We start from the raw sequence: 115343 nt of genomic DNA on the forward strand, positions 1-115343 counted from the left end.
ACAGACCAATTGGTAGACGGTGCCATAAAATTTGCAAAACAGCTTAACGGCAGAATTTACCTGATCCACGTAGCGCCATCAGATATCGGCTTTGCCATTGGTGATATGGGATTTCAATATTTTCCTGAAGTGGAAGCCAATGAAATCAGAGAAGAGCTGGTGCAGCTTAATAAAATTGAGCAAAGAATCATCAGTCATGATATCGATTGTGAGCACCTTTTAAAACAGGGACTTGCCAAAGATATTATTCTGGAACATGCAAAGGCAAAAAATGCAGATTATATTGTGATGGGATCACATGGCAGAAGCGGAATCTATGATGTATTTGTGGGAAGCTTAACAAAAGGGATTACAAAAAGTTCAAGTATTCCTGTGCTGGTACTTCCTATTCACGACTAAGCAAAAGAAATTTTAATCGTTAGTAATAAAAAAACCGATCAAATCATAATGTTTGATCGGTTTTTTACTATATAACCAATTAATTAACCTTCTTTTTTGTAGATATTCGGATCGTAGTAAGGGTGCTTACCTTCCGTTGGAGAATAATAGTCTTTATCTTTATCGCCACCTAGTGTAACCACCAGTACATAGCACCAATAAGTGAATAGTACACAGCAAACTATAAATAGAATCCAGTTTAAAACATTACCGAAAGCATCAAAGAAACCGAAAGACCATTTGAAAACTTTGCTTAAGAATAGAAAGAAAGACGTCATTATTTTCCTTTTTTAAATTAACTTTGTACAAATTTATAAAAAATGTTTAAATTACTTTCAAAAGAAAGCAATATTTTTTCAATTCCTGTTTATATTGGTTTTCTTCTTTTAGTAGTCATAATATTTAACATACTGAATTTCAATACTTACGAAGCCATAGTTGCCGGAATAACTTTTCTGGGAATTGCTTTGGGATATTTTTGTTTTCACAGTGTTGCCCTTAATTATCAGACCCATCTGCCCTTATTTTTATACACATTTTTTATTTTCGGGCTGTATCCAGGAAATCTGGATATAGGAATTGCGGTTTCTCTGCTTACCAATTCCTTTCTTATCCTGCTACTGACGAGTGCAGATGAAGATATCAGGAAGAAGTCTTATGTATTGGTGGGATCTATTGTAGCTCTGAACTTTATTTTTCTCCCTACAACATGGCCGATGGCTGTTTTTGTTATCATCCACGTGATTGCAACTTCTGCCAAAATCACCCTGAACCTTTTCAGGTTTCTATTGGGAATTGTTTTGATTACATTCAGCTATTTTTCTGTCATGTATTTTGTTCAGTTCACATCATGGAATATTGATTATTTTCCGTTTGGAAGAATGAAACCGGTAACAGATTACACAGAACTTCTGCCATTGATACCTGTGGTTCTGATGCTTATTTATGCGGTATATGACCATTTTAAAAATTATAACAAGAAAAGTCCGATAAGCAGGTATAAATACACTTTCCTATTGGTTTTTTCTGTGGCACAGCTTGTTTCCATCATTTTATACATGAATAAAAGCTATGAATATCTGCTTCTTCTGGCATTTCCCTCAAGTATTATTCTGAGCAGAATGATGAGATTTTTGCCTAAATACTGGATGCGTGAAGCCAGTGTATGGGTTATTATTATTAGTTTACTGACCTTTAAAGCAGGTACAGTTTTTGATTTATTTTAGAAAATTATGATTCAGATAGACGATAAATTGATTTCAGAGGAAATTTTTTCCGAAGAATTTGTTTGCAACCTTACAAAATGTAAAGGTGCATGTTGTGTGGAAGGAGATGTGGGAGCTCCGTTGGATAAAAACGAGCTTGAGATATTGGACAGTATTTTTGACAAAATAAAACCTTACCTTACTCAGGAAGGAATTAAAGCCCTTGAAGAACAGGGAACCTGGACTACTGATCCGCACGACGGAATGTATGTTACTCCAATGGTGGAGAACCGCGAATGTGCTTATGTAACGTTCGATGAAAAAGGAATTACGAAATGTGGTATTGAAAAAGCGTACGAAGATGGTGCCGTGGACTGGCAGAAACCTATATCCTGCCACCTTTACCCAATCCGTGTTACGGAATATTCGGCATTTACCGCATTGAATTATCACGAGTGGAATGTATGCAGTGATGCCTGTACCCTTGGAAAAGAGCTTCAGGTGCCTGTTTATAAGTTTTTAAAAACTCCACTGACGAGAAAGTATGGTGAAGAATTTTATACCGTTCTGAGCGAAGCTGCTGAAGAATGGAAAAAAGAATATGGTTCTTAACCGATATGTATTTGAATGAAATAATAAAAACCGCAGAGAGACCTGCGGTTTTCTTATTTATTAAAGCTTAAAAAAATAGGTTACTTGGAGGTTTCTGCTTTTTTAACTTCCCCTTTTCTAGCCTTTTCCCAACCATCTTCCGGCATTAACGTTGCTATATTTTTTTCTTTCGTAAGGTATTTTCTGGCAACATCCTGAAGATCTTTTACTGTAAGTGCTTTTACTTTATCCTGATAATTTAAGATATCATATTTGTCACTTCCGTCTAATTGATTCTGGGCGATACCCTGCAGCCAGAATCCATTGTCTTTGAGGCTTGTTTTATATTCGTTGTATTCTCCTTCTTTGTATTTATCAAGATCCTTTTGCTCTGGTCCTTTATATATCAATTTTTGTAATTCTGCCATGGCACTTTTGGTAAGCTTTTCTACATTTTCAGGACCACAGGGGAAATTAACACTAAAATCATACGCACTGTATGGTATTTTACTGAAGCTTCCACTTGCACCTCCTCCATAAATACCACTTTCATCTTCTCTTAGTTTTTCAAGAACTTTAATGGTAGCTACTTCTCCAAGAGCCGAAAGTGCCATCGCTTCTTTCTCATTGTAAGGAGCTTCTCCACTGTAAGAAATTGTTACAAGGCTCTTCGGTTCTTTTCCTTTTTTATAAACCTTAGTATATTCTCCTTTCACCGGTCTGTAGCCTGTATCTTTAAATGTAGATGATTTTCCAGTTGCAGGAAGTGAAGCAATATACTGCAGGACTTCATTTTTAAGCTGTACTTCATCTATATTTCCTACAAAATAGAAATGGAAATTACCTGCATTAGCAAATTTTTGTTTGTAGATATCGTAAGCTTTCTTATAATCTGTATTTGCCCAATCTTTTTCCGTAGGTTCGAGGCCGGTGAACCGTGGGTTTTTCTGATTGATAAATTTGGAATATTCATTAGAAAAATAATATCCCGGATCCGAATCTACATTCGCCAGCATTGCAGATTTTTTTGTTTTGTAGGCGTTGAATGATTCGGAGTTATAGTTTAAATCTGTAAAACAAGCATAGATTAACTCCATCGCGGTCTTCAGATCCTTTTTCGAGCTTGTTCCGGAAACACCTTCTGTAAGGCCACCCACATAAGCGCTTGCACTCACCTGTTTTCCTGCGAGATAGTGTGCAAGATCTGTTTTGGAAAGCCCAGCTAGTCCAGCTTCAAGCAAAGCATCAAATGCGTATTTTGTTTTATTGTAATCAGTATCGGGAATGACAGACACTCCACCCAGGCCTATTGCTGCAAAAACAATTTCATCATCTTTAAAGTCTGTTTTCTTGAAAGTGACCTTAGCACCGTTGCTCAAAGTCCATGTGGTAGTTCCTAATTTAGCATCTGCTTCTGTTTTAGTAATTTTTCCTTCAGATTTAAAAGGCTTTATTAAACTTTCCGTTTTCGTTTTTTCTTCATAAGGCTTAAGATCAGCCATTTTTACGGCATCAAATGTTTTCAGAACCATCCCTTCTGTTGGCATTGTAATATTATCCTTTTTTGGACCAGTGATAACTATAACCCTGCTATCATCTTTTACCAGCTTTTTGATAATTCTATTGGTCTGTTCCAGTGCTATGGTCGGAAGGATTTCTTTAATATGTTCATATCCCCAGGTAATTCCAGGTATTGGTTCCTGTCTCAGGAAATTGTTCACATAACCATCGATAAGCTCACCACTTTGGTTTTTATCTTTGTTGTTGTAAGCCCATTCATAAGAAGAAAGCATCTGATCTTTTGCTCTGTCCAGCTCAGATTGGGTAAATCCAAATCTTTTGGCTCTTTCCACTTCTTCCAAAAGAACTTTTAGCCCATTCAGCTGATCACCGTCTTTTGTAGCAGCTGATCCCTGGAATGCTTCTTTATTTCTTGCAAAAGTTCCTCCGTGATAAACAGAACCATAAGTAAAAGGTGGATTTACAGAGTTAACCAGCTCTGCCAATCTGCTGTTGAGCATCATATTCACAAGGCTTTCTGCAACACTGTGATCATACTGCTGAACTGTTATATCCGGTTGGTACACTTCGGAATCTTTGATGATGAATTGCACTCCTGAACCTGTTGCATCAGGATCTGTTTCAATAGCTACCAGTGCTTCTTGATGGTTCGGAAGATCAAAAGATTTTCTTTCTCTTGGTTTTGAAGGATTTTTATATTGACTGAAGTTATTCTTAATCTTTTTCTCTATTTCATTTACATTGATATCTCCTACCACAATGATTGCCATCAGATCCGGTCTGTACCAGTCCTGGTGGAATTTTCGGATAACATCTGGTTTGAAGTTTTCCAAAACTTCTTTTTTACCAATTGGCAGTCTGTCTGCATACTGAGATTTATATAAAAGTTTTGGAAGGTATTTATCCATCATCCTTTTATCAGCTCCAAGACCCAGTCTCAGCTCTTCCAACACCACTCCTCTTTCTTTATTGATCTGCTCATCAGAAAGTGTTGTATTAAATGCCCAGTCTTCCATTACTTTCAGTCCGGCATCCAGATTTCCCGGTTTATCCAATGGGACTGGAAGCATATAAACTGTTTCGTCAAAACCGGTATAAGCATTAAGGTGCTGTCCGAATTTTACTCCGATAGATTGTAAAAAGTCGACTAATTTATTATCCGGAAAATTTTTGGTTCCGTTGAAGTTCATGTGCTCCATAAAGTGAGCCAGTCCTCTTTGATTTTCGTCTTCAAGAATAGATCCTGCATTGATTGCCAGACGGAATTCTACTTTTTTCTCAGGTAAAACATTTTTTTTGATGTAATACTTCATCCCGTTGGAAAGAGTACCGATTCTTAAGGACGGATCCACAGGGATGTTTTGTCCACAGACATTTAGAGACATCAGGAAGATGGCTGAAAACGAAGATAATATTTTTTTCATCTACATTATTTTTGACCCTCAAAAATATCGATTCTCTATGCAATCAGCCTTTTACCACAGGGTTAAATTGAAGTTAAAAAAATTAAATATTACAAAATGAAAATAAATTGTTTCTTTTATATTGCTTAAAATAATTTTTAATTAAAAACATTCATAAATTAATTAAAATAGACTAATTAAAAATAATATCATTTTCTTCATCTACTCATAAATCATGGTTAATCTACTATTATATTGTCCTTTTTCAAACAAAAAAACCGTTGTAATGTACAACGGTTCTCTTATTTTAATTAAAAATATTAATTAGCAGCGCCTGCTTTTACAGTTACAGTTTCTGCTTTTTTAGGTTCTTCTTTTTTGGCTTTTTCCCAACCATCTTCCGGCATTAGCGTTGCTACAATTCTTCCTTTTGTAAGATATTTTTTAGCTACATTCTGAAGATCTTTTACCGTAAGTGCTTTTACTTTATCCTGATAATTTAAGATATCATACTTGTCACTTCCGTCTAGCTGGTTCTTAGCAATGGCATTCATCCAGAACATATTATCTTTCAGTTCTGTTTTGTTGTCATTATATTCACCTTCTTTGTATTTATCAAGGTCTTTTTGTTCAGGGCCATTATCTATAAGCTTCTGAAGCTCTGCAATAGCACTTTTAGTCAGCTTCTCTGCATTTTCAGGACCACAAGGGAAATTAATACCGAAACTATACGTTCCGTACGGTATTTTATTCATTCCTCCTCGGGCGCCACCTCCATAGATACCACTTTCATCTTCTCTTAGCTTTTCGATAACTTTAATAGTAGCCACTTCTCCAAGCGCTGATAATGCTAAAGCTTCTTTTTCATTGTAAGGAGCCTCTCCGCTGTAAGAGATAGACACCATACTCTTAGGGTCTTTTCCTTTTTTATACACTTTGTTGTAATCACCGGTCATCGTTCTGTACCCTGTATCTTTATACATTGTTGTTTTTCCTGACGATGGCAGACTTGCAATATATTGCAGAACTTCATCTTTAAATTTGGCTTCGTCTATGTTTCCTACAAAATAGAACTGGAAGTTTCCGGCATTGGCAAATTTATCTTTATAAATATCGTAAGCTTTTTTATAGTCTGTATTGGCCCAGTCTTTCTCCATTGGGAATACCCCGATAAATCTAGGGTTCTTCTGGTTCATGAATTTTGCATGCTCATTAGAGAAATAAGCCTGAGGATTAGACAACAGGTTATTCAACATTGCGGATTGCTTTTCTTTATAAGCATTAAAGGAAGCAGGATTATAATTTAAGCTTGTAAAATAAGCATACATAAGCTCCATAGCAGTTCCTAAATCCTTTTGTGTGGTTCTTCCGGAAACGCCTTCAAAAAGAGAAGTTACCATAGGATTTACGTTCACCTGTTTACCGGCAAGATAATTGGTAAGGTCTGCTTTAGAGAATCCTCCTACCCCAGCTTCTGTTAATGCTGCGAAGGCAAACTGGGTTTTATTGTAATCAGCATCTGGGATAAGAGAACTTCCTCCTAAGCTTCTTGCTGTAAATACGATTTCATCGTCTTTAAAATCTGTTTTTTTGAAAGTAACTTTCGCTCCGTTGCTTAAAGTCCACGTTGTTGTTCCCAACTTGGCATCTGTTTCCGTTTTAGCAATTTTTCCTTCAGATTTGAAAGGCTTCACCAGGTTCTTGATGGTTGCTTTCTCTTCATAAGGCTTAAGATCTGCCATTTTCACAGCATCAAATGTATTCAGTACCATTGCTTCTGTAGGCATGGTTACATTATCTTTTTTAGGTCCTGTAACAATAATTACCCTGCTGTCATCTTTCACCATTTTCTTGATGATTTCATTGGTTTGTGCAAGCGTAACGGATGGTAAGAAAGCTTTCGTATCTTCATATTCCCAAGCAATTCCAGGAATTGGTTCCTGCTCCAGGAAGTTTCTTACATACTCGTCTATCAGAATCTCACTTTCTGTTTTGTCTTTGTTGTTATAAGATCTTTCAATATTGGAAAGCACCTGAGATTTTGCTCTGTCCAGCTCAGATTGTGTAAATCCAAATCTTTTTGCTCTTTCAACCTCTTCCAATAAAACTTTCAACGCATTCAGCTGATTTCCCTCTTTCACCATAGCAAATCCCTGGAACGCTTCTTTGCTTCTTGCATAAGTTCCTCCGTGGTATACTGATCCGAAAGTGAAAGGTGGGTTTGTAGAGTTAATCAGCTCTCTCAATCTGTTATTTAACATTGTCGTTGAAAGATTTTCTACAAGACTTTGGTTGTACTGTTCTACCGTTACATCAGGTTTATAGGCATCAGCATCTTTCATGATAAACTGTACCATAGAATTGGTAGCATCAGGATCTGTTTCAATAGCTACCAGAGTTTCTTTATGATTCGGAAGATCAAAAGATTTTCTTTCTCTTGGTTTTGAAGGGTTTTTATATTTGCTGAAGTTATCCTTGATCTTCTTTTCAATTTCGTCCACATTGATGTCTCCTACAACAATGATTGCCATCAGATCCGGTCTGTACCAGTCCTGGTGGAATTTTCGGATAACATCTGGTTTGAAGTTTTCCAAAACTTCTTTTTTACCAATTGGCAGTCTGTCTGCATACTGAGATTTATATAAAAGTTTTGGAAGGTATTTATCCATCATCCTTTTATCAGCTCCAAGACCCAGTCTCAGCTCTTCCAACACCACTCCTCTTTCTTTATTGATCTGCTCATCGGAAAGTGTTGCATTAAATGCCCAGTCTTCCATTACTTTCAGTCCGGCATCCAGATTTCCTGGTTTATCTAATGGCACAGGAAGCATGTAAACCGTTTCGTCAAAACTTGTATAGGCATTAAGGTGCTGCCCGAATTTCACTCCGATCGACTGTAGAAAGTCTACTAATTTATTATCCGGAAAATTTTTGGTTCCATTGAAGTTCATGTGCTCCATAAAGTGAGCCAACCCTCTTTGATTCTCATCTTCAAGGATAGATCCGGCATTGATTGCCAGACGGAAGTCTACTTTTTTCTCAGGTAATGTGTTTTTTTTGATATAGTACTTCATTCCGTTGGAAAGAGTACCAATTCGTACAGATGGATCCACTGGAATATTCTGTCCAAAGGCATTCGCAGACATCAGGAAAATGACTGCAAATGAAGATAATACTTTTTTCATGGTTATTTGATTTTATTTACGGCTTAAAACTAATATTTATTCAGAAGGTGAAGAAATCATTAAATCAATTTTATAGTTAAATTTGAGTTAAAATTATTTATATATTAAAAAAACCGGGGAATTCCCGGTTTTTGTGTCTTAAAAAGTATCTTATTATTTAAAATCAGCATCCGAAACTCCGGAGTTAATAACCACTTTTGTGGTTTTAATTGTCATTTTCTGACCTCCACCTTCAGCTTCTACTTCAGCAGGGAACTGTATTCCGTCTACCGCCATATAGCTTTTAATGGTTGCTTTACCTTCTCCGGCATCTGTTTTATATAAAAGTCCTGTTCCGGCATCGAAATAGAATTTACCTTTGTCTGAAGACAATACATTATAATCTTTTCCGTCAAGTTTTTCTGTAGATACAGCCTGGAAATTAGAAGCATCAAATGCTAAAGCATCCATTGGCTTTCCTTTTTTAAGTTCAGCAATTTTGTCAGCAGGAATATCTGTTTTGGTTCCCATCTGATCAAAATATCCTTTTTCACCATCAAAAAGCTGTACCATTTCTTTCCCCATGAAAGATTGTACAGATTTGAATTTATTTCCTAATTTCTTAGTTGTCATTTGGATTTCCATTCCCTGTACAGCCACTGTGTTATCAGTAATGGTAGATTTTACAGCGTCCAGTTTATCTTTTCCACCTAACGCTTTGAAATAATTATCAATAACCTCTTTAGGTGTAAGTTTTGATTGTACGGCTTCTGTTTTAGCAGATGCAGCCCCTTTTTTCTGAGCTGCTGCAGGCACTGAGAAAAGTACAGCGCAGAAAAACGGAATGATGATCTTTTTCATATTTATAATAAAGTTTAAAGAGTAAATATAGGAATATTGGCGGACATACAAATAAATAATGAGCAATTAGTAATGATTGATAATTGATTAATGATTAATGATTTTCAGGTGGGATATATAATAAAAAAAACCGCCAAAAAATTGACGGTTTTCAAATATTTATATCTGGATATAATTATTTCTTAAGCTCTTCTAAAAATTCGTCGTGAGAAATTTTAGTTTCTTTTTTGCTAGCTTTTTCAAGAATTACATCTTTCAATTTAGCCATTGCTACTTCAGAAGAAATTTGTCTTACCTGCTCTTGGTCTTTCAACATTTCAACAGCATATTTTTGGATTTCTTCATCCCCTAAGTGGTGGATTCCGTAGATTGCCAATTGGTTTTTCACTAGCTGCTCAGCCTGAGCTAATACATCAGCATAGTCAAGGTTGATTTCGTTCTCAGTCATCAATTTACCTTCGATGATCTGATATTTCAATTGGTTTTTCTCAGCTTCAAGAATTTCTTTAGCCTGTTCTTCAGACTGGATATTCTGGTTAGAGAATAATAACCACTTCACAAGGAAAGATTCAGGTAGTTTTACTTCTTCTTTCTCTGTTACTTGCTCTAATACTTTATTCACGAAGTGAACATCAGCATTCTGTTGGAAATACTCGTCTAATTCAGTTTTCACTTTATCTTTAAGCTCATCTTCAGACTTAATGTTTCCTTCTCCGTATACTTTGTCGAATAGATCCTGGTTAAGTTCAGCTAAGTTTAATGAATAGAAATCTTTTACTTTAACTTCTACTTCATTGTGGTGTAGGTGCTCAACTTCTTCCTTGCTGAATCCTAATTCTTTAGCTAATTCTTCGTCACCTGCAAGAGTTTCCTTCGTTACTTTTACAGAACCTTCCATTTTCAAACCTTTTACCAATTTGAAAGCTTCTTTGTTTTCAGCAGTAATAGTAAGGTTTTTTGGATGGTGGTGGTGCTCTCCTTCAGCATCTTCTTCCACAACCTGAGAAACTTCTAAAGCAATGTAAGAATCTTTAGTGATTTTATCTTGAGGAACCTGCTCAGCGAAACGCTTCTGCATGTTTTCAATGCTCTTACTGATTTCTTTATCAGAAGCTTCTACTTTGTAATGAGGAGCTTCATATTTAGCTAAATCTATAGTGAATTCAGGCTCATATCCTACTTCGAAAGCAACTTCTATTTGATCAGCGTTGTAATTTAATTCGTTTACTGGCTGAGGAACAGGCTGACCAACTAATCTTAATTTGTTTTCATTAACATAGTTGTTTAAAGCATCAGAAACTTGTCTGTTGATTTCTTCAAATGCAATACCTGCTTCATATTGTTTTTTAACCATACTCAAAGGCACTTTCCCTTTTCTGAATCCAGGAACTTGCGCATTTTTAGCATAATTAATCAACTGCTTCTCTACTTTTTCTTTGTAGTCAGATTTTTCCAATGTTACTGTAAGCAATGCACTTACGTCATCATGGTTTTGTGCGGTAACCTTCATTATTGATTAAAATTTTAGGTTGCAAAAATAGGAATTTTTTATGAAAAAAGCCCATTTAAAATCAACTAATAAAGCCAAATATTGTTAAATAAAAAACCACCGGAGAATTCCGGTGGCCCAAACAAGATTAAAGGTATATTAATTAACAATATTATAGTTAGCCTGTGCATCAGTTTCTCCTCCTGTATGAGTTCCGTAAATCACTCCGTTTCCGCTTACGGCAGAAGCTTCAGAAACCGTTACCGGCTCATGGAATAATGTAAGAACCAACTGGCTAGGTGCAGAAGCATTTTTTACCGCAGTATTGACTACCCATTTTGTTTTCAACCCAACACGATTTCCATCATCTCTGGTTGATTTTTCGTCATCTGTACGGGTTAAGGTAATATCTGAGTTAGGAAAATTATATACAAGGAAATGTTCATCCTTTGCGTCTTTAATTTCCTGAGTAGCATCTTCATCTCCGTTTTTGAAAATAACTTCTACATTATAAGTATGTCCGTTGATCAGTTTAACATTAGGATTAGTAGTACTGTTCACCTGATAATCATAAACAATAGGATTATTAGGGTCAGCCTGATCTGTTACTCTTAAAAGGACATCTGACAATTCTTCCTGAGGAAGGTCATCTGCTTCATCATCGCTTCTGTTACACGATGTTAAGCTTAAAGAAACAGCTAAGAATAAAAGTCCTAAGATAAGTGTTGTATTTTTAAAAATATTTTTCATGTTTTTGATTTTAAATAATTAAAATTGATATTTAAGAGTTAAAATGAAGTTTCTTCCCATTTCGTTGGAAAAGAAACGAAGTCTGTTCAGATAATCTCTGTAAGACGTATTGAATACATTTCGAACTGAGAAATCAATTCCGAAATTTTTAGACAGATTTACCCCTGTCTGAAGGTTCCAAAGGGAATATCCGTTTGGAGGTGTAGAAATATCCACTTCTTCATTGTAAGGATTTCCGTCTGAATCAAATAATCTGATCGGAACGTTATAAACAGGAAATCTCGTCTGTTTCAGATATGTATTGTTACTTACGGTGAAATAGAAGTTCTTCCATTCTTTTTTATTGAATTCCAATGAATTGTTAAAGTTCGGAGGCATCATAAGAATAAGCGGTACATCATGCGTGGTATCCTGCCCGTACACATAAGATCCGCTTCCTTTATAGGTCAGATGATCCGTGATCTTCAGCTGGGCATCAACGTCCAATCCATACATTTTTGCATTGATCTGTTGATAGTTGTATACCACAAAAGCTCCGCCCCACTGAGTATTCTGATATCCTGTAGGAATCTGGTTGATAAAATTCTGAGTATAAAAGAAATATGGGTTAACAGAAATATTCAGTCCTTTTAAGACATTTGCTTTTATATCTGCCACCAAGTTAAACTGATTTCCGGTTTCACTTTTCATTCTCATATCTCCTCTTTCAATAATAGCTGCAGAATGGTGAAGTCCGTCTGCAAAAAGTTCTGCGATATTCGGAGATCTTGAAACCCTGGCGTAATTGAATTTCAGGTTAAAATATTCGGATGGATGATAAACAATTCCCCCGTTTACTGAAATATTATTATAACTTAAAGACGGCTTGGTAAGAATTCTGTTTTGGTTGATTCTTACTACAAAATCTGAATAATCTGCTGCATACTTTTTATTCCAGTCACTTAAATCATACCATTTTGTTACTTCGTAGTGATCATAATCGTATCTGCCTCCCAGTTCAAGATCCAGCTCCGGTGCAATTTTATATTTCAATACGGAATAAATTCCTGCATAGTATCTGTCATAGTTCGGAACAAGACGTCTCGCCTCGGTCTGAGTATTGGAATAATTGTTTTGGTATCCAGCATTAATCCCTGTTTCAAGATTCCAATTTCCTCTTTCTATCAGGTGGTTCACATTCAGATCATTGGTGATCAGTTCAAGATCCAATGCCGGTTTTTTGCTCAAAGCTTCTGTACGTCTGATATCATATTCTTTTCTATGATTGTATTGAAAGCTGTAAGTGGCGGTTATTTTTCCAAAATTTTCGAACCTTTTATACGCTGAAACCTTAGCAATATGATGCTCGATTTCCTGTTTAGGATTGTCAATATCATAGCTAAAATCTCTTTGATAGATTGGCGCTTGTGATGTAAGAGCATTACGCAGATCTTCAGAATTCCCAACGTGAGAACTTCTAAGAATCCCGACTGTGCTTTTAGTCAGATAATAATCAAAAGAAAAACCTTTTTCAAATGTCATTTTCTGTACACCAAAATTAAATCCTGAGCTCTCAAGACCAGTATTCATCAAGCCATAATCCGGAGCTTCAAGATCTCCCAGTTTTTTATAGCTTCCATTGGTTTTTATACCCCAGCCATTTTCCCAGGTTTTTGCAAGTTTTACATTAAGATCAGCCCCTCTTCCGTTTGAAATTCCGGAAAGAGAAACACTTCCCATAATGGTATCTTTTTTAGGTAAAACCTGAGGCTGTAAAACAACAACTCCTCCTACAGCTCCTGCTCCATATTTCAAGGCTGATGCCCCTTTTATCACGTCGATATGTTCAAAATTGTTGACATCCACATTGGGGGCATGCTCTACTCCCCATTCCTGTTCGGCAAGCTTTACCCCATCATTCATAATGGAAACCCTGCTTCCATAAAGCCCATGGATAATAGGTTTAGCAATATTATTTCCTGTTTTAAGAACGTTAACACCGGAAATATTAGTTAATAAATTCCCTAAGTTTTCGGTAACATTTCTTGAAAGCGTTGATTTATCAAGTGTTTTAACCACCATGCTTCCATTGTTTTTATGACTACCATGAATAGTCACGGTTTCAATATCTTTAATGTGGTGTTCCAGTGTAATCACCAGCTGAACATCCTTATCAACTCCTATATTTTCAGTATAATCATTGCAATCAGGATGTTGTGCAACGAGTGTATACTTTCCTGCAGGAATTTTATCAAAAGAAAATTGACCTTTCTTATTGGTTTTGGCTGTAAAGTTCCCGATTTTAATCACTGCATTTTCCAGCAATGTTTTATCATGGAAATCCTGAACGGTTCCCTCTACAGTATAATTTTTTTGTGCACTTGTAAATACTGATCCGCAAAAGACCAGCAGCAGGCAATATATCAATTTCATTGTAAATAGATTGATTGCGTACCCTTTTCAACAGGGTACATTTTTCGTTAAAATTTGTGGGAAGGGTTAGTTTTGATGGTACAATGTATCTTGATAAGAAGTTAAGAAACCGGAAAATAGTAATTGAACATTATTAAATATTAAATATCAATTACAGATTATCAGGTATTTTTCCCAACATCTTGAAACCTTAAACTTTAAACATTGAATTTAAAGCAGTAAACATTGAACTTTAAACCCTATAGAATCTATGAATTATGCAAGTGCGGGCGGTCCCCGAAGCTGGAAGGTGAATTTGGTCTGTGACCAGATTTTCTCCTGGATGGCGATGATTTGTTTTACTTCATGGCTGTAATGCTCAAAAGTAAAATTGAATTCTTCAGGAGCTAATGTATGTCCGGTAACCAAAAAGTGGCAGGCCAGACAGTCGCCAGCTTTCTCTTTAGTAACGGCTTTCGTCATCGTATTCTCTGCTTTTTTAAGATGAAAAGCCTTAAAATAGTCTACAGAATCATGATGGTGAAAGCTTTGAGAAAGCAGCGCGAGAAAATACACTCCAAACAACAGCTTGGAGATAAAACTCTTTAGGTTTCTGCTTTCTTTAAAAATCATGGTTCAAAATTATGAAAATAATTTAATTGTTTCCTTAAACTTTTATTAAATTACTTAATGATTGTTGACAATAGGTAGAAACAAGTACAATTTTGTTACAAAAAAAATGCTTCATCTTACTAATTTGATGAAGCATTTATATTTTAGTTTAATCCAGTTGGGTTCCAAGATATTCCCACTCCTGTAAAGCGGTATCCAGCTCTTCCTTAGCTTTGTTGTATTCTTCTAAGGTTTCATCTGAAGGGTTTTCTTTAGCAAAAGAAGCTTCCATTTGCTCTACTTTTGTTTCAAGCTCGGAAATTTTCTCCTCTACTTTTTTAATTTTATTCTGAATATTTTTTTGCTCTTTACTTACAATATTGGAAGACTGGCTGCTGCTTACGACAGGTTTTTCTTCCACTTTCTTAGGCTCTACCTTTACTTCGCTGTGAAGTTTTGCCTTTTCTGCAGAAATCTCTCTGATGGTTTCCTTTTGTCTGTACTCCAGGTATTCGTTGATATCACCTAGGAATTCTTTCATTTTCCCGTCACGGAATTCGTAGATTTTATCACAAAGTCCCTGAAGGAATTCCCTGTCGTGCGAGATGACAATCAAAGTTCCTTCAAAATTCTGCAGTGCCAGCTTGATAATTTCCTTAGACTGGATATCAAGGTGGTTGGTAGGTTCGTCCATGATCAGTGTGTTGAAAGGACGAAGTAACAGTTTACAAAGTGCCAGACGGTTTCTCTCTCCTCCGGAAAGTACTTTTGTTTTTTTAGTAACGGCATCTCCCTGGAAAAGGAAAGATCCTAATAAGTCTCTTACTCTTGGTCTTGTTTCTTCTGTAGCTGCATCTTCAGCTTCTTCCAGCACTGTTTTATTAGGTGTTAAAACCTCTTCCTGATTTTGAGCGAAATATCCGATGTTAACGTTGTGTCCCAGATTCCATGTTCCTGAATAGTCTTTGATATCTCCCGCCAGGATTTTAGCCAGCGTAGTTTTTCCTTGTCCGTTCTGTCCCAAAAGGGCAATTCTGTCTCCTCTCTGAACGATAAAGTCTACATCATCAAAAATCTGCTTCTGCCCATAAGCTTTTCCAAGATTGATGGCTTCGAAGATCACTTTCCCCGGAACCATAGACTGTACGAAACGGATATTGAATTTCGAAACGTCCTCGTTATCCACTTCGATACGTTCGATTTTATCTAATTTCTTAATAAGGGACTGCGCGAAAGATGCTTTGGTAGCACTTGCACGGAACTTATTAATGTTATCCTCCATTTGTTTGATCTCCGCATCCTGGTTCTTTTTAGCCTGAATCAGTTTCTCACGGCGATCTTCTCTCATGACAAGATATTTCGAGTAATTCGCTTTATAATCATCAACTTTTTTATTGTTGATATCAAAAGTACGGTTGCACACCGCTGTCATAAACTGTTTATCGTGGCTTACCAGAACAATAGCTCCCGGATAATCTTTCAGGAAGTTCTCCAGCCAGATGATAGATTCCATATCCAGGTGGTTGGTAGGCTCATCGAGAAGCATAATGTCGTTCTTCTGAAGAAGTAATTTTGCCAATTCGATTCTCATTCTCCATCCTCCGGAAAATTCATCGGTAATTTTCTGGAAGTCATCTGCTTTAAATCCTAAACCGAATAACACTTTTTCCATGTCACCTTCAAGATTGTAGGCATCATGATTCATCAAAAGGTCGTTCAGCTCGGTCATTTTATTAATCAGATCCGTGTAGGAATCACTTTCGTAATCTGTTCTTACTGTCATCTGGTGATTCACCTCTTCCAGTTCGTTTTTCCAGGCATTGATCTGTTCAAAAGCCTGCATGGTTTCTGCCCAGACCGTTCTTCCTTTTACGAAATCAAGATCCTGTTTAAGGAAACCAATGGTAACACTTCCTTCAGTGACAACTTCTCCCTCGTAGAAATTAATTTCTCCGGAAAGCATTTTCAACAAAGTGGATTTTCCTGCTCCATTTTTACCAACGAGACCTACTTTATCATCCTTTTTAATGGTGAAATTGACATTTTGAAATAAATAATTTCCTGAATGGTGTAATCCTAAACTTTGAACCGAAAGCATCTTAATTAATAATTAGTAATGAATAATGAATTTTCGGGTGCAAAAATACGGAAAAAGAAATGAATAGCCGAGAAATAAAAAAAGTGGTCAGGATTCAGCAGTTTTTCCTTTATATGTAATACATTAAACCGAAAAAAAGGAGACACCCTCAGATGTCCCCTAACCTAAATTTAAAACTGAGAAGTTTTTTCATTAATTCTTCCATTCATTTAATATCGTAGCTGCCGGTGCTTTTATAATAGAACGAACCCAGATATCATTATTGGGAACGTTTGTTCCATATAGGAAATCTGCAACAAAGCTGTCCTCCGGAAGATGAAGTTCTACGGAAAGCCTTTTTGTACGGCTTGTTTCATCAACGGAGGTACGACTTGATACATTTAATCCATTATTAATCAACTCAATATTAATTTCACGCTGAGTTCTGTACCGGAAACTATCACTATACAATCCGAAGTTTGAAGAAATATGGGTATAATCCACAAATCTTTCGAAATCATATATCGGTTTTTTGTTTGTAGAAAGATCCTTTACATATTCTTTCATTTTGATATAAAACCGATTGAGAAAAGCATGCTTATTATAATCTGTTCCAAAATACGCTTCATTCTCAGTACTAAATACTGATAATATGGTATTGGTTTCGTCCATCATGAGTTTTCCATATACTTTTGACAGGTCATTATATACTTTATCCCGGCAAACATAGGCCTGTGAAAGGCCATCCACCGTTTCCACTTTATATTCCGAGAGTAAAGCATCCCATATTTTATTTCCATCAGCATTGGTTTTTGCATTTCTGATATCTGAAACGTAGTCATGCAGATCATCAACATTAATGAAATCTGTAGAAATATAAACAGATTGTGGACCTTCCAGATATCCTCCTCCAATATCAGCATGATCTCCAGGAACAAATATTTCTTTCCAAACTGAAGACTGATTTTCCAATTTCTGATCCTGCATTGTTTTCGAATTCTCAAACAAACCTGTCAATGGAAAGAAAAACCTGCCCTCATTAACTGCACAGAAATGCAGAGCATTCTCTACCTGTGCAGAGATCTTCATGTTATAATTATTAAAAGGCTTAGACTCAATCGTATCAAAAAGCCCCAAAAATTTTATTCTGCAATTTCCTACCGCATAAAAAGTCAGAAGCTGATTACAGAAAGTTCTTGCTAGCATCCCTCCTCTCCCGAATCCATAGATATAGAAATGGTATTCCTTTGTCTCATCATGGATTATTTTCCGCACAAAATCTCCGGCTTTCTGAAGTTTATCATCTGACGAATATCCGCTTCCATAGGGTGGATTTGCACAGGTTGCCATGGCAAAATTATTATCTTCACTACCTGTTGCGGTACCAATTCCTTCAATATATATTTTTTCATCTCCAACGAATAAACTGTATAATTTATAGATATTGCTGAAAGTACCATAATAGCTTTCATTATTATTCAGCGGTTTATCCGGTGAAAGAATATTTGCTCCATTATTTCCTGTACCGTCAAAGAAAATCCCGACGGAAATCACTCTGTTACCATTCATGTTTCTACTTTAATTTTTACTAAAGATCCTGTTTGTGTTTTTTTTCAACTACCATCTCTGAAAGAGACATTCCAAAATAACAGAAGAAAAATAAGGTTCGCTAGAGTGAAAAGTACCAAATAAAAAAATCCGTATTTCTACGGAATCAATTTAGATTTTTTCAAGGGAGTAAATATTGTTGACAATGGCATAGATTACTATACCCACAGTATTCTTGGCTCCGATTTTCTCCAGGATACGTTGTCTGTGACTTTCTACAGTTCTGGGGCTGATAAAGAGTTTTTCTCCGATTTCATTGTTGGTCAATTCCTGACAGATCAGTTTTACCACATCTTTTTCTCTTTCGGATAATTCATCTTCTGTTTCAAAAAGAGATTTTTTTTTGGCAGAGCTGTTCATATAAGTAAACAGCATCTGATGATCTTCGGCCGTAAAAAAGACACCATTTTTATCTACCATTGTGATGGCTTCAATAAAGGTTTTTTTATTCGAGTTTTTGGGAAGAAATGCTGATACTCCCAGCTTAACCATATATCCGAGAATAGAGGTTTTATAATGGGATGACAGGATAATAATTTTAAGATCCGGATATTTTTCTTTCAGGATTTCTACCAGTTCAAAACCATTCATAGGTTTCATCTGAACATCTACGAGAGCAATATCAGGAAATTCATCTTTTGAAAGTTTTCCGAGGTCTTCTATAAAATCGGGGCCATTATCTGCGGTAAGGCAAACCGATATATTTTTTTCATTGGACAGCAACATTTTTACCCCTTCAAGGATGAGCTGTTCATCATCAATCAGTGCTAGTTTGATTTGGGAACTCATGATATTTTGGAATTTTTATAATTAAACGACTTCCTTTATTTGAAAATGTTTTTTTCCATTTGTGTGTGGCGTTCATTGATTTGATACGGGATTCAATATTTTTGATTCCCATCCCTTTTTTCACTTCTTCATATTCAAATCCCTGTCCGTTATCAGAAATTACAACGGCCATATTTTCAGGATAATCTTTAATGTAAATCCAAATATCCGTTGCATCGGAATGCTTGATCACATTGGTGGTAAACTCCTGAATAATCCTGTACAGCTGTACTTCCACGAAAAGATCTTTCTTTTCATATCCAGACATTACCTGCAGGGAAATATTGATTTTATGGGAAAGGTTGGCTATTAATTCTTCAACATATAAAACCAGACCCACAGATTCCAAGTTTACAGGATATAATGAATGGGAAATACTTCTGGCAGCATCAATCAGGGAAGACATCTGACCGTAGATATTTTTTTTGATGAGCTCATCACCCTGAGTATCGAGGTTATTCAACCACAAAGAAAGAATATTGAGGCGGTTTCCGATATCATCATGAATCATCACAGCAATTCTTTTCCTTTCTTCTTCCTGGGCCTTGATGTTTTCCAGAACTAATTTTTTCTGATGAAGAACTTCCGCTTCATGCTGTACATTTTTTTCCTTAATAATTCTGGTAATAAAAGCTCTGTAAGCTAGCAGAATAAAGGATACGATAACTGTTATGGTAACAATTATCAGGATCAGCAGATTGATATTTAGTGTTACTTCTTTAATCTGAAAAAAGTATATAAAAATGAACAGTACAAAATACTCGAAAGAATATTATTGGCACTGAGAATAGTATAATAATCGTTTTCGGACAGATTGGCGATCTGGTGCTGAATGATAAAAATAAACACTGAGACAGAGTAATAGAAAAATATACTGGCATCTACCAAAAGAAAGCGATTCTGTGTAGAGGTATTCTTAATCTCCCGAATCAGAGTAAATCCGGAAAGACAGATGATGATAATATTGGAAACCACTTTCGCTATATCAGCATTGGCAGGATAATCAAATCCGTATTTCGAGATCATAAAACCTGTTGCCAATACACCTACAATCCACAAAACATATCTTGGCCAGTCCAGCTTTCTGATAAATAAACCTGTAAGCAGGAAAAACTCTCCCGCAATGTATAAGGGATAAAGGAATGAGGTATCATTCAGTCTGAAGATATAAGGCAGCGCCAGATTCAGCAATTCAATAAAAAAAAGAAAAGCAATACAATGAAAATATTGCTTTTCTTTATGATTTAATATGCGGTATTTTGCTGCTCCCAGTAGTATAACGGACAGGAGCAGTGCATAATTCAGGAATAAAATTGCCTTATAAAGTTCAGCCATTCCTCAATATATCGTTTTAAAATTCACTTCCTACATCTACATCCGGGATACGGCAAATAGGAGGACATGGTTTTGCCCAGTCGTAAGTATTGGAAATTGATTCTGCTCCCAGTTCTGCATTTCTAAGGTTTTCACGGAAAGAGATAAAGATAAGCGTTACCAACATTTTTCCGTAAATATCATTGTATCTGATCCCAAAAGAACAGGTAATACCTGCCAATCCTTCATCTGAAAGACAAAGGTCTGCTGTAGGAACATAGAATTTTCTGAAAATTCCACTTCCCTGATTTTCTCTGGTCTCTTTATAAAACCAATCCATACCTTGATTTCTCCAACGTTCAATAGCATCTACAGCTTTGTCCTGTTCAAGAATGGGTGTATTGGAAACAGGCAATCCCATATTGGCATTTTTTTCCATGCTTTCAAGATCTTTGGATAGAACGGCGTTTCTAATAAGTGTATACTCCTGAATTTCCTGCAATCTCAGATCTTTTTCAAGTTCGGTAAGGAAACTATATGGATATTCTTTTACATCTATTTTTACCCCATCATTGTTCATAGGATAAAAGATAAGAATCAATCGGTCTCTGTAAATTCCTACTGCAGCACAGAAGTCTTTATAATCCTTAAACCCCTTCATCCATTCAAGGTGTTCTCTGGAAATATTAAAAACATAGTTGGTAGGGATAAGCTTTTGAATTTTGGAAAAGTCAGAAAGACATGCTTTCCACTGGTTTGACGCTGCTCTACATTCTTCTACAGGCAGCATATAGTCTACAATGTTTAATGTTGACATAAGCATAGTTTTTAGTCGTATAAAAATATACAAACTAAATATGCTATGCAAGAGGATTTTAATTAATAATTTTTCACAGTAATATGATAACAGCTCTGCTGCTTCTCTTTGATGTAATATATTCTACCAGCCTTCTCGTAATGCTTTAAAACTTTCTCCAGAGCTATTTCCATTTTCGGATTGTATTTTAAAACGTTGTTGAATCTTATGTAAGAAATATCAAAAGAGTTGCCATAGTTGTGAGAACTAATTCCTAGTGAGGCGTTAGAATTCACTCTTCTCAGCCTGCACTGGTCTTCAAGGGTTCTGGTAATGGATGAAACCGTAAATGTACCGCCTTTTGTATCCTTACTGAACTTTGACCCTATTTTTTCCAGAGTAGTTTTTGCCTTGGATACCATATAAGCCCTGCTGTAATCAAGTCTCTGAACCTGATACCCTTTGCCGGATTTTTTTATTTTGTGGAATTTTCCGTTGTTGATATATTTCTGTACGGTTTTGGAATCTTTCAATAACTGCACTCCAAAACCCTTGGAAGCATCAAGATGAGATTTATAAAGCGGTGTAGGTTCTACCTTTAATACAGTGGCAAGATCATAGCAGGGAAAAGCTTTTTTGGCTGCCTGCGAATAATGTAAACTATAAATAAAAGGTACAAAGACCACACAAAAAAACTTTCTCATTCACCTTCCTTTTAAATTACAAATGAAAGATAAAACATTTATGTTAGATCTTTCAAGACTGATGATAATACTCTCTCAATAAATCCCAAACAAACATTACACCAAATTACAGATTTTGCAATTTTTGTTCCCTCTTTTTTGAAATATTTTTTCAGTTTTAACTTTTTACTTTAAGATTTAAATTTTACATTTGAGATACATAAACAATAAACAACATGATAAAAAAACTTTTCGCTGAATTTTTCGGCACATTTTGGCTTGTTTTCGGAGGGTGTGGAAGCGCTGTTTTCGCAGCGGGTGTTCCAGACATCGGCATCGGACTTTTAGGCGTTGCTTTAGCCTTCGGTCTTACTGTTCTTACCATGGCTTACGCTGTAGGGCATATCTCAGGAGGGCATTTTAATCCGGCAGTTTCTTTCGGGCTTTTAGCAGGAGGAAGATTTCCTGCTAAAGACCTTATTCCTTACATTGTAGCCCAGTGTTTGGGAGCGATTGTAGCAGCAGGATGTCTGTACACAATCCTTAACGGTGCCGGAGCGGTAGAATTCTCAAAACCCGGAGATTTTGCCACGAACTTTTACGGTGAAGCCGTTTACAATGGAAAAGCTTTCAGTATGGGAGCAGCATTTCTTGCTGAGTTTCTATTAACCGCATTTTTCCTAATTGTAATCATGGGAGCTACAGATAAGTGGGCTAACGGTAAGTTTGCCGGTCTTGCCATCGGTCTTGCGCTTACGTTGATCCACCTGATCTCTATCCCGATTACCAATACCTCTGTAAACCCTGCGAGGTCCCTTTCTCAGGCAGTCTTTATGGGAGGAATTGCCATGTCACAGCTTTGGCTGTTCTGGGTAGCCCCTATTTTGGGAGGAGTTGTAGGCGGATTGATCTACAAGTTCTTACTTCAGAGAGATACTGCTGAAATTGCAGATTAATTTTAAAATAATATTTAATGATAAAATCCTGTCAGGCGGCAGGATTTTTTTATTTCTGATTTGAATAAATTGTTTTGAAATTCTTGTAAACGCAAGTTTTTTATAAGAGAAACTTTTTATTTAAAAGGGGCAAAGTTGTTACAACTATGTTGCTTATGAGGCTAATTGTAATGTTGGATTAGTAAGAATCAATGTCATTGATTTCACCTTTGCTTCCATAAAACTTAAAAATAGAGATTAAACTTTTCGTTAAACCCAACATTTTTTTATTTCAGCTTTTTGATTTCAAAAGGATTTTTAAAGATGAGCTCTTCATGTTTCCCTTTAATTTCCATTTTGCGCTGAAGAAGATTAAGCGCCATTTTCCTGATGAAAAGATCTTTGTCATTCAGTTTCCAGTAAGAATCTTCATGAAGCTTTTTAGGCTGGCGGATCAGATAGAATTCAGTTTCCCAGGTATCTGCATTATGATAGAATTCGATGATTCCACAATGTTCAGGGATAAGAGCTGCGTCTACCATTCCCATCGGGAGCAAAAAACTAAAGGAATTGCATATATAATCTCCACAGGAAATTTTATCATGTTTCAGAAATTTTTCCCCGGTATCTTTGTTGATATATGATTTTTTAAAATCATTTTTAAAATCACTCTTTGAAAGCTTGATCTCAATTTCATGACTTCCACCTTCCGAATCTATGATTAATATGTCCGCTTCCCAATCTGCCTGAAAATAATTCGTCAGTACAATTTCTTTTTCAAAATCGCAATGGGAATGGATGTAGGCATGTATTAGTTCTTCTATTTTGATCATTTTTTATGATGGTAAAAATTTTTAATAAAACGCAATGCCCGCAAAGTTTTTAATAGCCAAGTGTTTAAAGGCTCGCAAGGGCGTTTCACTCAGCAAAAGTCGCAAATTATTTTATGATACAAAAATTGACAAGCGAAGCGAATTGACCATTCACAATTGTTCTCTTATGTCCAAAATCATCAACTCACCAGCAGGCTGCATCCTCTGATATCTGAATGATCTATTCTTCCTAAGACCTGAAATTTATCACCCATTATTTTCCCTAAATCCTGTGTTGCAATAAATGAGCAGGAATGCGTATTGGCAAGATCAATGATATTAATAGCTCCTGTACGGCCTTCTTTTTCGTAAGCCAAAGGATCTTCTGCATTCCGAACCATGATTCTCATCCAGTTCGGACATTCGTATTCATTATTTCCAAGGGAATAAGCCTGTGAAAGTAACTCTGTCATGGAATATTCTGAATATATTCTGTCCGTTTTAAGTCCTTCCTGCAAGATTTTCAACAATTCATCTTTGGTCATTTCTTCTTTTCGCCCTTTCATACCGCCGGTTTCAATTACGATTAAATTTTCAGGGAAGTTCAGGGATTCATCGCTTTGCTCGGAATGACAGTAATCAAGAAAGTCTAATAGGGCAAAAGAAACCCCAAAAAGAATAACTTTTTTGCCCTGCAATGTATTTAATAATTCAAAAAGCTCAGCATGATTATAAAGAAAATATCCGTTTTCCGGTTTTGCAGACTTCTTCATAAGATAGTCTACCATATAGATCAGTGATGAGTTTTGTCTCTCAAGATAGCTTGGAAGTAGCCCAAGAAAAATAAAGTCTTCCGGTTTTCCGATAAATTGTTCAAAACTTTTATAAATGCTTTCTTCATAAAGCTCCGGATCTGCAATAAAATGTTTGGAAAGGTTCATCTGGGTGGTTCCCGAACTTTGAAAGTAAAGATCCGTATCCACATTTTTATCCAGAATCTGATGGTTTTTAAACATTTCAATAGGAAGAAACGGAATTTTCACCAGGCTATCTACCTCATCGGGGTTCACCTTCAGAAAATCAACGAATTTCCGGTATATTTCAACATTTTCATATTGATAACGAAATGTTTTCAATGATGCACTTAGAAAATCCTGTTCAGTCTTTATGTTGAATATATTTTTCAATTCCATAATTTTTAAATTCCTTAATCCCTTACTACAAGGCAATTACAGAGATAAAATATTGTTATTTAATAATTTTTTACTATATAAAACCTATTTTGGTAGACTTATTGCAATGTATTACTTGGAATATGGATTAAAAACAAGAGTGGGTTTTTCCACCCGTTCGAAAGTTACCTCTTTTTAGGGGTAATTTTTTTTGCTTTATTTTTCAAAAGTCTTGAGTTCAAAATCCTTTTCAAAAACTCCGTAAGTGAAATAGGATATCCAGTCTCCAAGGTTGATATATTTTGCGTTTTGTTGCAGATCCAGTACCATTGGCAGGTGTCTGTGACCATAGATGAAATAATCAATCTTCTGAGTTTTCAGCTTTTCTTTGGAATAAATAATCAGAAACTCTTTATCTTCTCCCAAAAAAGCTTTGTCTTCTTCTCCGGAGATCATTTTATTTTTTTGTGAAAGGTATAATGCAATTTTCATCGCGATATCAGGGTGAAGCCATTTGAAAAACCATTGAGCCGCCGGATTGGTGAATAGTTTCTTCATTCTTTTATATCCTTTGTCACCAGGTCCCAAACCATCTCCATGAGCCAGCAGAAACTGCTTTCCTCCCATTTCAAAATATTGTTTCTGATAGAATACGGTACATCCGATTTCTTCTTCCAGATAATCTTTCATCCAGAGATCATGATTTCCTACAAAGAAATAAATATGAATTCCTCTGTCTTTCAATTCTGCAATTTTTCCAAGCACACGAACGTATCCTTTAGGAATAACATGCTTCCATTCATGCCAGAAATCAAAAAGATCTCCCATTAAAAACAAAACCTGAGCATCCTCTTTGATCTCATCCATCCAGCGTATAAACCTCTCCTCGCGCACCTTGCTTTCCTTGGGTGTAGGAGCACCAAAATGCTGATCCGAAGCGAAGTATACTTTTTTCCCAGGTTCTAAATTAATTGTTGTTTTTAACACTTTCTGAGTTTTGTGAAAAATTATTGATTATCTTCTGCAAACCATTCTCCATAAGAGTTTTCTGTCTCATGAAGTTTAAGATAAGCTAAAGAAATTCCTTCGGGAAGTCTTGATTTGATTTTAGCAGCAATAGCATACAACATGTTTTCACAAGTCGGCTGGAAGCTGCAATAGATTACTTTATGGCCTTTCTGCTCAAGGTCATCTCCCAGTTCTTTGTGTGGAGACAGTGCATTGACAAGAACCGCATGGTCCCATACATCTACGATCTCAGATTTTACGATACTTTTGATATCTCCGAAATCTACCACCATTCCATTTTTAGGATTTTCAATATCATTAATCGGTTTTCCTTTCACTGTTACAAACAGTTTATAGGAATGTCCATGCATATTTTTACACTTCCCATCGTAGTTGTAAAGCACGTGAGCCGTCTCGAATGTAAAAATTTTTGTAATACGTATCATAATACAAAGATAGGATAAAACAGCTTAATACAGAAAAGACTGTTTCTATTACAGCGATTTTAAGATATTCTTTTTAATCAATTTTGAAAGTCAGATTATGATCCTTGGTTCCATCTACATTAGCAGCATTGTAAGGTACAGAAAGCCAGTTTTTTTTATTCATAACAAATTTAAACTGGTAAGTTTTCCCACTTTCGAAATGAGATTTTGGGAGTGTTAATTCAAAAGCATTGTTTCTTTTCAGATTCATATAATACACCTGATCATCAGGATTCCAGTTGTTAAAAGAACCTGTCACAGAAATACTTTTGATGTACTCTACACTTTTCCCTTCTGGAAATTGATAAGAAAAAATGATATTATCCTTTTCAGTCCGGTAGCCATAATTTTCTTTTTTAAGATTGGGATGAACAATAGGTTCAGACTTTGTATATTCTTCTGCCACCATATATGGGTTCAGCATTCGTTTATCCATCATGCCGGCAATCTGATTGATCATAGGATAAAAAACAGGAAATTCTTTATATCCGTTGTACATCACTATGATAGCTATATTCTGATCCGGAAAAATTCTGTAAGCACTCACATTTCCTCCTGAGAAATCATAGGATTTTATAGCATTAAAGATGTCCGTATCCCAACCATGAGTAAAGGTGATCTCTTTATTTTTGTATTCAAACGGTTTCCACATCAACGCTTGTGTGGCAGGTTTCAGAAAATCATTTTTACTCAAATGAATGCTCCATTGTAAAAATGCAGGCAATGCAATCGCTAAGCCATTCGCTGAATGCGCTCTTCTCCCTTCTACAAATGCGGATTTTTCGTATTGATGTGTCTTTTTGTTGTAGTTATATTTTACAATTCTATTAGGGATTTTTTCAACGGAATTCGATGAAAACACTACCTTATTTTTGGAGTCTGAAAACTGATTCTTCAGGATATAATCTTCAAATTTCTCTCCTGTTATTTTTTCAATGATCATCGTAATCAGCATGTAGTTAGTCTGATTATATCTGTAATCACTTCCGGTTTCAAATTCCATTTTTTCTTTTGATAAGCGGTTAATAACTTCAGCGTTGGTAGCATCTGTTGCAATATCATTGAAATTAATCCAATCCGGAAGTCCTGAAGAGTGGGAAAGAAGATTTTTTACCTTAACATTTTGCCATTCTGCCGGTATATTGTCAACATATTTTGAAATTTTATCTTCCACAGAAAGTTTTCCTTGCTCCACAAGCTGAAAAAGCCCAACATTTGACATCAGTTTTGTACTTGAATACACCCTGAACATGGAATTCTGATCTACTTTTTTATCGCTTTCCAAATTTTCTGTTCCATAATATTTCTGGAAAGTCACTTTATTATTCGTTACAATTCCTACGGCCATTCCCGGTATCTCATTGATTTGAATAACTTTCTTTATATAGCTGTCTATCGCTTTCGATTGTTCTGCAGTCTGACCATAAGCTGTAACGAAAAAGCCTGAAAATAATATTGTTAAAATAGATGATTTCATGGAGATGTTTGTTTGATGTTTCCTTATTAAAAACAACTGCGGGCCTTTTTGTATTACATTTAGGAAAAAAATTATTTGTTATTTTCTGGTTTTAATTGATCGGTTTGAAAGCCTAATTCACTCAAATAATTAAGTCCGTTTTTTATTGTTATTAAATTAGTTCCTGACCATCCATCCTTTAATCCAAGAACAATAAGCTCTTTAATATATTTAGGCTCATTAAGATTAACTACCTCTTCAGTGTTTTTTATTTTATTAAATAACTTTACCCCTGACTTTAAAGGTTGTCCCATCACATAATCATTGACAGTCATAAATTTGATGATTAAAGGGGTTTGTTTTTGTCCGTTTAAAAAAACTTTTACAGTCAAAGTATTAGTTTTAGATTCGAAATAATATTGATCTGCAACTAAATACAAGTATTCTACAGCATTGACAGTTATTTTTCTTAACTTATTTTTCATTACCCTTTTTATCAAGCTATTCTAGCTATTATTTTATCTTTTTTTCAAATCTATTAATGACTTTATACTCTTTGTCTTTGATAACAATTTCATAATTCCCTTTATCCAGGATTAAAAAACGACTGTCATTGGACGTTTTGAGCTCAATAATATCAGCAGGGATTCCCTGTTTTTCAAACTCTCCTTTTCTGTATGCTAAAACCAAGGCCGGATATATCGAAACTTTAGAGGCTGGAATTTTATAAAACTTTCTGTTTTTGTTCAACATCCAATTGGGTCTGCCTTCAACATATTTTGTAACGGGATGAATGATTTTAATATCAGTATACAACTCTTTGTCTTCCCCATTATATATTCCATGATTCTGATCTTTTAAAACAACAGGGACAGTATTTTTCACAAGTCTTAAAAGAGGGTCATTAAATTTCAGGCTACTTTTTTCTGAAAACTGAGTCTGATCAATCGTAAAAGGATTGATCTCCGTAAGGTCTGAAAGTCGTCCTGCCATTGTTTTCTCCCAGGATTTATGAATACCTTCATAAGCATGCTGATAACCGCAGTAGATGAGATATTTGCCATCTTTATTTTTCTGCATAAAATCGAAGATATTTTTTGCTTCTCCAATTTCTCTTTCTTTGTTATTTCCTTCTGCTTCGTAGGGGAAAAGTTTAAATCCAATTTTCAAAGCATTGTAGATAAAATTTCCAAATTCCGGTTCTTTGGAATAATATCCGCTACTGAGAGCAGCAAATTTTGTAATATTTAAAGAATCACTCGCCAATGTTTCGAGGCCCAAATATCTGTAGCCTTTGTCATACAACCCTTGGAGTAAGGAAGAGGCAAATGCTCTGTGACTGGCATTATGATGAGCTTCATTAATGATGATAATCTGTTCACTGGCAGCTCTGTCTAAGATATAATCTTTTGCATTGACGGGGATTAATTTTGTGAATCTCAGACTATCTGCAGTACTCAACTTTTTTACACGTCCAAAAGTCTCATCCCAACTTTCCAATGCCGGTTTGTATTGTCCGCTTATTGAGTAGTATGTTGCTGCCATCTGGCTTCTCCAGGATTGACTTTGGGTAGAGTCTGCTACCTTTTTTTTGATATCATCTGTAAACCAGTAAGGATTTTCCTGACCATAGCTTATTATGCTTAACAAGAGTAAAGCCAGTGAATAAGAGAATTTCATGTGTATTTAGTTTTTGATTTAGGGTTATATAGCTAAAAAAACTTCTCCAGCCAGTCGTTTTCCAGACGTTTTATTTTTTTGGTTTCAGGATCGAACAGAATCCAAAGCGTGCTTGAGTCTACCACAAGTTCTTCATTGCAATAGAACTCAACTTTTCTTGGCTGTTTGGCTCCTTCGGGAGTCAGAGGATAAGTTCTTACCGTAATGATATCATCCAGATAAACCTGTTTTTTATATCGGATATGATGATCCAGAAGCATCCAGGCATCGTTTACATATTCTGTTTGCTGTTTCAGAAGATCCCAGTGTTCCGCTGCTACTTCCTCCACCCAGTGCACATATTGTACGTTATTCACATGATTATTCTGATCAATATGATCTTCTGTTACCTTTATTTGTTTTTCGTACATTAAATTCATTCTGCTTAAAGTTTACTCAAATGTATCATTTTAAAATAAAATTTCTTCATTCAACCCAACACTTTTATACATAAAAAAACGGGATCATAATTTCTGATCCCGGTATAATATTCAGTATATTGAATTTCTTATTTAGATTTTCCAGCAGGTTTTGCAGGCGTTGCTGTAGCTCCTAATTTGGTTTTTACCAGAGCTGTGATATCTTCACTTCCATCTGTGTAAACTAAATTATTAGATTCATGGAATGATGTATCGAAGATAAAATTCAATCCTCTTTCTTTAGCAACAGCAGAAATAACGCTCTTTACCTTTTGTTGTAAAGGAGTGTACAATTCACTTTGCTTAGCTGAAATATCTTTAGCAGCCTGTGCTCTTGAATCTTCTATTTTTTTACCTAAAGTCTGCAACTCTGTTTGTGCTGCCATCAGTTCTTTAGTCACAGCTTCTTTGTTGGCTTCACTAAGAGTCTTTTCTTTAGCCTGTGCTGCTTTCAATTTAGTCTGATAATCACCGATCATTTTTTCAATTTCAGCCTGCTTAGACTTAGTCAGATTATCAATAGTAGTTCCTATAGTGGTTACTTCAGATAAACTTGCAAAAATATCCTCTGTGTTTACACTTCCAACCTTCTGTTGAGCATTTGCAGCATTTGCAGTAAGCGTTAATCCTAATGTAATAAAAAGTACTTTAATTAAATTCATTTTTAATAATATTTTTTCAGCCCCAAATATAATTCAAATTTCAATTACTTATCATGTCGCATTTATTTCTTTACTATTTTGAAATATACATATTGTAAAAACAGTTTCAAAGCCCTTTAAACAAAAGAAAAACCTTCCCACAAACGAGAAGGTTTAACATCAAAAAAATATGGAAAAACGACTAATGGAATTGTGCCGTTTCTGTAGAATCTTTCATCGCTACAGTAGCTGAAGAGCCGTTGGTCACAATATTCTGTACTTCATCAAAATATCCTGTTCCTACAAAAGACTGATGTTTCACTGCTCTGAATCCTTTGTGCTGTAATGCAAACTCACGCTCCTGAAGTTCTGAGTATCCTGCCATTCCTCTTTCTTTATAAGCTAGTGCCAATTCAAACATAGCGGTGTTCAAGGCATGGAATCCTGCAAGGGTAATAAACTGAAATTTGTATCCCATTTTAGCCAACTCTTCACGGAAAGTAGACATTTCTTCCACACTCAGTTTTGCTGCCCAATTGAATGAAGGTGAACAGTTATAAGCCAGCATTTTTCCCGGGAATTTCGCATGAATTCCTTCTGCAAACCTTTTGGCTTGTTCCAGGTCGGGATTTGAAGTTTCCATCCAGATAAGATCTGCATAGGGAGCATAAGACAGTCCTCTGTCGATGCCTTGTTCTACTCCATTTCTTACCACGTAAAATCCTTCGGAAGTTCTTTCTCCTGTAACGAATTTCTTATCTCTGTCATCAATATCGGAGGTCAGTAAATCTGCTGCATCCGCATCTGTTCTTGCTATAATAAGACTCGGAACTCCAAGTACATCAGCAGCCAGACGTGCCGCAATCAGTTTATTGACTGCTTCCTGTGTAGGCACCAATACTTTTCCTCCTAAGTGTCCACATTTTTTGGCCGAAGAAAGCTGATCTTCAAAATGTACACCAGCTGCTCCTGCTTCAATCATCTGTTTCATCAGCTCAAAAGCATTCAGATTGCCTCCAAAACCAGCTTCGGCGTCGGCAATGATAGGCACAAGATATTCTTTATTTCCTGATCCGCTTACCGACTGCACCTGATCTGCTCTCAATAAAGCATTATTAATTTTCTTTACCACTGAAGGTACTGAATTGGCTGGATACAATGACTGATCAGGATACATTTCCCCAGATAGATTGGCGTCTGCAGCCACCTGCCATCCTGAAAGGTATATTGCTTCCAGACCTGCATCTACTTCCTGCACTGCCTGATTACCCGTTAATGCACCAAGCCCTGCCACATAATCCTGAGTATTCAATTTATCCCAGAATTTTTTGGACATTTCTGTCGCAATAGTGTAGTCAATAGTATAAGAACCGCGAAGTTTAAGAACTTCTTCTGCCGTATAAGGTCTTTTTACACCGTGCCAACGTGGATTTGTCAGCCAATCTTGCTCTATAGCCTGAATTTGTTCTTGTCTTGTTTTCATAATATTTGGATTTTGTTTGATTAGATTTAAGGGTTCGAGATACGGGATTCGGGGTACAAGGTTTCGAGATATGATTCTCAAACTTTCGGACACTCCTATTCTCTCACTCTCAAACTATATAAAAGGATATGCTTTAAGGGTTAGAAATTCTTCAAACTTTTCACAGAAAATCAATTCATTGAAAAGTTCTTTGGCAAGGTTGAATTTTCCGTTTTGGAAACGGATTTCTCCTACATACTTTTCAATATTGTCCATTTCCTCTTTTTCCCACTGTAATACCATACTTCGGGTTAATGTTCTATCGTCACTCAGGACCGCTTCGTTTTTCAGCCATTGCCAGATTTGTGTTCTTGAAATCTCAGCAGTAGCTGCATCTTCCATGAGATTATAAATGGCGGCTGCGCCAGTTCCCATCAGCCAGCTTTCCAGATAAAGAATTCCTACATTGATATTTTTTCGGATTCCTTTTTCGGTAATATCACCTTTAGGAATTTCCAGCAACTGGCTTTCTGTTATATGGTATTCGAATTTTTTATCGATCTGATTTTTGGAAGGCATATACTGGTCAAAAACTTCTTTTGCTACAGGTACCAAGGCCGGATGTGCAACCCAAGTTCCGTCATGACCATTTTTCACTTCTCTTTCTTTATCATTTTTTACTTTTTCAAAAGCAATACGATTAGCTTCATCATCGTCTTTTACAGGGATCTGGGCTGCCATTCCACCGATTGCATGGACATTTCGTTTATGACAGATTTCGATCACTCTTTTTGAATAGGCACTCATAAAAGGAGAGGTCATAGTCACCTGATCTCTGTCCGGAACTATAAATTCGCTAAGGTTTCTGAATTTTTTAATGTAGGAGAAAATATAATCCCATCTTCCGCAATTCAATCCTGCGCTATGTTCTTTTAATTCAAATAAAATTTCATCAATCTGAAATGAAGCAGTAATGGTTTCTATTAAAACAGTAGCTTTAATAGTTCCCTTCGGAATTCCGAGATAGTTTTGGGCGAAAATAAAAACTTCATTCCACCATCGGGCTTCTTTATAGTGTTCTAATTTTGGAAGGTAAAAATAAGGGCCACTTCCGTTTTCCAAAAGTTGTTTTGCGTTTCTGAAAAAATAAATTCCAAAATCAGTCAGCGATCCGGATGCTTTTTCTCCGTTGATTTCAATATTTTTCTCCGGAAGATGAAGCCCTCTTGGACGAACCTGTAAAACAGCCGTTTTTTCATTAAGGGTGTAAGCTTTTCCTTTTTCGTTAACAAAATCTATCTTTCGGTTAATAGCATCAGAAAGATTAATCTGTCCCTGGATACAGTTCTCCCAAACCGGTGAACTGCTGTCTTCAAAATCAGCCATAAACGTAGAAGCACCGGAATTCAAGGCATTGATAATCATTTTGCGGTCAACAGGACCGGTAATTTCTACTCTTCTATCCAACATATCTTCAGGAAGCGGAGCACATACCCAATTTCCGTTCCGAATGTCTGCTGTTTCTTTTAAAAACTCAGGAAGATTTCCTTTATCAAAATTTTGCTGAGTAATTTTTCTTTCTTCTAAAAGTTCAAGTCTTTTATCATTAAAGTGCTGATGAAGCGAAATCAGAAAATCTGCCAAATCAGGAGTAAATACTTCCTCAAACTGCTTCTGTGACTTTATTTCTAATTGAGTCTTTGTTTCCATAACTTATTGATTTTGTGATTTGATGTTACAAACATAAATAAAAATTTTCACAAACAGCGAACGTTCGCTAAATTTATTTAAAAAATTATTATGCGAATAATCGCATCTAATTATTTATATTTGAGTAATGAATTCAGAAAGCGACTTTATCAAAACAGTTTTCGGGCTAAAACTGAAACAGCAGAGACAAAAGAAAAACTGGTCTCTGCAGGACCTTGCTGTAAAGACAGGATTATCAAAATCTTACCTCAACGAAATTGAGAATGGAAAGAAGTATCCCAAACACGATAAAATTATTCAGCTTTCTGAAGCACTCAGCTGCACTTTCGATGATCTTGTTTCTACCAAGCTAGATAAAAGTCTGGCCCCATTCAACGAAATTCTTCAGTCTGATTTCTTCAAAGAAGTCCCACTAGAGCTGTTTGGAATCAATAAGAACAACCTAATCAGTATTATTAGTGATGCTCCTAAAAAAGTAACGGCTTTTATCAATGCACTGATCGAAATTTCTCAGAATTACAATCTTGGTAAGGAAAGATTTTATTTTGCCGTCTTAAGGTCATTTCAGGAATTATATGATAACTATTTTCCGGAAATTGAAGAAAAGGTTGATCTGTTTACCCGGGAAAATCAGTTACAACCCGGAAAAGATCTAAAGTCTGACATTCTGGAGGCAATTCTTGCAGAAAAATTCAGTTACACCATTCAGTCTGAAGATTTTGAAAAATATGGAACTCTGGATAATCTCCGCTCTCTTTTCATTCCTGAGAAAAAACTTTTACTTCTGAATCAAAAACTGGAAAAGGATCAGAAAACATTCATTCTGGCTAAAGAAATCGGCTTCAATGTACTGGAATTAAAAAACCGTCCCAATACATATTCTTGGCTTGATTTCGGAAGCTTTGAAGAAATTCTGAATAACTTTTACGCGTCTTATTTCGCAGGTGCATTGCTCATTTCAAAAGAACCTGTCATTGAAAAAACCGCAGAATTTTTCCAGCAAAATACATGGGAACCTAAAAATTTTGAGAGTCTTATCAGCAGTTTCACCCACTCGCCTGAAACATTTTATTACCGGCTGACCAACATCCTCTCGGCTGAAATGGGAATTAAAGATCTGTTCTATCTATGTCTGGTAAAAAAGAAAAATTCGGATAAGATTCAGATTTTAAAGGAGCTTCATCTTAATCACCAGCAGGCTCCTCATGCCAATGCAATGAACGAGCATTACTGTAGAAGATGGATTGCGGTAAAAAACCTTGGTGATTTAAAAGAAAATGAAACCCTTACGGATGCTCAGGTTTCTCACTATAAGGATCAGGGAATAAGCTATCTTGTGATTTCTACTTCACAAAAAAATCCCTTCTCAGATGGAAGCAACAGAAGTTATTGCCTGGGGATTCTCTTGAATTCTCAAACAATAAAGAAAATAGGGTTTATCAAATCTCCTTCTTTAAAAACCATCAATGTAGGAGTCACCTGCGAATCCTGCAGTATTGCAGATTGTAAAGTAAGACAGGCACCCCCTGTGAGACTGGAAAAGGAACATTTTAATATGAGTATGAAGAGCTCTGTGGAGAAGATCAGGAAGAGATTTGAGAATTAGTAAGTGAATAGTGAATCGTCAATACGCTTCGCTTGTGAATTTTATGTGGAGTGTGAGTTGTAAGTTGTAAATTGCAAGTTGTGAGTTGTGAGTTGTGAGTTGTGAGTAATGGACTTGGGTAAAATCCACAATAACTTATTTTCATCTTAAACGCAGAGATCACAAAGTTTTCTATTATAATTTTAGAATATTTTGCTCGCCAAGACGTTACACTCAGCAACAAAAAGGCTTTTCTCTTGCTAAATGAAATGCCCTTGAGAACAATACAAAATAACAAACTTTGTGAACATTAGCGTTAATAATAATTCAACATTGGCTTTGCAAAGCAAAATTTGACAATTATTTTCTATCTTAGTAAAAACACACTATGATATTAGATGTATTGTTTCCCAACCGCTGCATCCACTGCAACACAATCATTGATCCAGAACTATTGGTTTGTGGCCTTTGTTTCAGCCAGATTCATTTTACCCATTACAATTATTTTGAAAATAATCCAGTCAAGGAAAAATGCAGTTTATTTTTTCCGGTTGAAAATGCGTTTTCTTTAATTCAGTTTGAAGAGGAAAGTTTAAGCCGGCAGATTATCCATGAACTGAAATACAGAAGCAGGGAAAGAATAGGAAAGATTCTAGCAGAGTGGATGATAGATCGTTTGGATTTTAGAGATGACCATCCTGATCTTTTAGTAACTGTACCACTCCATCCAAAGAAATTAAGAGAACAGGGATATAATCAGCTTCATTTATTCACAGAAACATTATCAGAATTTTATGATATTCCGTTTGATCATGAATTAGTCAAAAGAAATCATTATTCCAAAGCTCAGGCTTTAAAAGACAAAAAACACAGGCTGAAGACCACTAATACATTTTCAGTTACCCAACCTGTTTCTGGAAAGCATATCCTCCTGATTGATGATGTTTTTACCACAGGAAATACTGTTTCATCAGTTGCGTGGGAGATTTTAAATGCTGGTGACAATAAAGTAAGTGTATTGGTGATGGCTGTGGATATTTGAGGCGGAAGACGAGGTGTGGAGATCATCTTCAAAAATATTATCAGGTAAAAACCCACTCAAACTCTCCCATTCTCAAGCACTCTTACTCTATATACCACCCATTTTCACCATTCAATTCTTTTTCCTAATTTTCCGGAAACTATACAACTATGCCAAATCTGCTTTTACTGCACGGAGCCTTAGGTCACAGCGACATTTTTAAACCTTATCTAAATACACTGTCCCAATATTTCACGGTACACACCCCTTTATTTTCAGGACACGGAGATCAGGAACTCCCTGCTGGTGGCATCAATATTGAAAAATATACTCAGGAATTATCTGAATATTGTAAGGTGAACAATTTGACTGAAGTATCAATTTTCGGACATAGTATGGGTGGTTATGTAGCGCTTTGTTATGCCATGGAAAACCCTGAAAATGTAAATTCTATTATAACATTGGGAACAAAGTTCGATTGGACTGAGGAACAGGCTTTAAAAGAAAGTAAAATGCTTAATCCTGATATTATTCTTGAAAAAATTCCGCAGTATGCTCAGCTTTTAGAATCACAACACGGAACAAAATGGAAACAACTTCTTCCGGCTATTGCTGATCTAATGGTTGATTTAGGTAAAAATCCTCCTTTGGAAAATAATTTTGCCACGATTACTACTCCAACTCAAATTATGGTGGGAGATAAAGATAATATGGTCACTATTGAAGAGAGTATGAGAGTGTACAGAAGCCTTCCAAACGCAAAACTGGCCGTACTTCCGGACACAAAGCATCCTATGGATAAAGTACGACCTGATTTATTATTGAATTTAATAAAAGATTTCTGGAATCTTTATTAAATTATCTCTGAAGTTTTTCTCCGTAGCTCAAGTCTCCGGCATCTCCTAATCCTGGAGTGATATATCCTTTTGAAGTCAAATGTTCATCAATGGCTCCTACCCAGATGTGCGCTTCAGGATAAGCGTTCTGAACTGTTTCAACTCCTTGTTTTGAAGCAATGGCTGCTACGATGTGAAGCTGGGTTGGATTTCCGTTGGTAAGCAAATCCTTGATCGCTTCAATTAAAGAAGCTCCTGTTGCCAACATAGGATCTGCTACGATCAAAGGTCTGCCTTCGATACTAGGACAGGTAAGATAATCCTGTTTGATTGAGAAATAATCGTTAGCATCGTGTTTTCTGTATGCTGCTACAAAACCACAGTCTGCTCTGTCTAAATAGTTAAGAATTCCTTCGAATAATGGAACTCCTGCTCTTAAAATGGTTGTAATAACCGGCTGTACGGCAATTTCTCTGCTTTTTATTGTATCTAAAGGAGTTTGAATTTCAACTTCTCTATACTCCAGTCCTTTACTGATTTCAAAAGCGGCAATCTCCCCGATTCTTTCCATATTCCTTCTGAATCTCATTCGGTCGTGCTGGATCGTAACGTTTCTAAGTTCGTTAATCCATTCGTTGACCAGAGAAAAGTGTTGCGATAAAATAGTAAGCATGAAAATTTTTATTTTTAATTTCAGATATTAATTGCTGCAAAATTACAACTAAAAAACGAATTGAAAGATTGCACTTAAGGAGAAGTCCGTTCTGATGGTATAAAAAACTCCGGCAAGCTTCGCTTGCCGGAGTTTTCGTGAACATAAGTTCTTATTATTTTTGTCTGAAATACACTTCAATCGGAACTCCGGTAAATCCGAATTCTTTTCTCAGCTGATTTTCAGTAAATCTTTTATACGGTTCTTTCACATACTGTGGAAGGTTGCAGAAAAACACAAACTGTGGTGACGGTGTAGGAAGCTGAACACAGTATTTGATTTTGATATATTTTCCTTTCAATGCCGGCGGCGGTGTATTTTCGAAGATCGGAAGCATTACTTCATTCAGTTTTGAAGTTTTAATTTTCTTCTTACGGTCTTCATAAACCTGCATAGCTACTTCTACAGCTTTTAAAATTCTTTGTTTCGTTAACGCTGAAACAAATAAGATTGGAATATCCTGGAACTGACCGATTTTATCTTTGATTGATTTTTCAAAATCACGCATCGTATTGGTCTGCTTGTCTTCGATCAAATCCCACTTATTCACAAGGATTACAATTCCTTTTCTGTTTTTCTGAGCTAAACCGAAGATATTCATATCCTGAGATTCCCAACCCTGTGTAGCATCCACCATGATGATCACAACGTCAGAATATTCAATAGAACGGATCGATCTCATTACAGAGTAGAATTCAAGATCTTCGTTTACCTTAGACTTTCTTCTCATCCCCGCAGTATCTACCAAAACAAATTCGTGTCCGAATTTGTTATATAAAGTCTGGATACTGTCTCTCGTAGTTCCTGCGATATCGGTTACAATATTTCTTTCAACATCCAATAAAGCATTGGTCATCGTGGACTTTCCTACGTTTGGACGCCCAGCAATCGTAATTTTAGGCAATCCTTCAAATGGATCTTTATATTCTGTAGTAGGGAAATCTTTAACGATATCATCTAACAAATCCCCTGTTCCTGAACCTGTGGCAGAGGAAAGTGTGTAATATTTATCAATTCCTAACTGATAGAATTCTGTTGCAGGAAGTTCTTCCTTGGAAGAATCTACTTTATTGATAACAATATAAATAGGTTTGTTGGATCTTCTGAGAAGTCTGTAAATTTCGTGGTCTGTATCAGTAAGCCCTTCTTCTACGTTCATCATAAAGATAATAGAAGTGGCTTCATCTACCGCTAATTGTACCTGTTTACGGATTTCCTCTTCGAAGATATCATCTGTACCTACATCATAACCTCCGGTATCAATTACGGTAAAGTCTACTCCGTTCCAGTCTGATTTTCCATAGTGACGGTCTCTGGTAACACCAGCTGTAGAATCTACAATAGCTTCTCTTCTTTCTAATAAACGGTTAAAAAGCGTGGATTTTCCTACGTTGGGACGTCCAACGATTGCGACAATATTTGACATAAAAAATGTTTAATAATCCTTTTACTTTGCTCAAGGATATGTTATTAATGGGTTACTCCAACTTTTGGAGCCCAATTTTTTGCAAAGATAGGGTTTTATTATTTAACAGATGGAAGCTGGGAAAAAGAGGCGAGATGTATTATCTATCTGATAAATTAACGTTAACCTTACTCTTCCCAATGAACAGATAATATCCACAATTCTCCTATTTACCAGGAGAAGCAGATTTTTTTTGAAATTTTTATTGAAAAATAATTATTTGGATATCAATAAGTAAAGCGTTTTGCATCCTTATTATGTTAATTAATCTTTAATTTAGATTTTCATATTTAAAATAATTTCTATAATTTCGCGGCATAGAAACAGACCCATGGTGTAGCGGTAACACTACTGATTTTGGTTCAGTCATCTGGGGTTCGAATCCCTGTGGGTCTACAAACCATCCTTTTTTAAGGATGGTTTTTGTTTTTTGTTCCCTTTCGAAAAATAAAAAGGTAGATAGTGAATTAATCATAAAAAGGATCAAGCACAAAAGTTGTGGGCTAAGCAAAAAGTTTGGTTAATTCTAAAAAGAAAAATGTCCTATCCTTTACCCCTCTATGCTGCATTCTGAAGTTTTTGATTTTAGCATTAAAAGATTCAGCAAAAGCATCAGTGCTTCTTTGGTTAAAAAAGGCTAAGATTTCTCTATAATGATTCATTATTGTTTTTCTATAAGATAGATTCTCCATTGGTTTTATCAATCTATCCCCTTCTTTTGATATGAAGTAGAACCCGTTTTCCCCTCACTCCATCAACTTCTTCTTATTCTTCTATTATCAAAAAAGTACTCTACTAAAAATTCTGAAGCAAGAGTTTTACTAGCTCATCAGGAATATACATATTCCTAATTTAAAAACTTAACACTACATCCACAACTTTTGAGATTGATCTAAAAAATACCGTCTTATTTCGGTTAAAAATACTTGTTACTGCAACTACAGAATAGCGAGGTCAAAAAACTTTTATAACGACCGGAAAACAATGAAATTTGCACTCTAAAGAATGTAAATGATCATTGAAGTCAAAAAAATATACCAAGAAAACAGCGTAGAAAAAATATAAAAGAATGGAGTTGATTTAAAATAAAATTACAAAAAAAACATTGCAAAAACATATGTTTTTTAAGCTGTAACCATATTAATAATTCACTAATTGACAGTACGATAAAAGAGGCAAAAAATCAACAACTGTTCAAAAAACACAATTCTATTTAACTACATTAAGTCTGTCAAGAACAGACTCTCCCTCAAATTATCAATCTTATAAAAACTAATTATCAATAATAATGAAAGTACCATTAAAAACAATATTTAGCTGGTTTGAAAAGGGTGATATTCCCACAGAACATCAGTTTCAGCAGACCTTTTCTTCATTCCGTCATTTAGATGAAAATATCAGGATGGACGAGGTAACGGGTTTAAATGAAACTTTTCAAAAAACGGTATCCAGCACAACTTTTACAAATCATCTGCAAGATGAAGGAGCACACGATTTAGTGCTCGCAAGACTTAATGCATCCAATCTTACTGCCAGAAATGTAGAAGAATGGAAAGAAAAATTAAAGATCAAACCAGCAGCCACTATAGACAATGGTGAAGAAACAGGAAATGTCTATACAAAGGAGCAAATCGAGGAAATTGTAAATATACTTCAGGCAAAAGATAATGAAATGCTTGAGCTGACTGCAAAAATCAGCGAAATACTAACCTCGAATGATAATAACTTTGATAAGCTTCAGAAAATCGTAGACTATATCAAAGAAAACAGGGAGCAGATAGAATTGCTTAAAGGTTCAGGAGCAAATTCTTCCTTTGGAGGAATTTTAAGGCCTACTGATAATATTATTATTAAGCCGGGATCAGCAAAATGGTTTTGGGCAGGGAGTGGAGTTTACGAAAATGCTTCAGGAGTTACGATTGAAAATTTCGGAATAATTTCCTTTGACGGTTTTGTTTGGTCTGTTCTGGAGGTTAATATGCCTGGAGGTGGAACAGATGGTTTTATTGATTTAACACAAGAAGATTAAAATGAGAAATACAGGAAGAATTTATTTTACAAATTATGAAAGATCAGATAAAGAAGTTGCAGATAATTTCATTTATCCCGTCATGTTTTTCATTAAAAATGAAAATGGAAAAATCATTAAACAGATTGCATATTCAGCTTTAGGAGAAAAGTCAGAAAGTGAATACGGAACTGGTGGTGGAACCGGAGGAGGAAATGGAATTGTTTTCCGCGCAAAATCTGAAATACCTGCATCGTTCGTAAGATCATTTGGAAGTGAAGTTAGAATAGTTTTTTCGTGGTCATCCATCGACAGCGTTGATGGTAGTGAGACTGGCGGAGGAACTGCGAGTATTTTAAAAGGAAACACGATCCTATTTAATAAAAATATTAATCAGGGAGCCAATGATATAGATATAACGCCATATATTTTGGCAGGAGACAATACAATAACGCTTAGTATCACAGATAGTTATGGAAATAATAGAAAATTAAAATATGATATTCAAACAATAGCACTTGCTTTAAGTACCACATACGACAAGACCACTATTAATTCGGGACCAATCATTTTTCGATATATTCCAACCGGGAATGTAGAGAAGACGATTCATTTCAAATTAAATGGATCAGATCTTCCGTCTGTAGTTACTTCAATAAATAACAAAGAGCTTCTTTATGAAATTCCTGCACAGTCGCACGGAGTTCATATTTTAGAGGTGTATATGACCGCTGATTTGTCAGGAGAGATCATTGAAAGCAATCACTTATTTACAGATATCATCAGCGTTGTTGCCGGTAATTTAACGCCTTTGGTTTCCTCAGCAAATAATGTTGTTGCTAATCAATATGCTCCAGCTTCGATTGAATATCTGGTGTATTCACCATCGTCAAATTATAGCGATGTTGAGATTTTAGTGGATGGAGTGAAGGTTTCTGAATTACTTGTAAATAGAAGTTTGCAGAAGTTCACCTATTCATTTGCGGACTCAGGTGCACACACTGTAACTTTTAAATGTGGAAATGTCACGAAAAATACTTCAGTAGTTGTAACTGCCTTCGATATTCAAGTTGAAGCCGAAACGTTAGGCTTGGAATTATTTTTAAGCAGTAGAAACAGAAGCAATTCAGAGATTAACAAAAACGAGTGGAAATACAAAAACCTGTCATGTACTCTTACTGATTTTGATTTCAGCACCAATGGGTGGATTCAAGATTCAAAGGGTTCTGTGGCGCTTAAAGTGAGCGGAAATGCAAGGGTTGAGATTCCTTTCAAGATTTTTGAAAATGATTTTAAAACAGGTGGTAAAACATTAGAATTTGAATTTTCAACTTCAGATATAAAAAACAGTGACAGTACTATTTTTTCTTGTAAAAATGGAAATGTTGGATTTGTTGCTACCTCAAATTCGTTTTCGTTCAGTTCTGAGCAGGACGGCACGTCCATATTTTTTAAAGAAGATGAAAGGATTCGCGTAAGTGTAGTCGTTACAAAGGTTGCAGATCAAAGATTGGTATTTGTGTATATCAATGGAATTATATCTTCACTATATCAGTATAATTCACTAGACAGCTTTTTACAACAAGCTCCTCAAAACATTACCATCGGAAGCAGTGATTGTAATATTAATCTATATAATATTCGGGTCTATAATAATAACCTAAACGCCGATCAGATGTTGTCGAATTACATCGCTGACATGGATAACCTGGTTGAAAAAGTCAACATTTACGAGAGAAATAAATTGTACGATGCATTCGGAAATTTGTCCTACGATAAATGTTTACAATCAATTCCATGCTTAACCATTGTTGGAGATTTGCCAACTTATAAAGGCGATAAAAAAACAATTGTTGGAGAGTATGAAAATGCTCAGGATCCTACAAAATCGTTTTCTTATGTAAATGCGAGCATTGATGTTCAGGGTACATCATCACAATATTATCCCCGAAAAAACTTTAAAATCAAATTTAATGGAGGTTTTAAAAATGGTGAAATAAATTCTTCAAAATACAAGCTTCGTGACAATTCATTGGCGGAAAAGACATTTACTTTTAAAGCTGACTTCATGGAATCTTCAGGTTCTCACAACATTGGTTTGGCGAGGCTTGCACAAGATTCTTTAAATCAATTGGGTTATTTGGTTCCACCACAATTAATTGATCCTAATATCCGTACTACGATGGACGGGTTTCCAATGCTTATATTTCACAGAGCAACACCAGATTCGGAGCGTATTTTCTTAGGGAAATATAATTTTAACAATGACAAGTCAAATGAAGCAACAACGGGTTTTACAGGTGGTCAGGAATGTTGGGAATTTTTAAACAATACGTCAGATAATACATTATTTATTGCTACAGATTTTCAAAGTGTAGACGAAAATGGTAAGCATTTATGGAAAAATGATTTTGAGGGAAGATATCCGGAAAATAATGAAGATACTTCGAATCTTGAAGCTTTGCATACATGGATTGTGAGTTGCAAAAATAATCCTGTAAAATTCAAAACCGAGGCTCCAGATCATTTTAATATTCAGTTTTTACTGTTTTATTATGTCTTCACTGAGTTTTTTGCAATGGTCGATCAGCGCGCTAAAAATCAAATGTTTGCCATGTATCCAGATGCGCAGGGAAACAAACGTTGGTATCTTATTTTTTATGATAATGATACGGTTTTAGGGCTTAATAACGAAGGCCACAATGTATATGATTACTGGGTAGAGGCTCACGACCAAGTAGGAAGTGGTTTTGTCTGGAATGGCGCGCTTTCAGAGCTTTGGAAACTGGTTGAAGTGGCTTTTGATACTGAAATTACGGCTTTGTATCAGAAAATGAGAACTTCAGGAATTCTGACTTATGATAAGTGCAACACTTATTTTAACACATTAGAATCTGACAAATGGGCGGAAAGTATTTTTAATGAAGATGCGAAATATAAATATATAGACCCTTTGGTTGTTGCCGGGAATGGAAGTTATTTATACCCCGCACAAGGTTCAAGAAAATCGCACAGGAATTATTGGCTATTAAACAGATTCAGATATATGGACGGAAAGTATGATACCTCTACTTTCTCTTCTGATTATATCACAATGAGACTTTATACACCTTCGGGCACGCCTGTAGTTACTCCCAACGCTAATTTTTTACTAACTGCTCAAAAAGACGGGTATACTAAAATTAAGTTTGGTTCTTATATCAACCGTGCAAGACTTAGAAAAAATGTTGCATCCTTAGTTCAAGCTCCGGCTATTACTTTTAACGACACGGAAACTATTATCTATGGTGCATCTGCAATTAAAGATCTTGGAGATTTGTCAGGAAAGTATCTTGGTACTTTAGATGTTTCCAAAGCGACGAATTTGTCAAAATTACGAATAGGAAGTCAAATTTCCGGTTATTCAAATCAAAATTTGAGAAACTTGTTTATTGGTAATAATACAATTTTAGAAGAATTAGATATTTCAAATTGCCCAAATTTAAAACAATCAATAGATTTAACTGGTTGTACAAGTATTAAAAATATTTCCGCTGCAGGAACAGGAATAACCTCTGTATTGTTACCTAAAGGCGGGTTGCTCTTTTCTTTAATTTTGCCAAATACAGCCAATACTTTGATTTTGGATAATCAAAAATTTATTAAAAATTCTAATTTAACTTTTACTGCAAGTTCTATAACAACTCTTGTAATTAAGGATTGTCCTTTGATTAATGTTTATGATATTGCCACTTCGTTGAAAAATTTGGCTAGATTGAGAATTAACAATTTAAACGGAAGTAGTACTTCTAGTGAAAATTTTTTTCCACTTATAAATGCTAAAGGAATTGATGATTCGGGTAATACAACCCCACATTCTATCGTTGAAGGAAAATGGACTTTTACAAACATTTATGCAGAGGATAAAACTTTTATGGAAGCTAACTGGCCAGATTTTAAATTTACTTATAAAAACATTACTAATTTTATCCAAATTAGTGATTCAAGAAAAAAAGATATTTTATTAAAACTTTATGATACTGATGGTGATAAAGAATTAAGTTTTTCAGAAGCAAGATCTGTTACTGAAATACCTGCCAATACTTTTAATCCTTATGTTAATTCCGGAACACATCTTTTAGGGAATTTTGATGAATTTAGATTTTTTACAAATGTAGAGACGATTGGGGATAATGCTTTTAGTAATCAAACAATGCTAAGCATTTTCTTTCCTCCTAACGTTAAAAAAATAGGAAATAGTGCTTTTGAATTAGCCAACGCATCTGCCTTAAATGCCAATTTTGAAAAGATTGAAGAATTAGGTATTGCTCCGTTTGGTGGAATATACTTAAATATTAATCTATTTAAAAATGTTAAGATCTACCAACAATCTTCATTTATTTATATGTATCCTGTAGATGGTATCTATAATCTTCCTTATATCACTCGAATATTTGAAAATATGTTTAACATGTATATTTCCCTTACAAATCTTCCAGGTTATGTTACTAATCTTGCTGATTTTCAAGCATGCACAAGTCTTGAAAGGATAGATTTCCTTGGTTTAAGATTAAGATTAAGAACTGGTGAAAGGGAAATGAATATTATCTTTCCTGCTTCTATTAATTATATAGAAAATGGTTGTATGATTTTGAATCCACAAGATGGTCAAGATAGTGTTCAAAAAATAGTAATTAAAATTTTAGCAACAACGCCTCCTATTTTAATATCAACTAATTTATTAAATAACAACGTCTACCTTAGTAAAATTGAAATTCATGTACCCGCAGCAAGCGTTTCTGCTTATAAAACGGCAACCAACTGGAGCTATTTTGCCGCAAAAATTTATCCGATAACATAATAATAACATATGATACAGACAGACAATATAATTAAAGCAGATCCTGGGAAATGCTTTAAAAGAAAAATAGATGGAGTTGTTTTTGGCGATGAAATCTATTTAGGAACAACTTATTATCTTGATGGAATAAGACTTCAAGAACCCATTCAGGAAACTCCCGATGATTTTGAAGAAATTGATATCGAGGTTCGAACAGAAGAAATTAATTAAAAGATGATAATTTTATAACTTATTTCCCGAACGGAAATTTATAACTAGTCCTGGGAATATGATAAAGATCTTAGGACAAAAATAAATAATTATAAAATTTACATGTTTAACAAACCATCCTTTTTTAAGGGTGGTTTTCTTCTTTTATTCTAAAATGAAATATGAATACGATATATAAAGAAAGGCAGCCTTAAAAGCTGCCTCTCTTTATTTTCATTTTATTAGACCAGATCAAACCTGTCCAGATTCATCACCTTCGTCCATGCTGCAACAAAGTCTTTCACAAATTTACCTTGTGCATCAGCACTTCCGTATACTTCAGCGATAGCTCTCAATTCAGAATTAGATCCAAAAACAAGATCCGCACGCGTTGCTGTCCATTTTGGCTGACCTGTTTTTCGGTCAGTTCCTATATACAGTTCTCTGTCATCTGACATTGCTTTCCATTGCGTTCCCATATCCAGAAGATTCACAAAGAAATCATTGGTAAGAACTCCCGGACGGCTGGTGAATACGCCATGTTTTGAACCGTCAAAGTTCGTATCTAAAGCACGCATTCCTCCTATCAATACAGTCAATTCCGGGGCAGTAAGAGTTAAAAGTTGTGCTTTATCAATCAATAAAGATTCGGTAGACACCGTGTATTTTCTTTTCAGATAGTTACGGAATCCATCCGCTGCAGGCTCAAGATATCCCATAGATTCTACATCCGTCTGTTCCTGAGAAGCATCCATTCTTCCCGGAGCAAAAGGAACTTTTACGTCCTGACCCGCATTTCTGGCAGCCACTTCTACTGCAGCATTACCTGCTAAAACAATCAGATCAGCTAATGATATTTTTTTACCTCCGTTCTGAGAATCGTTGAATTCTTTCTGGATTCCTTCCAGAACATTTAATACTTTATTCAGTTGTGAAGGATTGTTGACCTCCCAGCTTCTTTGAGGCTCTAGTCTGATTCTGGCTCCGTTGGCACCACCACGTTTATCACTTCCTCTAAAAGTAGAAGCGGAAGCCCACGCTGTAGAGATCAGCTCAGCATTACTTAATCCTGAATTTAATACTTTTGACTTCAATGTTTCTATATCATTTCCATCAACCAGTTCATGATTCACTTCCGGAATAGGATCCTGCCAGATCAGTTCTTCCTGTGGTACATCCGGACCTAAATAACGGGCACGTGGTCCCATATCTCTGTGAGTCAGTTTAAACCATGCTCTTGAAAATGCATCGGCAAAAGCATCAGGGTTTTCATAAAAATGTCTTGAAATTTTTTCGTAAACAGGATCCAGTCTCAAAGAAAGGTCTGTGGTAAGCATGGTTGGTTTATGCTTTTTAGAAGAATCAAACGCGTCAGGAATAATATCAGCTCCATCTTTAGCTACCCATTGGTGAGCTCCGGCAGGGCTCTTCGTTAGTTCCCATTCATTTTCAAAAAGATTTTTAAAGAAATAATTACTCCATTGAGTCGGAGTTTCTGTCCAGGTTACTTCCAGACCACTGGAAATAGCGTCTTTTCCGCTTCCTGATTTATAAGTGCTTGCCCATCCAAGTCCCTGCTGTTCAATTCCTGCAGCTTCAGGCTCTTTACCTACATGATCTGCAGGACCTGCTCCATGGGTTTTACCAAAAGTATGTCCGCCGGCAATCAAAGCAACGGTTTCTTCATCATTCATTGCCATACGTCCGAAAGTATCACGGATATCTTTAGCAGCCGCAATAGGATCTGGATTTCCGTCCGGACCTTCCGGATTTACATAAATAAGTCCCATCTGTACGGCAGCCAATGGATTTTCAAGATTTCTTGAATGAATATCTCCGTCTGCATTATCATCGGTAGTAAGAACGGCTGATTGTCCTTCTGCTACTCCTTCTGAACCGTGAGCATAACGCAGGTCGCCTCCCAGCCATGTTTTTTCTGATCCCCAATAGATATCAGCATCCGGTTCCCAAACGTCTGCACGTCCTCCTGCAAATCCGAATGTTTTGAAGCCCATTGATTCAAGGGCGATATTCCCTGTAAGAATCAAAAGGTCTGCCCATGAAATGTTTCTTCCATATTTTTGTTTGATGGGCCATAATAATCTTCTTGCTTTATCAAGACTTACGTTATCGGGCCAGCTGTTTAATGGTGCAAAACGCTGCTGTCCGGCTCCTGCTCCACCTCTTCCGTCACCTACACGATACGTACCTGCACTGTGCCATGCCATACGGATAAACAAAGGTCCATAATGACCAAAGTCCGCCGGCCACCAATCCTGAGAGTCTGTCATCAATGCATGAAGGTCTTTTTTTACTGCCTCCAGATCAAGGCTTTCGAATGCTTTGGCATAATCAAAATCCTTATCCATAGGATCTGAAAGGGAAGAATGCTGACGCAGAAGATCTACTCTAAGCTGATCAGGCCACCAATCAGAATTCTGGGTTCCTCCGCCTGCTACGTTCTTCTTCATTGTTCCGTTATGAAACGGGCATTTACTGATGTCATTCAAATCTTTTTCCATTGTCGTTTATTTTATTTTTTATGTTGATTAATACAGTTTCAATTTTCTGTTGTAAGAACATGACAAACCTACAACGTTTGATTGATAAATACAATCTATTAATTTTTATTTCAACGATAGTTAAAAACTATAAGCAAATATTTTCAACAGCTAAAAAGCCAAGACATAATTGAGGTATTAAGTTAGTCATTTTTCAGATTAACTTAAATAAAAACAGCTGTATACAGCCCAATTTAGAATTACTCAACGTAAGATTTTAAAGGAAAAAGGAAGTTGGAGGCTGGAAGAAGGAGGTTTAATCGCATCATGAAAAGTAATTTGATAATTACTGAAAAAACACGCTATTTCAACAATTTCTAAAAGTTCTTCCTTCATCCTCTCTTCCAACTTCCAGCTTTCTCCCACTAAAAATAAATTAACTACCTTTATATTGACCAAACATGAACATCTGCTATGAAAAAAATAATTGTTGTGATTCTCGTTGCCTTTATTATCATCCAGTTTTTCCCTATCGATAAAACAAATCCACCGCTTACTCCGGGAATGGACTTTCTAAAAATTAAAAATACACCGGAAAAAATTGCCCGTACCCTCAGAACATCCTGCTATGACTGTCACTCTAATGAAACCAGATATCCATGGTATAGCAGTATTTCCCCAACTTCATGGTGGGTAAAAAATAATATTGATGAAGGCAGAAAAAATCTTAATTTTTCTACCTTTGCAGTATATGAACCTCAGAGACAACTTCATAAGTTGGAAGAATGTATAGAAATGGTTGAGAAAAAAGAAATGCCGCTAGAATCTTATTATTTAGGTCATCAGGATGCCAAACTGTCGGATGAGCAGCGTGCAGATCTTGTTCAATATTTCAAAAAAGTAAAAGAAGACACTGAGAGAGGAATCATGTTTAATAAATAAAGTCATGGAAAGTTGGAAAAATAAACATATTGTTTTTTTTGACGGAGATTGCGGAGTTTGTAATTTCTGGGTGCAATGGATTTTGGAGAGAGACAAAAAAGACCAATTCATGTTTGCTTCTCTTCAATCTGATTTCGGACAACAGTTTTTATCTGAAAGAGGGCTTGAAACCAATGTATTCAATACGATGTATCTTTGGAAACCCGGACGTTATTATCAGATCAAATCAAGAGCCGTACTGGAAATTGCTAATTTACTGGGAGGAGTTTATAAACTTTCCTTTGTTGGGAAAATCCTGCCGGCATCTTTAAGTGACAAAGTGTATGATGTTATTTCCAGAAACAGAATGAAGCTGGCCAATCAGAAATGTTATTTACCTGATCAGCATCAGAAGAAAAAATTTATTCAGGTGTAATTAATTATTCTTACTCCTTTTCATTTAACTTATAAAAAGATCATTCCGTAAGAGTTAGCTACAATATTAATGCATTGTATTGATTCCTACGGAATGACAAATAAGACGGATAGGTGTTCCTGTTTAATGTTTAATGGAAATCAAACTGAAGAATAGTCTCTTACCAGCTTTATCAATTATCAATTATCAATTATCAATTATCAATTATCAATTATCAATTATCAATTATCAATTATCAATTATCAATTATCAATTATCAATTATCAATAATTACTCATTACCATTGCTCATTACTTATAAATTAAGCGACCACACAGAATAAGAATTCGGAGGGCATTGGATTTTCACCCATTTATCACCCTGAGTTGTTGGATACCAACTTGAATTTCCTGTGAAATCTTTGATTTGCTGACTGCTCCAATTCGTTTCTATCCATCTTTCCTGCCAGCTTGAAGAAGTATTTATATAAACAACAAGCCCTGGATTACCATTATAGCCGTTACGTCTTGCAATATATTCATCGTTATCAGTATACAAAATGGAAGTTGTTCCGGTAGCTTTATTATTATGAATCCAGATCAGATTATTCAGTCTTTCTTTGTTTAACCATTCTTCATAATCTCTGTAAAAAATGGTCGGATAACCTTCATGGGTTAGGATATAGGCATAGGCCGGCATTTTATTGTAAATAATATCTGTATCATGATTGGCCACAAAAGTGACTGCTTTGTATGGATTTCTTTTCCACATCATATCATCATTCAAAGCATTTAAATTACCATTATCAAAGGCTTCATCCATTTTATAATAAGCTGCAAAATCAAATACGGAACTGTTGGCATTATTGGCCCACCATTCCAATGTGTTGACATTTGAATCCCATAATTCCCCGACAGAAAATCCACCTACGTTAGAATTCCAGGTATTAACAACCCATGGCCCGAATCCTTTAACATAATCAAACCTCCAGCCATCAAATTTCATCACATTTTTATAATATTTTGCTACGGAATCATCTCTCCCCCAAAGCCAGTCCTGCACATGAGGATTAGCATGACATAAATCCGGAAAGCCACCAAAAGCCCCTTCATCATTATTCCCGTAAGAGTTTTTATAAAAGTCATTGTAGTTTCTCTGGAATTTTCCGGAAGCCACACCAGAAAAATTAGTCCAGGTATTGGTTCCTGTAAAAGGATTGGCTTCAGACTGCCCGCCACTGTTGTGATTGATCACAATGTCTGCATACACCTGCATATTTTCAGCATGCGCTTTGGTAATCAATGCTTCCAGTTCAGCTCTGGATCCGAAACGGGTTTCTGTACTTCCATTTTGATTAAAATCTCCAAAATCATAATAATCGGTAGGATCATATCCCATAGAATAAGCCCCATTCTGAGCTTTTGATGCAGGTGGTAGCCATACAGCTCCAATTCCGGCAGTAGACCATGCGGTTAATTTGTCTTTAACGGTATTCCACCAGTTACCCCCTTCCGGAACATCCCAGTAAAAACCTTGCATCAAAACTCCACCACCCGGCCCGGCTGTAAATTTACTTTGTGCAGAACCTGAGCCGCTTCCTGTACTGAAAGGCCGGCCATCATGATGGGTTACATTCACTATTTTGTTGTGAACCTCTTCCTGCTTGGAAGGTTCAGTTGTCAATTCATCACTGGTTCTACATGAGTTTACTAATGCTAAAGCCAGCAGTGAAAGGAAAAAGTTTGTTTTTTTCATCGCTTTAATTAATTATCAATCTATTAAACAAGATACAATTTTATTAAAAACAAATTCAAATAAATGGGAAATATTTTCATTTCCCACAATAAATCAATAAGAAAGGCATTCAATTTTTTCATTAAAAAATCATAAATTTTTCAGAATCCCGAGACAATTTTTCTTTTAATCCATATATTTGCATACTATGGAATACAATACCCAAAAAACTCAGCTTCATATGCCGGAATATGGCAGAATTATACAACAGTTGGTTGAGCGCTGCAAAGAACTTCCTACCAAAGAGGAAAGGAACGAAATGGCTATGGCAATCATCGATTTTATGGGTCAGAGAAACCCACAACTTCGCGACGAGGAAAATTATAAACATAAACTTTGGGACCATCTTTATATTCTTGCTAATCATGATCTGGATGTAGATTCTCCTTATCCCTTCCCCACAATGGAAGAGCTGGCAGAAAAACCTAAAAGAATGGAATATCCAAAACTTCAAGGTGACTTTAAGTTCTACGGAAAAAGTATTCTTCAATTGATAGAAAAAGCAATTGAACTGGAAACGGGTGATGAAAAAGAAGCCCTAATCGAGGTGATTGCCAACAATATGAAGAAGTCTTATAATGTATATAATAAAGAACATGTGACGGATGATGTGATTTTCCGCCACCTGAAAGAACTTTCCGAAAACAGGTTGGATCTTACCGGAATAGATTCTCTTGAAAAGAGTAAGATCTATTACACCAGCAATAACAACAACCGAAATAACAACAATAACAACAGGAATAACAACAATAATAAAAACAATAATAACCAGCCTAACAAGAGAAGGCATAATAACAATCATAAAAACAGAAAATAATGAGTGGAACATTTCAAATAAGAGGAGGAAAAAGACTGCAGGGTGAAATAACTCCACAAGGAGCCAAAAATGAGGCTCTACAAATTTTATGTGCGGTTCTTCTGACAGATGAGGAAGTAAGAATCAAAAATATTCCGGATATCCATGATGTAAACAGGCTGATTGAAATTCTTGGGGATTTTGGAGTTAAAATTACTAAAAACGGACAGGGAGATTATACTTTCAAAGCTGATCAGGTTAATTTTGATTATATTAAATCTAATGAGTTCAAAAAGGACGGAGCAAAACTACGTGGATCCATTATGCTGATGGGACCAATGCTTGCCCGTTATGGAGAAGCTTATATGCCAACTCCGGGTGGTGACAAAATCGGAAGAAGAAGATTGGACACTCACTTTCAAGGACTTGTTGAATTAGGTGCTGAATTCAATTATGATGAAGAAGAATATTTCTATTCTTTAAAAGCTAAGGAACTAAGAGGAAAATTCATCCTGCTGGAAGAAGCTTCTGTTACCGGAACGGCTAATATTGTAATGGCAGCAGCTCTTGCAAAAGGAAAAACAAGAATCTACAACGCAGCCTGCGAGCCTTATCTTCAGCAATTATGCAAAATGCTGAACAGAATGGGAGCCAATATCTCAGGAATCGGATCCAACCTTCTTACGATTGAAGGGGTTGAATATCTGAGAGGTACTGAGCATACGATGCTTCCGGATATGGTGGAAATCGGATCATGGATTGGTCTTGCAGCCATGACAAAATCTGAAATCACCATCAAAAATGTAAACTGGAACCAGCTTGGTGTGATTCCGAATACCTTCAGAAAACTGGGAATTCAGCTTGAGCAAAGCGGTGATGATATCTATATTCCTGCACAGGAGCATTATAAAATCCAGAAATTTATTGACGGTTCTATCCTTACGATTTCGGATGCGCCTTGGCCAGGATTTACACCGGATTTATTATCTATTATTCTAGTGGTAGCTACTCAGGCAAAAGGAAGTATTCTGGTTCATCAGAAAATGTTTGAGTCCAGATTATTCTTTGTGGATAAATTAATCGATATGGGTGCTCAGATCATTTTATGTGATCCGCACAGAGCTACAGTGATCGGATTAAACCAGGAAGCTCCGTTAAGAGGAACAACGATGGTTTCCCCGGATATCAGGGCTGGAAACGCCCTTCTTATTGCGGCTCTTTCTGCTGAAGGAAAATCTATTATCCACAATATCGAGCAGATTGACAGAGGATATGAAAATATTGATGGAAGACTGAGAGCTATTGGTGCTGACATCGAAAGAATTTAAAATTATTTTATTTAATAATAGGAAAGCGTTCAGAATATTCTGAGCGTTTTTTTTGTTTTACCACCCCGTCAAAAATTCTTTGAATTTTTACCACCCCTCCGAGGAGGGAATTTTATCCAGATTAACGATTGATCTTTTTTATCTGTTTTAGTACAAAAATAAAAAGTGCCCGGTAAAAACACCGGACACTTTGGTAATTAAAACTATATGAATCTCACTTAAAAATAGGTTCTGCAGGTATATTCTACCGTCGTATTGATAAGTTTATTTTTATTCAGATAGACTTCAAGCTGCTGAAAATCTTCTGAATTGACATTAATATATAACTGTACCGAACCGAAACTGTATCCGTTCACGTACTCTACATTAGCAGATAACACTCTATGACAGATGCCGAATTGATTATAGATCGTATTCATCAAATGTTCAAATTTCATTTTGCCATTCAACTCTATTTCCAGTAACAATTCTTTTTTAGGCAGGTTAATTTTATTTTGTAAAACCTGCAGGCCGGGATTAGGTGTAATCATTGCTAAACATTTTTGGGTTAAACATTGTCAGATCATTTGACACTTTTGTTTTTAAATCTGTGACAAAAATATAAAAAAATATTAGTCCACCAAATTAGTAGACTAATATTTTTTAAAATTTAACATAAAAAAAAGAAGCCCGTTCAGCTTCTTTCTATATTTTAAAAATTTCCTACTCTTTCCAATTTGTCGGAACCAGCCAGTCCATTAGGATTACAACCGGGCTCTCCTTCGGGGACTTTGAGATTTTTCTTAGTGTAAAATTCTTCCCAGAATGTATTCGTTTTTCCTGTTTTGGGATCAATAAACGTCATCGGTTCCAGTTTGAAAATATTTTCTGTCCGAAAAGCTCTTTCTACAAAGTCCGAACAGTAATAGGATTGTTCATCCAGAATATAATTGAAGTTGTAAGGTTTTCCCAACATGGAAATTGCTTTTTTAACTGCTTCAGGAATTGCTTTCTGATATTCCGGTTTCAAACGGTAAACAATAACCTCCTGCCCTTCTTCTTTCTGATCTTTAATGAAATCTTTCAAATCCTGTCTCTGAGAACCGCCTTTGGGAGCAGCGTGCAGAACAAACATCCGGTTGTCTTCTTTTTCCAGAATTCCTATATGATCAAATGAAGCCGCTTTTTCTTTTTGAGTTACATTATTGATCGCTCCGGAAAGTCCCGATTCTTTTGCGGTTACAAAAAGAAGATCTCCATTTTTAAGCTGTACATTACCTGCATAAGAGTGATTACACTGGATCACCAAAACGATTAAACAGGACAAGAGCCCAGTCAACATAATGCCTTTGATTCTTCTATTAAAAAATGTTTTACATTCAGACATTTTATTATACTTTTCGGTACCAAAATTACAAAATAGAATTCATTACATTTGTGGGAATATTGATCTATTCCTCACACCAACCCAAACATTCCAACAATCTTATGCCCCATATTTTATTAGTTGAAGACGATGACAGGCTTTCAAAACTGATTGCAAAAGGATTTCAGGAAGCTGAATTTGAGGTCACTGTAGCATATGACGGAGTCACAGGCCTGAAACTGGCTTTACAGACAAATTTTGATCTGGTAGTGACCGATATTATTCTTCCCAAAAAAGATGGTCTTGAATTTTGCCATGAGATCAAAACTTTAAAACCCAATCTTCCTGTAATTATGCTTACTGCACTCGGAACTACTGATGACAAGCTGGAAGGATTTGATGCCGGTGCAGATGATTATCTCACCAAGCCTTTTGAAATGCGGGAACTGGTAGCAAGGATAAAAGTACTTCTGAAACGTTTTTCACAACAGTTACATCAAAAAGTTTTTGTTCTTAAATACGAAGGCATAGAAATGAACCTGGAACAGAAAACTGTGAACCGTGATCAAATGCCTATAAAATTAACCCCAAAAGAATTTAATCTTTTAAAATTCATGATGGAAAATTCCGAAAGGGTTCTTTCCAGATCTGAAATTGCAGAAAAAGTATGGGAAACCCATTTTGATACGGGGACTAACTTCATTGATGTTTATATCAATTATCTCAGAAAGAAAATAGATAAAGATTTTGAAACCAAACTGATCCACACCAAAGCCGGCATGGGATTTATTCTGAAAAAAGACTACGAATCAGGTACTGTATAGTAAATCAATAAGATGAACTAAAAATATCGGGATGAAAATAAGAACCAGACTTACCCTGCTTTTTACCTTAATCACTGCAATGCTTTTAAGTATTTACAGTATTTCGATCTATTATTCATCCAAAGAAGCCAGAGAAAAATCTTTTTTCAGCGAACTTCAGAACGAGGCGATTGCCAAGGCTGATTTATTTTTCCGAAGCTCCCTTCCGGAACAGGAAATGCATAAGCTTTATAAAAACAATACCAGAACATTGAATGAAGTTCAGGTTGCCATTTATAATTCCAATAAGCAATTGATCTATCATGATGATGCCAAAGTAGATTATGTAAAGGAAACTCCGGAAATGCTAGCTCAGATATTTCAAAAGAAGAAAATCAATTTCTTTTTAAATGATTTGCAGGTGATCGGGATGACCTATCATTATGAAGGAAAAACATATGCAGTAACTGCAGCAGCCTATGATCAATACGGATATGATTATCTGACACATCTTCTTACCATCAGTATTATTTCATTCTTCAGTATTCTCATATTAATTTATCTGGCAGGAATATTTCTTTCCAAAAAAGCATTAAGTCCGCTCAGTGAAATGGTTATTCAGATTAAAAAAATTACAGCCGGAAAACTTCAATTGCGTCTGAAAACTACTAAGGAAAAAGACGAACTTAATGAGCTTGCTCAAAATTTCAACGGAATGCTGGAACGGCTTGAAAATTCTTTTGATTCACAAAAACATTTTGTCTCCAATATTTCACATGAACTGAGAACTCCCTTATCCGCCATTATTACTGAGTTGGAACTGGCTTCAGCAAAGGATAAAACCAAAGAAGAATATCGGGAAACCATCCAATATGCACTGGATGATGCCCGAAATATGGTAAAATTGTCGAATAGTTTAATGGATCTTGCCAAAGCAAGCTATGATCCCAATGAGATCAGTTTTTCAGAGGTACGTCTTGATGAAGTTCTTCTGGAATCTTATACCAAAATCACCAAAGAAAATTCAGGATATAAAGTTTCTTTAAACATAGAAGATTCCGTGGAAGAGCATCAGCTTATCATTCAGGGAAATGAATATCTTCTTCAGGTTGCCTTCAACAATCTTATTGACAATGCCTGCAAATATTCACCGGAACACACTTGCCTGATTGATGTAAATACCAATTCAAAAATTCTTACAATGCGTTTTACCAATACCGGCAATAGCATTAACAAAGAAGATTTACAACATATTTTTGAACCTTTTTACAGAAGCGAAACGTCCAGACAGGAAAAGGGCCATGGAATAGGATTATTTCTCACCCAGAAAATTATTCTGCTCCATAATGCAAAAATTACGGTGCTATCAGAAGGTAACGAAACTATTTTTGCAGTGATATTTGATATTGTATAGACAACCGAAGAAATTAAACTTCAGAATCAACTTTTTTATTCTTTTTTTTACGTTGGTAATAAATATTTCTGATAAAAATCACACTGCTGGTCATAAAAGGGATCATGTGAAACAATTTTCTGAGCAAAAGATATCCTGATTTTTTTTCATCTACAATACTTTCCATACCTAACCCAACAAAAAACAGGGATATAAGAAGTAAGATTAATTGTATTTTCCAATGCATTCTTATCATATTGTAAAAATCTTCTTAATGATTAGAAACTCTGCTAAAAATAGTTGTTCCAATACTCGCTGTAATCACGCAGGCAATAGAAATCCACTGTAGAAAAGATAATTCTTCAGCAAGAAAAACCAATCCGGAAAGCGCTGCAAATGCAGGTTCCAGGCTCATCAGAATACTGAAAGTTTTTGCAGGAAGTTTTTTCAAGGCCATCATTTCCAGTGAAAAAGGTAAAGCACTCGAAAGAATAGCCACACCAAGCCCTTTCATAAAAATCGTCGGAGTAATATTAAAAACAGCACCATCCCATATCGTGAATGGAATAATCACAAGACTTGCAAAGATCATCCCTGTAGTAACCGCATCTTTTCCATCCATTATTTTGGAAACTTTTCCCCCCATGATAATGTAAAGTGCCCAGAAGACTCCTGCGAGAAAGGCAAGTCCAAGTCCTAATAAATCTACATGATCACTTTTCCAGGGAACAATCAGCAGAATTCCTACACATGCCAGTAACGCCCAGATAACATCCAGCAGTTTTCGGGACAATGCCAATGCAAGAAATAAAGGACCTGCAAACTCTACAGTCACCGCCAATCCCAGCGGAATTCTTTGAATAGCCATATAGAAAATAAGATTCATTGCAGCCAGTCCAACTCCATAGATTGCACAGTATTTCCATTTCTGACGGTCAAATTGTAAAAATTTAGGACGGTTAATCAACGTAAGCAAAACCGCAGAAAGTACAATTCTTAAAGTAACCGTACCAATAGCTCCGATAGCGGGAAAAAGCTGCTTTGCAATGGAAGCTCCTCCCTGCACACAGATAATCGCTAAAAGCGTAGCTGGTATTGCTAAGTTTGATTTTTTCATATCTAAAATATATAATTCAAAAGGTATTGGAAGGAAGTCTCCGGGATTAAACAAGCTTTTATTTCATATGACAAATTGTAAAATTCGACCTACAAAAATCAGCTTCCAAATGTATTGAAATTTTATCTCTTACCATGGGTACAGTTTACATATATTAACAAGATATAATAAATATTTCCTGCAGGATCATTAAGAAAAACAGGAAGTAACTTTCTCTAATGATTTTCTAATAACATTCTAAAGCTTCTCTAACGGTAAAAAAAAAGAGACCGTTCTACTTTTGCACAGTAAAAAATAAAGCATATGGACTCAGATCCCTACAGTAATTATCAATCTTAAAAGCTTTAGTTGTACTCACTTTTCCCGTACAGCTGAAAAGCTTTATAACAAAAGGAAAAGTTATGACTACATTAGAATTTACTCTTCGTCTCCTTACCGCATTTGCTCTGGGTGCCAGCATTGGTTTTGAAAGACAATGGCGCCAGAAAAGTGCTGGTCTCCGCACCAATACACTGGTATGCCTTGGCTCCGCAGCATTCGTACTTCTTTCCATCAGAATCGGAGGCGATGCTACAGGTAGAATAGCTTCTTATATTGTAAGCGGGATTGGTTTTTTAGGTGGAGGCGTTATCATGAAAGATGGTCTTACCGTGAGGGGGCTCAATACAGCAGCCACCATCTGGTGTTCGGCCTCTGTAGGTGCTCTCAGTGCTATGGGATTTCCCGTGGAAGCAGCCATTACCAGTGGATTTATTATCCTCACTCATATCACTCTTCGTCCTTTAGGCATAAAACTGGGCAACAATATCAACAGCAGAAACCATTATACAGAATACCTTCTCAGCATCAAATGCAAAAGTGAAGTAGAAAATCACATCCGCGTGCAACTGATGCAGTCTCTGAGCGGAAATGATAAAGTATTGCTGAAATCTCTTACCAGCGATGATAATGGGCTGCCTGAAAATGCCATCATTACAGCGGAAGTTCATGCTTCTACTCCGCAGGACAGTTTCATGGAAAAAACAGCCAGCAGATTAACGATTGAAGACAAAGTCATCAAAGTAAGCTGGGAAATTATAGGTACCGAAAACGATTTGTAACATTAAAAACAACCTTTGAAGCGATGTTAAAAAAATCTTCAAACAAAAATCTCAATTCCGCGGCTCTTGTAAAATTGAAAGAAGCTGCAGCCGAGAATGAAAAAATGGTGTATGCCCTGCTGGAAACCTCAGAAGAAGGACTTAGTGAAAACACCGTAAAAGACCGTCTGAAAATTTATGGTAAAAATGAAATTGCTACCCAAAAAGCGCCCTCATGGGTAAGACAATTTGCTCATTCTTTCTTTAATCCATTTAATTATATTCTGGCCTGCATTGCCATAATCTCATTATTTATTGATGCTATTCTTGTCCCTGCAGGAGAAAAAGATTTCAGTACAAGTATTATTATTTCGGTGATGCTGCTCTTCAGTACTGTTTTAAGATTCATTCAGGAATTCCGAAGCAACAAAGCAGCAGAAGCATTAAAAAAGATGGTAAAAACAAGCTGTCTTACCAAAAGAAAATTTAATGAGAGCGAAGAAATAGAAATCACTGAAATTGTTCCCGGAGATATTATTGTTCTGTCCGCAGGTGATATGGTTCCGGCCGACTGCAGAATTCTTAAAAGCAAAGATCTTTTCATCAGCGAATCCATTCTTACAGGAGAAGCTCTTCCGGTTGAAAAAAATGCACTTCCTATCAAAGATGCCCAATACCGTAATCCTCTCAGCCTTCAGAATATCTGTTTTATGGGAACCAATGTGGTAAGCGGATCAGCAACGGTTGTTGTAGCCAATACCGGTATTTTCACCTATTTCGGAAGCATCAGCAGAAGTCTGGCTTCTAAAAGACCTGAGACTGCATTTGATATAGGAGTTAATAAAGTGAGCTATCTGCTGATCAGATTTATGCTGATCATGACTCCTGTTATTTTTCTGATCAACGGATTGGTAAAAGGGGACTGGATGCAGGCTTTATTGTTCGCCATTGCCGTAGCTGTGGGATTGACTCCTGAAATGCTTCCTATGATTGTCACGGCCAATCTTGCCAAAGGTGCAGTCAATATGAGTAAAAAGAAAGTAATTGTTAAAAGACTCAATGCCATCCAGAATATCGGAGCTATGGATATTCTGTGTACCGATAAAACAGGAACACTTACGCTGGATAAAATTGTATTGGAAACCCACCTCAACGTTCGTGGTATTGAAGATGATGAAGTATTAAAATGGGGCTACCTTAACAGTTTTCATCAAACCGGCCTCAAAAATCTGTTGGATCAGGCTGTTCTCGATCATGCTGAAGTTCACAATATGATGAGGGCAGATGAATTGTATCAAAAAGTGGATGAAATTCCTTTTGACTTTGAAAGAAGAAGAATGTCTGTCATCCTGAATACATCAAAAGGAAAGCATCTTATGATCTGCAAAGGGGCAGTGGAAGAAATGCTTCCTTTATGTCAATATGCCTTAGATCCTGGAGATGATCGCAGCCTGCATGTTGAGAATGACAATAGTGTTCCGTTGGATGATCTTATGAAACAACAGATTATCAGAATGTCTGAAAAGCTCAATGCTGAAGGACTTCGTGTATTGCTAATTGCCATCCGGGAATTTGACGGTGATCATCCATTGAATTATTCCGTTGCCGACGAAAATAAACTTACCCTTACAGGATTTATGGGATTTCTTGATCCTGCAAAACCATCAGCAGAACCAAGTATCAAAGCTTTACACAAGCTTGGTGTAGAAGTGAAAGTAGTAACCGGAGATAATGATATTGTTGCTAAAAAAATATGCCATGATGTAGGAATTCCTATCAATACCATTATGCTGGGTGATGAACTGGAGCATATGACTGATGATGAACTTTGCAAGGATATGGATCTCTATTCTGTTTTTGCTAAAGTAAGCCCGTTACAAAAACAACGTATTGTAAAAATATTAAGATCAAAAGGTCACACCGTTGGTTTTATGGGTGACGGTATTAATGATGCAGCAGCTATAAAAGAAGCAGACGTGGGAATCTCTGTGGATACCGGAGCAGACATTGCCAAAGAAAGTGCAGATATCATTCTGTTGGAAAAAGATCTGATGGTGCTTAGAAGCGGAGTAATTTATGGAAGAAGAACTTTCGGGAATATCGTCAAGTATATCAAAATGACGGCCAGCAGCAACTTCGGAAATATGTTCAGCATGATTGGAGCCAGTGCACTACTTCCGTTTCTTCCTATGCTTCCGCTACAGATTCTGACACAGAATTTACTGTATGATGTATCACAATCCTCCATCCCATGGGATACAATGGATAAAGATTTTCTGGAAAAACCGAAAAAATGGGAAGCTGCAAGCATTAAAAAATTCATGCTGTATATAGGTCCTTTGAGCTCCATTTTTGATTATGTCACGTTTGTCGTACTATTTTTTATTTTCAAAGCCAATACACCGGAACAACAAGGGTTGTTTCAGACAGGCTGGTTTGTGGAAGGTTTATTATCTCAAACCTTGATTGTTCACATTATCAGAACGAAGAAAATTCCATTTATCCAAAGCTGGGCCGCCACACCAGTTGTTGCTTTAACAAGTTTAATCATGCTGATCGGAATTATGGTTCCTTTCACTCCAATGGCAGTGTATCTCAAAATGCAGCCTTTACCTTTGAGCTACTTCCCTTATTTAATAGGAATTCTTACAGGATATTGTGTTTTAACCCAGTTTGTGAAACAATGGTTTATCAGAAAATTCGGGCAGTGGCTTTAGTAACAAAATTCATTGCTAGCAGGTCTATCAATAAAATAATGGTTATAAATAACTTATATGAGAAAAACAGTCTTAACAATGGTACTTTTGACAATTGTTACCTCTTGTAAAAATTCCAAAAGTGAAACTCCGCAGGATCAGGATCTCCTCATCAAAAATAATCAGGTCACCGTTCCGGAAACCCATCCCGTTTTCAAAAAAATTAAAACACAGGTCGTTACTGAACAGGAACACAGTGATGGAGTGATTTCAGCGGGAACAATCCAGGCAATACCTAATCATTATGCGGAAATTGCCAGTCCTTTTTCCGGAAGAATTACAAAATCTTTTATTCAGCTTGGACAAAATATTTCGGCAGGAAGCCCTCTTTTTGAAATCCTTTCTTCAGATTATTTTTCGGTTCAAAAGGATTACACAGATGCGTTAAATGATGTACAGCTTGCAGAAAAAAATTACAGACGCCAACAGGATCTTGTAAAACATGGAGTGGGTATTCAGAAGGAACTGGACGAAGCAGAAACTGATTTTAAAAATAAAAAAACATCCCTCTCCAATGCTTCTTCTGCCTTGAAAATATATAACAGCAAAGGCGGAGGTATAGGAAGTCCTCTTTTGGTAAGAGCACCCATTAACGGAGAAATTATTTCCAACAAAATTGTCAACGGCCAATATCTGAAAGGAGATGCAGATCCGGTAATGATCATCGCAGAATTATCAAAAGTCTGGATTTCCGGTGATGTAAAAGAAAAAGACATCCGCTTTGTGAATAAAGGAGATCAGGTTTCTGTAAAGGTAAGCGCCTATCCCGACAGGAATATTACCGGAAAAGTATACCACATCAATGAAATTGTAGACGAAGATACCCGAAGCATCAAAGTCCTTATTGAATGTAACAACCCGGACAGAAAACTAAAGCCAGGCATGTACGCTACAGTCAACTTTTCAACAACTCCTGAAAAGACAGTAATGATTCCCGTAACCGCTTTAATGCAGCAGGATAACTCTCAGTATGTATGGGTAAAAACAGGCAAGAGCCAATATACAAAACGTGCTGTCACAACAGGAGAAACCGATCAGAAAACAGTAAGAATTATATCGGGATTAAAATCCGGAGAAACCATCATGACTGAAGGAGGAATTTATATGCTGGATGCGAAATAATGTAAAAGAAAAACTATGAAGAAATTACTAACAATCTCGATACAGAAGAGATGGCTCATGCTTGCCCTTTTCCTTTTACTGGGATTCTTCGGGTATTATTCCTGGACCAGGCTATCCATAGAAGCCTATCCCGATATCGCCGATGTAACTTCCCAGGTGGTAACACAGGTTCCGGGCTTGGCTGCCGAAGAAGTAGAACAACAGATTACCATTCCTTTGGAAAGATCTCTGAACGGACTTCCGGGAATGCATGTAATGCGAAGCAAAAGTACCTTCGGACTATCCATCATTACTATGGTTTTTGATGATGGTATAGACGATTACTGGGCACGGCAGCGTATTCAGGAAAGACTGACGGATGTGGAGCTCCCTTATGGTGCACAGCCCGGATTAGATCCTCTCACCTCTCCTATTGGCGAAGTTTATCGTTATATTATCGAAAGTAATAACCACAGTCTGCGGGAACTTACGGATTTACAAAAATTTGTAATTATTCCCCGTATCAAGCAGGTTTCAGGAATTGCCGATGTGACCAATTTCGGAGGAATTACCACGCAGTTTCAGATTGAGCTGGATCCGCATAAACTTGAACAATACGGACTGTCACTTTCTGAAGTTACTGAAACCATCTCCAAAAATAACGTAAGCGCCGGAGGAAGTATGCTGCCCCGCGGAAATCTTGCCTATGTAATTCGTGGAATAGGTTTGGTAAAAGATTTAGATGATCTTGGAAAAATTGTAGTCAAAACCCAAAACGGAGTTCCAGTTTTCCTGAATGATGTAGGAACATTAAAATACGGGAATCTGGAAAGGAAAGGAATTCTTGGCTACACCGACAGAAACCGCAATTATTCTGAAAGTGTGGAAGGAATCGTGCTTTTATTGAGAGGTCAAAACCCATCACAAGTGCTGGAAGGAGTACACAAAGCTATTGAAGAATTGAATAATGAAACACTTCCTCCCGGTGTAAAGATCCATCCTTTTCTGGACCGAACAGACCTTGTCAAAACAACGCTTACAACAGTTTCCCATACGCTTACCGAAGGAATTGTACTGGTTATTATTGTGCTGATTGTATTTCTTGGAAGCTGGCGTGGAGCGTTCTTAGTGGCTATTACCATTCCTCTTTCCTTATTATTTGCTTTTATATTAATGCATTTTACCAATATTCCCGCCAATCTGCTTTCATTGGGAGCTATTGATTTTGGAATCATTGTGGACGGAGCCATCGTCATGCTGGAAACCATTCTGAAGAAACGGGAAGAAAATTCTGAAGAGACACTGGAAGAAAAAACCATTACCCAAAGAGTGATTGAGGTGGCAAAACCTATTTTCTTTTCAACCATCATTATCATTACCGCCTATCTGCCTTTATTTGCTTTTGAAAGAGTAGAAAAAAAATTATTTACCCCCATGGCTTTTACTGTTGGATATGCTCTGTTGGGAGCCCTTGCTGTAGCATTACTTCTTATCCCGGGATTAGCTTATGTAATTTATCGGAAACCACAAAAGATTTATCACAATAAATGGCTCGAGAAACTCAGCGCAGCCTATGGAAAAAGCATTGAAAAAATAATGCAGACTCCTAAAAGAGTTCTCATTCCCATTATGATTGTCTTAGTATCTGCCGGAATTCTCTCCTATCAGGTCGGAAAAGATTTCCTTCCCGAACTGGATGAAGGTTCTATATGGCTGCAGGTACAGCTGCCTCCCGGAATTTCTTTAGCCCAATCAAAAGAAATGAGTGATACCTTACGTTCCCGCACCTTAAAACATCCTGAAATTACGTATATGATGGTTCAGGCGGGACGTAATGATGATGGTACCGACCCGTGGACAGCTTCCCATTTTGAAGTCTCGGTCGGGATAAAACCTTACAGCGAATGGCCCGAAGGAAAAACCAAAGCAGACCTCATCAAAGAACTGGCAGCTGATTATAAAGATATGCCGGGATTTACCGTAGGTTTTTCACAGCCTATGATTGACGGAGTTATGGATAAAATTTCCGGAGCTCACAGCGAATTAGTAGTAAAGGTATATGGAGAAGATTTTAAAGAAACCAGAAGAATTGCTGAAAATGTATTGTCTACTTTAAATAAAATTCCGGGTTCAGCAGATCTTGCTATCGATCAGGAACCCCCATTGCCTCAACTGCAGATTATTGCCAACAGAGATAAAATTGCCCAATATGGTTTGAATGTAGCCGATGTCGCCGATCTCATTGAGGTTGCACTAGGTGGAAAAGCCATTTCCCAGATCTTTATCGGCAATAAAGTATATGATATTTCATGCCGATATACAGAAGACAGCCGTGACACTCCTGATAAAATCGGAAATCTGATGCTAACCTCAGCTTCCGGAGCAAAAATTCCTTTATCACAGGTGGCAGAAGTAAAATTAAGTACAGGTGAAAGTACTATTACCAGAGAAATGAATAAACGACATCTTACGGTAAAGCTGAATTTAAGAGGAACCGATCTTTCTTCTTTCCTGAAAAATGCACAGGATAAAATTGAAAAAGATATCCAATATGATCATGAAAAATATCAGATCAAATGGGGCGGACAGTTTGAAAATCAAAACAGAGCCTATTCCAGACTGGCATTTATTGTTCCACTGGCATTAGCCATCATGTTTCTTTTATTATATGGTGCCTTTGGAGATTTCAGACAGGCTTTGGTTCTGATGTCCATTGTTCCACTGGCATTATTTGGTGGAATGCTGGCACTCAATATCCGCGGAATGTCTCTGAATGTATCTTCCGCAGTAGGCTTTATCGCGCTCTTCGGAGTTGCTATCCAGAATGGAGTCATTATGATTTCCCACATCAACGATCTGCGTAAGAAAGGATATGAACTGAAACAGGCTGCCATCAAAGGAGCAAAAGACCGTTTCAGACCTGTACTGATGACTGCGACGGTTGCTGTAATCGGGCTTTTCCCGGCATCATTGGCCACAGGAATCGGTTCTGATGTACAACGTCCACTGGCAACAGTAATCGTATATGGATTGATGTTCTCTACTATTTTAACCTTATTCGTGCTGCCGGCTATTTATTTTATGGCTGAACGCCGAAACGAAAAACAAAATTTAGAATCAGATGAAAATTAGAGTTCAGTTTATCATATTATCTGTAGTATTATTGAGCATTACAGGGATAAAGGCACAGGAAAAAGAGCTTTTACCATTTGAAGAATACCTGAACCTTGTCGGAAATAAGAATCTGGGTTACGCCTCTCAGAAATATAATGTAAGCATGGCCGAAGCTGCCATTCAAACCGCTAATATGTTTCCTGACCCTCAACTGGAAATGGAAACCACCAATAACGGAGTGAAGCAGAATATGGGATATGTCTACGGAGCCGCCATTGGTTGGACAATTGAATTGGGAGGAAAAAGAAAAGCTCGTGTTAATCTGGCCAAAAACCAGTCGGAGCTAAGCAAAATACAGCTGCAGGATTTTTTCAGAAATCTTCGTGCAGATGCCAGTTTAGGATATATTGAGGCTTTAAAATCCAAGGCTTTGCTTGAAGTACAGCAGGATTCTTATCAAAACATGCGGCAATTGGCAAAATCCGACAGTATTCGGTACCAATTGGGAACGATAACCTTGGTCACTTCCAAACAGAGTAAGCTGGAAGCAGCTTCTTTACTCAATGAAGTATATCAGGCCGAAAGTGCAGAGCAGCAGGCTCTCACCGGTTTATCTGTATTTCTTGGAGACAGCAAAATAACTGGCAGAGATGTTACCGGAGATTTTAATACCTTCAACAGAGATTTCAGCATTGACGATCTGATTCTTCAGGCATTGAATGAAAGAGCAGATTTATTGGCAGCCAAGCAAAATACAGAAGTTGCCAAAAGCCAGATCAATCTTGAAAAAGCCAATCGGGTCATAGATCTTGGCATCAGTGCCGGAACAGAACAACACACCGAAGCCACTAATGAAATTGCTCCTTCCCCAACTGTAAATGCTGTAAAAATGGGTATTAGCATTCCCCTGAAGTTTTCCAACAGAAGAAATGCCGGATTGAAAATAGCAGAAATGGCCTATTCGCAGGCAGAAGTTGAGTATAAACGGATCGAACAGGAGATAAAAGCTGAGGTAACGCAGGCTTTTCAGCAATACACAGCCACTCAGAAACAGCTTAGACAATTTCATAACGGAATGCTTTCTGAGGCCAAAAGTATTCTGGAAGGAATCATTTATAGCTACAAAAGAGGCGAAAGTTCTATTCTTGAAGTTCTGAATGCCCAGAGAACCTATAATAATGTACGAAAAGATTATTATCAGGCTCTTGCTGATAATGCAGCAGCTTTAATTGAACTTGAAAGGAAGGCAGGAATCTGGGATATTCATTTTTAAACTGGAAGAAGGAAGCAGATGGAGACATCTGGAAACCGATGAATAAATACACGCCATTTAATTAACTTATTAATACTTGGAATATTTATCAAGAAATGACAATCAGCAGTTTAAAAAACAATTGTTACTTCCAACTTCCTGTCTCATATTGATTTTAAAAACATAAATATTAATTCCAGCTTCCATCTTCCAGCATAAAAAAGCCCTGAAATCTGTTTGATTTCAGGGCTTTTTTTATCTCTTATACTGCGATTCATAAATTTTAATCCAGTCGTCTGCGGTCATTTTTTTACTGAGTTCAGCGATCAGTTCAAAAGGAATATCTTCTGCTTTTTTGAAACGTACACAGGATTTTCCCATATCCAGTTTCTTTTTGGAGTATTTAGGATATTCTGTCACAAACCAGTCGAGGAGTTCCGGTGTTGAATACAGTCCCATATGATACAATGCTATAAAATTCTTCTGGGAAGCAATATTGATAAAAGGCAGCGGGGTCCCGGGTGCACAGTGATATCCGGCAGGATATTTTGCTAAAGGAACTACCCAGCCTATCATCCCATAATTGACAGCGTCTTCAAAACCTTTCGGAAGGTTATCGTTCACCGTATCAAAAAGTTTTTTAAAAGCTTCCTGTCTCTCTTCAGGAATTTTTGAGATATAATCTTCTATAGAAACCGATTGAATCTGCATGTGATAATTTTTTCTAAAATACGATTATTTTATAAAATTGTAAACACTGAACATCTGAACCTCCTTGCTGCTCTTTTGAAGGAACATCATTTTGTTAACATTCGGAACATACTGAATCATATTTCCATCTGCAAAACCATAATTCTGGAAGAAGTTTCTGCCTTTATAATCAAGGTTTACTTCCTGAGGTTTCAGATTGGCGAAATCAAAAACTTTCATAGAAAATCCTGTATTACCAAATGCTCCTTTAGGATAGAAAGCGGAAATATAAAGTTTGTCTCCTGCTTCCACCACATGAATTCTTTTTCCGGTAGAAGTGCCTGCCGCTACAAATTGTTTTACCTCACCTTCTTTATTAAACTTGATCAGCATTCCCGCATCCAGAGAATATACAGGATCCGGGAAACGGTTCATTGCTGTAGGCATCGGTCTTGTTACCGTCTCCTGCTGAACAGCCATTAAAGTTTCATCTCCTTTTACAATCGTTTTGATGACTTTCACATCACTCATGTCTTTACTTCCTGCCAGATTGGTATTGCTGATAACTACTTTTCCGGATTTCATATCATAAAACATTACCGTTCCGAAAGTACTTGAACCTATAGTAACCGCTGCATTTTTTCTTCCAAAAGTTACCAGGTAATCATTATCATTTTTACTGAATGCATATAATTTTTCAGGAATATATTTATCATCGAATGGAAGGTCTTTATCTTCCGTATTGGAAACCAGTTCCAGCTTGTAAGCTTCCTTCCAGCCTGCTGCTTTACGCAATACAACGATTTTCGCTGAGTTCGTTAATGTCAGAGACTTTTCAACATAGTCACTGCTTAATATAATTTCTTTGTTCCATACCGGAGTAAGTGTTCTCAGATCCAATACCAGAACGTCATTTACATTTTCAGTTTTTTTGTTGGCAAATCTGTCGTTGAAGATGGCTGCATATTTCCCGTTTTCTGAGAAAAGGACATAAGTAGTTCCTGATTTATTGGTAGATTCAATACTGTATTTTGCAATACTCTTTGTTGTAAAAGTACCTTCCTTTCTGCTGAAAACATGCTGGAAAACTTCTTTTCTGTTTTCTTTTCCGAAATACTCTTCCGTAAATGCTATAAATTTATCATCATCAATCTGTTGTGACCCCAGATAATTGTGAAGAACACCATTCGTTTTGTTGGCATAATCTTTCACATAAGTATCCACAAGACTTCCGTTCTGATCCAGTTTTCTCATCAGTAATTTCTTATGAGGAAAAACATTTCTCATCAGACCGTCAATATTGATAGCGCTGAACATATAAGAATTGTAATCATCTGCCAGCACCAGTTTATCATCCGTTTCAAGATTGGCATCCACAGTGAATTTTGTTCCTTCCGTTACTTTCGTCTGTGCATAAGAGTACACAGAAGCGGTAATTAATGCCGAAGCAATAATCTGTTTAATCATATCGTTTTCTTTAGTTATTATAAATTTTTTCTTCCAGTCTTTTCAGTTCAAGATTAGCATCGTAGGACAGTTTAATATCTACTAAATGTTCCTGTAACTCATTTAAATATTTCTCTGCTTCCTGGTAATTACCTAACGCAATATTCAATCTGATCAGGTTAAAATAAAGGTATTCTCCGATCTTCTGATTGTAAACTGCTTTCTTATCATTATAATTTACTTTTGTTAAAGCTGTTTTCCAAAGATCAATTCCTTTCTGCATGTTCTCCATGGCAATTTTATTCGGTGCATAATCAGATTTTGCCTGAAGTTTCTTCAGATTGGTCGTCACATAGATATATGCTTTTTCCAGATCATCATACTCTCCTTTATTTTTTACAGTTGCTAATGTGACTGTAGAATTAATGGTCTGATAGCCGAAGTTTTCATTGATAATATTTCTTGTACGGTCAATTGTTCTTTGCAGAAATCTTTTTTCCTGGGCATTCAGATTAATTTCATTAGTTGGAACACTTGCTATTTCAGCAAAATCTGAGAAGTAGGTTTTATCCAGTTTTATAGCACCGTCTTGCTTCGCCGTGATTTTTGTAGGCTGATTGGCAAAGGTTTTTCCCTGATTGTCCTGAAAGTTTGTTCTTTCCATCTCAATCACAATGTCAAGATAATTTCCACCTTTTGAAAAACCAATCACATCGATTTGAGAAGCAAGAATTTTGTTATCCACAATTAAAGCATCTCTCAGGTCGGGCTGCTGGTAAACCGGCATTGGAGGAATATTAAGGACAGGTCTTGAAGGAAGTCTAAGCGTAGGAGCACCGTTGGTTGCTGCAATTTTTTCAACCGCTGACAATTTGCTGTATTCTGCAGATTCAAGTTTGTATTTTTCCTGAAGTTTTTTCACCTCAGCATCATAGTCCTTTAATCTTTCCTGATGCTCATACTTGGCATTTTCAACATTAGTCTGATAATTATCTACCTTTTTCTGATGGTCTTCTTTTGAGATTCTTATGACATCATCTTTTGTAATGTTATAGGGAGACTTTACCGTAATCGTATAATTTCTATTGGAAAGTTCCGTAGGAAAAACCGGCTCTTTTAAAAGCTGAAAACTGATTATTTCTTTATCAATTCGCTGAGCCTGGGAAAATTCGGAATAAAATAATGGTATTAAAAAAAGTAGTTTAAATTTATTCATGGATATTATAGTTTTCGGTGCAAATGTATAATAATTTTATGGACATTTTCTGATAATATTTTGTCCAGTTATTAATAAACCGGTCACAAAAAAGACAGCTGCACGAATGCAGCCGTCTACAGAAATTATTAACTCAAAAAATTTTATTTTTTAATGGCTTTTACTGTTGATTTTGAACCATCCTTAAAGTTCATCGTCACTAAGTATAAACCGGCATTCAATTCACCCAACTGAAGTTCTGTGGTAGGATTGTCAATAGTTTTCACTACTCTTCCCGCTACATCTGTAACAGTTACAGATTTAACATCTTTGATATCCGCAATATGCAGAACATCTTTGAAAGGATTAGGATATACACTCACTTCTTTTTTCTTCAATTGCGTTTCTGAAGTTGATAAAGAAGTAGCTACTTCAAATGTAAAATCAATAAATTCTCCTCTTGAAATAGCAGAACAAGGGTTTGAAGGGGCTGTACTATTATAATCAGTCACCACTCTCATTCTATAAGTTCCCAGAGGTGTTCCTGCAGGCACAGTGATAGATCCCGAAGCATTTGTAATATAAGTGTTAGTAACAAACATTCTTTCTGAAGCTTCAAAAGTTAAATTATTATTCCAGTCTACCCAAACCCCGATTCCACATGTAGGACCACCGGCAGTGAAAGATACTGAAGTACTGGATCCCGGAGCATTGATTATTTTGTTACTGCTTGTTGTTAAGTTTTGATACCCACCTGCAACACTTGATCCAGATGAATAAGCCATATCTACAAGGCCTCCTGTCGAACTGAATTCAGAAAGCCAGGAATTCTGAGAACTGGATGAAGGCAGACAATATCCCGTTCTGAATGCAGTCGCTTCACTCCAGATACTTTTATCACTAGCACTACATACAGATCTTACCCAGGCATAGTAATTCGTATCCGTAGATAATGAACTTAATGGTGCAGAAATAGTGGTAGAAGTTACGGAATTGGTAGCATTCAATACCGTTGTAGCATCAGGTGCTGTATTGGTTGTACTGTAATATACTTCGTATCCGTTTGCAGGAACTGAAGCTGGTGCCGTCCAACCGATTGTTGCCGAGTTCATTGTTACGTTTGATGACATAAGTGCCGTTGGTTCAAGGCAGGAAGGAATATTCTGAACGGTAATATTATCAATATAAATAGAACGTGAAGAACCTCCTAAACCATGTTTAAATGCTAACTGTAAATCAGTACCCACTGGAATATTAACGGTATATTGGGTGTGGGTAGTTGTTAAAGCAATAGGAGAACCAATTTGTGTGAAAGAAGCAGGATCTGCAGGGTTTGATAATGTTCCCACTAATAATGTATAATTACTTCCTCCGGCTTTTGCATAAAATCTTACCCTCTTCGTACCATCTGAAAGATTTATAGTAGGAGGTGCAACCAACATTTGGCTACCTGTTGTCCCACTTGAATTATTCATATAATAAGCATTAGGTGCTGAGTAATTATTCGTTGTGGTTACATAACCATATCCTGCAAATGACGCACTTTCTAAATATGCCCAGCAGCTTGGTGCATTCGTATTTGAGCTGGAACCTGTACTTGTGGTATCAAAGTTTTCTGTATATGGAACAGTGAAAGTAGAACAAGCTGTCTTAAATGTGCCTGCAAAAGACCATACACTTTGGCCTGTCGCCGTGTTACAATTTGATCTGACCCAATAATAATAAGTTGTATTGGAGTTAAGACCTCCTATTGTTGTGCTGGTACCTGTTACTCCCGGATAAGTAGGTGCTACTGAGCTCGCCGGTGTTGTGTTTGAAGTACTGTGGTATACATCATAACTGGCAGCACTACCTGTCCATGACACTAAAGCAGAATTAGCTGTGATCCCTGAAACCGCCTGCAATACAGGAGGCATACAATCCGAATAAGCATCTGCTGAAAAAGCAAAAATATTTGGTATACCAGAACCACTTACTTTGGTTACTGTTACACTTTGTACTAGTTTTGCCTGATTGGCTGCATCTATTGCCAGTTCAGCCTGATATAATCTTGGATTAGTTCCGCCTTCAGGAGAAGGAACATCATCACCAGCTCCAGGAGTAGCTCCCGGCTTTTTAATTCTTCCTATCCCCTGGATCGCAAAATTAGGTCCATTATACCAGTCAGCAAGACTGATACCTGAAAACGTCTGCGAGCTGCCATCTGTAAAATTTACCACCACACTTACCGTAGAAGTACCACTTCCACTTACAGCAAGCATATACAGCTTGGTTGCTGCCTTTGGTGTTGTAAATGCCAAAGTTCCGTTATCATTGGTTGCAGCCAGTCTTAAAGAATTATTCGTATTCAAATTTGCTAACTGAAAACTCAATCCGGGCGTGGTTGCCACTACAGAATTAATAATTCCGTCAACAGGAATCCCATACGTAATGGCATTACTTGATGATGTAAGCTGAAAATCTTTAGCTACAAAAGCATAAGAAACTCCGTCTACATCATTATTTGTACTAATTGTTGAAGAACCTATCCCGTTGGCAATCACATCGGCTGTAAAGCCTGAAGAGACCGGCATAGTTTGATAATTCTGAGCCATGAATACACTGGCAGAAAACAGAGCGATAGCAGGTACCACTCTAGAAAATAAATTTATTACCATTTTAATCACATTTGTGGCGAAATTTAGGAAAAATAACAATACGAAAATATTATTTTTAACAAAATCCTAAACTTTATTTAAAATGTATGACAAATTAATATTAAAAACTATTTAAATCAGTAAATTTTAAAGACAACGTAAAGCTTAATGAAACACCTTCTTATTGATTCTTAATTTTATTATTGAGAAATTAAATCCTATTTTTGTCATACAAATTTTTTGAACAATGCCGAATATTTCAAACAGAGCACTGCATATGCCACCATCGCCGGTAAGAAAACTGGTTCCCTTTGCGTTACAAGCAAAACAAAAAGGAATAAAAGTATATCACCTTAATATCGGGCAGCCTGATATTGAAACTCCGGAAACAGCTTTAAATGCTTTAAAAAACATCGATTTAAAAGTATTGGAATACGCGCTTTCTGAAGGGAATATTCAATACAGAAAAGCCCTTACAGAATACTACCATTCATTAGGATTCTCAGATCTTACTCCTGATAACTTTATTGTTACCAACGGAGGTTCTGAAGCACTAAACTTTGCCATTTCTACTTTATGTGATGAAGGGGATGAAGTGATTATTCCTGAACCTTATTATGCCAACTACAATGGATTCACCAGCACATTTGATGTGAATGTAGTAGCAGTTCCTTCTACAATTGACACTGGTTTTGCTTTGCCACCTGTTGAGGAATTCGAGAAAAAAATTACAGAGAAAACAAGAGCAATCATTATCTGTAACCCTGGAAACCCTACCGGATATCTTTATACCCGTGAGGAACTTCAGAAACTGGCAGAAATTGCTTTGAAATATGACATCGTAATCATTTCTGATGAAGTTTACAGAGAATACGTTTATGATGGGAAGCAACAGATTTCAATGCTTGATTTCCCTGAATTAGCTGAAAACTGTATCATCATTGATTCAGAATCCAAGCGTTACTCTATGTGTGGTGTGAGAATCGGATGTATGTTAACACGTTCCAACAAGATCCGCAATGCTGCCATGCTTTTTGCACAGGCAAGATTAAGCCCGGTTCTTTTAGGACAGATTGCAGCAACAGCAGCACACCAGAATGATGGACCTTACATCAGAGCCGTAAGAGAAGAATATACCCACAGAAGAAATGTATTGGTAGATCTTTTAAATGCTATTCCTGGGGTAATTTGCCCTAAACCAAGAGGAGCATTCTACTGTGTTGCCGAACTTCCGGTAGACGATACTGAAAAATTTGCTCAGTGGTTACTTGAAAAATATTCTCTGAATAACGAAACCATCATGGTGGCGCCTGCAGGAGGATTCTACAGCAATCCTGAATTAGGTAAAAAACAGGTAAGAATTGCTTACGTTCTGAAAGAAGAAGATTTAAAAAGAAGTGCTGAAATTCTTAAAGAAGCTTTAAAGAAGTACAGAGAAGAATTCAGTCTGTAAAATAGATCCTATGCCGACAACAAAAAAACTCCATCTGAAAATCCTGTTTTCGATCCTTTTGCTGTCGGCATTTTTTTCTTGTGACTCCAAAAAGACAGAACAGCCTGTTTCCCCTAAAAATCCACACGAAATTACTTTCATCAGTGTATCTGATGTTGAAGGAAACCTCGGAAACTACAGGATTATCAAAGCCACAAAAGATTCTGTTTTTGCAGAAAAAGGAATGACAGCCAATCAAACCCATAAAGCGTGGGCATCTGCCATCAATTCCGAAACGTGGAAAAAGCTTACATCATCTATTAACATTGTAGATCTTGACCATATAAAAAGTTCTCACAGTCAACAGTCCGTAGACGGAATAGATGAAACCTTCCAGATTCGGACTCCCAAAAAATCACATATCTATGTGAACGCTTATGCAGACACTATACATTACAAGCAGCTACAGCAAGTTAAAGAACAACTAGACAAGATTCTTCCGAAAGAATACCAATAAAACATGCAAGAAAACTTTTCATTAAAATCTTATAACACATTCGGTGTTGAAGCCAAGTCTCGATTTTTTACTGAAGTCAATACCATTGATGAGTTAAAAGAGGCACTTAATTTTGCAGAAACCCAATCTCTTCAGCTTCTTTTTTTAGGAGGCGGAAGTAACATTCTTCTTACCAAAGATTTTGACGGTCTTGCCATTCAACTTAATTTAAGAGGAATTTCTGAAGAGCATATCAATGAAAATGAAGTATGGGTAACCGCAAAAGCAGGGGAAAACTGGCACGAATTTGTAATGTTCTGCCTGCAAAAAAATTATGGAGGCCTTGAAAATCTTTCTTTAATTCCCGGAAATGTAGGAACTTCTCCCATGCAGAATATCGGAGCTTACGGAACAGAAATCAAAGATATTTTTATAAGCTGTAAGGTATTGGATTTAGAAAATCTTGAACTGAAAACTTTCACTCTTGACCAATGCAGATTCGGATACAGAGATTCTATTTTCAAACAGGAAGGAAAAGGCAGATATGTTATTCTGGAAGTTACTTTTAAACTGACTCAAAAAGATCACCTTATCAAGACAGAATATGGAGCTATCAAATCTGAACTGGAAAATCTTGGCATTGAAAATCCTACAATTCAGGATGTTTCCAGGGCAGTGATCAATATCCGACAAAGCAAATTACCAAATCCTAAAGAAATCGGAAATGCCGGAAGTTTTTTCAAGAACCCTACTATTCCTTTGGCTCAGTTTGAAGCATTAAAACAACAGTTTGAAAATATTCAGGGTTACCCGAATGGAGAGATGGTAAAAGTCCCTGCCGGATGGCTGATTGAGCAATGTGGGTGGAAAGGGAAGCAGATCGGAAATGTAGCTTCACACAAACTGCAGTCTCTGGTCATCATCAATGCTACAGGAAATGCTACCGGAAAAGAAATATTTGATTTTTCCACTGAGATTATTAATTCTGTAAAAGAAAAATTCGGAATAGAATTAGAAAGGGAAGTGAATATTATTTAATCTAAAAATACACAAAGGCTGATTCATATGAATTCAGTCTTTTTTTATTTCTTAATTATCTATAAGTGTCCAATATTTTGAAGTCTTATTTTATGAAATATATTTCTCGCACGGATTTCTCAGGTAGCACAGATCTTTATGACATTAATTTTATTTCACTCTTGCTGAAAATCTTCGATTTTCTTACGCCTTAAAACAGCATATTATTCAAATCTTGCACCTTTGCCCTTGCGTAACAAAAATTAATTCAGAATCAATTCATATCCAGTCTCCGGAAAATCATTATTTTAGCTTAAAAATTACAATTTGCGATGAAAATAGCTATTCTTGGAGCCGGAAATATGGGACTTTCTTTTTCAAAATCATTCCTGAAATACGAACTGATCAAACCTGAGCATCTGCATCTTATTATCAGGAGTCAGGAAAAAATCACCAAAATAGCTGAGGAATTTCCCAAATCTAAAATTTCCACTTTTCAAGAAGTAAAAGAAATTGATGCTGATCTTATTATTATTGCTGTAAAACCTCAGGATTTTCAAACCGTTGCCCAAAATATTCAATTTACATTTAAAGAAAACCAGATGATTTTATCGATCATGGCGGGAATCAATATTGAAAAAATCCAGAAATTACTGAATCATCCGCTTGTTGTAAGAGCCATGCCAAACTCTCCTACCCTTCTGGGAATGGGAATCACAGGTTATACTGCAGCTAATGGAATTTCTTTCAGCCAGTTAATCAATATTGAAAGATTATTGAACAGCACAGGAAGATCGGTTTATCTGGAGAACGAAGAACTTCTGGATGGTGTCACCGCCCTTTCAGGAAGTGGTCCTGCATATTTCTATTATATCATCGATACTATGATTAAAGCAGGTATTGAAATGGGAATTGAAGAAAATCTTTCCAAGCTTTTTGTAAAACAGACCATGCTTGGGGCTTATCATCTGATCAATAATTCAGAAAAGAATCTTGAAGAGCTGATCAAAGATGTTGCATCTAAAGGCGGAACTACTGAAGCTGCTTTAAAAACATTTGAAGAAAACAGTTTTAAAGAAATTCTGAAGCAGGGACTTCTGAACGCCGAAAAGCGTGCAAAGGAACTTAATAATTAATTTTTTTTTCAATCAATCCGCAAATCTTCAATCCCAGATACACCCCAAAAGTATTCAGGATGATATCGTCTACCTCAAATATTCCCATTCTGGTAAAATACTGAAGAGCTTCTACAATAACGATGCATGAGATAAAACCAAATAATAACGGCTTCAGTTTTTTCAGTTCAGGAATGATCCAACCCAAAAATCCAAAAGGAATAAACATTATGATATTCCCTAAAACAATCCTCACAATATCTATCGTCTTATTGGGCCCCTGAATAAATTTTATGGTAGAAAAAAAAGGTTCTACCGTAATGAGATTTTCCTCATATTGAAATCTGCCCATTCCTAAAAACATCAAATAGAGCAAAAACAGAGTGTACGGAACAATAATGATTTTATAAATTTTCTTTAACATCGAACTGCTAATATATTCATTTCAAAAATATTAAATTTGTGTATTAAAATAATTTAATGAAATACGTTCTGCTTACACTTATTTCAGCAATGCTGCTGTCGGTTTCATGGCCAACTTATGGGGTTCCGTTTTTTATATTTTTTGCTCTTGTTCCTCTTCTGATGATGGAGCACGGAATTTCAAAATTTTCAGATTATAAAAGGAAAAGCTGGATGGTCTTTGGATTATCTTACCTGTGTTTTATCATCTGGAATGTAGTAACCACAGGATGGCTGTATGGTTCCAAAAACCCTGACGGAAGCCACTCTCTGATGGCTGTTTTATTTCCGGTACTGGTCAATTCTCTTTTATATTCTTTAGTATTCCAATGTTATCACTGGTACAAAAATGCTCAGGGAACATATTGGGGATTAGGATTTTTAATCGCTATCTGGATGAGTTTTGAAAAATTTCATCTGGGATGGGAACTTACGTGGCCCTGGCTAAACCTTGGGAATGTATTTTCAGACTACCCAAAACTGATCCAGTGGTATGATACCCTAGGAGCAACCGGAGGAAGTTTCTGGATTCTACTGATTAATGTACTTATTTTTTACACAGTAAGAACATGGGAAGCCGGAAGAAAGAGAAAAGATTTGATCAAAAATTCGGCTATTATTGGAGCTTTAATTGCTTTGCCTATGATTATTTCGGTAATCAAATACAATAATTTCGATGAGAAACCAACAGGACAAGTTAATGTTCTGATGCTGCAGCCGGATCTTGATCCTTATGCTGAAAAATATTCGAAAGACAGTCTAACCATAGAACAGGATTTATTAGCACTTGCTGAAAAAAACTCAACAGGTAAAATTGATTATTATATTGCCCCGGAAACAGCTTTACCGGGAAGAGGATCTATTTCCGAAACAGCTTTTGAAAAGAGTTTACTTCTCAATAATATCAAAGGATTTTTATCCAATCACCCTGGATCTGTTTTTGCAACAGGAATTTCTTCACACCGTTTTTTTTATAATCCAGCCGATTTACCAAAAGAAGCATACCAGATCAACAGCGGAGTTTGGGTGAGCAGTTATAATACCGCCATTCAACTGGTACCTAACCAAAAAGTACAGGCTTATCACAAAGGAAAACTAGTGCCAGGCGTTGAAATATTCCCTTATATGAATGTTTTAAAGCCATTGCTTGGAGATGCTATGCTGAATCTGGGAGGAACAGTAGCTTCTTTGGGAACAGATAAAGAAAGAGTTGCCTTTTCGAATCCTTACAACAAAGGGAAACTAGCGCCTATCATTTGCTATGAAAGTATTTATGGTGAATTTGTGACAGACTATGTCAAAAAAGGAGCTAATTTCTTAGGTATTATGACCAACGACTCCTGGTGGGGCGTTACAGAAGGACACAAACAGCTTTTATCTTATGCTAAACTGAGAGCTATTGAAACCAGAAGAGAAATTGCCCGAGCGGCCAACAGCGGAATTTCTGCACATATCAATGCTAAAGGTGAGGTAAGTGCTGACACTTTCTATGGTGACCAGACAGCCTTATTCGCAAAAGTAAACCTGTATGATACCATGACATTTTATACAAGAGCAGGAGATCTTCTTTCAAGGTTTTCCATATTTGCGTTAGGATTCTTATTGTTCTACTATCTGATTGAATGGTTCAAAAAGAAAACAAAGAAAGCTTAGTTCTCAAACACTAATTGCACAAATTTACTCACGAATAGCACAAGATCTGCAGATCATATAGATTTTGTTTCATAAAAAGAGAAAAGCCAGCTGGACGTCTGGCTTTTCTCATTGATAGAAGATAGAATTGATTCAATTACTTAATCGTAAGCTTTCTGGTGGTTATTTCGTTTTTTATCTTCAGTTTTAATAAATAGACTCCTTTAGATAAATGAGAAACATCAATAGACTGATCTCCATTGATACTGATATTCAGTTTTCTTCCATCCATAGAATACATTTCGGCTTCCGAAACTTTTTCTCCTTTGATATATACTTTATCTGACGTAGGGTTGGGATAGATAACAAGCTGCTTTTCAGATTTAATTTCCGCTGTTCCCAACACACTTTGTGCAGAAGCGTCAGAATATACTTTTGCAGCATCAATTGATTTTACACTCCAGTATACATTCTGGACAGCCGGATCAAGCTCCAGAAACCATGATGATGTTGTCACTATGTATTTTGCAATATCATGAGCTCCCTGTGTAGATCCTACGGTAATTTCATAACGCAAAGCATTCACCGGAGTTTTATCGTCGGATGCGCCACTCCAAGTAAAATTGAAACGATTTCCGTTTTTAGTCAGATTCAATTGAGTAGGCGCTGCAGGTTTTGCGTTAGCTGCCGTGGAATTATTTTTAAATACTTTAGTCAGTGAAGGCAGATCTGAAGCAGACCAGTCGAATCCACCCAATAAGATGTCCGGATGATGATCATTATTAAAATCAAAAAGCTGCACCAGTCCCGGACCTCCAAGCGCAGTCATACCCGTTACAGTTCCTTCATTGAATGTATGATTGGAAACATCATAGATATAGGTTTTCACAACAGCGTTGTAATTTTCATTCCCTGAAATAATAAAGTCGTAATAGCCGTCGTTATTCAAATCACCAACACTTAGTGCCACATCTGAAATATCGTTTACAGCAATAGTCTGAGGAGTTAATTTACCGGTACCATCATTCATTAAAACAGCAGAATAGGCATCATCGTTGGCATCTCTTCCAATTACCACGATATCCTGAAAACCATCTGCATTAAAGTCTGCAAAATCTATTTTACCCACTGCTACAGGCGCAAGATCCTGTGTAGGAGTCAGAACTCCAGCCTGGTTCATATATACTTTGGATACCGCATCACCATTAATATCCGATCCTATAATCACAAGATCCAGCAGGTTGTCGTTATTGAGGTCTACTACTTTAAAACTTCCACTCTGAGTTCCATCTATCCAATTTTCCGTAAGATCAAAACCGGCGCCTGTGTTTTTGTAATAATCCAAGCTATTTCCAAAACCTCCTCCATGAGCATATTGAGTTCCATTAATGGCATAATCAGGTTTCCCATCATGGTTAAAATCAAAAACTTCCAGAGAACCATAAATTTTACCAGGCAGTTCTGCTTCTTTTACAAATCCTGTCCCGGTATTTTTGAATCGGTATTGTTTATAATTAACAACATCCATATAGCTGAGTCCTGTAGAAATAATATCCATCAGACCATCATTATTATAATCAATAAACTTAATATCTCCAAGATGGTTTACATCAGCTCCCAATCCTACAAATGGCAATAAGGTTGTCCCATTATTCTGATATACTTCATTATAGGTACTGTCTACATTTCCGTCCCCATCAGAATCTATTGCTCCGTTGAGCACAATATCAAGCGTCCCATTGTTGTCTATATCCGCAATATCAGCTGCAGAATAATAAAAATTATTCATGCTGGTCTGCACCTCAGTAAAGTTCTGAGCCATCAGACTGGCTGGTATCATAGACCATAGAATATAAATCCTCTTCATAGTTGTTTTTATTTAGATTAATTAAAAACAAAGATAGAATATTAAATTCTGAGGGTAAAAAAAAAGGCTGTATGAAATATATCAGCACCCTTTATCTGCTGTATCCCAAGGATTCTGCTATTTTAAAAATTCAATATTATTAATCAGCCACTTATTTGCAAATATTTTCCAAAAGATTTGTCTATCTAAAAAATTCTTCGTTATTTTGCACTCTCAAATATTATACAAATAAGAACATCGAGATATGTCAAGAATTTGCCAAATAACAGGAAAGCGTGCAATGGTTGGTAACAACGTTTCTCACGCTAATAACAAAACGAAGCGTCGTTTTGAAATTAACTTATTAGAGAAGAAGTTTTACCTTCCGGAGCAAGATAAGCACGTTACACTGAAAGTATCAGCTCATGGATTGAGAGTGATTAACAAGATTGGAATCGAGGAAGCTATTGAAAGAGCTACTAGAAACGGATTGATTAAAAAGAATTAATAAATCATGGCAAAAAAAGGAAATAGAGTTCAAGTAATCCTTGAATGTACAGAGCACAAAGAAAGTGGTATGCCAGGAATGTCTAGATACATTTCTACAAAAAATAAAAAGAACACTACAGAGAGATTAGAGCTTAAAAAGTATAATCCAGTTCTTAAGAGATCTACCCTTCACAAAGAAATTAAGTAATTTATAAATAATAACTTACCATGGCAAAGAAAGTAGTAGCAACCCTACAAAGCGGTCAGTCTAAGAAGATGACTAAAGTGGTGAAAATGGTTAAGTCTTCTAAATCAGGAGCTTACGTTTTCGAAGAAAAAGTAATGAATGCTGACGAAGTAGACGGTTATTTAAAAAAATAATCAATACTTTGTTTACAATATAAAAAAACTACTCATTTTTTTGGGTAGTTTTTTTGTTATATTCGTTTCATAAAAAAAACACATTATGAAGCAATTCTTTATTTTATTTTTCTCCCTATTATTCACTGGATCTTTATATCATTCTCAAAGTCTTCAAAACAAAGAAAGCGCTCCTGGGAATGTAAAAATTATTGTTTTAGGAAATGTACAGGACGCAGGGTCACCCCAGATCGGATGCCGTAAAGAATGTTGTTTGGACCTCTGGAAACATCCTCTGCAAGACAGGAAAATAACTTCTCTGGGACTTATTGATAAAGAGCTGCAGAAAAATTATATCTTCGATGCCAGTCCGGATTTTACCCAGCAACTGCAATTCCTGATGGAACATACAGCCATTCCGAAGAAAACGATACCTGATGGTATCTTTATCACCCATGCTCATATCGGACATTATACAGGTCTTATGTTTTTGGGGAAAGAAGCTATGAATTCCAGGGATATTCCTGTGTACACCATGCCACGGCTTAAAAAGTTTTTCGAAAACAATGGACCGTGGTCTCAGCTGATCCGTTTGCAGAATATTGTTCCTTATGAGATGCAGAATGAAACACCAACACAGGTGAACTCTCATTTGGAAGTTACTCCTATACAGGTTCCTCATCGTGATGAATATTCAGAAACGGTTGGTTTCATCATTAAAGGGCCTCATAAAAAGGCGTTATTCATTCCGGATATAGACAAATGGAATAAGTGGAAATACAATATTACAGATCTGATAAAAACAGTAGATTATGCATTTCTGGACGGTACATTCTATGACTCGGAAGAAATAGGCTACAGAAATATTGAAGATATCCCGCACCCATTTGTAGTGGAGAGTATGGAACTGTTTAAAAGCCTGTCACCTGAATATAAAAAAAGAATTTTCTTTATCCATTTTAATCATACCAATAAAATTTTAAATTCGGAAAGCAAACAAAGTAAGCAGGTCATAGAAAAAGGTTTTAATATTTCACGAATGGGAGATGAGTTTGAATTATAGCGACAATCAGTTTCGTTGAGGAGACAACAATAAAACTCCTGATAAGTAGCTTCAGGAAATAAAAATAATCAAGACTTTGTTTACATATAAAAAAACAACTCCTGTTTTGGGTAGTTTTTTTGTTATCTTTGCTCACCAGATTATTAATCAGTAAAGTATGAAAAAGATACTTGTTCTGGCCTGTACAGTAACTTTTCTATTTTCATTCAGTCAGAAAACAATGAATTCTGTAGAATATAAAAGTTCGCCAAAAGTTTTCACTATTAAAGGATTATCACAATCAGTAAGTATTGACTGTGGAAATTCTAAAATGATTTTATTATCCGGACAGGTTCCTCTGAACTCTGAAGGTAATCTTGTGGGAAATACTATTGAAGAGCAGACGCAGCAGGTTTTCAAAAATATTGAAAACATTTTGGAAGAATATGGAGGTACAGGAAAAGATATTATCAAACTGGTAATTTATACCACAGACATCAAAAAAACGCCTGATTTCAGAAAAGTAAGGGATTTGCATATCAGCCTTCAAAACCCTCCCGTAAGCAGCCTTGTGGAAGTGAGCAAACTTTTCAGAGATGACGTGCTTATAGAAGTAGAAGCCACAGCAGTGATTAAAAATAAATAAGAATAAACTAAAACTATGAGTTGGTTTAAAAATATTTTCAAAAAGGAAGAAAAAGAAACCTTAGATAAAGGATTGGAAAAATCCAGCCAGGGATTCTTTGAAAAAATGACGAAAGCCGTAGTCGGTAAAAGCAAAGTAGATGATGAAGTTCTGGATGATCTGGAAGAAGTACTGATTGCTTCCGATGTAGGAGCCTCTACCACTATCAAGATCATTGAAAGAATTGAAGAACGTGTTGCCAGAGATAAATATGTAGGCGTCAACGAACTTGACAAAATTCTTCGTGATGAGATTTCAGGATTATTGCTTGAAAATCCGCATGCCGGTACAGGAAATATCGATACTTCCAAAAAGCCATACGTCATCATGGTCGTAGGGGTAAATGGAGTTGGAAAAACAACAACCATCGGAAAACTGGCTCACCAGTTCAAATCAGAAGGTAAAAAAGTAGTTCTTGGAGCTGCAGATACCTTTAGAGCTGCTGCCGTTGATCAGCTTGTTATCTGGAGTGAAAGAGTGGGTGTTCCTATTGTAAAACAGGAAATGGGATCAGATCCCGCTTCAGTAGCCTTTGATACAGTACAAAGTGCTGTAGCTCAAAATGCAGATGTTGTCATCATTGATACTGCAGGAAGACTTCATAACAAGATCAACCTGATGAACGAGCTTTCCAAGATCAAAAGAGTAATGCAGAAAGTAATTCCTGATGCCCCTCATGAGATTCTATTAGTACTTGACGGTTCTACAGGACAGAATGCTTTCGAACAGGCAAAACAGTTTACAGCGGCAACAGAAGTAAATGCTTTAGCAGTAACTAAACTGGATGGAACAGCCAAAGGAGGCGTTGTAATCGGTATCTCCGATCAGTTCCAGATTCCGGTGAAGTATATCGGTGTAGGCGAAAAAATGCAGGATTTACAACTTTTTAATGGTACGGAATTTGTAGACTCATTCTTCAAGAAAAGATGATTTATATCATGTTTTCCCTTATATTAGTAACAAATCATTTTTAAAATATTAACAATAAAAAAATTTGCAACTATGGGAATTATTACATGGATCTTATTCGGTCTTATTGCAGGTGCTATCGCTAAAATGATCATGCCTGGAACTCAGGGAGGAGGATGGCTAATCACTATTATCCTTGGAATTCTGGGAGCATTTGTAGGAGGAGCTATAGGAGTTTACGTTTTACACTGGGGAGATGTTACCTCATTCTGGAATCCAAGAAGCTGGATTCTCTCAATCGGAGGAGCTTTAATCATTCTCTGGATTTACGGAATGGCCACAAAGAAAAGCTGATAGTAAAGCTGATAAAAAAATAAAATCCCGGATCTGAAATTTCAGGTCCGGGATTTTTGTATACAATATAAAATTTAGTTAGTCGTTAATTCTAATCTGATATGGCATCTCCATTTTCACCTCAGATTGTAGTTTCTTATCTGTAATCTGCTGCAGAATTTCATAGTTGGATTTACCAATCCTGTTCTTGATAATTCTGGCAGAAACGTCCTCTTCATTCAGGTCTTTAAAGATTTGCTCGAACGGAGTCATTCTCTTAGGGAAAGCCTCTACATGATAAGATTTTAATCCTGCTTTCTGAGCGGCAAATTTCACAGCATCAGTTAAAGTACCCAATTCATCTACCAATCCTATTTGCTTGGCACGAACACCACTCCATACTCTACCGCCTCCTACATTGTCAATCTGCTCAAAAGTTTTCTTTCTGTTTTGAGTTACAAAATGAACAAATCTCTTGTAAGTACCTTCTACACTTCTTGTCATCATATTCACTCCATAAGGCGTTACTCCGTTTAACCCGGAATAATACATAGAGTTGGCATTGGTAGAAACAATATCTGCACGGATTCCGTTTTTAGCCGCAATATCTTTATAGTAAGGCATTACTCCGAACACTCCGATAGAACCGGTAAGTGTGTTAGGCTCTGAATAAATTTTATCTGCAGCCATTGCTACATAATATCCTCCTGATGCCGCATAGTCTCCAAAAGATACGATCAGTGGTTTTTTCTTTTTCAGCTGCTGTAACTCAAATAGGATCTCATCTGAAGCATTAGCACTTCCTCCCGGAGAGTTGATTCTGAAAACAACCGCTTTCACTTTATCATCCTCCTGAAGTTTTTTAATATACTTCACATATTTCTCAGAATGAATATCATTGTATTCATCTCCGTTATTAATAGATCCTGAAGCATACAGTACTGCGATCTTTTCGCCGGATTTATCTTCATCCGCATAAGAATTGATATAACTTGTCAAAGAAATCTTGTTCAGTTTTTCGTCATTTTTTACGCTTAACTTAGCCTTAAGAAGATCTTCGTATTCTGATTTCTGAATCAGTTTATCTGCTAGTTTATATTTTAAGCTTTGCTCAGGAATCATTCCATACAAACTATCTGTGATCATTCTGAACTGAGCAGTATCAATTTTTCTTGAAGCAGCCATTTTATTGGAAGTGTTTTTCCAAAGGTCATTCAAGAGAGTGCTTAACTGTTCTTTATTTTCAGGAGAAATATCATTTCTTAGAAAAGGTTCTACTGCAGACTTGAATTTACCGTGACGAATTACTTCAATTCCAATCCCGTATTTATCTGCAAAATCCTTGAAGAAAGCAACCTCTGTAGAAAGACCTTTTAATTCTACCATTCCTGCAGGATGCAGATAATATTGATCAGCAACAGATCCTAAATAATAAGCAGACTGTGATACTCCATTTCCGTATGCATATACAAATTTTCCGCTTTTCTTGAAATCTTCAATGGCGTTTCTCAGATCATCAATCTGAGTAAGTCCTGCAGATAAATAATCAGTTTCTATACTGATTCCTTTAATATTGTCATCAGTTTTTGCTTTATTGATAGCTTCCAGTGCATCATATATAAGGATACTTTTATTTTGAGCACCTAAGCCGAATAATCCCATCTCTTCTTCAGTAGGGCTATCGATTATATTTGTCTTTAAATTAATCGTAAGAACGGAGTTCTTTTTTACCGCCACCGACTTATCATTCCCCATCGCACTGAACACAAGCATCATAATGAAAAAGATGAAAAATAGAGCGCAAAGTATGATAATTGCTACTATATTTGCCAAAACATTTTTAAAGAAACTTCTCATAAATCAATCAATTTTCTAATATGTCGCAGCATAAGGTCGTTTTGTTACTGGGAAGTAACTTAGGAGAGCAAAAAAAAAATGTAGAGCTTGCATTAAAGATGATAAATGATGCTGGAAATCACATTTCACAAACCAGCGAATTTTTAATGTCTGACCCTGTAGAGTTTGTCAGTTCCAATATTTTTTGTAATATTGCAGCAATAATATTCACTCATCTTTCACCAATCCAACTGCTTGATTGTATTAAGAATATAGAAGTTGAGATGGGAAGAATTAATGATTCAAAAGTATCCGGAGGTTATACTGACAGGATTATAGACATTGATATCATTAAGTATAATGAGTTAAATTTTAAATCAGAAAGGTTAGAAGTCCCTCATAAAAAACATCTTTTTGAAAGGGATTTTTCCAGAATATTATTGAAAGATTTTATTTAAAACATAAAACATATTGTATGAAATTAGGTTTATTATTATTGGCTACATCATTGCCAATTGCAGCTTTCGCACAGAACAGCGGCACAACAGTAAACTCTTCCACAGAGTACCCTAATACATTCTCCTCAGGTTCCGCTAATGTAAAACCCTTTGACAACAAATCCAGACGCTTCAGAGACTGGTCTATTTCTGTTGGAGGAGGTCCTGCATTTATGGTACACTCCGATTTAAAATCTATCCGCAAGGATAAGACCAATTGGGGTTACAATGCGTATATAAGCGTAGACAAACAAATCACACATGCATTCGGGCTAAGCCTAATGTATATGAGAGGAGAAACGAAACAGACAGCCCAGCTTCCCGGTGCTGCAGGTGTAAAATCAGGAATAGCTACTGCTACAACACAATTTGACAACATCTCTTTATTAGGTGACATCAACTTCTCGAACTTATTCAGAAGAGTAGATAACCACTCTCCATACAGATGGGCTTTCCACGGATATATGGGTATTGGACTTCAGGGATTCAGAACATCATTGCATGATAACGACGAATTCAGATGGAGCAATACTCCAAGAAGAACTCCTTTATTCATTAAACAGGACATTGATATCAACTCTATCTTCTATCAGGGAGGTGTGGGAATAAAGTACAATGTTTCAAAACTTATTGACGTTGAGGCAAGAACCATGTACATTATCAGTGGTGATGATGAATTCGATGGCGGCGGATGGGCAGATCCTAATGATTATGATCCTTCCACTCCAGGTTCAAAATACAACATGTTAAATTCCAGAAGATCTGATAACGCCTGGACAGTAAGTTTAGGAGTATCTTTCAAACTAGGAAAACACGAATCTCACCTTGCATGGCATGATCCGCTTCAGGAAGCATACTACAGAACCAGCGTTCTTGAAAACGCAAGTACTGACCTTGTTGTTTGCGAAAAAGGAGATGCAGACAATGATGGAGTATGTGATGACTGGGACAGACAGCTTGACACTCCTGCAGGTGCAAGAGTAGACGGTGCCGGAGTTGCTTTGGACATGGATCTGGATGGCGTTATTGACCTTTACGACAAGTGTGTAACCGTACCAGGACCTGTTGAAAACAATGGATGTCCAGTTAAATAATTAAAACAAACTTAAACTTCTTTTTTAATAAAAGAAATCAAATAATAATACACGATGAAATTAAGTTTAGCAATTGTTGCATTAGCTTTGGCAATTCCTTCTGCTACTTATGCACAAGACTCAACTGCAGATTCAAATGGAAAATATCCTAATACATTTTCTTCAGGATCTGCCAATGTTACCCCCTTTACCAACCAGTCTAAAAGATTTAATGATTGGTCTATTTCTGTAGGAGCAGGTGTTCCCCTTCTTCAGTCTGCAGATTTGACTTCCATTAAAAATGGTAACGGTAAAAACCTTTTTGGATATTCAGCCTACGTAAGTATTGATAAAGCGATTACCCATGCTTTTGGGATCAATTTACAATATGACAGAGGTGAAACCAGACAAGGATGGTTCAATACTAAAAATGCTGCACCTGATGCATCAGCAGTAGGAGCAAGAACTCAGTATGACGCAATCTCTCTCTTAGGAGACATTAACTTCTCAAACCTGTTAAGAAGAGTGGACAACCACTCCCCTTACAGATGGGCACTTCACGGATATGCTGGTATTGGTACTATTGCCTACAGAGCATACCAGAAGGATGGTAGTAACAAACAGACATTAATGACTGAAATCAAACCTTTCCAATTAGGTTCTCTGTTCTTCCAGGCTGGTACAGGTGTGAAGTTCAAAGTAAACAGAAGAATAGACATTGAAGGTAGATTAATGTATGTGGTAACAGGTGATGATGAATTTGACGGAGGCGGTGATGCTTACAGCGCTATCAACAAGCGTTCTGAGCAGGTTTCTGACAACTTCTTCAATGCGACATTAGGTCTTTCTTTCAAATTAGGAAAGCATGAATCTCACGTTATGTGGCATGATCCACTTCAGGAAATCTATTACAAACTGGATGTATTGGCTAATAAAAACCAGGATATCGAAGTATGTAAAAAAGGTGATGCTGATAACGACGGGGTATGTGACGATTGGGACAGACAGCTTGATACTCCTGCAGGAGCAAGAGTGGATGGTGCCGGAGTTGCGCTTGATACAGACTTAGACGGTGTAATTGACCTTTACGATAAGTGTGTAACAGTTCCAGGACCTGTTGAAAACAACGGATGCCCTATCGTTAAAGATCATAAGGAAACTGCTGTAGAAGTAGAGAAAACCCTTAAGGATATTTATTTCAACTTTAATAAAGCTACCATCAGACCTGAATCTAACGAAAAATTGGATCTGGCAGCTTCAATTATTAAAGAAAACGGAGGTAATTACTTGTTGACCGGACATACAGATATCAAAGGAAATGCAGCCTACAATCTTAGATTGTCTAAAGAAAGAGCAGCTGCTGTAGTAGGAGCTCTTGAAAACAGAGGCATTAATGAAAATGTACTAAAATCTAGAGGAGTTGGTTCTGCAGAAGCAACGATCCCGGCATCAGCTTCAGATGCTGAAAGAATGGCGGACAGAAAAGTTACTGTAAGATTTATAGAAAGTTCGGAATGGGATTCTATCAAAAAGAAAGACTATGAAGATGCTCCTGTAAAAAAAGCAGTAAAAAAAGTTCCTGCTAAGAAAAAGAAGAAATAAATTTCAAATACTTCTTAAACCGAAAAGAATTGCTCTTTTCGGTTTATTTTTTTTCTACTACGATTTTTTTTACATACCTTTATCATTATTTTCAGGACAACTGTGTGAAATACATTAGTAATCAGTAAGTTTGTTTTGAAAAAAATTAATACAAAATCACTTTTTAGCGTAAAAAAATCATTTAAAATAACTTAACTTAAAAAAATAACACTATGAAATTAAGTTTAGCAATTGTTGCATTAGCTTTGGTAATTCCTTCTGCCACTTATGCACAAGACTCAACGGCAGTTTCAAAAGGAGAGTATCCTAATACATTTTCTTCGGGATCTGCTAATGTTTCCCCATTCACCAATCAATCTAAAAGATTTAATGATTGGTCTATTTCTGCCGGGGTGGGTGTTCCACTTCTTCAGTCTGCGGATTTAACCTCTATCAAAAATGGTAACGGTAAAAACCTTTTTGGATATTCAGCCTACGTAAGTATTGATAAAGCCATTACTCATGCTTTTGGGATCAATTTACAATATGACAGAGGTGAAACCAGACAAGGATGGTTCAATACTAAAAATGCTGCACCCGATGCATCAGCAGTAGGAGCAAGAACTCAGTATGACGCAATCTCTCTATTAGGAGACATTAACTTCTCGAATCTGTTAAGAAGAGTGGACAACCACTCCCCTTATAGATGGGCACTTCATGGATATGCTGGTATTGGTACTATTGCCTACAGAGCATACCAGAAAGACGGAAGTAACAAACAGACATTAATGACTGAAATCAAACCTTTCCAATTAGGTTCTCTGTTCTTCCAGGCTGGTACAGGTCTGAAGTTTAAAGTAAACAGAAGAATCGACATTGAAGGTAGATTAATGTATGTGGTAACAGGTGATGATGAATTTGACGGAGGCGGTGATGCTTACAGCGCTATCAACAAGCGTTCTGAGCAGGTTTCAGACAACTTCTTCAATGCGACATTAGGTCTTTCTGTAAAACTTGGAAAACATGAGTCTCACTTAATGTGGCATGACCCACTTCAGGAAATCTATTATAAGCTTGATGTACTGGCTAATAAAAACCAGGATATTGAAGTATGTAAAAAAGGTGATGCTGATAACGACGGGGTATGTGACGATTGGGACAGACAGCTTGATACTCCTGCAGGAGCAAGAGTGGATGGTGCCGGAGTTGCGCTTGATACAGACTTAGACGGTGTAATTGACCTTTACGATAAGTGTGTAACAGTTCCAGGACCTGTTGAAAACAACGGATGTCCTGTAGCTACAACAGGACCTGTAGTAGAAACAGAAACTAAGTTGGAGGGAATTGAGTTTGATTTAAATTCTGACAGAATTTTACCATCAAATACTCCAATCTTAAATAATGCTGTAAACTACATCAATTCTTCAACTGGTTCTTATAATGTAATTGGAGCTACTGACACAAGAGGTACTGATGCTTACAACCAAAAACTATCAGAAAGAAGAGCAAACAACGTTAAGAACTATCTGATCAAAAACGGTGTTCAAACAGGTAAATTACAGGCAATAGGAAAAGGTGAAAAAGACCTTAAATATCCTGAATGTGAACCGGCAACGAAGTGCCCTGAATGGAAAAACAGAGCCAACAGAAGAGTATACTTCGAAGCTAAATAATAAACATATTGATATATTATATGAAAGTCACGCCCTGCGTGACTTTTTTTGTCCTAATTCTTTCCTTATTTTTACAACATGATTTCTCCGCAGGATTTTCAAAAGCTAAAATATGATACTCTTAAGTATTTCTGGGGTTATACCGACTTCAGAGATTCTCAGGAAGAAATTATCAATGCTGTTATTAATGAAAAAGATACCCTAGTTCTCTTACCTACAGGAGCAGGAAAGTCTTTATGCTATCAATTACCAGCCCTATTGAAAGAAGGAACCTGCCTTGTTGTTTCTCCTTTGCTGGCATTGATGAAAGACCAGGTTAATCAGCTTAAAGCCCGCGGTATAGAAGCAGAATATCTTTCCTCCGAATTGGATGAATATGATGCTGAAACCATTTATGACCGCTGTAAAGAAGGACTTACCAAGCTGCTCTATGTTTCTCCTGAAAGGCTTACCAATACTCAGTTTATTCAGAATATGGAAGAAATACAACTCTCCTTCATTGCTGTGGATGAAGCTCACTGTATTTCAGAATGGGGTCAGGATTTCAGGCCCAGTTATCAGAATATAAAAGGATTCAGAAGTAATAATCCTGAAATTCCCTGTCTTGCTTTGACTGCAACAGCGACTCCAAAAGTTCTTGAAGAGATCAAAAGTAAACTGGAACTGAAAAATCCTTTTGTTTTTCAAAAAAGTTTCAAGAGAGAGAATATTAAAATTTTCACCGATGAAGTATCTGATAAATTCCAACGTGTTTTTGATATTTTAAAATACAGCAATGACTCCGGAATTGTATATGTAAGAACAAGAAAAGAAGCAGAATTGCTGGCAGAATTCCTGAAGAAAAACCAACTGAAAAATGTAGATTATTTCCATGCAGGTCTCACAACCAAGGAAAAAAATGCAAGACAAAACCTTTGGAATAATAGCGACAACCATGTTCTTATTTCTACCAATGCCTTTGGAATGGGTATAGACAAAGACAATGTTCGTTTTGTGATTCACTATTCCCCTGCTGCGTCTCTGGAAAACTATTATCAGGAGATCGGAAGAGCCGGAAGAGATGGAAAAGACAGTTTTGCCTTCATGCTTTGGAACAAACAGGAATTATTGAATTTTGATCAGGTTCTAAAAAATCAGACACCCAACAAAGCTGAGTTTTTGAAGATCATTAGTTACCTCTATTCTATTTTTCAGGTAGCAGAGTTTGAACTTCCGGAAAAAACATTTCAGCTGAATAATCTTGGTATACAGAATTTCACAAAACTGTCGAAAGCAAAGATCAACAATGTACTCAATTTTCTCCACAACCAGGAAATTGTCTACTACAACGATTACAAAAGTCTGTCTTCACTTGAGCTTTTTATCAAAGCTGATGAGCTGGAACAGCTTCCTCAAAAAGATGCCTATTTTATAGAGCTTCTTTTCCGTAATATATCAGGAATTACCACCCACAAAGTAATGTTCAGTGAACAACAGATAAGCAACAAAATCAATATCAGTGTTCCTTTGATCAAAGAACGGTTGAAAGAACTTCAGCAAAAGAATTATCTTGAATATATCGATGGGGCATTAGCCAGTATCAAATTCCTGAAACCTCGTGATGAAAGAGCTGTGAACAGCACTTACTGGAAATTATTTGAACATATTCAGAGGAATAAAATCCAAAAATGGGAAGAGATGAAGTTTTACGTAGAAAATAACGACTACTGCAAAATGAAACTAATTCTTGCTTACTTTGGTGAAAAAAATTCCAGAAACTGTGGCCAGTGTTCTGTCTGTGAAAAAAATAAGCAATCCATCTTTGGAAAAAATATTTCTCAGCAGATCATTAATTTATTAGCTAAAAAGTCGGCTACCATTGAAGAACTGTCTATCCAGCTCAGCTATCATTCCAAAGAAAATATACTGGAGAATCTGATTTTTCTTTTGGATTCAGGAAAGGTAAGAATGCTGAATTTCAGAACGTATGCGCTGAATCATGAGTAATGAGTAATGAGTAATGATTGATAAATATTATGCCCCTGAACCTGCCTAAATCTCAAACGCTCACACTCTAAAACTTTCCTACCTTCAAACCCTGATATTTTCCGACTCTCAGATCAAAAACTTATCTTTGCAGTATGAAATCATTGAAAGTTGTTTTTTTAGGAACTCCTGAGTTTGCAAAAACCTCTTTGGAGGCCATCCACCAATCTCACCATCAGGTAGTAGGTGTTGTAACTGTAGCTGATAAGGCAAGCGGACGCGGACAGAAAATTCACCAGTCACCGGTAAAAATCTATGCTGAAGAAAATAATATTCCTGTTTTTCAGCCGGAAAAGTTGAGAAACCCTGAATTCCTGGAAGAACTTAGGAAACTGGATGCTGATGTTTTTGTAGTCGTTGCCTTCAGGATGATGCCTAAAGTGCTTTTTGAGATGCCTAAAATGGGAACTTTCAATCTTCATGCTTCATTACTTCCTGATTACAGAGGTGCTGCACCCATCAATTATGCTGTAATCAACGGAGAAGAAAAGACCGGAGCAACTACTTTCTTTATTAATGAAAAAATTGACGAAGGAAATATTCTTCTTCAGCAGGAAATGGAAATTTTACCGGATGAAAATGCCGGAAGCCTTCATGACCGACTCATGGAAATGGGCTCAGGCCTTGTGGTTAAGACATTGGATGGTCTTGCCGAAAATGCTATTGAAGAGAAACCTCAGCCCCATGTAGAACATCCTAAAAATGCTTATAAAATTTTCAAGGAAGATACGAGGATCAATTGGGAACAGCCTTCAAAAACCATTCATCAGTTTATTCTGGGAATGTCGCCTTATCCTGCAGCTTTCACCACTTTAAAGATTGACAACGAAGAAAAGGGATTAAAAATATTCGGGGGTAAATTTGAACTTGTTGGCCACGGAAAACCAGCTGGAAGTCTTGATATTTCTAAGAATGAATTTAAAATCTATACTCAGGACGGAATCTATTATCCGCTGGAGCTTCAGTTGGAAGGTAAAAAAAGAATGTTGGTAAAAGATTTTCTAAATGGTTTCCGAAACTTTGACGGAATTGCATTAGCCTAAAAAATAAGATCATTATACATAAAAAAGTCCCAAAAGTATTTACAGATAGACTTTTGGGACTTTTTAATTTTCAGTCATCAACTTTTACTCACAATTTTCTTCCGGATTCTGCTTATAAACTCAGGTGTCACTCCCAGATAGGCAGCAATCTGAATATTGGTAAGCCGGCTTGCTGTCTGTGGATAATCTTTTAAAAACTCTACATACCGCTCATCTGAAGGCTTGCTTAAATTATCAATAATTCTACGCTGTAATGCTATAATCGACTTTTGAAACTTAAGTCTCATTAATCTTTCAATCTCCGGCATTTCAGTATACAATTTCTCTTTTTCCTTTTGGGGAATAAGAAGAATCTCACTATCCTCCAGCGCCTGAATATTGAGCTTTGAGGGAATACGATTCACAAAACTATCAATATCGGAGATCCACCAGTTTTCAATTCCGAAATACAATATCTGTTCGGCAGCATTATGATGGGTATGAAAAACTTTAAAGCAACCACTCACCACAAATCCTTCAAATTCACAAATCTCTCCTTCTTTTAAAAGGAATTCTTTTCTCTTTATTTTCTGAAGACTAAAGGCACTGCAGTATTTATCCAGCTTTTCGTCTGAAATATCAATATATCCCCGGATGTGTTTTTTTAAAGACTCAGTCATGGTTTAAAAATAAAAAAAGGTTTAGAAAAACCCTAAACCTTATAATTTTGTATTACAAACGGTCATTTATTGTGAAAACAATTCACTATTGACCGTGCATTTTCTATAGCTGTACCATCTCAGTAACCTCCACATCATATCCTCCAACCTGAGGCTTGATATTAGGATTTTGAGTGATTACTTTAAACTTGTTGATTCCTAAATTCTTTAAGATCTGCGTTCCGATTCCATAATCTCTGTAATTGTACGCTAATGTAGGATGCTGCTCCTGACCATCCTGATAGTTCAGGAACTGTTGAAGTTTTCTCAATGTATTTTCAGAGTTGGAAACGTTGTTGATAAAAATAATAGCTCCTTTTCCAGCTTCATTCACCATACCTGTTACCTTTTCCAACAATGGTTTTTCACCGTTGTTCAGTCTGGTCAATACATCAAAATAAGAATCTGAAGACTGTACTCTTACCAAAACAGGCTCATCTACTGTCCAAGCTCCTTTTGTCAATGCAAAGTGGATCTGGTCATTGGAAGTTTCTCTGAAAGCATAAAAATCAAAATCACCGTAGTGCGTTTTTACTTTTTTCTCTTCAAGTCTTTCTACCAGATTTCCTTTTTTAAGCTGATAGTGGATAAGATCTTCAATAGAAACGATCTTCATATCGTGTTTTTGGGCAAAAGCATGAAGTTCAGGCAGACGGGACATTGTACCATCTTCATTCATGATCTCGCAGATCACACCTCCTTCTTTCAATCCTGCTAAATTCGTAAGATCGATGGCCGCTTCAGTATGTCCGGCTCTTTTCAATACACCTCCTTTTCTTGCGCGAAGCGGGAAAATGTGGCCAGGTCTCATAAAATCTGTAGGCTTGGATTTTTCATCCATCAATGCTAAAATTGTTTTTGCTCTGTCACTTGCAGAAATTCCGGTAGATGTTCCGTTACCCAGAAGGTCAACTGATACGGTGAAAGCAGTCTCCTTAGGATCGCTGCTTCTGCTTACCATCACTTCAAGTCCAAGCTCATCACATCTTTTTTCAGGAAGCGGCATACAGATCAGCCCTCTTCCGTGAAGAGCCATAAAATTGATAATTTCCGGCGTTGTCAGTTCTGCCGCGCAAAGAAAATCACCTTCATTTTCTCTGTCTTCATCATCTACTACTATGATTATTTTACCATTTCTAAGGTCTTCGATAGCCTCTGGAATAGTATTTAATTTAATATCGGACATTTTTACTTTTTATTTGTGCAAAGATACTCATAAAAATAAGCATCTGCCAATTAATTATGTATGGTTTATTACGCTTTGGATAAAGAGTCTGCAGCCTCTCTGAAAATCTCGTAAGATCTCAATCTTTTCTGATGATCGTAGATATGTGAATTGATCATCAGTTCATCCACCTGGAATCTTTCCTGGAAATCTTTAAGCTTTTCCTGAACTTCAGCCTTATCTCCGATAAAAGTATATCTCAGTTTCTGTAAAACCATAGATTTTTCCATTGGCGACCAGATTTCATCCATATCATCCACGGGTGGAGCAAAAGGTTTTCTGTCGTTTCTTACAATATTGATGAATGCCTGGAATAAAGTGGTGGAAATTTTATGAGCTTCCTCAGAAGTTTCAGCCGCTACCCCATTTACACACGCAATGATATAAGGTTTATCCAGATATTTTGACGGTTCGAAATGTTCTCTGTATATTTTAAAAGCCATTTCCATCTGCTCAGGTGCAAAATGTCCCGCAAATGCATAAGGCAGCCCTAGTTCTGCAGCCAGCCATGCACTGTCTGTACTTGACCCCAGAATATATAGCGGAATATCCAATCCTTCTCCCGGAATGGCACGAACCATCGCCTCTGAATTTTCTTTTGAAAAATATCTTTGAAGTTCGAGGATCTGTCTTGGAAACTGTTCATTGATGATGGCTGGATTCCTTCCCAACGCTTGTGCTGTCAAGCCATCTGTTCCCGGAGCTCTTCCTAATCCAAGGTCAATCCTTCCCGGAAACAGAGATTCCAGAGTACCAAATTGTTCTGCAATGATCAGAGAACTGTGGTTAGGAAGCATAATTCCTCCTGAACCTACTCTGATTGTTTTCGTTCCATTGGCAATGAAACCAATTAAAACAGAAGTTGCAGAGCTTGCAATACTTTCCATATTGTGGTGTTCTGCCAGCCAGAATCTTTTATAATTTAAATTTTCAGCGTGATTAGCTAGTGATAAGCTGTCCTGAAAAGTATCATGAATGCTTTTACCTTGCTTTACCGGGGCAAGATCTAAAACAGAAATTTCAAAATTTTTCATGTTATGATGTTAATTTTTCTTTAATCTGAAAAACAAGGCAAATTTAAAACATAAAAACTGCATTAGTTACTTTTTGTAATTAATAAAAACAATTGATCAGTTCAGGGAAAAACTATTGGAATGAAAATTTTGCTTACATCGTTTTACCTATGTGATCTTAAAATTAAATAATCATATTAAAAAACATATTTTAACGAAAATAATTCAACAAAAAGAGACATATTTATTATATTCGTATACCAAATTTTTAAAAACTTTAATATGAACAAAAAAACAAACAGCCTGTTTTATAAGCAGATGTTGACAGGAAAAACTGTCTTTATGAGTTTTCTTATTGCTGCAATATTTTCGTCTTGTAGCAAAAACAATGAAGAAATTACTTCTGAAGCTCAAACCAATGCCTTCAACGCAGACAATGTAAAAAAAGGACAATTGAACGGCCAGGAAATTACCTATGAAAGAAAAAACGGAATGAATTTTTTCCAGGGAGATATTGTTCTTACCGACAAACAATTATCAGAAGGTAATGAAGTTAATAAAGGCGGTGCAAGCTATTCAAGATGGCCGAATGGTAAAATTTATTATACTATTGCCGGCAATATGGGTTCCATCAATGTTAACAAAATCAACTCTGCCATCAGCGAGTACAATAATAAAACGAATACACAGTGGATCTACCGTACCAACCAGGCTAATTATGTGGAATTTATTTTCGGAAGCTCATCAGGATCTGATGGCTGGGCTCATATCGGATATCAGGGTGGAAAACAAACCGTTTCTTTGGATCAGTATATTTCTGTAGGTTCAGTGATTCATGAAATGGGACATACAGTAGGACTTTACCATGAACATACGCGTAAAGACAGAGATCAATATGTAAAGATTCTGTGGAACAATATTCAAAGCGGACAGTCTTATAATTTCAATATCTATAATTCCGGAACAGATATAGGACCATTTAATATTAATTCGGTGATGATGTATTGGCCAACCTCCTATTCTAAAAATGGGTTACCAACGATTACCAAAGCTGATAACAGCAATTTTACTTATACCAGAACCGGATTTACTACCGGAGATATTAATACCATCAATGCAATGTATCCTTAAATTTTTAAGAATCCTCTCTCCATAAAAAAAGAACTCTTACGAGTTCTTTTCTTTTTTATAATTATAATGATTGATTAAAATCCTGATTTCGTTAAATTCAAAATGGCTTGGCAGTGCATTCTTCCACTCGGTTAATGTTTCATGTGGATTTTTATAGAATTCATCTTCAAAAGCCTTAATTTTATCCGAAGTAATGACTCGGGAAATATCCAGCAAGCCTTGTTCGGCAAATTTGGCAAGATGCCCAATAACGGTTTCTTTCACCAGCCCTCTTTCCAAGGCAATTTCTCCGATTGTTTTTCCCTGCTCAAACAGCTGGAAAGTTAAAACCTGTGACGGAACTTTAGCAATTTTCAGATTGATTTCCTTATCATTCTTTTCATCTAAAAGTTTAGTTTCAAGTAAGTGAATATCTTTCAGACTGTTCAGATATTCTTCAATGTCTTCCAGCCAGCTTTTAAATTCTTCATTATATTGTTTTAAACCTTTCGCTCCTTTTATTTCAGCATAAAATTCTTTCAAAGGATCGAAAATCTTATTTCTGGTTTCTGTAAAAAAGAAATTAACCGCACCTTTTGATTTGCTTTCAATCTCGGACCATTCTTCTTTCTGTTCAATAAAATTATTGACTTTCTGAAAAATAATACGTTCCAGTTTCTCAAAGATTTTTCCAAGATTTACTGCTTCATGTTTTAACTGAAGATAAAGCTGTTTGGTTTTGACGTGGTCTATATTCTTGGTGACAATGGAAAGGTTATTCCACTCCTCCACTTCCTTTAAAAACCATGTACAATCTAACGTACGCAATACTTTTCTGATGCTGTAATCATATTTTTCCTGATTTAAAATAGCTTCTACATGGTCATTGGCAATCGTATCTGTGTGGAAATGCAAAATTCTGTTATCCTTGAAAATAACTTCAGGGGTAATTTTTGATTTTAAAACAATTCCTTCCAAAGTTCTGCAGCGGGATAAAGCTACATAGACCTGACCGGCAGTAAAACTCTTTCCTGCATCAATAATCACTTTATCAAACGTTAATCCCTGACTTTTATGAATCGTAACCGCCCATGCTAATTTGATAGGAAACTGCTCGAAACTTCCCAACACTTCTTCCTGGATATTTTTATCAGTATCAAGAAAATATTTTTTCTGTTCCCAGGTTTCTCTTTTGACAACAATTTCTCTTTCACTTTCATCCAGTACAACACGGATTTCATTTTCATCCAATCCGATGATCTCGCCCAGCTTTCCGTTAAAATATTTCTTCTCACCGGAAATATCATTTCGGATAAACATGATCTGAGCTCCTGTTTTCAGTTCTAAAAACTGTTCGTTCGGAAATTGATTTTCTTTAAAATCCCCTACCAGCTTAGCTTCATACACCTGAGGATCAACTTTTATTTCTGCCAGTTTTTCCTGATTGATCTCATCTGCCATTTTGTTGTGAGAACACAGATATACATAGGATTCTTTTCCCATATCAAAGTCAGGATCATACCTTTCATTGAGATGATTAAAGTCTATATTATCCACATCGCCGTCACGGATTGCATTCAGAATTTCCAGAAACTCTTCGTCAGATTGTCTGTATACTTTCGTCAGTTCAATGGTAACAATAGGAATTTCCTTAATGGCATGGCTGTCAAAAAAGAAGGGTGAATTGTAATACATTTTCAGGATATGCTCATCCCTTACCACCGGAGGAAGCTGAAACAAATCCCCGATAAAGAGCATCTGTACCCCTCCAAATCTCTGATTATTCCTTCTGATAAATCTCAAAGAAAAATCCATCATATCCAGAACATCAGCCCTCAACATTGAAACCTCATCAATAATAATGATTTCAACCTCTCTCAGAAGCTTCAGCTTATCTTTACGGTATTTGAAATGAGGCATCAGATCGGCAATATTATTAGCCAAACTGGTATCTATCCTTTCTGTAGTAGGAAGAAAGGTTCTCAACGGCAGCCCAAACATGGAATGGATTGTAACTCCACCTGCATTAATGGCAGCAATTCCCGTGGGAGCCACTACAATATGCTTTTTCTTTGTACGCCTTACAAAATCATTAAGAAATGTCGTCTTTCCTGTTCCGGCTTTCCCGGTTAAAAAAACGCTTCTGTTCGTATATTCTATTAAGTCAAAAAAATGATTATTCATCTTCGTCAAAAATACGGAAATGAATTTGAATTTCTTACCTTGGCATAAGTTTTGAAAATTCTTAAAAAGAAAAAAGTTTATTGTGAAAAAATTATTCTTTCATATCCCGGCAATAGTATTGTGTACTACATTAACTTTAGTTTCGTGTAATACATCAAAGAGTGCCAATACCAATCTTCCTATTGATATTGCTGACAGACCTGCTGACGAGGAAAGTCAGAAATATGAACAGGCACAGCTGGATAGATTAAAAGCTTCTATTGAATCTGAAGTATCAGGAGAAAAATGTACGGATGCCAGCCAATGGGCATTTGCTCCTATGGGATCAAAAGCCTGCGGTGGACCTCAGCAATACATTGCCTACCCTAAGAAAATAGAAGCGACTTTCTTACCAAGGGTGAATGAGTATACGGATAAAGTGAAAGCTTTTAATGAAAAGTATAATATTACGTCTGACTGTATGATGATCGAGCCACCTACATCACTCAAATGTGTCAATGGCAAGATCAGACTTATTACACCGGATAATAATTAACAATAAAGCAAAGGTTCTATATCAAATCGAAAAAGCTCTGTTTCAGAACAGAGCTTTTATATTTATTTTTAAATAGATCAATGGTGAATTTTGCTTCGCAAATGGATGCCAAAAATAATTGACAAGCGCAGCGAATTGACCATTGACCTTTCACTATTTTATAGTCAATAAGTGAATTTTGCTTCACAAGTGAATGGTGAATTCTGATCGCAAAAATTGACAAGCACAGCGAATTGACTATTCATTATTCACTATTCACTTGACATTCTAAAATTGATGATCCTTCACATTCTCCTTATACCATGATGAATATTTCACATAGTTATCTGCAATTCTGTTCACTTCTCCTTCCAGTAACTGAGCATTGATATCTTTTATTTTTCTTGCAGGAACTCCTCCCCAGACTTCTCCGGATTTAATGTGCGTTCCCTGAGTCACTACAGAACCTGCTCCTACAATGGAGTTTTCTTCTACCAGACAATCATCCATCACAATAGCTCCCATTCCGATCAGTACATTATCTTTAATGGTACATCCATGAACAATGGCATTATGTCCTATAGAAACATTGTTCCCGATATTCAAAGGATATTTCTGATACGTACAGTGCAGCATTGCATTGTCCTGAACATTCACTTTGTCACCCATTTTGATATAGTGAACATCACCTCTGATCACTGCATTATACCAGACACTGCAGTCTTTTCCCATTGTAACATCGCCAATAATAGTTGCTGTTTCTGCTAAGAAAGTATTCTCTCCGATCTGTGGTGCTTTTCCTAAAAGCTGTTTTATTAGTGCCATAATATTTATTTGAAATGTAAAAATGTGCCCAATTGAAAATTACACTATCTTTTCTGATATCTAACTTCTAAATTACAGTGATAGCAAAAATCTAACTCTCAATTTTCAGCTTCTAACTTCTAATGCGTATTTTTGTATCTCAAATTTAACGAAAAAATGCGTACCGTACTTATAGAACCAACTGAAAACCCAAAAGTGATGAAATTTGTAGCAGATTACAATCTCATCCCGGGGTCTTTAGAACTGGACAGAAATTCAGATATTTCGGAAATTCCTCTGGCACAGGAACTTTTCAATTATCCTTTTGTGGAAAGAGTTTTCATTACCGCTAATTTTGTAGCAGTAGCAAAACAGGATACCATAGAATGGGAACATGTCGCTGAAAGTCTGAAAAATGTAATTGAGGATGAATTACTGGCTAACCCTAGAATCTATCTTCAAAAGAAAAAAGAAATGTATCAGATCTATGCTGAAATGACTCCGAATCCAAATGTAATGAAGTTTGTTTCGAGCAAACTGCTGATGGATGGTTTTGTGGAAGTAAAATCGAAAGAAGCGGCTGAAGAAGTTCCTTTAGCACAGGCTATTTTTAAAGAGTTTGATTTTGCAACAGAAGTTTTCATTTCGGACAATTTTGTAGCGGTTACAAGAGATAATTCAGTTGAATGGCACCAGGTAATGATGACTGTTCGTGCACTTATCGCTGAATATCTTCAGAACGGAGGTGAAATTTCAAAAATAGAACCTCAGAAACATGAAAACCCTGTTGAGAAAATTATCAACAGAGATTATACTGAAGATGAGCAGAAAATTTCTGACATTTTAAATGAATATGTAGCTCCTGCTGTAGAAAATGATGGGGGAAAAATTTCTCTGATGGAATACGATCAGGAAAATAAAACGGCAAAAATGCTACTACAGGGTGCATGCTCCGGCTGCCCGAGTTCTACAGCTACTTTGAAAAACGGAATTGAAAATATTTTAAAACAATTCGTTCCGGACTTAGTAGAAAGAGTGGAAGCTGTAAACGGATAAAACTGCCGAAATGCCTCCCGGAAAGAAAATTTTGGTGATTATAGGAAGTGCTTCGGCAAATTCCAGCAATCAGAAACTGCTGGAACAGGTGCTGCGAAATATCGGCACTACAGATTTTCAGATGTATACTGATCTTTCTGTTCTTCCGCATTTTGATACGGCATTAACGGATGATCATACTCCGGAAGAAGTTCTGAAAATCAGAGAAGATATTAAAAACGCTTCAGGTGTTATATTTTCCACACCAGAATATATTTTCAGTATCCCGGGCAGATTGAAAAATCTTTTGGAGTGGTGTGTTTCTACAACTGTATTTTCAGAAAAACCAGTTGCTGTGATTACCGCTTCTGCCAGTGGAGAAAGAGGTCACGAAGAGTTATTATTAATTTTAAAAACTCTTGGCGCTGTAACAGATGATAAACATCAGGCATTAATAAAAGGGATAAAAGGTAAATTTGACGGCAATGGCTTACTGGAAAGTAATACCTTTGTCAAAGTATCAAAATTAGTAACAGATTTTATAAGTTCTGTTTCATAATTAAAATTTAGAATATTGAATAAGAAAGGAATTTTACTAGTCAACCTCGGATCACCGAGATCAACTTCTGTAAACGACGTAAAGGAATATCTTGATGAATTTCTGATGGATGAAAGGGTGATTGATTACCGTTGGATCTTTCGTGCACTTCTTGTACAGGGAATCATTCTGAAAACAAGACCTGCAAAATCTGCTGAAGCCTATAAAACGGTTTGGACAGATGAAGGTTCTCCGCTGATTGTTATTACTAAGCAAATTCAGAAAAAACTTCAGAAAGTGGTAGATGTTCCTGTGGAAATCGGAATGAGATATGCGCAACCAAGCATTGAAGCTGGTATCCAGAAACTGGTTGATCAGGGAGTCACTGAAATTGTTCTTTTTCCATTATATCCTCAATATGCAATGAGTACCACGGAAACCGTGATTGAAAAGGCGGAAGAAGTGAGAAAAAAGAATTTTCCAACTATAAAGATCAATTATATTCAGCCTTTCTACAACAGGGATATTTATATCAACTGCCTTGCAGAAAGTATTAAAGAAAAGCTTCCTGAAAATTTTGATGCCTTGCAGTTTTCTTATCACGGAGTTCCGGAAAGACATATTTATAAGACAGATCCCACCAAGACCTGTAACCTTAACGACTGTTGTTCCAGGGAAGATAATCCAAGTCATCAGTTTTGCTATCGTCATCAATGTTATAAAACGACACAGCTTGTCATTGATAAATTGAATTTACCTAAAGAAAAAACGATTGTTTCATTCCAGTCAAGATTAGGAAAAGACAAGTGGATTGAACCATATACAGACGAAACCCTGGAAACCATTGGAAAAAAGGGAATAAAAAACCTGGCTGTTGTATGTCCGGCATTTGTTTCCGACTGCCTTGAGACCCTGGAAGAAATTTCAGTAGAAGGAAAAGAACAGTTTATGCATGGCGGCGGTGAAAACTTCCATTATATTCCATGTCTGAATGACGAAGATCGATGGATTGAAGTGGTAAAAATACTTTGTGAAGAAAAACTGAATGATTTTTATTTAGTTTAATTCTTTTAGTTAAAAATATACAAAAGGCCGCAAGTTAATTCTTGCGGCCTTTTTGTTGAATATATTAAAAAGTTTGGTGCTATTTTTTAATAAGGTTTCCTGCTTTCTCTCCGTTTACCAATACAATATATACTCCCGGAAGAATATTGGAAGGCAATTGGATGTTAAGCTTATTGGCTCCATCAGTCATTTCTACTTTCTCAGAAATTTCTTTCTTACCTGTAAGGCTTACCAGTTCTACAATTCCTTTTCCAGCTTTCCCTTCAAAATTGATGGTAAATCTGTCTGTTGCAGGATTTGGACTTATGGTGTACAGAGCTGTATCTGCGGCTGCCACTTTTCCTGCCGGAGAAGTTCCACCACCTACGCCTACAGCATTCCATGCATTGGTAACCTGGGTTACTTCATTACTGCCTGCTCCATACAGATCTGCTGCTGCCTGAAGAGAATAGGTTCTTGCATTTGCATAGGTAGAAGAAGAAGTAAGATAAGTCGTTAATGTTCTGTAAGCAATTGCTCCGGCTTTATCCAGACCAATTCCTGAAACATTATAGGCAAAACCTTTGTCATTTGTACCAGAACCTCCTGTAACCAGCAGATAATACCAGAAGTTAAGGACACCTGAATTGGTATGAACTCCACAATAATCATTAGACTGGCTTGGTGTAACACAACCGGAAGTTGTAGTAGTTTTCCAGTAGGTTCCCATATAGGTATCCGGCTGGCTATAAGCATTTGGATTCGCCATATTTCTGATCACGTAGTTGAAATCCTCCCCCAGTGTCCAGCTTGCCTGTGTAGGTCTTGCCCAACGCTCAATGGTATTTCCGAAGATATCTGAGAAACCTTCATTCAATGCTCCGGATTCTCTCTGATAAGCAAGATTAGCTGTTTTAGAAGTCAATCCGTGTGTAATCTCATGACCACATACATCTATTGCTGTCAAAGGTTTTCCACCATTTGTTGTTGAACTTCCATCACCATAAGTCATTCTGGAACCATCCCAAAATGCATTGAAATAGTTGGTAGAATAGTGAACATAAGATTTAATAGCAAAATTATTATTATCAATACTCTTACGTCCATATTTTGTATAGAAATAATCCACTGTCATTTCTGCTCCCCAATGCGCATCGGTAGCATATTGGTCTTTATTGGTGTTCACATTATTCCAGTTATTATCTGTATCTGTGAAGTCTACTGCAGAAGCATAGCTGGTTCCTTTTTTCAGGTTGTACGTTTCTACTGAAGTTCCTGCATTTCTTCCGGTTTCTCTTAAGCGATAGCTTCCGTTATAAGAATCTGTGGTGATGCTACGTGTTCCGCTATATCCGGTAACTGCTGTTCCCGGGGTGTTTACTTCATGAATGATAGCATCTACTCCTAATACTTTTCCATTTTTAGCATCTACAAAAACATATTGTCTGCTTAATGGCTTCTCCGCATAGATATCAAATTTATAAGCCAGCCTTAAATCATTCAGCTTATCATCATCAGGATCTGAATAATATACTAATTCACCTTTAGGAGCATAGCTTGCATTGGGATCGCCTGTTTCTTTTTTAAGAAAATCTTCCTCTTCTTTATTTTTCCATTTATAGGCGTCAGCACCTACGAAGGATAAAGCACTCTGCAATGCTGCATTTTCAGCAAGACCGGCACTTTTGTCAAGCCCTTTCGGAACTTTAACAACCCATTTTCCGGACTGTCCTACAATTTTACCGTCTTTTGTCTGAACAGCCATCATTCCGTATTCTACAGGAATATCATTAACGGTCTGTTGAAATCTTTGAGTTTCAAAACCCAATGCATCTTTTTCCAGCCCCAGTTTGCGAGCTTGTCCCGGAGAAAGTCTCTGAGAAGCTTCGTCAAATAAAACAGGAGTTCCCTGATACGCAGGTGCATTTTTTTCAAATCTCATAAATTCAGCATGTAGTCCGCTTTTACCCGGAACTAATTTCGATGGAGTGTTTTGTCCAAACACAAAAGAGCAGGCAGCAACGCTTGCCACTAAGATAAATTTAGTTTTCATATTAATATTGGTTGATTGTGGTAACGAATTTATAAACTTTTCACAATAAAAAAACAAAAACAATGAGTAAAATTCAATTGATATTATAAATCAATAAATAAAACACAATAATGATTTTAAAAAAAAGAAAATTATTTAAATATAATTTTTCCACAATGTTAATTTCATGTTAAAAAAATTAATTAAAATCAAAATTTTGTGAATTAATATTTTTCACTATGCAGTGCATTATATTATAAGAAAATTAGTCATAATATGAGATTTGAGAGAGTAATTCTTTCAATAAGGACAAAAAAATAGGACTATCTTAAGAGACAGCCCTATTTTTTATGTATATTTTAAATTATAATTACTTAACGTTTATTCGCAATGGGTGTTCTGAATTCTCCATATCCCATTAACCCATCATAATTTCTTCCAAATGGTGCATAATAAAGAAACGCCTGATAAAGATTTTCTGTCTGCCAGAAGTTACCGTTTACTTCTCCAAAATTCAAACCGTTTCCATCTTTTGTTACCAAAACATAGTTATAAAAACCTTGTTTAAGGAATATTTTTGCCACATATTGTTTGGTAGAAGCATTATACTGCATTTGATTTTCCTTACTGGGTTTAAAATTATTAAATCCTCCCAACACATAAATTTCTTTATCCACAGGATCGGAATCCAAGTAGAAATGTACCCATGAATAATCCGCTTCTCTTTCTGCATCTCTCTCTCTTCCTAAGTCGTTCCTTCTGTAGTACCAGGCTCCATTGACATCGGGTTGGTACTGATAGTTTAAAGGAAATGCCCATACCGGATGCAGATACGTCTGGTTGACATCATCTTTTATTTCGGTAGCACGCACCATATCGGCGGCCATATTCATATTTTTATTATCGAAATAATAAAACTCATTATCTCCGGGGAAAACAAGATTCATCTGCTGGAACAAAACCTGATTTCCTAAAACACTGCTCGGTTTAAGATTGGATATCACCATATTCGGGTTGTTATTCTGCATCACATTCATGGTAATTGAATTAACATTGGAAGAAATATCTCCGCCTTTCGGAGAAACATTCACTTCTACCCTCTGGTTAACGTTGGGATTTTTCGCATCTGCAAATCTTGAAATATTCAAGCCCACGGATGTTACATCTTCCACCAGATAAAATCGTTTTTTGAACAGAGGCTGATCTGCCGAATCTTTGTAGACAATCAGTTCATAATTCCCTGAGACTTTCAGTTGGATTTTATCATTCGGGAAAACAAGTTTATAGTGGGTATACGCCTGTAACGTATTGAAAGAATATTGAAACTGATCCAGAAGTGCATTCATGCTTCCGGTAGCAAATTCTGTAAAAAACAGATTATCTTCATTCCAGTTTCTGTCATAATGTTTGAATGTGTATCTATAGATCTGACTGCCATTCGTAAGATCATCAAAGCCTAAAACCAATTGTTCACCAATTTTAATGACAGGGGTCTCATCATTGGTCTGAGGATTGAACAGCTGAACACTTTGGATATTTTGTCCAAAAACCAGTCCGCCCAAAGAAAGTAAAAGTATTCGCAAAGTTTTCATTATGACGAAGATAACGAAAAATAGCCATTTTCTTAATAATATCGTATTTTTGAATAAAAAATATTCAGATATGCTTCAGATTCAAGGTTTCGTATTCAACTTTGCGAGCGAAAATACTTATATCCTTTATAACGAAAATAAAAATGCCTGGTTAATTGATCCGGGAAATATGAATGCTCAGGAAACTCAGGCTATTGATAACTTCATTACTGAAAAAGGACTGAAGATTCGGAAAATACTCCTGACCCATGCTCATATTGATCATGTATTGGGACTTCAATGGGCTTTTGATAAATTTAAGGTACCTGTGAATATGCATCAGGAAGACCAGGAAGTACTGGATATGCTTCAGGCAAGCGGGATGAGATTCGGAATGCAGATCAATCCTGTAAAAGTGAATGTAGAATATATAAAGGAAGGTGATGAACTTGATCTGGATGGAGAAAAATTCAAAATATATCATGTTCCGGGACATTCTCCAGGAAGTGTTGTTTATCATAATGAAAATCAGAAATTCATGATTTCCGGTGATGTTCTTTTTGAAGGAAGTATCGGAAGAACAGATCTGTATAAAGGAAATTATGATCAGCTGATTGAAGGAATTAAATCAAAACTTTTCATTCTGGATAATGATACCCAGGTTTTCTCAGGACATGGAAATCCTACATCGATTGGTTTTGAGAAACAGTATAATCCGTTTTTAAAGTAAAAAGGTTTGAGGGATTGAATTGTACCAACCCCTGAAATCAAAACTTAAGTCTGATACTTATATAAAAATTATTTTGTCCGATTAAATTTAAACATAATTAACAGGTCGCTCTACGGAGCTATAATTTTAAAACAAATCCGTGCATTAACAGTTAGCTTCTATTGGAGCTGTATTTGATCCCATCGGGATCAACTGTTAGTAGAAAAAATGAGGCACCGGTAAAATAGAGCTCCGCAGGACCGACCTGTTAATCTATGACGTAAATATTGTTTTCAATATATTTATCCTCTTTATCGGACAGTACTAGTAATAAAAACAAAACCGTCAGAAATTCTTACGGTTTTGTTTTTATTAAGAAATAGAGTCTAGAAATCCAGTGTGATTGATGCTCTGGCAGCAGCTCCCATGATAGGTCTGGCCATGATGATTCCGTCTCCATTCGGTGATCCGGCTCTTGGGTCTCCTTCTGTAATACCAATAGTGTTAAAGATATTGGTACCATCTACTGCAAAACGTATTCTTCCTAACTGGTAAGACATTCCCGCTCCAAATTCTGTAAAAGAAGGTAGGGTCTGTACATTTTTCTCATCCTGGAAACGTTTTCCATAATAATTCATACTTACATAGGCTCTCCATGACTTGGTAATGTTCACCGCCGGTGAGATATTAAAATAAAACTTTGGCATTCTTCTTACCACATTTCCTTCAAGTACACTTCCGGCTTCAAGGTTTTTATATTTCGGGCTTTGAACGGTTCCATTGAATGCAACTTCTAAAATATTATTGAATAAACGGGCATATCCTTCAAATTCAACTCCATAGTTTTGGGTATTCGCAAAAGTATTTTCAGATTTTCCATCAGAGAAGATATCTGTAAATGAAAGATTATTCAAGGTAGAATAGAATGGAATCACCGCTATGTCAAAGGTACGCGAGTAATATTTATATCCAACTTCTAACTGATTGGTGGTTACTGATTTTAAAGGTTTGTCAGGGTTTGGAGTGGAGAAATAGTTGTAATAAGCTTCTTCATTCGGAGATCTGAAACCGTTGGAGAAACGAGCATACACCGCATTCTCTCTGTTGATTTTATAATTGGCAGCTAATGTAAAGGAAACTTTATCCACATTAAAGTTCCAATAGGTGTATTTATTTCCCAATACACTCATATTATCATCAGCCGTCGTCGTGTTGAAACCATGAGTTCCATCAGTTGTTAATCCAGAATTATTTAAATTAGAAGTGGTGGTATTGGCAAAATTTCCTTTGTAATAATCATGGCTGTAACGAAGGCCTCCATTTACACTTAAAGCATCGGTAATGTTATAGTCTAAGTTTACATAAAGATCATTCAAACTTCCCTGAGTCTGAGTTCTTCTTTGCAAAAATGTCATATCCATCACACCATTGTAGGTTTTAGAGTATCCGTCATCAGACGGGCTCATAGACGGGTTTACCAGATTTAAAAGTTCAGGTCTGTCTGTAGCAGTTGCCAGAACATTACTCCAGTTCCAGTATTGCTGAGATTTCCAGTTGGATTTATAAAAACCAGCCGTAACATTTCCTTTGTCAAATTTATAACTGAATTGTAAATCATTCACAAAATTATTCATCTGTTTGTCGATTGCCCAGAATCCTAATTTTTGTACATACTCAGGATTAACAACAGCTCCGTTGCTTACGAGAGAATACTGATAATTGCTCATACCAAGCCCACCATCTTTCACGGCATCAGTAGCATATTTAGAAGCTAGCTTTGGACCTCCTGCCGGAAAAATCCCGGTATAATTCATATTGATATTGGTGTATCTCGTTTTGTTTAAAACACTGAAATTATTTCCAAGATCATATTTAAACTCTGCACCCAATGCATCTACTTTCGGATGGATCCCATCTTCAAGATTTCTGTTGAAAAATCCACCTCCGGCCTGTGGAATATTCAGCTGGCTGATGGCTCTGTAACTATATGTTCCGTAATTAGGATCAAATCCCTGGAATCCTTTCAGTTTATTTCCGTTCTGGATTAAAGGAATCGGAAGGAAGAATGTATTTCTGTCATCCAGTTTTTTGTAATATACTTTTACATAGCCTTTATCAAAGACATATTTCAGATTCATTCTGATTTGCCCCCCATTATTGGCTTTGAAACCTGTTTTTCTGATTCCGTCATCTGTTCTGTAAAAACCACCGACATTAAAAAACAATTTATCCTGAACCAAAGCGCCTCCTACATTCACATCGGTACGCATCAATCCGTAGGTACTGGTTTCAAGTTTCGCCGTACCTCTGAAATCATTGGTTCCTTCTCTGGTAATAAAGTTGATCAGACCTCCAGGTGAATTGGTTGCAAAAATAGAACCTGAACCTCCTCTCAAAGCTTCCATGCGGTTGACAGAATTGTCTACACGGAAAAAATTATCTGCATTGGCAAACTGAAGCGCTCCATCTTCAAAAACGGGAAGACCGTCTTCCTGTACCTGTACAAATTCATAAGCTCCAGCAGAAGGAATCCCTCTTGCAAAAAGGTTGTTTCCTACCTCACCTCCTGAAGTTTCCACAGCAAATCCCGGAACTCGCTGTAGTAAAGCCGCAGCACTGATCGGGTTCTGTTTCTGAATTTCTTTGGAACTAAATGTGGAAATTGCTGTACTGGATTCTATTTTTTTCTTTGGATTTGAGTTTCCTGTGATGACAATCTGATCGATGGAAGAAACTTTTGCAGAATCCTGCGGTGTTTCCTGGGCATAAGCATTATTAAAGTATAACGTAGCTGTTGCGGCGATTAAAAAGATCGATTTTTTTTTCATAGCCTTATTTTTTATTGTTAGTTTCAGTTCTGTTGTAATTGCAAATACACTCCATTGGTCCAACCGAATCCGTCCTGATTAGGGTATTCCCCTCCGCCTGCTATTGTTTCTGTGTCTAATGCATTGTATTTTTCCATCAGCTTTCCGGTGTTTTTGTAGACCCTTTCTACATTGGAACACCAGTTGTTTTTAATTTTTTCTGCCAGCTCATCAAAGCCGTAATTTTTCATTGCTTTAAATCCTAACCATTGATAAGGAGCCCACGCATTGGGAAGATCCCACTGCTGACCCGAGTTTTTAGTTGTAGTAACAAGACCACCCTGGTAAAGAAACTTTTCAGCAACAGCTTTAGCAACTGCCTCAGCCTGCTCCTGATCTGCAATTTCAAGGAATAAAGGGTAAAGAGCAGCAATATGTTCAGACGGTGTTTTTGTGTTTTTTTTAGTGTGATAATCTTTATAATTGTTAGTATTTCCATCCCAGAAATAGTTATTGATCATCTGTCTTCGGCTTGCTGCTCTTTCTGAAAAATAATTTTCTTTTTCACTCAGATTCTGAAGTGCTGAAGATTTCGCCAAAGTCATTTCCAAATGCCACAAAAGACAGTTCAAATCAACCTGGGCAAGATTCAGCGTTTCTATTGTCTGTATATTTTCTCCGTCTGCAAACCATCGGCTGGAAAAATCCCAACCCGATTCACAGGCGCTTCTTATATTTCTGTAAAATTCATCACCTGAAGCTTTCTCATGATCTTCAATATCGATCAGATAACTTTCGGGCCGTGGTGTATTTTCTGCATCGTAATAACGGTTCAGGATATCTCCCTCTGTTGTTTTTACCACTCTTTTTACACTGGACCCGTTTTCAAGTCCTTCTTCCCCATTCATCCAGAAAGCATATTCTTTCTCCAGTGTTTCGTGGTATTTCACATAAATCTCCTTGTCTCCTGTCGTTTCGAAAAGAAGATCCAGCATTAATGAAAAGTAAGGAGGCTGCGATCTGCTCAGGAAATGAGTTCTGCTCGCATTCGGGACAAATCCTACATTTTGGATCAGATAAGAACAGTTTTCAATAATGTTTTCCATCATCTCCACCCTTCCTGACACTTGCAGCCCAAGCATAATAAAGTAGCTGTCCCAATAGAAAAACTCATTGAAACGACCTCCCGGAACGATATAGGGTTTTGGTAATTTTAAAAGGGTTCCTTTTTCTTCGTACGCTGTACGGGTGAGTTCATCCCACAACTTTTCGATATGTTCACCAATAGGGAGCTGATCTTGTCTCTGAACAGAAACTCTTGCTCCTAAAAAGTCAAAATGAGTCATCACAAAATCTTTCAGATCAAAACCTTCCGTATTTTTGGATTGTTCATAATCCTCATTGATCTTTGCAATGGGAAAAAGAGGAACTGCATCCGTCATCATTTTCTGATCCTCAAAAATTTCAGATCTCTGTACATTATCAAACAGACTTTGAATTTCGTTTATATAAAGCTGATTACTCATTGTTATTTTTTAGGATTAATTTTTAATTTATTCATGAACACTGCCGAAGTGATCAGTAATGAAAGCGGAATCAGGGAAAGGTAAAATGCCCGCTGCCCGCTGAATTCCTGAAATACAAAACCGGTAATGATAGAACCTATCGTTCCCCCGATTGCTGAGAAAACAACGATCAATCCTGACATCGCACTGTGCAGATATTTAGGGATTGATGCCAGAATCACAGAATTAATACTTGGATAAATTGGTGCCAGCAAACCTCCCATCAAAGGAAATAAATACACGACCAAAGGAGCATTCAACCAGTTTGTATTTGTATCAATATGAATATTATGGGTCAAGGGCAAAACCAGCAATAAACTGATAGCAAAACCTACCACACAGAAAGAAACTACATAGATCCAGCTGAATTTTTTAGAGAAGAATCCCGATAAAAATCTTCCCAAAGCAAAAGCTCCCGCTAAAACCGCTCCCGCCTGAATACTCATAGAGGTAGGCACTTTTAAAATCTCTTTATAAAATGTGGGCGTCCACGTTTGAAAGCTCTGCTCTACCAATACAAAAAGGAAAGCGCATAATAAAAAACATAATACTTTTTTATAGCTGAATAAGCTTACACTATTTTTTAAATCTCCCAAGAGATCTGTTTTATCACTTTTAGCTTCCTGTTCGTTCAGTTTTGAAAAGAATAAAAATAAAAAAGACAAACTTGAAAGTCCTCCCAGCACCCAATACACATTCAGCCATTCAGTAGATTTCGGATTATGATCATCTATATATAAACTGAATAAAACATTTCCAGCCAGTACTCCGATCATGAAAAACCCTTCCAGAAATCCCATAAAACTGGAATGTTCTTTATCTGTTTCCGTTACCAACCCAATAGAAGTAAAAACCGATATTTTGATTAATGCAAATGAAACTCCTACTGTAGCAAATAGTAACTTGAATACCCAGAAGTCATTGGTAAAAGGCATTACAAAACACATGCAGCTTACCAGCAATAAAGCAATCAGCATTGATTTTTTGATTCCTATCTTCGGAAGAAATGAAGCCAGAATGAAAGAACATATGGCGATTGGAAGATCTTTGAAGCCTTCCA

96 protein-coding genes and 1 tRNA gene (2 of these 97 running past the window's edge) are annotated in these 115343 nt (G+C 36.5%); 46 read left to right on the forward strand and 51 right to left on the reverse strand.

From position 1 onward, the window contains the following. Nucleotides 1–399 carry the 3' portion of a universal stress protein gene (locus PZ898_RS10415; RefSeq protein ID WP_062673831.1) on the forward strand. 39 nt of this gene lie to the left of the window's left edge, so 399 of the gene's 438 nt are visible here — the last part of the coding sequence; its start codon lies off the left edge, out of view; it ends in the stop codon at nt 397–399. 83 nt (nt 400–482) lie between these two features. Here the strand turns inward: PZ898_RS10415 and PZ898_RS10420 are convergent, their stop codons facing one another. Next, the gene (locus PZ898_RS10420; RefSeq protein ID WP_002976854.1) at nt 483–716 is read right to left on the reverse strand and encodes a hypothetical protein; all 234 of its coding nucleotides are present in this window, start codon (nt 714–716) and stop codon (nt 483–485) included. Nucleotides 717–758: 42 nt separating this feature from the next. On the opposite strand from PZ898_RS10420, the gene PZ898_RS10425 reads away from it, so the two are divergent. Next, on the forward strand, nt 759–1664 hold the full coding sequence (locus PZ898_RS10425) for a DUF6427 family protein (protein ID WP_062673830.1): 906 nt from the start codon (nt 759–761) through the stop codon (nt 1662–1664). Between the two features lie 6 nt (nt 1665–1670). Further along, nucleotides 1671–2255 carry a DUF3109 family protein gene (locus PZ898_RS10430; RefSeq protein ID WP_034696856.1) on the forward strand — a complete coding sequence of 195 codons (585 nt, stop codon included), beginning with the start codon at nt 1671–1673 and terminating at the stop codon, nt 2253–2255. An 80-nt stretch (nt 2256–2335) separates the two neighbouring features. Here the strand turns inward: PZ898_RS10430 and PZ898_RS10435 are convergent, their stop codons facing one another. From PZ898_RS10435 to PZ898_RS10500, 14 genes are all read right to left on the reverse strand, one after another. Further along, the gene (locus PZ898_RS10435) at nt 2336–5179 is read right to left on the reverse strand and encodes an insulinase family protein (protein ID WP_277695451.1); all 2844 of its coding nucleotides are present in this window, start codon (nt 5177–5179) and stop codon (nt 2336–2338) included. A gap of 299 nt (nt 5180–5478) precedes the next feature. Next, nucleotides 5479–8343: an insulinase family protein gene (locus tag PZ898_RS10440; RefSeq protein WP_062673828.1), complete on the reverse strand. Its 2865-nt coding sequence runs from the start codon at nt 8341–8343 to the stop codon at nt 5479–5481. Between the two features lie 153 nt (nt 8344–8496). Then, the gene (locus tag PZ898_RS10445) at nt 8497–9183 is read right to left on the reverse strand and encodes a hypothetical protein (RefSeq protein ID WP_062673827.1); all 687 of its coding nucleotides are present in this window, start codon (nt 9181–9183) and stop codon (nt 8497–8499) included. A 175-nt stretch (nt 9184–9358) separates the two neighbouring features. Further along, nucleotides 9359–10693, reverse strand: a complete 1335-nt coding sequence (locus tag PZ898_RS10450) for a trigger factor (protein WP_062676128.1) — start codon at nt 10691–10693, stop codon at nt 9359–9361. A 138-nt stretch (nt 10694–10831) separates the two neighbouring features. Next, the gene (locus PZ898_RS10455; RefSeq protein WP_062676129.1) at nt 10832–11422 is read right to left on the reverse strand and encodes a hypothetical protein; all 591 of its coding nucleotides are present in this window, start codon (nt 11420–11422) and stop codon (nt 10832–10834) included. Nucleotides 11423–11440: 18 nt separating this feature from the next. Next, a complete protein-coding gene (locus PZ898_RS10460) occupies nt 11441–13834 on the reverse strand; it encodes a TonB-dependent receptor (protein ID WP_277695452.1) in 2394 nt (797 codons plus the stop codon). 255 nt (nt 13835–14089) lie between these two features. After that, entirely contained in the window at nt 14090–14446 is a 357-nt protein-coding gene (locus PZ898_RS10465) for a hypothetical protein (RefSeq protein ID WP_227943437.1), read from the reverse strand. A gap of 148 nt (nt 14447–14594) precedes the next feature. After that, a complete protein-coding gene (locus PZ898_RS10470) occupies nt 14595–16523 on the reverse strand; it encodes an ABC-F family ATP-binding cassette domain-containing protein (protein WP_277695453.1) in 1929 nt (642 codons plus the stop codon). A gap of 192 nt (nt 16524–16715) precedes the next feature. Then, nucleotides 16716–18071, reverse strand: coding sequence for a DUF2235 domain-containing protein (locus PZ898_RS10475; RefSeq protein WP_277695454.1), 1356 nt, complete (start codon nt 18069–18071; stop codon nt 16716–16718). 150 nt (nt 18072–18221) lie between these two features. Continuing rightward, nucleotides 18222–18899 carry a response regulator transcription factor gene (locus PZ898_RS10480; protein ID WP_062676134.1) on the reverse strand — a complete coding sequence of 226 codons (678 nt, stop codon included), beginning with the start codon at nt 18897–18899 and terminating at the stop codon, nt 18222–18224. Next, entirely contained in the window at nt 18868–19449 is a 582-nt protein-coding gene (locus PZ898_RS10485; protein WP_228436768.1) for an ATP-binding protein, read from the reverse strand. Before PZ898_RS10485 ends, PZ898_RS10480 begins: the two co-directional genes overlap by 32 nt. 200 nt (nt 19450–19649) lie before the next feature. Continuing rightward, nucleotides 19650–20273, reverse strand: a complete 624-nt coding sequence (locus tag PZ898_RS10490; protein ID WP_062676136.1) for a hypothetical protein — start codon at nt 20271–20273, stop codon at nt 19650–19652. Between the two features lie 16 nt (nt 20274–20289). Beyond that, nucleotides 20290–21069: a hypothetical protein gene (locus PZ898_RS10495; protein ID WP_228411949.1), complete on the reverse strand. Its 780-nt coding sequence runs from the start codon at nt 21067–21069 to the stop codon at nt 20290–20292. 62 nt (nt 21070–21131) lie between these two features. Further along, a complete protein-coding gene (locus PZ898_RS10500; protein WP_062676138.1) occupies nt 21132–21752 on the reverse strand; it encodes a DUF5715 family protein in 621 nt (206 codons plus the stop codon). 218 nt (nt 21753–21970) lie between these two features. Between PZ898_RS10500 and aqpZ the strand changes: the two genes are divergently transcribed. Further along, nucleotides 21971–22687: an aquaporin Z gene (gene aqpZ / locus PZ898_RS10505; RefSeq protein WP_034696881.1), complete on the forward strand. Its 717-nt coding sequence runs from the start codon at nt 21971–21973 to the stop codon at nt 22685–22687. A gap of 266 nt (nt 22688–22953) precedes the next feature. On the opposite strand, the gene PZ898_RS10510 is transcribed toward aqpZ, so the two are convergent. The 11 genes from PZ898_RS10510 to aceB all read right to left on the reverse strand — a co-directional run bounded on the left by PZ898_RS10510 (nt 22954) and on the right by aceB (nt 33550). Beyond that, nucleotides 22954–23499, reverse strand: a complete 546-nt coding sequence (locus tag PZ898_RS10510) for a hypothetical protein (protein ID WP_062676139.1) — start codon at nt 23497–23499, stop codon at nt 22954–22956. Between the two features lie 179 nt (nt 23500–23678). Next, the gene (locus tag PZ898_RS10515; RefSeq protein ID WP_216443944.1) at nt 23679–24671 is read right to left on the reverse strand and encodes an acyl transferase; all 993 of its coding nucleotides are present in this window, start codon (nt 24669–24671) and stop codon (nt 23679–23681) included. 195 nt (nt 24672–24866) lie between these two features. After that, nucleotides 24867–25637: a UDP-2,3-diacylglucosamine diphosphatase gene (locus PZ898_RS10520; RefSeq protein ID WP_062676140.1), complete on the reverse strand. Its 771-nt coding sequence runs from the start codon at nt 25635–25637 to the stop codon at nt 24867–24869. A gap of 20 nt (nt 25638–25657) precedes the next feature. Then, nucleotides 25658–26104, reverse strand: a complete 447-nt coding sequence (locus PZ898_RS10525) for a 6-carboxytetrahydropterin synthase (RefSeq protein WP_047097353.1) — start codon at nt 26102–26104, stop codon at nt 25658–25660. 73 nt (nt 26105–26177) lie between these two features. After that, nucleotides 26178–27620 (reverse strand): serine hydrolase, encoded by a 1443-nt coding sequence (locus PZ898_RS10530; RefSeq protein ID WP_277695455.1) that lies wholly within the window; start codon nt 27618–27620, stop codon nt 26178–26180. Nucleotides 27621–27691: 71 nt separating this feature from the next. Further along, a complete protein-coding gene (locus PZ898_RS10535; RefSeq protein WP_277695456.1) occupies nt 27692–28084 on the reverse strand; it encodes a hypothetical protein in 393 nt (130 codons plus the stop codon). Between the two features lie 28 nt (nt 28085–28112). Next, nucleotides 28113–29279 carry a hypothetical protein gene (locus PZ898_RS10540; RefSeq protein ID WP_277695457.1) on the reverse strand — a complete coding sequence of 389 codons (1167 nt, stop codon included), beginning with the start codon at nt 29277–29279 and terminating at the stop codon, nt 28113–28115. 32 nt (nt 29280–29311) lie between these two features. After that, the gene (locus PZ898_RS10545; protein ID WP_120232134.1) at nt 29312–29698 is read right to left on the reverse strand and encodes a thioesterase family protein; all 387 of its coding nucleotides are present in this window, start codon (nt 29696–29698) and stop codon (nt 29312–29314) included. 128 nt (nt 29699–29826) lie between these two features. Beyond that, a complete protein-coding gene (locus tag PZ898_RS10550; protein WP_120232135.1) occupies nt 29827–30399 on the reverse strand; it encodes an OmpH family outer membrane protein in 573 nt (190 codons plus the stop codon). Nucleotides 30400–30580: 181 nt separating this feature from the next. Next, a complete protein-coding gene (gene aceA / locus PZ898_RS10555; RefSeq protein WP_347176658.1) occupies nt 30581–31864 on the reverse strand; it encodes an isocitrate lyase in 1284 nt (427 codons plus the stop codon). A gap of 111 nt (nt 31865–31975) precedes the next feature. Then, a complete protein-coding gene (aceB, locus tag PZ898_RS10560) occupies nt 31976–33550 on the reverse strand; it encodes a malate synthase A (RefSeq protein WP_277695459.1) in 1575 nt (524 codons plus the stop codon). A 127-nt stretch (nt 33551–33677) separates the two neighbouring features. On the opposite strand from aceB, the gene PZ898_RS10565 reads away from it, so the two are divergent. The 3 genes from PZ898_RS10565 (at nt 33678) to PZ898_RS10575 (ending at nt 37013) form a co-directional block, all read left to right on the forward strand. Next, nucleotides 33678–35156, forward strand: a complete 1479-nt coding sequence (locus tag PZ898_RS10565) for a helix-turn-helix transcriptional regulator (RefSeq protein WP_277695460.1) — start codon at nt 33678–33680, stop codon at nt 35154–35156. A gap of 367 nt (nt 35157–35523) precedes the next feature. Continuing rightward, nucleotides 35524–36177 (forward strand): ComF family protein, encoded by a 654-nt coding sequence (locus PZ898_RS10570; protein WP_277695461.1) that lies wholly within the window; start codon nt 35524–35526, stop codon nt 36175–36177. Between the two features lie 149 nt (nt 36178–36326). Continuing rightward, entirely contained in the window at nt 36327–37013 is a 687-nt protein-coding gene (locus PZ898_RS10575) for an alpha/beta hydrolase (RefSeq protein WP_277695462.1), read from the forward strand. 1 nt (nt 37014) lies between these two features. Here the strand turns inward: PZ898_RS10575 and upp are convergent, their stop codons facing one another. Together upp and der are read right to left on the reverse strand one after the other, a co-directional pair. Beyond that, on the reverse strand, nt 37015–37665 hold the full coding sequence (upp, locus tag PZ898_RS10580) for a uracil phosphoribosyltransferase (RefSeq protein WP_062676151.1): 651 nt from the start codon (nt 37663–37665) through the stop codon (nt 37015–37017). A gap of 154 nt (nt 37666–37819) precedes the next feature. Then, nucleotides 37820–39130 carry a ribosome biogenesis GTPase Der gene (gene der / locus PZ898_RS10585; RefSeq protein WP_110008006.1) on the reverse strand — a complete coding sequence of 437 codons (1311 nt, stop codon included), beginning with the start codon at nt 39128–39130 and terminating at the stop codon, nt 37820–37822. A 364-nt stretch (nt 39131–39494) separates the two neighbouring features. On the opposite strand from der, the gene PZ898_RS10590 reads away from it, so the two are divergent. Further along, a tRNA-Gln gene (locus tag PZ898_RS10590) sits at nt 39495–39565 on the forward strand. Nucleotides 39566–39672: 107 nt separating this feature from the next. Here PZ898_RS10590 and PZ898_RS10595 read toward each other — a convergent pair. Continuing rightward, nucleotides 39673–39861: a transposase gene (locus PZ898_RS10595; RefSeq protein ID WP_347176656.1), complete on the reverse strand. Its 189-nt coding sequence runs from the start codon at nt 39859–39861 to the stop codon at nt 39673–39675. A 596-nt stretch (nt 39862–40457) separates the two neighbouring features. Between PZ898_RS10595 and PZ898_RS10600 the strand changes: the two genes are divergently transcribed. The 3 genes from PZ898_RS10600 to PZ898_RS10610 are packed head-to-tail and all read left to right on the forward strand — an operon-like array spanning nt 40458 to nt 46227. Next, on the forward strand, nt 40458–41198 hold the full coding sequence (locus PZ898_RS10600) for a hypothetical protein (protein WP_277695463.1): 741 nt from the start codon (nt 40458–40460) through the stop codon (nt 41196–41198). Nucleotide 41199: 1 nt separating this feature from the next. After that, nucleotides 41200–46017, forward strand: coding sequence for a leucine-rich repeat protein (locus PZ898_RS10605; protein WP_277695464.1), 4818 nt, complete (start codon nt 41200–41202; stop codon nt 46015–46017). A gap of 9 nt (nt 46018–46026) precedes the next feature. Further along, on the forward strand, nt 46027–46227 hold the full coding sequence (locus PZ898_RS10610) for a hypothetical protein (protein ID WP_277695465.1): 201 nt from the start codon (nt 46027–46029) through the stop codon (nt 46225–46227). Between the two features lie 221 nt (nt 46228–46448). On the opposite strand, the gene katG is transcribed toward PZ898_RS10610, so the two are convergent. Continuing rightward, nucleotides 46449–48728, reverse strand: a complete 2280-nt coding sequence (katG, locus tag PZ898_RS10615; RefSeq protein WP_277695466.1) for a catalase/peroxidase HPI — start codon at nt 48726–48728, stop codon at nt 46449–46451. 453 nt (nt 48729–49181) lie between these two features. On the opposite strand from katG, the gene PZ898_RS10620 reads away from it, so the two are divergent. Together PZ898_RS10620 and PZ898_RS10625 are read left to right on the forward strand one after the other, a co-directional pair. Further along, the gene (locus PZ898_RS10620) at nt 49182–49649 is read left to right on the forward strand and encodes a heme-binding domain-containing protein (RefSeq protein WP_062676178.1); all 468 of its coding nucleotides are present in this window, start codon (nt 49182–49184) and stop codon (nt 49647–49649) included. Between the two features lie 4 nt (nt 49650–49653). After that, complete coding sequence (locus tag PZ898_RS10625; RefSeq protein ID WP_277695467.1) at nt 49654–50064, forward strand: DCC1-like thiol-disulfide oxidoreductase family protein; 411 nt, start codon at nt 49654–49656, stop codon at nt 50062–50064. A gap of 294 nt (nt 50065–50358) precedes the next feature. Here PZ898_RS10625 and PZ898_RS10630 read toward each other — a convergent pair whose 3' ends face one another. After that, nucleotides 50359–51798: an alpha-amylase gene (locus PZ898_RS10630; RefSeq protein WP_277695468.1), complete on the reverse strand. Its 1440-nt coding sequence runs from the start codon at nt 51796–51798 to the stop codon at nt 50359–50361. Between the two features lie 187 nt (nt 51799–51985). Here PZ898_RS10630 and PZ898_RS10635 point away from each other — a divergent pair, with 187 nt between their 5' ends. Together PZ898_RS10635 and murA are read left to right on the forward strand one after the other, a co-directional pair. Beyond that, on the forward strand, nt 51986–52654 hold the full coding sequence (locus PZ898_RS10635; protein WP_034695011.1) for a DUF4290 domain-containing protein: 669 nt from the start codon (nt 51986–51988) through the stop codon (nt 52652–52654). Continuing rightward, nucleotides 52654–53961: a UDP-N-acetylglucosamine 1-carboxyvinyltransferase gene (gene murA / locus PZ898_RS10640; protein WP_110008022.1), complete on the forward strand. Its 1308-nt coding sequence runs from the start codon at nt 52654–52656 to the stop codon at nt 53959–53961. Before PZ898_RS10635 ends, murA begins: the two co-directional genes overlap by 1 nt. Before the next feature lie 218 nt (nt 53962–54179). Here the strand turns inward: murA and PZ898_RS10645 are convergent, their stop codons facing one another. Then, complete coding sequence (locus PZ898_RS10645) at nt 54180–54491, reverse strand: NIL domain-containing protein (protein ID WP_062676181.1); 312 nt, start codon at nt 54489–54491, stop codon at nt 54180–54182. A 161-nt stretch (nt 54492–54652) separates the two neighbouring features. Continuing rightward, nucleotides 54653–55327 carry a YiiX/YebB-like N1pC/P60 family cysteine hydrolase gene (locus PZ898_RS10650; RefSeq protein WP_120232149.1) on the reverse strand — a complete coding sequence of 225 codons (675 nt, stop codon included), beginning with the start codon at nt 55325–55327 and terminating at the stop codon, nt 54653–54655. Between the two features lie 101 nt (nt 55328–55428). Between PZ898_RS10650 and PZ898_RS10655 the strand changes: the two genes are divergently transcribed. Together PZ898_RS10655 and PZ898_RS10660 are read left to right on the forward strand one after the other, a co-directional pair. Continuing rightward, nucleotides 55429–56130 (forward strand): response regulator transcription factor, encoded by a 702-nt coding sequence (locus PZ898_RS10655; protein ID WP_062676305.1) that lies wholly within the window; start codon nt 55429–55431, stop codon nt 56128–56130. Nucleotides 56131–56161: 31 nt separating this feature from the next. Beyond that, entirely contained in the window at nt 56162–57523 is a 1362-nt protein-coding gene (locus PZ898_RS10660) for an ATP-binding protein (protein ID WP_120232151.1), read from the forward strand. Between the two features lie 250 nt (nt 57524–57773). Here PZ898_RS10660 and PZ898_RS10665 read toward each other — a convergent pair whose 3' ends face one another. Next, nucleotides 57774–58619: a DMT family transporter gene (locus PZ898_RS10665; RefSeq protein ID WP_123279529.1), complete on the reverse strand. Its 846-nt coding sequence runs from the start codon at nt 58617–58619 to the stop codon at nt 57774–57776. 401 nt (nt 58620–59020) lie between these two features. On the opposite strand from PZ898_RS10665, the gene PZ898_RS10670 reads away from it, so the two are divergent. From PZ898_RS10670 to PZ898_RS10690, 5 genes are read left to right on the forward strand one after another with little or no spacing between them, the layout of a single operon-like run. Next, nucleotides 59021–59719, forward strand: a complete 699-nt coding sequence (locus PZ898_RS10670) for an MgtC/SapB family protein (protein ID WP_277695469.1) — start codon at nt 59021–59023, stop codon at nt 59717–59719. A 23-nt stretch (nt 59720–59742) separates the two neighbouring features. Beyond that, on the forward strand, nt 59743–62415 hold the full coding sequence (mgtA, locus tag PZ898_RS10675; RefSeq protein ID WP_277695470.1) for a magnesium-translocating P-type ATPase: 2673 nt from the start codon (nt 59743–59745) through the stop codon (nt 62413–62415). Between the two features lie 57 nt (nt 62416–62472). Then, nucleotides 62473–63576: an efflux RND transporter periplasmic adaptor subunit gene (locus PZ898_RS10680; RefSeq protein WP_277695471.1), complete on the forward strand. Its 1104-nt coding sequence runs from the start codon at nt 62473–62475 to the stop codon at nt 63574–63576. Nucleotides 63577–63591: 15 nt separating this feature from the next. Then, nucleotides 63592–66687 carry a CusA/CzcA family heavy metal efflux RND transporter gene (locus tag PZ898_RS10685; protein ID WP_277695472.1) on the forward strand — a complete coding sequence of 1032 codons (3096 nt, stop codon included), beginning with the start codon at nt 63592–63594 and terminating at the stop codon, nt 66685–66687. Beyond that, nucleotides 66677–67942 (forward strand): TolC family protein, encoded by a 1266-nt coding sequence (locus tag PZ898_RS10690; RefSeq protein WP_277695473.1) that lies wholly within the window; start codon nt 66677–66679, stop codon nt 67940–67942. Before PZ898_RS10685 ends, PZ898_RS10690 begins: the two co-directional genes overlap by 11 nt. A 234-nt stretch (nt 67943–68176) precedes the next feature. Here PZ898_RS10690 and PZ898_RS10695 read toward each other — a convergent pair whose 3' ends face one another. The 4 genes from PZ898_RS10695 to PZ898_RS10710 all read right to left on the reverse strand — a co-directional run bounded on the left by PZ898_RS10695 (nt 68177) and on the right by PZ898_RS10710 (nt 73909). Continuing rightward, nucleotides 68177–68632, reverse strand: a complete 456-nt coding sequence (locus PZ898_RS10695) for a DUF1801 domain-containing protein (protein ID WP_277695474.1) — start codon at nt 68630–68632, stop codon at nt 68177–68179. A gap of 24 nt (nt 68633–68656) precedes the next feature. Beyond that, entirely contained in the window at nt 68657–70078 is a 1422-nt protein-coding gene (locus PZ898_RS10700; RefSeq protein WP_277695475.1) for a hypothetical protein, read from the reverse strand. A 10-nt stretch (nt 70079–70088) separates the two neighbouring features. Then, a complete protein-coding gene (locus PZ898_RS10705) occupies nt 70089–71273 on the reverse strand; it encodes a hypothetical protein (protein WP_062676190.1) in 1185 nt (394 codons plus the stop codon). A 143-nt stretch (nt 71274–71416) separates the two neighbouring features. Then, on the reverse strand, nt 71417–73909 hold the full coding sequence (locus tag PZ898_RS10710) for a GEVED domain-containing protein (RefSeq protein ID WP_277695476.1): 2493 nt from the start codon (nt 73907–73909) through the stop codon (nt 71417–71419). A 226-nt stretch (nt 73910–74135) separates the two neighbouring features. On the opposite strand from PZ898_RS10710, the gene PZ898_RS10715 reads away from it, so the two are divergent. From PZ898_RS10715 to proC, 4 genes are all read left to right on the forward strand, one after another. Further along, the gene (locus PZ898_RS10715) at nt 74136–75341 is read left to right on the forward strand and encodes a pyridoxal phosphate-dependent aminotransferase (RefSeq protein ID WP_277695477.1); all 1206 of its coding nucleotides are present in this window, start codon (nt 74136–74138) and stop codon (nt 75339–75341) included. Between the two features lie 10 nt (nt 75342–75351). Continuing rightward, nucleotides 75352–75837, forward strand: a complete 486-nt coding sequence (locus PZ898_RS10720; RefSeq protein ID WP_062676193.1) for a hypothetical protein — start codon at nt 75352–75354, stop codon at nt 75835–75837. Between the two features lie 3 nt (nt 75838–75840). Then, nucleotides 75841–76854 carry a UDP-N-acetylmuramate dehydrogenase gene (gene murB, locus PZ898_RS10725; protein WP_277695478.1) on the forward strand — a complete coding sequence of 338 codons (1014 nt, stop codon included), beginning with the start codon at nt 75841–75843 and terminating at the stop codon, nt 76852–76854. A gap of 311 nt (nt 76855–77165) precedes the next feature. Further along, nucleotides 77166–77969 (forward strand): pyrroline-5-carboxylate reductase, encoded by an 804-nt coding sequence (gene proC, locus PZ898_RS10730; RefSeq protein ID WP_277695479.1) that lies wholly within the window; start codon nt 77166–77168, stop codon nt 77967–77969. On the opposite strand, the gene PZ898_RS10735 is transcribed toward proC, so the two are convergent. Beyond that, a complete protein-coding gene (locus tag PZ898_RS10735) occupies nt 77959–78372 on the reverse strand; it encodes a VanZ family protein (protein ID WP_120232163.1) in 414 nt (137 codons plus the stop codon). The two genes, proC and PZ898_RS10735, sit on opposite strands and share 11 nt — an antisense overlap. A 56-nt stretch (nt 78373–78428) precedes the next feature. Here PZ898_RS10735 and lnt point away from each other — a divergent pair, with 56 nt between their 5' ends. After that, nucleotides 78429–80063, forward strand: a complete 1635-nt coding sequence (lnt, locus tag PZ898_RS10740; RefSeq protein WP_277695480.1) for an apolipoprotein N-acyltransferase — start codon at nt 78429–78431, stop codon at nt 80061–80063. Between the two features lie 136 nt (nt 80064–80199). Here the strand turns inward: lnt and PZ898_RS10745 are convergent, their stop codons facing one another. Next, a complete protein-coding gene (locus PZ898_RS10745; RefSeq protein ID WP_277695481.1) occupies nt 80200–81909 on the reverse strand; it encodes a T9SS type A sorting domain-containing protein in 1710 nt (569 codons plus the stop codon). A gap of 244 nt (nt 81910–82153) precedes the next feature. Between PZ898_RS10745 and rpmB the strand changes: the two genes are divergently transcribed. From rpmB to PZ898_RS10780, 7 genes are all read left to right on the forward strand, one after another. Continuing rightward, nucleotides 82154–82396: a 50S ribosomal protein L28 gene (rpmB, locus tag PZ898_RS10750; RefSeq protein WP_002976757.1), complete on the forward strand. Its 243-nt coding sequence runs from the start codon at nt 82154–82156 to the stop codon at nt 82394–82396. A gap of 6 nt (nt 82397–82402) precedes the next feature. Further along, nucleotides 82403–82585 (forward strand): 50S ribosomal protein L33, encoded by a 183-nt coding sequence (gene rpmG, locus PZ898_RS10755; RefSeq protein WP_027373683.1) that lies wholly within the window; start codon nt 82403–82405, stop codon nt 82583–82585. Between the two features lie 20 nt (nt 82586–82605). Further along, nucleotides 82606–82758 (forward strand): DUF4295 domain-containing protein, encoded by a 153-nt coding sequence (locus PZ898_RS10760; RefSeq protein ID WP_002976755.1) that lies wholly within the window; start codon nt 82606–82608, stop codon nt 82756–82758. 85 nt (nt 82759–82843) lie between these two features. Beyond that, nucleotides 82844–83800: an MBL fold metallo-hydrolase gene (locus PZ898_RS10765; protein ID WP_277695482.1), complete on the forward strand. Its 957-nt coding sequence runs from the start codon at nt 82844–82846 to the stop codon at nt 83798–83800. A gap of 157 nt (nt 83801–83957) precedes the next feature. Next, on the forward strand, nt 83958–84425 hold the full coding sequence (locus PZ898_RS10770) for a RidA family protein (RefSeq protein WP_277695483.1): 468 nt from the start codon (nt 83958–83960) through the stop codon (nt 84423–84425). A gap of 15 nt (nt 84426–84440) precedes the next feature. Continuing rightward, the gene (gene ftsY / locus PZ898_RS10775) at nt 84441–85394 is read left to right on the forward strand and encodes a signal recognition particle-docking protein FtsY (RefSeq protein ID WP_034694984.1); all 954 of its coding nucleotides are present in this window, start codon (nt 84441–84443) and stop codon (nt 85392–85394) included. 72 nt (nt 85395–85466) lie between these two features. Further along, nucleotides 85467–85727 (forward strand): GlsB/YeaQ/YmgE family stress response membrane protein, encoded by a 261-nt coding sequence (locus PZ898_RS10780; protein ID WP_034694983.1) that lies wholly within the window; start codon nt 85467–85469, stop codon nt 85725–85727. A 78-nt stretch (nt 85728–85805) separates the two neighbouring features. On the opposite strand, the gene sppA is transcribed toward PZ898_RS10780, so the two are convergent. After that, nucleotides 85806–87563, reverse strand: coding sequence for a signal peptide peptidase SppA (sppA, locus tag PZ898_RS10785; RefSeq protein ID WP_277695484.1), 1758 nt, complete (start codon nt 87561–87563; stop codon nt 85806–85808). A 20-nt stretch (nt 87564–87583) separates the two neighbouring features. Between sppA and folK the strand changes: the two genes are divergently transcribed. The 6 genes from folK to fmt all read left to right on the forward strand — a co-directional run bounded on the left by folK (nt 87584) and on the right by fmt (nt 95434). After that, nucleotides 87584–88000, forward strand: a complete 417-nt coding sequence (folK, locus tag PZ898_RS10790) for a 2-amino-4-hydroxy-6-hydroxymethyldihydropteridine diphosphokinase (protein WP_062676203.1) — start codon at nt 87584–87586, stop codon at nt 87998–88000. Between the two features lie 17 nt (nt 88001–88017). Further along, nucleotides 88018–89133 carry an OmpA family protein gene (locus tag PZ898_RS10795; RefSeq protein ID WP_123279202.1) on the forward strand — a complete coding sequence of 372 codons (1116 nt, stop codon included), beginning with the start codon at nt 88018–88020 and terminating at the stop codon, nt 89131–89133. Nucleotides 89134–89187: 54 nt separating this feature from the next. Next, nucleotides 89188–90714, forward strand: coding sequence for an OmpA family protein (locus PZ898_RS10800; protein WP_062676205.1), 1527 nt, complete (start codon nt 89188–89190; stop codon nt 90712–90714). A 212-nt stretch (nt 90715–90926) separates the two neighbouring features. Continuing rightward, the gene (locus tag PZ898_RS10805; RefSeq protein WP_277695485.1) at nt 90927–92366 is read left to right on the forward strand and encodes an OmpA family protein; all 1440 of its coding nucleotides are present in this window, start codon (nt 90927–90929) and stop codon (nt 92364–92366) included. Between the two features lie 78 nt (nt 92367–92444). Next, nucleotides 92445–94352, forward strand: a complete 1908-nt coding sequence (locus tag PZ898_RS10810; protein ID WP_277695486.1) for an ATP-dependent DNA helicase RecQ — start codon at nt 92445–92447, stop codon at nt 94350–94352. A 134-nt stretch (nt 94353–94486) separates the two neighbouring features. Then, nucleotides 94487–95434 (forward strand): methionyl-tRNA formyltransferase, encoded by a 948-nt coding sequence (fmt, locus tag PZ898_RS10815; RefSeq protein ID WP_062676208.1) that lies wholly within the window; start codon nt 94487–94489, stop codon nt 95432–95434. A 77-nt stretch (nt 95435–95511) separates the two neighbouring features. Here fmt and PZ898_RS10820 read toward each other — a convergent pair whose 3' ends face one another. From PZ898_RS10820 to PZ898_RS10830, 3 genes are all read right to left on the reverse strand, one after another. After that, nucleotides 95512–96093, reverse strand: a complete 582-nt coding sequence (locus tag PZ898_RS10820; RefSeq protein ID WP_277695487.1) for a Crp/Fnr family transcriptional regulator — start codon at nt 96091–96093, stop codon at nt 95512–95514. 103 nt (nt 96094–96196) lie between these two features. After that, entirely contained in the window at nt 96197–97318 is a 1122-nt protein-coding gene (gene ribB / locus PZ898_RS10825) for a 3,4-dihydroxy-2-butanone-4-phosphate synthase (RefSeq protein ID WP_120232913.1), read from the reverse strand. 68 nt (nt 97319–97386) lie between these two features. Further along, nucleotides 97387–98391 carry an LLM class flavin-dependent oxidoreductase gene (locus tag PZ898_RS10830; RefSeq protein ID WP_062676211.1) on the reverse strand — a complete coding sequence of 335 codons (1005 nt, stop codon included), beginning with the start codon at nt 98389–98391 and terminating at the stop codon, nt 97387–97389. A 261-nt stretch (nt 98392–98652) separates the two neighbouring features. Between PZ898_RS10830 and PZ898_RS10835 the strand changes: the two genes are divergently transcribed. Then, on the forward strand, nt 98653–99501 hold the full coding sequence (locus PZ898_RS10835) for a M12 family metallopeptidase (RefSeq protein WP_277695488.1): 849 nt from the start codon (nt 98653–98655) through the stop codon (nt 99499–99501). Between the two features lie 36 nt (nt 99502–99537). On the opposite strand, the gene PZ898_RS10840 is transcribed toward PZ898_RS10835, so the two are convergent. Further along, on the reverse strand, nt 99538–101664 hold the full coding sequence (locus PZ898_RS10840) for a helix-turn-helix domain-containing protein (RefSeq protein WP_277695489.1): 2127 nt from the start codon (nt 101662–101664) through the stop codon (nt 99538–99540). 82 nt (nt 101665–101746) lie between these two features. Here PZ898_RS10840 and PZ898_RS10845 point away from each other — a divergent pair, with 82 nt between their 5' ends. Then, nucleotides 101747–102199 carry a hypothetical protein gene (locus tag PZ898_RS10845; RefSeq protein WP_277695490.1) on the forward strand — a complete coding sequence of 151 codons (453 nt, stop codon included), beginning with the start codon at nt 101747–101749 and terminating at the stop codon, nt 102197–102199. Between the two features lie 267 nt (nt 102200–102466). Here the strand turns inward: PZ898_RS10845 and PZ898_RS10850 are convergent, their stop codons facing one another. Continuing rightward, nucleotides 102467–103003 (reverse strand): gamma carbonic anhydrase family protein, encoded by a 537-nt coding sequence (locus PZ898_RS10850; protein ID WP_034694954.1) that lies wholly within the window; start codon nt 103001–103003, stop codon nt 102467–102469. Nucleotides 103004–103159: 156 nt separating this feature from the next. Between PZ898_RS10850 and PZ898_RS10855 the strand changes: the two genes are divergently transcribed. The 3 genes from PZ898_RS10855 to hemH are packed head-to-tail and all read left to right on the forward strand — an operon-like array spanning nt 103160 to nt 105620. Beyond that, nucleotides 103160–104038, forward strand: a complete 879-nt coding sequence (locus tag PZ898_RS10855) for a NifU family protein (protein ID WP_062676215.1) — start codon at nt 103160–103162, stop codon at nt 104036–104038. A 10-nt stretch (nt 104039–104048) separates the two neighbouring features. Continuing rightward, complete coding sequence (locus PZ898_RS10860) at nt 104049–104576, forward strand: NADPH-dependent FMN reductase (RefSeq protein ID WP_277695491.1); 528 nt, start codon at nt 104049–104051, stop codon at nt 104574–104576. 15 nt (nt 104577–104591) lie between these two features. Further along, nucleotides 104592–105620 carry a ferrochelatase gene (hemH, locus tag PZ898_RS10865; protein ID WP_062676217.1) on the forward strand — a complete coding sequence of 343 codons (1029 nt, stop codon included), beginning with the start codon at nt 104592–104594 and terminating at the stop codon, nt 105618–105620. A 79-nt stretch (nt 105621–105699) separates the two neighbouring features. Here hemH and PZ898_RS10870 read toward each other — a convergent pair whose 3' ends face one another. Both PZ898_RS10870 and PZ898_RS10875 read right to left on the reverse strand, forming a co-directional pair. Continuing rightward, a complete protein-coding gene (locus tag PZ898_RS10870) occupies nt 105700–107652 on the reverse strand; it encodes a M4 family metallopeptidase (RefSeq protein ID WP_123279192.1) in 1953 nt (650 codons plus the stop codon). Between the two features lie 353 nt (nt 107653–108005). After that, nucleotides 108006–109223, reverse strand: coding sequence for a DUF5103 domain-containing protein (locus PZ898_RS10875; RefSeq protein WP_277695492.1), 1218 nt, complete (start codon nt 109221–109223; stop codon nt 108006–108008). A gap of 70 nt (nt 109224–109293) precedes the next feature. Here PZ898_RS10875 and PZ898_RS10880 point away from each other — a divergent pair, with 70 nt between their 5' ends. Continuing rightward, complete coding sequence (locus PZ898_RS10880) at nt 109294–109932, forward strand: MBL fold metallo-hydrolase (RefSeq protein ID WP_120232935.1); 639 nt, start codon at nt 109294–109296, stop codon at nt 109930–109932. Nucleotides 109933–110297: 365 nt separating this feature from the next. On the opposite strand, the gene PZ898_RS10885 is transcribed toward PZ898_RS10880, so the two are convergent. The 3 genes in view from PZ898_RS10885 to PZ898_RS10895 are tightly spaced (at most 23 nt apart) and all read right to left on the reverse strand, a layout consistent with a single transcriptional unit that may run on beyond the window. Continuing rightward, nucleotides 110298–112739: a TonB-dependent receptor gene (locus tag PZ898_RS10885; protein WP_277695493.1), complete on the reverse strand. Its 2442-nt coding sequence runs from the start codon at nt 112737–112739 to the stop codon at nt 110298–110300. Between the two features lie 23 nt (nt 112740–112762). Continuing rightward, the gene (locus PZ898_RS10890) at nt 112763–114244 is read right to left on the reverse strand and encodes a trehalase family glycosidase (protein WP_277695494.1); all 1482 of its coding nucleotides are present in this window, start codon (nt 114242–114244) and stop codon (nt 112763–112765) included. Nucleotides 114245–114246: 2 nt separating this feature from the next. Further along, a protein-coding gene (locus PZ898_RS10895) for an MFS transporter (protein WP_062676222.1) crosses the window boundary here: on the reverse strand, nt 114247–115343 show its 3' portion. 133 nt of this gene lie beyond the right edge of the window; only the last 1097 of its 1230 coding nucleotides appear in the window; its start codon lies beyond the right edge, outside the window — the gene reads right to left on this strand; it ends in the stop codon at nt 114247–114249.

Source organism: Chryseobacterium sp. WX, assembly GCF_029542485.1.
Taxonomy (GTDB): domain Bacteria; phylum Bacteroidota; class Bacteroidia; order Flavobacteriales; family Weeksellaceae; genus Chryseobacterium; species Chryseobacterium cucumeris.

What these genes read in the sequence shown, in the direction of transcription:
- PZ898_RS10880 (WP_120232935.1), top strand. Translation starts at nt 109,294, where the DNA reads ATGCTTCAGATTCAAGGTTTCGTATTCAACTTTGCGAGCGAAAATACT.
- PZ898_RS10860 (WP_277695491.1), top strand. Translation starts at nt 104,049, where the DNA reads ATGCCTCCCGGAAAGAAAATTTTGGTGATTATAGGAAGTGCTTCGGCA.
- upp (WP_062676151.1), bottom strand. Translation starts at nt 37,665, where the DNA reads ATGCTTACTATTTTATCGCAACACTTTTCTCTGGTCAACGAATGGATT.
- PZ898_RS10595 (WP_347176656.1), bottom strand. Translation starts at nt 39,861, where the DNA reads ATGGAGAATCTATCTTATAGAAAAACAATAATGAATCATTATAGAGAA.
- PZ898_RS10545 (WP_120232134.1), bottom strand. Translation starts at nt 29,698, where the DNA reads ATGAATTTAATGTACGAAAAACAAATAAAGGTAACAGAAGATCATATT.
- rpmB (WP_002976757.1), top strand. Translation starts at nt 82,154, where the DNA reads ATGTCAAGAATTTGCCAAATAACAGGAAAGCGTGCAATGGTTGGTAAC.
- PZ898_RS10610 (WP_277695465.1), top strand. Translation starts at nt 46,027, where the DNA reads ATGATACAGACAGACAATATAATTAAAGCAGATCCTGGGAAATGCTTT.
- PZ898_RS10620 (WP_062676178.1), top strand. Translation starts at nt 49,182, where the DNA reads ATGAAAAAAATAATTGTTGTGATTCTCGTTGCCTTTATTATCATCCAG.
- PZ898_RS10470 (WP_277695453.1), bottom strand. Translation starts at nt 16,523, where the DNA reads ATGCTTTCGGTTCAAAGTTTAGGATTACACCATTCAGGAAATTATTTA.
- PZ898_RS10425 (WP_062673830.1), top strand. Translation starts at nt 759, where the DNA reads ATGTTTAAATTACTTTCAAAAGAAAGCAATATTTTTTCAATTCCTGTT.
- PZ898_RS10655 (WP_062676305.1), top strand. Translation starts at nt 55,429, where the DNA reads ATGCCCCATATTTTATTAGTTGAAGACGATGACAGGCTTTCAAAACTG.
- PZ898_RS10490 (WP_062676136.1), bottom strand. Translation starts at nt 20,273, where the DNA reads ATGGCTGAACTTTATAAGGCAATTTTATTCCTGAATTATGCACTGCTC.
- PZ898_RS10745 (WP_277695481.1), bottom strand. Translation starts at nt 81,909, where the DNA reads ATGAAGAGGATTTATATTCTATGGTCTATGATACCAGCCAGTCTGATG.
- PZ898_RS10670 (WP_277695469.1), top strand. Translation starts at nt 59,021, where the DNA reads ATGACTACATTAGAATTTACTCTTCGTCTCCTTACCGCATTTGCTCTG.
- PZ898_RS10635 (WP_034695011.1), top strand. Translation starts at nt 51,986, where the DNA reads ATGGAATACAATACCCAAAAAACTCAGCTTCATATGCCGGAATATGGC.
- PZ898_RS10760 (WP_002976755.1), top strand. Translation starts at nt 82,606, where the DNA reads ATGGCAAAGAAAGTAGTAGCAACCCTACAAAGCGGTCAGTCTAAGAAG.
- PZ898_RS10605 (WP_277695464.1), top strand. Translation starts at nt 41,200, where the DNA reads ATGAGAAATACAGGAAGAATTTATTTTACAAATTATGAAAGATCAGAT.
- ftsY (WP_034694984.1), top strand. Translation starts at nt 84,441, where the DNA reads ATGAGTTGGTTTAAAAATATTTTCAAAAAGGAAGAAAAAGAAACCTTA.
- PZ898_RS10435 (WP_277695451.1), bottom strand. Translation starts at nt 5,179, where the DNA reads ATGAAAAAAATATTATCTTCGTTTTCAGCCATCTTCCTGATGTCTCTA.
- PZ898_RS10515 (WP_216443944.1), bottom strand. Translation starts at nt 24,671, where the DNA reads ATGGAATTGAAAAATATATTCAACATAAAGACTGAACAGGATTTTCTA.
- PZ898_RS10485 (WP_228436768.1), bottom strand. Translation starts at nt 19,449, where the DNA reads ATGATTCATGATGATATCGGAAACCGCCTCAATATTCTTTCTTTGTGG.
- PZ898_RS10510 (WP_062676139.1), bottom strand. Translation starts at nt 23,499, where the DNA reads ATGATCAAAATAGAAGAACTAATACATGCCTACATCCATTCCCATTGC.
- PZ898_RS10665 (WP_123279529.1), bottom strand. Translation starts at nt 58,619, where the DNA reads ATGAAAAAATCAAACTTAGCAATACCAGCTACGCTTTTAGCGATTATC.
- PZ898_RS10700 (WP_277695475.1), bottom strand. Translation starts at nt 70,078, where the DNA reads ATGATTAAACAGATTATTGCTTCGGCATTAATTACCGCTTCTGTGTAC.
- PZ898_RS10575 (WP_277695462.1), top strand. Translation starts at nt 36,327, where the DNA reads ATGCCAAATCTGCTTTTACTGCACGGAGCCTTAGGTCACAGCGACATT.
- PZ898_RS10430 (WP_034696856.1), top strand. Translation starts at nt 1,671, where the DNA reads ATGATTCAGATAGACGATAAATTGATTTCAGAGGAAATTTTTTCCGAA.
- PZ898_RS10445 (WP_062673827.1), bottom strand. Translation starts at nt 9,183, where the DNA reads ATGAAAAAGATCATCATTCCGTTTTTCTGCGCTGTACTTTTCTCAGTG.
- PZ898_RS10715 (WP_277695477.1), top strand. Translation starts at nt 74,136, where the DNA reads ATGCCGAATATTTCAAACAGAGCACTGCATATGCCACCATCGCCGGTA.
- PZ898_RS10465 (WP_227943437.1), bottom strand. Translation starts at nt 14,446, where the DNA reads ATGATTTTTAAAGAAAGCAGAAACCTAAAGAGTTTTATCTCCAAGCTG.
- PZ898_RS10710 (WP_277695476.1), bottom strand. Translation starts at nt 73,909, where the DNA reads ATGGTAATAAATTTATTTTCTAGAGTGGTACCTGCTATCGCTCTGTTT.
- PZ898_RS10630 (WP_277695468.1), bottom strand. Translation starts at nt 51,798, where the DNA reads ATGAAAAAAACAAACTTTTTCCTTTCACTGCTGGCTTTAGCATTAGTA.
- PZ898_RS10780 (WP_034694983.1), top strand. Translation starts at nt 85,467, where the DNA reads ATGGGAATTATTACATGGATCTTATTCGGTCTTATTGCAGGTGCTATC.
- PZ898_RS10480 (WP_062676134.1), bottom strand. Translation starts at nt 18,899, where the DNA reads ATGAGTTCCCAAATCAAACTAGCACTGATTGATGATGAACAGCTCATC.
- PZ898_RS10450 (WP_062676128.1), bottom strand. Translation starts at nt 10,693, where the DNA reads ATGAAGGTTACCGCACAAAACCATGATGACGTAAGTGCATTGCTTACA.
- PZ898_RS10460 (WP_277695452.1), bottom strand. Translation starts at nt 13,834, where the DNA reads ATGAAATTGATATATTGCCTGCTGCTGGTCTTTTGCGGATCAGTATTT.
- PZ898_RS10855 (WP_062676215.1), top strand. Translation starts at nt 103,160, where the DNA reads ATGCGTACCGTACTTATAGAACCAACTGAAAACCCAAAAGTGATGAAA.
- PZ898_RS10830 (WP_062676211.1), bottom strand. Translation starts at nt 98,391, where the DNA reads ATGAAAAATTTTGAAATTTCTGTTTTAGATCTTGCCCCGGTAAAGCAA.
- PZ898_RS10420 (WP_002976854.1), bottom strand. Translation starts at nt 716, where the DNA reads ATGACGTCTTTCTTTCTATTCTTAAGCAAAGTTTTCAAATGGTCTTTC.
- PZ898_RS10650 (WP_120232149.1), bottom strand. Translation starts at nt 55,327, where the DNA reads ATGTCTGAATGTAAAACATTTTTTAATAGAAGAATCAAAGGCATTATG.
- PZ898_RS10795 (WP_123279202.1), top strand. Translation starts at nt 88,018, where the DNA reads ATGAAATTAGGTTTATTATTATTGGCTACATCATTGCCAATTGCAGCT.
- PZ898_RS10695 (WP_277695474.1), bottom strand. Translation starts at nt 68,632, where the DNA reads ATGCAGATTCAATCGGTTTCTATAGAAGATTATATCTCAAAAATTCCT.
- PZ898_RS10875 (WP_277695492.1), bottom strand. Translation starts at nt 109,223, where the DNA reads ATGAAAACTTTGCGAATACTTTTACTTTCTTTGGGCGGACTGGTTTTT.
- PZ898_RS10495 (WP_228411949.1), bottom strand. Translation starts at nt 21,069, where the DNA reads ATGTCAACATTAAACATTGTAGACTATATGCTGCCTGTAGAAGAATGT.
- PZ898_RS10720 (WP_062676193.1), top strand. Translation starts at nt 75,352, where the DNA reads ATGCCGACAACAAAAAAACTCCATCTGAAAATCCTGTTTTCGATCCTT.
- PZ898_RS10770 (WP_277695483.1), top strand. Translation starts at nt 83,958, where the DNA reads ATGAAAAAGATACTTGTTCTGGCCTGTACAGTAACTTTTCTATTTTCA.
- murA (WP_110008022.1), top strand. Translation starts at nt 52,654, where the DNA reads ATGAGTGGAACATTTCAAATAAGAGGAGGAAAAAGACTGCAGGGTGAA.
- PZ898_RS10570 (WP_277695461.1), top strand. Translation starts at nt 35,524, where the DNA reads ATGATATTAGATGTATTGTTTCCCAACCGCTGCATCCACTGCAACACA.
- PZ898_RS10645 (WP_062676181.1), bottom strand. Translation starts at nt 54,491, where the DNA reads ATGATTACACCTAATCCCGGCCTGCAGGTTTTACAAAATAAAATTAAC.
- PZ898_RS10835 (WP_277695488.1), top strand. Translation starts at nt 98,653, where the DNA reads ATGAACAAAAAAACAAACAGCCTGTTTTATAAGCAGATGTTGACAGGA.
- PZ898_RS10565 (WP_277695460.1), top strand. Translation starts at nt 33,678, where the DNA reads ATGAATTCAGAAAGCGACTTTATCAAAACAGTTTTCGGGCTAAAACTG.
- sppA (WP_277695484.1), bottom strand. Translation starts at nt 87,563, where the DNA reads ATGAGAAGTTTCTTTAAAAATGTTTTGGCAAATATAGTAGCAATTATC.
- PZ898_RS10800 (WP_062676205.1), top strand. Translation starts at nt 89,188, where the DNA reads ATGAAATTAAGTTTAGCAATTGTTGCATTAGCTTTGGCAATTCCTTCT.
- ribB (WP_120232913.1), bottom strand. Translation starts at nt 97,318, where the DNA reads ATGTCCGATATTAAATTAAATACTATTCCAGAGGCTATCGAAGACCTT.
- PZ898_RS10840 (WP_277695489.1), bottom strand. Translation starts at nt 101,664, where the DNA reads ATGAATAATCATTTTTTTGACTTAATAGAATATACGAACAGAAGCGTT.
- PZ898_RS10600 (WP_277695463.1), top strand. Translation starts at nt 40,458, where the DNA reads ATGAAAGTACCATTAAAAACAATATTTAGCTGGTTTGAAAAGGGTGAT.
- PZ898_RS10735 (WP_120232163.1), bottom strand. Translation starts at nt 78,372, where the DNA reads ATGTTAAAGAAAATTTATAAAATCATTATTGTTCCGTACACTCTGTTT.
- der (WP_110008006.1), bottom strand. Translation starts at nt 39,130, where the DNA reads ATGTCAAATATTGTCGCAATCGTTGGACGTCCCAACGTAGGAAAATCC.
- fmt (WP_062676208.1), top strand. Translation starts at nt 94,487, where the DNA reads ATGAAATCATTGAAAGTTGTTTTTTTAGGAACTCCTGAGTTTGCAAAA.
- aceB (WP_277695459.1), bottom strand. Translation starts at nt 33,550, where the DNA reads ATGGAAACAAAGACTCAATTAGAAATAAAGTCACAGAAGCAGTTTGAG.
- PZ898_RS10440 (WP_062673828.1), bottom strand. Translation starts at nt 8,343, where the DNA reads ATGAAAAAAGTATTATCTTCATTTGCAGTCATTTTCCTGATGTCTGCG.
- PZ898_RS10680 (WP_277695471.1), top strand. Translation starts at nt 62,473, where the DNA reads ATGAGAAAAACAGTCTTAACAATGGTACTTTTGACAATTGTTACCTCT.
- PZ898_RS10765 (WP_277695482.1), top strand. Translation starts at nt 82,844, where the DNA reads ATGAAGCAATTCTTTATTTTATTTTTCTCCCTATTATTCACTGGATCT.
- folK (WP_062676203.1), top strand. Translation starts at nt 87,584, where the DNA reads ATGTCGCAGCATAAGGTCGTTTTGTTACTGGGAAGTAACTTAGGAGAG.
- lnt (WP_277695480.1), top strand. Translation starts at nt 78,429, where the DNA reads ATGAAATACGTTCTGCTTACACTTATTTCAGCAATGCTGCTGTCGGTT.
- PZ898_RS10805 (WP_277695485.1), top strand. Translation starts at nt 90,927, where the DNA reads ATGAAATTAAGTTTAGCAATTGTTGCATTAGCTTTGGTAATTCCTTCT.
- PZ898_RS10525 (WP_047097353.1), bottom strand. Translation starts at nt 26,104, where the DNA reads ATGATACGTATTACAAAAATTTTTACATTCGAGACGGCTCACGTGCTT.
- PZ898_RS10870 (WP_123279192.1), bottom strand. Translation starts at nt 107,652, where the DNA reads ATGAAAACTAAATTTATCTTAGTGGCAAGCGTTGCTGCCTGCTCTTTT.
- PZ898_RS10625 (WP_277695467.1), top strand. Translation starts at nt 49,654, where the DNA reads ATGGAAAGTTGGAAAAATAAACATATTGTTTTTTTTGACGGAGATTGC.
- PZ898_RS10810 (WP_277695486.1), top strand. Translation starts at nt 92,445, where the DNA reads ATGATTTCTCCGCAGGATTTTCAAAAGCTAAAATATGATACTCTTAAG.
- murB (WP_277695478.1), top strand. Translation starts at nt 75,841, where the DNA reads ATGCAAGAAAACTTTTCATTAAAATCTTATAACACATTCGGTGTTGAA.
- PZ898_RS10690 (WP_277695473.1), top strand. Translation starts at nt 66,677, where the DNA reads ATGAAAATTAGAGTTCAGTTTATCATATTATCTGTAGTATTATTGAGC.
- mgtA (WP_277695470.1), top strand. Translation starts at nt 59,743, where the DNA reads ATGTTAAAAAAATCTTCAAACAAAAATCTCAATTCCGCGGCTCTTGTA.
- PZ898_RS10705 (WP_062676190.1), bottom strand. Translation starts at nt 71,273, where the DNA reads ATGAATAAATTTAAACTACTTTTTTTAATACCATTATTTTATTCCGAA.
- PZ898_RS10890 (WP_277695494.1), bottom strand. Translation starts at nt 114,244, where the DNA reads ATGAGTAATCAGCTTTATATAAACGAAATTCAAAGTCTGTTTGATAAT.
- PZ898_RS10500 (WP_062676138.1), bottom strand. Translation starts at nt 21,752, where the DNA reads ATGAGAAAGTTTTTTTGTGTGGTCTTTGTACCTTTTATTTATAGTTTA.
- rpmG (WP_027373683.1), top strand. Translation starts at nt 82,403, where the DNA reads ATGGCAAAAAAAGGAAATAGAGTTCAAGTAATCCTTGAATGTACAGAG.
- PZ898_RS10475 (WP_277695454.1), bottom strand. Translation starts at nt 18,071, where the DNA reads ATGAATGGTAACAGAGTGATTTCCGTCGGGATTTTCTTTGACGGTACA.
- PZ898_RS10540 (WP_277695457.1), bottom strand. Translation starts at nt 29,279, where the DNA reads ATGAAATTCTCTTATTCACTGGCTTTACTCTTGTTAAGCATAATAAGC.
- PZ898_RS10455 (WP_062676129.1), bottom strand. Translation starts at nt 11,422, where the DNA reads ATGAAAAATATTTTTAAAAATACAACACTTATCTTAGGACTTTTATTC.
- PZ898_RS10530 (WP_277695455.1), bottom strand. Translation starts at nt 27,620, where the DNA reads ATGAAATCATCTATTTTAACAATATTATTTTCAGGCTTTTTCGTTACA.
- PZ898_RS10550 (WP_120232135.1), bottom strand. Translation starts at nt 30,399, where the DNA reads ATGAATTTAATTAAAGTACTTTTTATTACATTAGGATTAACGCTTACT.
- proC (WP_277695479.1), top strand. Translation starts at nt 77,166, where the DNA reads ATGAAAATAGCTATTCTTGGAGCCGGAAATATGGGACTTTCTTTTTCA.
- PZ898_RS10660 (WP_120232151.1), top strand. Translation starts at nt 56,162, where the DNA reads ATGAAAATAAGAACCAGACTTACCCTGCTTTTTACCTTAATCACTGCA.
- PZ898_RS10535 (WP_277695456.1), bottom strand. Translation starts at nt 28,084, where the DNA reads ATGAAAAATAAGTTAAGAAAAATAACTGTCAATGCTGTAGAATACTTG.
- PZ898_RS10850 (WP_034694954.1), bottom strand. Translation starts at nt 103,003, where the DNA reads ATGGCACTAATAAAACAGCTTTTAGGAAAAGCACCACAGATCGGAGAG.
- PZ898_RS10885 (WP_277695493.1), bottom strand. Translation starts at nt 112,739, where the DNA reads ATGAAAAAAAAATCGATCTTTTTAATCGCCGCAACAGCTACGTTATAC.
- PZ898_RS10685 (WP_277695472.1), top strand. Translation starts at nt 63,592, where the DNA reads ATGAAGAAATTACTAACAATCTCGATACAGAAGAGATGGCTCATGCTT.
- katG (WP_277695466.1), bottom strand. Translation starts at nt 48,728, where the DNA reads ATGGAAAAAGATTTGAATGACATCAGTAAATGCCCGTTTCATAACGGA.
- PZ898_RS10820 (WP_277695487.1), bottom strand. Translation starts at nt 96,093, where the DNA reads ATGACTGAGTCTTTAAAAAAACACATCCGGGGATATATTGATATTTCA.